Origin of the sequence: Corynebacterium sp. HMSC063G05 (genome assembly GCF_001810555.1) — a bacterium.
Taxonomy (GTDB): Bacteria; Actinomycetota; Actinomycetes; order Mycobacteriales; family Mycobacteriaceae; genus Corynebacterium; species Corynebacterium jeikeium_D.
In genome coordinates, this window is record NZ_KV801849.1 from 1 (window position 1) to 115,343 (window position 115,343).

The 115,343-nt window shown below is 59.5% G+C and carries 95 protein-coding genes and 1 tRNA gene (1 of these 96 running past the window's edge); 29 read left to right on the top strand and 67 right to left on the bottom strand.

Annotated features, from left to right (window positions below):
• Positions 1–458, top strand: a 458-nt coding sequence (locus HMPREF2751_RS10845) for a hypothetical protein (RefSeq protein WP_210383670.1), incomplete at its 5' end; no start/stop codon positions are given.
• A gap of 289 nt (positions 459–747) precedes the next feature.
• Here HMPREF2751_RS10845 and tyrS read toward each other — a convergent pair.
• From tyrS to infC, 21 genes are all read right to left on the bottom strand, one after another.
• The gene (gene tyrS, locus HMPREF2751_RS04535) at positions 748–2,052 is read right to left on the bottom strand and encodes a tyrosine--tRNA ligase (protein WP_070549327.1); all 1,305 of its coding nucleotides are present in this window, start codon (positions 2,050–2,052) and stop codon (positions 748–750) included.
• Positions 2,053–2,064: 12 nt separating this feature from the next.
• Positions 2,065–2,715 carry a DNA-3-methyladenine glycosylase gene (locus HMPREF2751_RS04540; protein ID WP_049193935.1) on the bottom strand — a complete coding sequence of 217 codons (651 nt, stop codon included), beginning with the start codon at positions 2,713–2,715 and terminating at the stop codon, positions 2,065–2,067.
• Positions 2,716–2,889: a Trm112 family protein gene (locus HMPREF2751_RS04545; protein ID WP_005511714.1), complete on the bottom strand. Its 174-nt coding sequence runs from the start codon at positions 2,887–2,889 to the stop codon at positions 2,716–2,718.
• Positions 2,879–3,526, bottom strand: coding sequence for a hypothetical protein (locus HMPREF2751_RS04550; RefSeq protein WP_049193936.1), 648 nt, complete (start codon positions 3,524–3,526; stop codon positions 2,879–2,881). The genes HMPREF2751_RS04545 and HMPREF2751_RS04550 overlap by 11 nt, the downstream gene beginning before the upstream one ends.
• The gene (locus HMPREF2751_RS04555; RefSeq protein ID WP_083229242.1) at positions 3,513–5,144 is read right to left on the bottom strand and encodes a VWA domain-containing protein; all 1,632 of its coding nucleotides are present in this window, start codon (positions 5,142–5,144) and stop codon (positions 3,513–3,515) included. Before HMPREF2751_RS04555 ends, HMPREF2751_RS04550 begins: the two co-directional genes overlap by 14 nt.
• A 6-nt stretch (positions 5,145–5,150) precedes the next feature.
• The gene (locus tag HMPREF2751_RS04560) at positions 5,151–6,302 is read right to left on the bottom strand and encodes a hypothetical protein (protein ID WP_069359382.1); all 1,152 of its coding nucleotides are present in this window, start codon (positions 6,300–6,302) and stop codon (positions 5,151–5,153) included.
• A gap of 531 nt (positions 6,303–6,833) precedes the next feature.
• Positions 6,834–8,273 (bottom strand): argininosuccinate lyase, encoded by a 1,440-nt coding sequence (gene argH, locus HMPREF2751_RS04565; RefSeq protein ID WP_049170381.1) that lies wholly within the window; start codon positions 8,271–8,273, stop codon positions 6,834–6,836.
• 45 nt (positions 8,274–8,318) lie between these two features.
• Positions 8,319–9,518, bottom strand: a complete 1,200-nt coding sequence (locus HMPREF2751_RS04570; protein ID WP_016422894.1) for an argininosuccinate synthase — start codon at positions 9,516–9,518, stop codon at positions 8,319–8,321.
• A gap of 49 nt (positions 9,519–9,567) precedes the next feature.
• Positions 9,568–10,050 carry an arginine repressor gene (locus HMPREF2751_RS04575; protein WP_005511719.1) on the bottom strand — a complete coding sequence of 161 codons (483 nt, stop codon included), beginning with the start codon at positions 10,048–10,050 and terminating at the stop codon, positions 9,568–9,570.
• A 4-nt stretch (positions 10,051–10,054) separates the two neighbouring features.
• The gene (gene argF, locus HMPREF2751_RS10725; protein ID WP_070595570.1) at positions 10,055–10,996 is read right to left on the bottom strand and encodes an ornithine carbamoyltransferase; all 942 of its coding nucleotides are present in this window, start codon (positions 10,994–10,996) and stop codon (positions 10,055–10,057) included.
• 6 nt (positions 10,997–11,002) lie between these two features.
• A complete protein-coding gene (locus HMPREF2751_RS10730; protein ID WP_049170375.1) occupies positions 11,003–12,208 on the bottom strand; it encodes an acetylornithine transaminase in 1,206 nt (401 codons plus the stop codon).
• Between the two features lie 58 nt (positions 12,209–12,266).
• On the bottom strand, positions 12,267–13,160 hold the full coding sequence (gene argB / locus HMPREF2751_RS04590) for an acetylglutamate kinase (RefSeq protein ID WP_016422897.1): 894 nt from the start codon (positions 13,158–13,160) through the stop codon (positions 12,267–12,269).
• A gap of 21 nt (positions 13,161–13,181) precedes the next feature.
• On the bottom strand, positions 13,182–14,390 hold the full coding sequence (argJ, locus tag HMPREF2751_RS04595; RefSeq protein WP_070595572.1) for a bifunctional glutamate N-acetyltransferase/amino-acid acetyltransferase ArgJ: 1,209 nt from the start codon (positions 14,388–14,390) through the stop codon (positions 13,182–13,184).
• Positions 14,387–15,427 carry an N-acetyl-gamma-glutamyl-phosphate reductase gene (argC, locus tag HMPREF2751_RS04600; RefSeq protein WP_172620236.1) on the bottom strand — a complete coding sequence of 347 codons (1,041 nt, stop codon included), beginning with the start codon at positions 15,425–15,427 and terminating at the stop codon, positions 14,387–14,389. Before argC ends, argJ begins: the two co-directional genes overlap by 4 nt.
• Before the next feature lie 180 nt (positions 15,428–15,607).
• Positions 15,608–16,444, bottom strand: a complete 837-nt coding sequence (locus HMPREF2751_RS04605) for a trypsin-like serine protease (protein ID WP_016422900.1) — start codon at positions 16,442–16,444, stop codon at positions 15,608–15,610.
• Positions 16,445–16,471: 27 nt separating this feature from the next.
• The gene (gene pheT, locus HMPREF2751_RS04610) at positions 16,472–18,964 is read right to left on the bottom strand and encodes a phenylalanine--tRNA ligase subunit beta (protein WP_070595574.1); all 2,493 of its coding nucleotides are present in this window, start codon (positions 18,962–18,964) and stop codon (positions 16,472–16,474) included.
• 32 nt (positions 18,965–18,996) lie between these two features.
• Positions 18,997–20,046 carry a phenylalanine--tRNA ligase subunit alpha gene (pheS, locus tag HMPREF2751_RS04615; protein ID WP_049170371.1) on the bottom strand — a complete coding sequence of 350 codons (1,050 nt, stop codon included), beginning with the start codon at positions 20,044–20,046 and terminating at the stop codon, positions 18,997–18,999.
• Positions 20,047–20,144: 98 nt separating this feature from the next.
• Entirely contained in the window at positions 20,145–20,975 is an 831-nt protein-coding gene (locus tag HMPREF2751_RS04620; RefSeq protein WP_016422903.1) for a TrmH family RNA methyltransferase, read from the bottom strand.
• Positions 20,976–21,158: 183 nt separating this feature from the next.
• The gene (rplT, locus tag HMPREF2751_RS04625; protein WP_016422904.1) at positions 21,159–21,542 is read right to left on the bottom strand and encodes a 50S ribosomal protein L20; all 384 of its coding nucleotides are present in this window, start codon (positions 21,540–21,542) and stop codon (positions 21,159–21,161) included.
• Between the two features lie 77 nt (positions 21,543–21,619).
• Positions 21,620–21,814 (bottom strand): 50S ribosomal protein L35, encoded by a 195-nt coding sequence (gene rpmI, locus HMPREF2751_RS04630; RefSeq protein ID WP_005511726.1) that lies wholly within the window; start codon positions 21,812–21,814, stop codon positions 21,620–21,622.
• A 76-nt stretch (positions 21,815–21,890) separates the two neighbouring features.
• Complete coding sequence (gene infC / locus HMPREF2751_RS04635; protein ID WP_005511730.1) at positions 21,891–22,442, bottom strand: translation initiation factor IF-3; 552 nt, start codon at positions 22,440–22,442, stop codon at positions 21,891–21,893.
• Positions 22,443–22,853: 411 nt separating this feature from the next.
• Here infC and HMPREF2751_RS04640 point away from each other — a divergent pair, with 411 nt between their 5' ends.
• Positions 22,854–25,325: a DUF2339 domain-containing protein gene (locus HMPREF2751_RS04640; protein ID WP_070566246.1), complete on the top strand. Its 2,472-nt coding sequence runs from the start codon at positions 22,854–22,856 to the stop codon at positions 25,323–25,325.
• Position 25,326: 1 nt separating this feature from the next.
• Here the strand turns inward: HMPREF2751_RS04640 and uvrA are convergent, their stop codons facing one another.
• The gene (gene uvrA, locus HMPREF2751_RS04645) at positions 25,327–28,179 is read right to left on the bottom strand and encodes an excinuclease ABC subunit UvrA (RefSeq protein WP_070437626.1); all 2,853 of its coding nucleotides are present in this window, start codon (positions 28,177–28,179) and stop codon (positions 25,327–25,329) included.
• A gap of 139 nt (positions 28,180–28,318) precedes the next feature.
• Here uvrA and HMPREF2751_RS04650 point away from each other — a divergent pair, with 139 nt between their 5' ends.
• From HMPREF2751_RS04650 to HMPREF2751_RS04665, 4 genes are all read left to right on the top strand, one after another.
• On the top strand, positions 28,319–29,026 hold the full coding sequence (locus HMPREF2751_RS04650) for an MBL fold metallo-hydrolase (protein ID WP_070595576.1): 708 nt from the start codon (positions 28,319–28,321) through the stop codon (positions 29,024–29,026).
• A 189-nt stretch (positions 29,027–29,215) separates the two neighbouring features.
• Positions 29,216–30,085, top strand: coding sequence for a DoxX family protein (locus tag HMPREF2751_RS04655; protein ID WP_016422909.1), 870 nt, complete (start codon positions 29,216–29,218; stop codon positions 30,083–30,085).
• 133 nt (positions 30,086–30,218) lie between these two features.
• On the top strand, positions 30,219–32,720 hold the full coding sequence (locus HMPREF2751_RS04660) for a HelD family protein (RefSeq protein ID WP_053087280.1): 2,502 nt from the start codon (positions 30,219–30,221) through the stop codon (positions 32,718–32,720).
• 34 nt (positions 32,721–32,754) lie between these two features.
• The gene (locus HMPREF2751_RS04665) at positions 32,755–33,849 is read left to right on the top strand and encodes a DNA glycosylase AlkZ-like family protein (RefSeq protein WP_069359779.1); all 1,095 of its coding nucleotides are present in this window, start codon (positions 32,755–32,757) and stop codon (positions 33,847–33,849) included.
• A gap of 68 nt (positions 33,850–33,917) precedes the next feature.
• Here HMPREF2751_RS04665 and HMPREF2751_RS04670 read toward each other — a convergent pair whose 3' ends face one another.
• A complete protein-coding gene (locus HMPREF2751_RS04670) occupies positions 33,918–34,358 on the bottom strand; it encodes a universal stress protein (protein ID WP_005511992.1) in 441 nt (146 codons plus the stop codon).
• A 132-nt stretch (positions 34,359–34,490) separates the two neighbouring features.
• Complete coding sequence (uvrB, locus tag HMPREF2751_RS04675) at positions 34,491–36,623, bottom strand: excinuclease ABC subunit UvrB (protein WP_016422912.1); 2,133 nt, start codon at positions 36,621–36,623, stop codon at positions 34,491–34,493.
• A gap of 398 nt (positions 36,624–37,021) precedes the next feature.
• Between uvrB and HMPREF2751_RS04680 the strand changes: the two genes are divergently transcribed.
• The 3 genes from HMPREF2751_RS04680 to HMPREF2751_RS04690 all read left to right on the top strand — a co-directional run bounded on the left by HMPREF2751_RS04680 (position 37,022) and on the right by HMPREF2751_RS04690 (position 40,009).
• Positions 37,022–37,906 carry a DUF559 domain-containing protein gene (locus HMPREF2751_RS04680; protein ID WP_049193954.1) on the top strand — a complete coding sequence of 295 codons (885 nt, stop codon included), beginning with the start codon at positions 37,022–37,024 and terminating at the stop codon, positions 37,904–37,906.
• Positions 37,907–38,000: 94 nt separating this feature from the next.
• Positions 38,001–38,690, top strand: a complete 690-nt coding sequence (locus tag HMPREF2751_RS04685; RefSeq protein WP_240593373.1) for a hypothetical protein — start codon at positions 38,001–38,003, stop codon at positions 38,688–38,690.
• Between the two features lie 104 nt (positions 38,691–38,794).
• The gene (locus tag HMPREF2751_RS04690; protein ID WP_070595578.1) at positions 38,795–40,009 is read left to right on the top strand and encodes an aminotransferase class I/II-fold pyridoxal phosphate-dependent enzyme; all 1,215 of its coding nucleotides are present in this window, start codon (positions 38,795–38,797) and stop codon (positions 40,007–40,009) included.
• Here HMPREF2751_RS04690 and coaE read toward each other — a convergent pair.
• From coaE to polA, 4 genes are all read right to left on the bottom strand, one after another.
• On the bottom strand, positions 39,942–40,583 hold the full coding sequence (gene coaE / locus HMPREF2751_RS04695; RefSeq protein ID WP_070595580.1) for a dephospho-CoA kinase: 642 nt from the start codon (positions 40,581–40,583) through the stop codon (positions 39,942–39,944). The two genes, HMPREF2751_RS04690 and coaE, sit on opposite strands and share 68 nt — an antisense overlap.
• Positions 40,584–40,616: 33 nt before the next feature.
• Positions 40,617–41,726, bottom strand: coding sequence for a glutathione S-transferase family protein (locus tag HMPREF2751_RS04700; RefSeq protein ID WP_371325898.1), 1,110 nt, complete (start codon positions 41,724–41,726; stop codon positions 40,617–40,619).
• 378 nt (positions 41,727–42,104) lie between these two features.
• Positions 42,105–43,568 (bottom strand): 30S ribosomal protein S1, encoded by a 1,464-nt coding sequence (gene rpsA / locus HMPREF2751_RS04705; protein WP_005510285.1) that lies wholly within the window; start codon positions 43,566–43,568, stop codon positions 42,105–42,107.
• A gap of 282 nt (positions 43,569–43,850) precedes the next feature.
• Entirely contained in the window at positions 43,851–46,496 is a 2,646-nt protein-coding gene (gene polA, locus HMPREF2751_RS04710) for a DNA polymerase I (protein ID WP_070595657.1), read from the bottom strand.
• Between the two features lie 444 nt (positions 46,497–46,940).
• On the opposite strand from polA, the gene HMPREF2751_RS04715 reads away from it, so the two are divergent.
• The 3 genes from HMPREF2751_RS04715 to HMPREF2751_RS04725 all read left to right on the top strand — a co-directional run bounded on the left by HMPREF2751_RS04715 (position 46,941) and on the right by HMPREF2751_RS04725 (position 48,842).
• Positions 46,941–47,531 (top strand): TetR/AcrR family transcriptional regulator, encoded by a 591-nt coding sequence (locus tag HMPREF2751_RS04715; protein WP_049193961.1) that lies wholly within the window; start codon positions 46,941–46,943, stop codon positions 47,529–47,531.
• A gap of 209 nt (positions 47,532–47,740) precedes the next feature.
• Positions 47,741–48,718: a DUF368 domain-containing protein gene (locus HMPREF2751_RS04720; protein ID WP_049170338.1), complete on the top strand. Its 978-nt coding sequence runs from the start codon at positions 47,741–47,743 to the stop codon at positions 48,716–48,718.
• Between the two features lie 50 nt (positions 48,719–48,768).
• Positions 48,769–48,842 (top strand) — tRNA-Leu (locus HMPREF2751_RS04725).
• A gap of 275 nt (positions 48,843–49,117) precedes the next feature.
• On the opposite strand, the gene HMPREF2751_RS04730 is transcribed toward HMPREF2751_RS04725, so the two are convergent.
• Together HMPREF2751_RS04730 and HMPREF2751_RS04735 are read right to left on the bottom strand one after the other, a co-directional pair.
• Complete coding sequence (locus HMPREF2751_RS04730) at positions 49,118–49,420, bottom strand: hypothetical protein (RefSeq protein ID WP_053087298.1); 303 nt, start codon at positions 49,418–49,420, stop codon at positions 49,118–49,120.
• A 148-nt stretch (positions 49,421–49,568) separates the two neighbouring features.
• Positions 49,569–50,327 (bottom strand): Ltp family lipoprotein, encoded by a 759-nt coding sequence (locus HMPREF2751_RS04735; protein WP_080969583.1) that lies wholly within the window; start codon positions 50,325–50,327, stop codon positions 49,569–49,571.
• 757 nt (positions 50,328–51,084) lie between these two features.
• Between HMPREF2751_RS04735 and HMPREF2751_RS04740 the strand changes: the two genes are divergently transcribed.
• The 4 genes from HMPREF2751_RS04740 (at position 51,085) to ehuA (ending at position 55,179) form a co-directional block, all read left to right on the top strand.
• Positions 51,085–52,404 carry an NAD(P)-dependent malic enzyme gene (locus tag HMPREF2751_RS04740; protein WP_016422929.1) on the top strand — a complete coding sequence of 440 codons (1,320 nt, stop codon included), beginning with the start codon at positions 51,085–51,087 and terminating at the stop codon, positions 52,402–52,404.
• A gap of 126 nt (positions 52,405–52,530) precedes the next feature.
• Positions 52,531–53,424, top strand: a complete 894-nt coding sequence (locus HMPREF2751_RS04745; protein ID WP_016422930.1) for an ABC transporter substrate-binding protein — start codon at positions 52,531–52,533, stop codon at positions 53,422–53,424.
• 63 nt (positions 53,425–53,487) lie between these two features.
• Entirely contained in the window at positions 53,488–54,405 is a 918-nt protein-coding gene (locus HMPREF2751_RS04750; protein WP_369707174.1) for an amino acid ABC transporter permease, read from the top strand.
• The gene (gene ehuA, locus HMPREF2751_RS04755) at positions 54,406–55,179 is read left to right on the top strand and encodes an ectoine/hydroxyectoine ABC transporter ATP-binding protein EhuA (RefSeq protein ID WP_016422932.1); all 774 of its coding nucleotides are present in this window, start codon (positions 54,406–54,408) and stop codon (positions 55,177–55,179) included.
• Positions 55,180–55,187: 8 nt separating this feature from the next.
• On the opposite strand, the gene HMPREF2751_RS04760 is transcribed toward ehuA, so the two are convergent.
• The 3 genes from HMPREF2751_RS04760 to HMPREF2751_RS04770 all read right to left on the bottom strand — a co-directional run bounded on the left by HMPREF2751_RS04760 (position 55,188) and on the right by HMPREF2751_RS04770 (position 58,017).
• The gene (locus HMPREF2751_RS04760; protein ID WP_070595584.1) at positions 55,188–55,949 is read right to left on the bottom strand and encodes a sulfite exporter TauE/SafE family protein; all 762 of its coding nucleotides are present in this window, start codon (positions 55,947–55,949) and stop codon (positions 55,188–55,190) included.
• A gap of 85 nt (positions 55,950–56,034) precedes the next feature.
• Positions 56,035–57,378: an NADP-specific glutamate dehydrogenase gene (gdhA, locus tag HMPREF2751_RS04765; protein WP_016422934.1), complete on the bottom strand. Its 1,344-nt coding sequence runs from the start codon at positions 57,376–57,378 to the stop codon at positions 56,035–56,037.
• Between the two features lie 255 nt (positions 57,379–57,633).
• Positions 57,634–58,017 (bottom strand): hypothetical protein, encoded by a 384-nt coding sequence (locus tag HMPREF2751_RS04770; protein ID WP_042388759.1) that lies wholly within the window; start codon positions 58,015–58,017, stop codon positions 57,634–57,636.
• Between the two features lie 110 nt (positions 58,018–58,127).
• Here HMPREF2751_RS04770 and HMPREF2751_RS04775 point away from each other — a divergent pair, with 110 nt between their 5' ends.
• Both HMPREF2751_RS04775 and HMPREF2751_RS04780 read left to right on the top strand, forming a co-directional pair.
• A complete protein-coding gene (locus tag HMPREF2751_RS04775) occupies positions 58,128–59,477 on the top strand; it encodes a DUF4921 family protein (RefSeq protein WP_070429591.1) in 1,350 nt (449 codons plus the stop codon).
• 43 nt (positions 59,478–59,520) lie between these two features.
• Positions 59,521–60,798: an amidohydrolase gene (locus tag HMPREF2751_RS04780; RefSeq protein ID WP_049193967.1), complete on the top strand. Its 1,278-nt coding sequence runs from the start codon at positions 59,521–59,523 to the stop codon at positions 60,796–60,798.
• Positions 60,799–60,937: 139 nt separating this feature from the next.
• On the opposite strand, the gene pyk is transcribed toward HMPREF2751_RS04780, so the two are convergent.
• The 12 genes from pyk to hisH all read right to left on the bottom strand — a co-directional run bounded on the left by pyk (position 60,938) and on the right by hisH (position 72,412).
• Complete coding sequence (gene pyk, locus HMPREF2751_RS04785) at positions 60,938–62,353, bottom strand: pyruvate kinase (RefSeq protein WP_016422938.1); 1,416 nt, start codon at positions 62,351–62,353, stop codon at positions 60,938–60,940.
• A 33-nt stretch (positions 62,354–62,386) separates the two neighbouring features.
• Complete coding sequence (lgt, locus tag HMPREF2751_RS04790; RefSeq protein ID WP_070595586.1) at positions 62,387–63,310, bottom strand: prolipoprotein diacylglyceryl transferase; 924 nt, start codon at positions 63,308–63,310, stop codon at positions 62,387–62,389.
• A 7-nt stretch (positions 63,311–63,317) separates the two neighbouring features.
• A complete protein-coding gene (trpA, locus tag HMPREF2751_RS04795; RefSeq protein WP_049193968.1) occupies positions 63,318–64,097 on the bottom strand; it encodes a tryptophan synthase subunit alpha in 780 nt (259 codons plus the stop codon).
• A complete protein-coding gene (trpB, locus tag HMPREF2751_RS04800) occupies positions 64,098–65,387 on the bottom strand; it encodes a tryptophan synthase subunit beta (protein WP_080985634.1) in 1,290 nt (429 codons plus the stop codon). It lies immediately after the preceding gene.
• A 147-nt stretch (positions 65,388–65,534) separates the two neighbouring features.
• Positions 65,535–66,341 carry an indole-3-glycerol phosphate synthase TrpC gene (gene trpC / locus HMPREF2751_RS04805; RefSeq protein WP_016422942.1) on the bottom strand — a complete coding sequence of 269 codons (807 nt, stop codon included), beginning with the start codon at positions 66,339–66,341 and terminating at the stop codon, positions 65,535–65,537.
• A gap of 4 nt (positions 66,342–66,345) precedes the next feature.
• Positions 66,346–66,996 carry a TIGR02234 family membrane protein gene (locus tag HMPREF2751_RS04810; RefSeq protein ID WP_049182100.1) on the bottom strand — a complete coding sequence of 217 codons (651 nt, stop codon included), beginning with the start codon at positions 66,994–66,996 and terminating at the stop codon, positions 66,346–66,348.
• Between the two features lie 7 nt (positions 66,997–67,003).
• On the bottom strand, positions 67,004–68,548 hold the full coding sequence (locus HMPREF2751_RS04815; protein WP_049193970.1) for an anthranilate synthase component I: 1,545 nt from the start codon (positions 68,546–68,548) through the stop codon (positions 67,004–67,006).
• A gap of 111 nt (positions 68,549–68,659) precedes the next feature.
• Positions 68,660–69,058 carry a phosphoribosyl-AMP cyclohydrolase gene (gene hisI, locus HMPREF2751_RS04820; RefSeq protein ID WP_048734633.1) on the bottom strand — a complete coding sequence of 133 codons (399 nt, stop codon included), beginning with the start codon at positions 69,056–69,058 and terminating at the stop codon, positions 68,660–68,662.
• Positions 69,055–69,831 (bottom strand): imidazole glycerol phosphate synthase subunit HisF, encoded by a 777-nt coding sequence (gene hisF / locus HMPREF2751_RS04825; protein ID WP_016422945.1) that lies wholly within the window; start codon positions 69,829–69,831, stop codon positions 69,055–69,057. The genes hisI and hisF overlap by 4 nt, the downstream gene beginning before the upstream one ends.
• Positions 69,832–69,915: 84 nt before the next feature.
• Positions 69,916–70,728, bottom strand: coding sequence for an inositol monophosphatase family protein (locus HMPREF2751_RS04830; protein WP_005510274.1), 813 nt, complete (start codon positions 70,726–70,728; stop codon positions 69,916–69,918).
• Between the two features lie 102 nt (positions 70,729–70,830).
• On the bottom strand, positions 70,831–71,565 hold the full coding sequence (gene priA / locus HMPREF2751_RS04835; RefSeq protein ID WP_016422946.1) for a bifunctional 1-(5-phosphoribosyl)-5-((5-phosphoribosylamino)methylideneamino)imidazole-4-carboxamide isomerase/phosphoribosylanthranilate isomerase PriA: 735 nt from the start codon (positions 71,563–71,565) through the stop codon (positions 70,831–70,833).
• Positions 71,566–71,713: 148 nt separating this feature from the next.
• On the bottom strand, positions 71,714–72,412 hold the full coding sequence (gene hisH, locus HMPREF2751_RS04840) for an imidazole glycerol phosphate synthase subunit HisH (protein ID WP_016422947.1): 699 nt from the start codon (positions 72,410–72,412) through the stop codon (positions 71,714–71,716).
• 189 nt (positions 72,413–72,601) lie between these two features.
• Between hisH and HMPREF2751_RS04845 the strand changes: the two genes are divergently transcribed.
• Positions 72,602–73,225: an arsenate-mycothiol transferase ArsC gene (locus tag HMPREF2751_RS04845; RefSeq protein WP_016422948.1), complete on the top strand. Its 624-nt coding sequence runs from the start codon at positions 72,602–72,604 to the stop codon at positions 73,223–73,225.
• A gap of 105 nt (positions 73,226–73,330) precedes the next feature.
• Here HMPREF2751_RS04845 and HMPREF2751_RS04850 read toward each other — a convergent pair whose 3' ends face one another.
• From HMPREF2751_RS04850 to hisD, 4 genes are all read right to left on the bottom strand, one after another.
• Positions 73,331–74,752, bottom strand: a complete 1,422-nt coding sequence (locus tag HMPREF2751_RS04850; RefSeq protein WP_016422949.1) for an MFS transporter — start codon at positions 74,750–74,752, stop codon at positions 73,331–73,333.
• Between the two features lie 284 nt (positions 74,753–75,036).
• Positions 75,037–75,675: an imidazoleglycerol-phosphate dehydratase HisB gene (hisB, locus tag HMPREF2751_RS04860; RefSeq protein ID WP_005510321.1), complete on the bottom strand. Its 639-nt coding sequence runs from the start codon at positions 75,673–75,675 to the stop codon at positions 75,037–75,039.
• A 45-nt stretch (positions 75,676–75,720) separates the two neighbouring features.
• The gene (locus HMPREF2751_RS04865; protein WP_070595588.1) at positions 75,721–76,863 is read right to left on the bottom strand and encodes a histidinol-phosphate transaminase; all 1,143 of its coding nucleotides are present in this window, start codon (positions 76,861–76,863) and stop codon (positions 75,721–75,723) included.
• The gene (hisD, locus tag HMPREF2751_RS04870; protein WP_070595590.1) at positions 76,863–78,212 is read right to left on the bottom strand and encodes a histidinol dehydrogenase; all 1,350 of its coding nucleotides are present in this window, start codon (positions 78,210–78,212) and stop codon (positions 76,863–76,865) included. The genes HMPREF2751_RS04865 and hisD overlap by 1 nt, the downstream gene beginning before the upstream one ends.
• A gap of 295 nt (positions 78,213–78,507) precedes the next feature.
• On the opposite strand from hisD, the gene HMPREF2751_RS04875 reads away from it, so the two are divergent.
• The 3 genes from HMPREF2751_RS04875 to HMPREF2751_RS04885 all read left to right on the top strand — a co-directional run bounded on the left by HMPREF2751_RS04875 (position 78,508) and on the right by HMPREF2751_RS04885 (position 82,707).
• Complete coding sequence (locus HMPREF2751_RS04875) at positions 78,508–80,214, top strand: hypothetical protein (protein WP_070595591.1); 1,707 nt, start codon at positions 78,508–78,510, stop codon at positions 80,212–80,214.
• 76 nt (positions 80,215–80,290) lie between these two features.
• Positions 80,291–82,081, top strand: coding sequence for a hypothetical protein (locus HMPREF2751_RS04880; protein ID WP_070595593.1), 1,791 nt, complete (start codon positions 80,291–80,293; stop codon positions 82,079–82,081).
• 50 nt (positions 82,082–82,131) lie between these two features.
• A complete protein-coding gene (locus HMPREF2751_RS04885; RefSeq protein WP_048734664.1) occupies positions 82,132–82,707 on the top strand; it encodes a hypothetical protein in 576 nt (191 codons plus the stop codon).
• A 35-nt stretch (positions 82,708–82,742) separates the two neighbouring features.
• On the opposite strand, the gene nadC is transcribed toward HMPREF2751_RS04885, so the two are convergent.
• The 6 genes from nadC to bioB all read right to left on the bottom strand — a co-directional run bounded on the left by nadC (position 82,743) and on the right by bioB (position 88,518).
• On the bottom strand, positions 82,743–83,624 hold the full coding sequence (gene nadC / locus HMPREF2751_RS04890) for a carboxylating nicotinate-nucleotide diphosphorylase (protein ID WP_049190033.1): 882 nt from the start codon (positions 83,622–83,624) through the stop codon (positions 82,743–82,745).
• 6 nt (positions 83,625–83,630) lie between these two features.
• Positions 83,631–85,190, bottom strand: a complete 1,560-nt coding sequence (gene nadB, locus HMPREF2751_RS04895) for an L-aspartate oxidase (protein WP_083304409.1) — start codon at positions 85,188–85,190, stop codon at positions 83,631–83,633.
• Between the two features lie 10 nt (positions 85,191–85,200).
• Entirely contained in the window at positions 85,201–86,277 is a 1,077-nt protein-coding gene (gene nadA / locus HMPREF2751_RS04900) for a quinolinate synthase NadA (protein ID WP_070595597.1), read from the bottom strand.
• Between the two features lie 291 nt (positions 86,278–86,568).
• Positions 86,569–87,147 carry a hypothetical protein gene (locus tag HMPREF2751_RS04905; protein ID WP_069359173.1) on the bottom strand — a complete coding sequence of 193 codons (579 nt, stop codon included), beginning with the start codon at positions 87,145–87,147 and terminating at the stop codon, positions 86,569–86,571.
• Between the two features lie 74 nt (positions 87,148–87,221).
• Positions 87,222–87,524: a biotin synthase auxiliary protein BsaP gene (locus tag HMPREF2751_RS04910; RefSeq protein WP_016422960.1), complete on the bottom strand. Its 303-nt coding sequence runs from the start codon at positions 87,522–87,524 to the stop codon at positions 87,222–87,224.
• The gene (gene bioB, locus HMPREF2751_RS04915; protein WP_049190419.1) at positions 87,511–88,518 is read right to left on the bottom strand and encodes a biotin synthase BioB; all 1,008 of its coding nucleotides are present in this window, start codon (positions 88,516–88,518) and stop codon (positions 87,511–87,513) included. Before bioB ends, HMPREF2751_RS04910 begins: the two co-directional genes overlap by 14 nt.
• A gap of 161 nt (positions 88,519–88,679) precedes the next feature.
• Between bioB and HMPREF2751_RS04920 the strand changes: the two genes are divergently transcribed.
• Positions 88,680–89,378 (top strand): TetR family transcriptional regulator, encoded by a 699-nt coding sequence (locus HMPREF2751_RS04920; protein WP_246823154.1) that lies wholly within the window; start codon positions 88,680–88,682, stop codon positions 89,376–89,378.
• A 40-nt stretch (positions 89,379–89,418) separates the two neighbouring features.
• On the opposite strand, the gene HMPREF2751_RS04925 is transcribed toward HMPREF2751_RS04920, so the two are convergent.
• The 5 genes from HMPREF2751_RS04925 to HMPREF2751_RS04945 form a co-directional block, all read right to left on the bottom strand.
• Positions 89,419–90,783, bottom strand: coding sequence for a Na+/H+ antiporter family protein (locus HMPREF2751_RS04925; protein ID WP_016422963.1), 1,365 nt, complete (start codon positions 90,781–90,783; stop codon positions 89,419–89,421).
• 89 nt (positions 90,784–90,872) lie between these two features.
• Positions 90,873–91,232 (bottom strand): biotin/lipoyl-containing protein, encoded by a 360-nt coding sequence (locus tag HMPREF2751_RS04930; protein WP_016422964.1) that lies wholly within the window; start codon positions 91,230–91,232, stop codon positions 90,873–90,875.
• Positions 91,233–91,303: 71 nt separating this feature from the next.
• On the bottom strand, positions 91,304–91,609 hold the full coding sequence (locus HMPREF2751_RS04935) for a hypothetical protein (protein ID WP_048734709.1): 306 nt from the start codon (positions 91,607–91,609) through the stop codon (positions 91,304–91,306).
• Positions 91,609–93,222 (bottom strand): acyl-CoA carboxylase subunit beta, encoded by a 1,614-nt coding sequence (locus tag HMPREF2751_RS04940; RefSeq protein ID WP_049193986.1) that lies wholly within the window; start codon positions 93,220–93,222, stop codon positions 91,609–91,611. The genes HMPREF2751_RS04935 and HMPREF2751_RS04940 overlap by 1 nt, the downstream gene beginning before the upstream one ends.
• A gap of 23 nt (positions 93,223–93,245) precedes the next feature.
• Positions 93,246–94,742, bottom strand: coding sequence for a methylmalonyl-CoA carboxytransferase subunit 5S (locus HMPREF2751_RS04945; RefSeq protein WP_049170291.1), 1,497 nt, complete (start codon positions 94,740–94,742; stop codon positions 93,246–93,248).
• A 274-nt stretch (positions 94,743–95,016) separates the two neighbouring features.
• Between HMPREF2751_RS04945 and glgX the strand changes: the two genes are divergently transcribed.
• Positions 95,017–97,158, top strand: a complete 2,142-nt coding sequence (gene glgX / locus HMPREF2751_RS04950) for a glycogen debranching protein GlgX (protein WP_049193987.1) — start codon at positions 95,017–95,019, stop codon at positions 97,156–97,158.
• Between the two features lie 173 nt (positions 97,159–97,331).
• On the opposite strand, the gene HMPREF2751_RS04955 is transcribed toward glgX, so the two are convergent.
• Positions 97,332–97,574 (bottom strand): HigA family addiction module antitoxin, encoded by a 243-nt coding sequence (locus HMPREF2751_RS04955; protein WP_005510305.1) that lies wholly within the window; start codon positions 97,572–97,574, stop codon positions 97,332–97,334.
• Between the two features lie 323 nt (positions 97,575–97,897).
• On the opposite strand from HMPREF2751_RS04955, the gene HMPREF2751_RS04960 reads away from it, so the two are divergent.
• From HMPREF2751_RS04960 to HMPREF2751_RS04970, 3 genes are all read left to right on the top strand, one after another.
• Positions 97,898–99,541 (top strand): exonuclease domain-containing protein, encoded by a 1,644-nt coding sequence (locus HMPREF2751_RS04960; protein ID WP_070595599.1) that lies wholly within the window; start codon positions 97,898–97,900, stop codon positions 99,539–99,541.
• A gap of 113 nt (positions 99,542–99,654) precedes the next feature.
• Complete coding sequence (treY, locus tag HMPREF2751_RS04965) at positions 99,655–102,117, top strand: malto-oligosyltrehalose synthase (protein ID WP_016422970.1); 2,463 nt, start codon at positions 99,655–99,657, stop codon at positions 102,115–102,117.
• Positions 102,107–103,273: a GTP pyrophosphokinase gene (locus tag HMPREF2751_RS04970; RefSeq protein ID WP_070566032.1), complete on the top strand. Its 1,167-nt coding sequence runs from the start codon at positions 102,107–102,109 to the stop codon at positions 103,271–103,273. The genes treY and HMPREF2751_RS04970 overlap by 11 nt, the downstream gene beginning before the upstream one ends.
• On the opposite strand, the gene HMPREF2751_RS10620 is transcribed toward HMPREF2751_RS04970, so the two are convergent.
• Both HMPREF2751_RS10620 and HMPREF2751_RS04975 read right to left on the bottom strand, forming a co-directional pair.
• The gene (locus HMPREF2751_RS10620) at positions 103,221–103,613 is read right to left on the bottom strand and encodes an RNA-binding S4 domain-containing protein (RefSeq protein ID WP_016422972.1); all 393 of its coding nucleotides are present in this window, start codon (positions 103,611–103,613) and stop codon (positions 103,221–103,223) included. The genes HMPREF2751_RS04970 and HMPREF2751_RS10620 overlap by 53 nt on opposite strands.
• Positions 103,614–103,859, bottom strand: a complete 246-nt coding sequence (locus tag HMPREF2751_RS04975) for a hypothetical protein (protein ID WP_005510313.1) — start codon at positions 103,857–103,859, stop codon at positions 103,614–103,616.
• Between the two features lie 152 nt (positions 103,860–104,011).
• On the opposite strand from HMPREF2751_RS04975, the gene HMPREF2751_RS04980 reads away from it, so the two are divergent.
• Positions 104,012–104,758 (top strand): helix-turn-helix domain-containing protein, encoded by a 747-nt coding sequence (locus tag HMPREF2751_RS04980; RefSeq protein WP_016422973.1) that lies wholly within the window; start codon positions 104,012–104,014, stop codon positions 104,756–104,758.
• A gap of 6 nt (positions 104,759–104,764) precedes the next feature.
• On the opposite strand, the gene HMPREF2751_RS04985 is transcribed toward HMPREF2751_RS04980, so the two are convergent.
• A complete protein-coding gene (locus HMPREF2751_RS04985; protein ID WP_180950660.1) occupies positions 104,765–105,466 on the bottom strand; it encodes a YigZ family protein in 702 nt (233 codons plus the stop codon).
• Between the two features lie 130 nt (positions 105,467–105,596).
• Here HMPREF2751_RS04985 and treZ point away from each other — a divergent pair, with 130 nt between their 5' ends.
• Positions 105,597–107,513, top strand: a complete 1,917-nt coding sequence (treZ, locus tag HMPREF2751_RS04990; RefSeq protein WP_049190434.1) for a malto-oligosyltrehalose trehalohydrolase — start codon at positions 105,597–105,599, stop codon at positions 107,511–107,513.
• Here the strand turns inward: treZ and HMPREF2751_RS04995 are convergent.
• The 3 genes from HMPREF2751_RS04995 to dnaE all read right to left on the bottom strand — a co-directional run.
• Positions 107,510–111,190 (bottom strand): hypothetical protein, encoded by a 3,681-nt coding sequence (locus HMPREF2751_RS04995; RefSeq protein WP_070595601.1) that lies wholly within the window; start codon positions 111,188–111,190, stop codon positions 107,510–107,512. The genes treZ and HMPREF2751_RS04995 overlap by 4 nt on opposite strands.
• A 106-nt stretch (positions 111,191–111,296) precedes the next feature.
• Complete coding sequence (gene ilvA / locus HMPREF2751_RS05000) at positions 111,297–112,592, bottom strand: threonine ammonia-lyase IlvA (protein WP_049190440.1); 1,296 nt, start codon at positions 112,590–112,592, stop codon at positions 111,297–111,299.
• A gap of 56 nt (positions 112,593–112,648) precedes the next feature.
• Positions 112,649–115,343 carry the 3' portion of a DNA polymerase III subunit alpha gene (gene dnaE, locus HMPREF2751_RS05005; protein WP_016422978.1) on the bottom strand. 863 nt of this gene lie beyond the right edge of the window, so only the last 2,695 of its 3,558 coding nucleotides appear in the window; its start codon lies off the right edge, out of view; the stop codon is at positions 112,649–112,651.

Consider the following 115,343-nt stretch of genomic DNA (forward strand, 5'->3'; position numbering starts at 1 on the left):
CACACACCCCACCCAAAGACACAAAACCCCAGGTCGACAGACGTGAATCAACGTCCCATCTGTTCAAAAGAGTTGTTAACCAGAAGCTGCCAGTCCGCTCCTTTGATGAAACCCAAGAAGAGCTACAGCTACTGTCCACGAAGTCTTCGGTGATAATCCTCGAAGGCTTCTCTGGAAGAATGTATTCGCTCCTTTCGCTGACTGTCCGTGGTTTTCCTGACAATGACTTCACGGTCGTAAAAATTCCGCTGGAATTCATCCTCCAGTCCGACCATGTCGGAAAGGCCACCGATGAAGGCATCATATTCACGGATAACGATTTCGTTTTGCCTATCTTCAACGGTGTAGAACACATTTGGGTTTTCAACCGTCAATCGGCCTGGCGTGCTCTGCGGGCTCACCCGCCGAGAAGCAACCTCACCCTGAAAATCGTGGGCTTGTTCGGAGCCCGTTTCTGACGCACGCTGAGACTTCTTCGAGAAACGCGCGATAATCCGACCCATCAACGAGCCTCCCCGTCCAGCACGGTTTTCATGTCTTGGACTCATCGCTACCACCTTTGCTTCGGCTTCTACGCTCCCTTTAAAACAACTAAGGCTCCAAGCTGACCAGGAGCAGATGATTCTGAAATCATCAATCCCCTAGCCTGCCCGGAGCCCTAGCCCAGCTACCTAAAAGGAATCAAGCTGCATAAACACCAATTAATCGAGAGATTAGCAGCGCGCCTACACAAAGACCAACCAGCACCTACACGAACTTCACACCAGCGAAGTTCTTCTTACCGCGGCGCAGCACGATCCACTTGCCGTGCAGCAGGTCCTCGGCAGCTGGCTCCCACGCTTCGTCCTCGATGCGCTGGTTATTAGCGTACGCGCCACCTTCCTTAATGGTGCGGCGTGCCTCGCCCTTCGACTTGGCAAGACCCGCAGCGACGAGAAGGTCGACAACAGTACGCGGCTCGCCCTCAGCAATCTCCGCAACCTCAGTCTCCGAGACGGCGCCCGCCAGGGTGGCCTCGTCCAGCTCGGTCAGCTCAGCGCGGCCAAACAGGGCCTGCGCTGCCAGCTCAACAGCCTTGGTGGCCTCTTCGCCGTGGACCAGGTTGGTCATCTCCTGCGCCAGACGACGCTGCGCCTCACGCTTGAACGGACGCTCCGCAACAGCAACCTCGTACTCCGCGATTTCCTCCTGAGACAGGAAGGTGAACCAACGCAGGTAGTCAATAACAACCGAGTCACCAGCGTTGAGGAAGTACTGGTACCAGGAGTACGGCGAGGTCTTTTCAGCGTCCAGCCACAGCTTGCCGCCACCGGTAGACTTACCGAACTTCTGACCCTGCGCATCGGTCACCAGTGGCACGGTCAGGCCGTGCACCTTGGCGCCGTCGATACGCCTGTTCAAATCGACACCAGAGACGATGTTGCCCCACTGATCACCGCCGCCAATCTGCAGCACGCAATCGTAGTTGCGGCGCAGCTGCACGTAGTCGTTGGACTGCAGCAGCATGTAGGAAAACTCGGTGTAGGAGATACCGTCAGACTCGAGGCGACGCTTCACGGTGTCGCGGTCGAGCATGGTGTTGAGGGAGAAGTTCTTGCCGACATCGCGAAGGAAGTCAATGACGGACATGTTCATAGTCCAGTCCGCATTATTGACCATTGTCGCCGGGGCATCGCCCTCAAAGTCAATAAAACGACGCAGCTGGCCCTTGATGGCCTCCAGGTTGTGCTCAATGGCGTCTTGGCTGAGCATCGAACGCTCACCGACATCACGCGGATCGCCGATGAAGCCCGTAGCACCGCCTGCCAGTGCAATTGGGTGGTGACCGGCCAGCTGGAAACGACGCAACATAATCATCGGAACCAGGTGGCCCGCGTGCAGCGAATCGCCCGTTGGGTCAAAACCGCAATACAGAGTAATGGGGCTTTCGCACGCCTCGCGCAGCGCGTCAACATCGGTGGACTGATTAATCAGGCCACGCCACTGTAGTTCGTCGATAATGTTCTGTTCAGTCACGTCCCCTATCGTAACGTCTCGCTTGCCGACGTTCACCGCGAGGGTGACCTAGAACTCCTCAACGGCCTTCTTGTGGCGACGATAGGCTGAGACGGAATCGTCCGGAAGCCACAGCCGCCACGGCCGATTCGCCGCTCGCCGAACGCCCACACGCGGGCCTGCGTGGACATCTTTATCCGGGTTGATGCTCTCTGGCTGCGCCACGAACACGCGTGACGACGGATCCAGCGCATCTGCCCCATAGTCATTTAAGTCAAGGCCAAGCGCCTGACCAACATTGCCCGGACCACGTCCGAGACCCGCAACTGCTGGCTTTTCACCGCGGCGACGGCGCACCGCATCCAGGCCCTGCTCAATGCGTACGGAACGGACCAATACTCCCCCGCCCGTGCCGTCCGTAGCGCTGGTGATATTGGCACAAAAGTGGATGCCGTAGGAGCGGTAGATATACCAATGTCCCGCCGGGCCAAACATGGCGCGATTGCGTGCGGTTGGCCCCATGAAGCAGTGCGCGGCCGGGTCGGGATAGCGCTGGTCAACTGGGCCACCATAGGCCTCGACCTCCGTGATGGTGGCGATAACATGCTCAGCGGGGATGACAATTACGCGGCCGAGCAGTGTCTTCGCAGCCTCAATGGGAGCTCCCGACAGCACAGTGCGGTCGAGGGCGCTGTAGCCGTCGGGAAGCGGGAAAGGCAATTACTTGTCCCAGGCGATAGCTTCGTCGGAAAGCATGACCGGAATGCCTTCGTCGATGCGGTAGGCGATCTTCAGGCGAGGATTGACCAGCACCTGCTCATCTTCGAGGTATTCAAGCGGCCCCTTGTCACGCGGGCAAGCGAGGATATCAAGGAGTTTCGGATCAAGGCTCATAGTCCACTACCTTACCGAACTGAATTGCCAGGGTGTCACGCTGACCTTCCAAAGCAATCAGGTTGTCCTGACCGATTGCATCCTGGATCTTCTGAACCGCGGAATGCAGCAGGTCGATGGATTCCCGAGCCGGATTCTCGGCTTTGTGACGCAGACGCTCCGGGACCGCGAGGTAGGAGTTGACTGTCTGCGGCAAGTACTCCTGGATAATGCCGCCGATGACCACCTTCTGCTCGGGATAATCTTTGAGATACTTCCACTCGCTCAGGACGGATTCCAGCGTCGCACCCAGGTCATTTGCGGCGTTGCCAAGAGCTTCGCCAGGCTGGGCATCGAAAAGCCTGCCCAATGTCCGGTGAAGATTCCTACGCAGCTCAGATGGATTGAGCGGGCGACGCTGTGGGATCTCAGGCTTCGGCGCCGAACTAACGGACTTCTGAGCCCCTTTGCTCTGCCTCGGCAACAAAGCAACCGACGCGCCCCAGGCGGCAATCGCAACAACCGGCCACAGGAAACCAAGCCCCACGGTCAGGTGCAGCAGCACGACGGCGATGGCAAGGATGAGCCCGACAATGTTGGCGGGACTGTTGAGAAAGCCACCGCCAGAGGAAGTTCCGGAGGATTTACTGGTAGCCACGAATCTCCTTGAACACATCAGCAAGCTCGGTCTCACGGGATTCAAAGACCTTACCACCAGTCAGGTTCGCAAGTTCCTGCATTTCTCCCGGATCCGCCTCTCCATAGCGGATGACGAATACCGGCGGCAGATTCCCGCCCTTGGACTGGTAGAAATCACGGAATTCCGCAAAGCTCTTGCCCGACGTCACCTGACCATCGGTCAACACCACGATAGACGGGATGGAGTTCTTATCCGAGCTGCCGAGAAGGTCGAAGGCCTGAATCAGTGCGTCGTAAAGCGCCGTCTCGCCCTCTGCGTACAGACCATCGACGGCGGCGGTGAGCTGCGCGCGCGATTCCGGGCCGTCAATTGTCGTGGTCGTGGGCTCGCCGACGCTCGTACTGAACGGCAGGATCGTCGCGATCTCACGGTTTCGCAATCCCACGCTTCCCGTTTCGGTGCGTGCACTGCCGTCGACGATTGCGCGCATTGTCGCCTGTAGATCAGCGATGCGCTCCCCGAACATTGAACCGGAAGTGTCGAGAACAAAGACCGACTCTCCGGGCACGCGCAGGTCATTGTCGTACGCCTCGATGAGACGATCCGTGACTGCGCGATCACCCGGGAACGGCAGCTCGATAATGACGCTGTTGGTCATGCTTTCCGGCAGGTTGGCGTCATCGGAGACCGGGCGAAGGAAGTGGTCGGCGAGAACCTGCGAGTTCGCTTCCAGCCACTGCCCGAGTGCCTCCGTCTGCCGCGCGGCAAGGTCGTTAGCCGGCTGAGCTAGTGGCGTCAGCGGGTAATCCGCACTGATGACACCGTCGCTCGGAACAACAACTTCCAGGTCAGCGCCCTCTTTATTCATCTGCTGCAACACAGCTTCATAGTTGATGAGCGCGTCGACGGAGTCCGGCTCATCCAGGAACTTGTCGCGCAGCCACCCCGACGAACCCGAGGTCATCTTCTGCCCCTCGAAGAACTTCTGCAGTTCAGGCGTGGTGCGGTTGATATCCCCCGTAGTCAGCGCCGATCCGGTGTCGGCGAACGCGGTCGCAACCGACACCACACCGGAAAAGCCCGAGTTCGATTCCGCGGGGTTGGTCATGCCGTAGGCCAATTTGCCTGACGACGCAGCCTCCGCGATCTCAGCCCACGTCGGCTGCTTGGTATCCCAACCGAGCTCCCGAGCCTTCGCCGAATGGATACCGAACGCTACGGGTGAGGTGGCGACTTTCTTGGCTTCGCCCAGCTTGTCAGCCCCACCGAGCAGATCAACGTACCGGTTGGTAGCAAACCAAGTGGCGTCAAATTGGTTGTCGAATTCGCCTGAGACAAGCGCGTGGCTGTTCTTCACGGTGCCGTCGAGAAGCTCAAGGTTAATAGTAAAACCGAGGTCGTCGGAGGCCTTTTGCATCAGTGGCTGGAGCTCTGCAAGCTCCGTGGCCCCGGCGATGCGCATAGTCGAGCCCTTGAGGTCAGAATCGACGTCGACTTTGTTGGTCTTCTCCCCGTCGGAGCCCAGCGGCAGGTTCAGGCCACCGTCGGAGCAGGCCGCGGCAGCGAAGATGCCGAGCACACCGACGAGGCCAAGAAGCATTTTGCGGAGGGCAGTTAGTGCCTTATCCATGTTCATTCGGCTTTACCCCTCTTCTGTTTCCGGCCTCGGTGGGCTCTGGTATCCACGGGACACACCCTCAATAAGCTGCTCGAGGATGTCGAAACTCGGCGGATCAATGGAGTCCACAAAATCGGTGGAGACCTCCTGGCCCGTCTTCAACTGCGTCTGGAATTCCTCCATCGCCTCAGGCTGGCTGGAGCGGTAACCGTGCTTGGCCGCCAGCTTCTGAAGCTCAGGGTCTTCGGCGAGGAGCCGTGCGACCGCAGCTCCATTGTCGTTAAAACCCAGCGCCACGTGAGTACTCAGAATCGTCGGCGATGGATACGCCAGGCGCATTTCCGACTTCAACCGGCTGTTCGGGGCACTGTTCTCCCCCAGGAACTGCGACTCGTAAACCATCACCATTGGCTTCGAACCGACACCCTGCGAGAGGTAGTCCGAAAATGGACCAGCCGACGAGGATTCCGTGTACCCCTGGCCGGTGAACAGAGGGGTGAGCTCCGGCAAGACCGCATTGACCTGCCCATTGTCAGACACAATCCGGCCTTCATTGGTAATCCAAGACATGAGCGACAAGTACATTGCGGCCGAGTTCGACGAACGAATGTCCGTTGTGGACATCTGCACCGTGCGCGGCGACGGATAATCGCTCTCCGCGAAGTCACGCCAGCGGACATTGTCGTGCTGCATCGTGGCCAGCGCTGCCATATCTACCTGCCACGTAGTGCCCTGTTGGCGAGCAACATTTTCCCGCGCCAATGCCTGCAAGATGTTGTCGAAAGTAGCGATCGCCATCGGTGTGTAGAAGACGTCGTACCGCTCAGCGCCGCTCATTTTCTCGGCAATTTTCTCCGCTGCCGGTGCCGACGACGGGAATGCCAAGTCGAAGGAATCCAGATCCACATCCGTGGCCATCCGACGCGAACCCGCCGTCTTTACTTCCACCACATAGCCGTGAGAGGCAAGAGCCTTCTGGACCTCTTTGTCTTCGAAGAAGGGCTTTTTCTCAGAGCCAACAATCGCCTTGACGACGGTCTTTTCACCACCGAAGAAATCACGGTTTCCTCCGGAGCTGCCACCAGAAAAACCTGGAATACTACCGCCGCGACCGACATAGACTGCAACAGCCGCGATGACAATCAAAATGACTGCAAGAATTGCCCCCGGGCCCATGCACCCTTTCTTGCTACCACTCTGATTTTTATTTTTATCTCGTGAGCTGCGATTTCCACCGCTCGACCGCGTACTTTCCGCCATGAAATTATGGTAAGAGACCCGGCCAAACCTGGCAACAGATATAGAAATAATCAGTAATCTGCGTCACTTCGGGGGGGGGGCACCCTGGCATTACAAGGTTACTGGTGGCGTCGGATCGATCCGAGTTACTGACTGCGTTTATGACTGGCGGCGGCGGGTCGAGCCGAGTTACTGACTACGTTTATGACAAAAATGGCCCGAAAAATGGCCTGAAAGTGTCATAAACTTACACAGTTTCACATTTGCAGCCCGTATTCGCACGTGGAGCCCGTAATTTTTCGGGTGGCCAGTTATCGGGTTGATAGTTACCGGGTCATCAGTTGTCGGGTTGCTGGTTTTTCTCCTCCCCCCCCCCGGGCTGTAAAAAATCGGCGTGCGGTCGATTGACCGCACACCGATTAATTAGCTGCGTTAGCTGGGCTAGCAGGTTTGCTAGCTCTAGCAGCTTTAGCCGCGAACCGGCTTTTCAGCCCACTGCTTCAGCTCGGTATTCTTCTCGTCAACGCGAGCGAGCTGCTCTGCAACACGGACACCCGCGGTGCCGCCGCGAGTATCGCGGGAAGCGACAGCACCGTCAATAGTCAGCACTTCACGGACCTTCGGAGTCAGTGCCGGGTGGATACCGGCGAGGTCCTCGTCGGAAAGCTCGTCCAGACCGATACCGCCCTTGGACTCTGCGATGCGGACACACTGGCCGGATGCCTCGTGAGCGTCGCGGAACGGTACGCCCTCGCGGACCAGCCACTCAGCCAAGTCCGTGGCCAGGGTGTAGCCCGCCGGAGCGAGCTCGCGCAGACGGTCTTCGTGGAAGGTCAGCGTTGCCACCAGGCCGGTCAGGGCCGGCAGCAGCAAGGTTAGCTGCTCAACCGAGTCCACCAAAGGCTCCTTGTCCTCCTGGAGGTCACGGTTGTAGGCCAGCGGCTGCGCTTTCAGCGTGGCCATAAGACCAGCGAGGTTACCGATCAGGCGACCGGTCTTACCGCGGGTCAGCTCTGCCACGTCCGGGTTCTTCTTCTGCGGCATGATGGAGGATCCAGTCGACCAGGCATCAGCCAGAGTGACGTAGCCGTACTCCGGGGTGGCCCAGTAGATGATTTCCTCTGCCAGGCGAGACATGTCCACAGCAATCTGGGCGAAGACAAAAGCCGCCTCAGAGGCGAAGTCACGCGAAGAAGTGCCGTCAATGGAGTTGTCCGTGGCAGAGTCGAAGCCGAGCTCCTCCGCGATGGCCTCCGGATCCAGGTGCAGCGAAGATCCCGCGAGCGCACCGGAACCGTACGGGGACACAGCCAGTCGACGGTCGAGATCGCGGATGCGGTCCAGATCGCGCAGCAGCGGATGCGCGTGAGCCAGCAACTGGTGGGCCAGCAATACCGGCTGCGCTGCCTGGGAGTGGGTCTTGCCCGGCATGATGGCATCCGGATGTGCCTTGGACTGAGCCACCAGGGCGGCAACCAGGTCAGTGACATCCAGTGCAACGCCGCGCACGGCATCGCGCAGCCACATGCGGAACAGAGTTGCCACCTGGTCATTGCGGGAACGACCAGCGCGCAGGCGACCGCCGACCTCCGGGCCGACGCGATCAATCAGACCGCGCTCCATGGCACCGTGGACGTCCTCATCTGTCGGCTCTGGACCAAATTCGCCGGAGGCAACGTCGCGACCGAGCTGATCAAGGCCTTCGATCATGGTGTCAAAGTCGGCATCGCTGAGCAGCCCACGGGCATGCAGCACTCGGGCGTGGGCCTTGGACGCAAGAACGTCGTAAGGCGCGAGCACCCAGTCAAAATGGGTGGACTTGCTCAATGCGGCCATCGCCTCGGACGGGCCACCGGCAAAGCGGCCGCCCCACAGGGAGCCTTCGTTGGTACCGTGCTTTTCGACCATTGTCTTTTCCAATAGGCCTTTCGCTCTAGTCGCTCTGGAGAAGCTTTACAGTTTGAAGTCGCGCTTTGCGGCCATCTTCGAGGACAGGCCGTGCAGCTCGACAAAACCGCGAGCCAGGGTCTGGTCGAAGGTGTCGCCCTCGTCGTAGGTAGCCAGGTTGAAGTCGTACAGCGAGGTGTTCGAACGACGACCGTTGACGTTGCAGTGACCTGCGTGCATGACCATGCGGATGTCACCGGAAACGCCCTTCTGGGACTCCTCGATGAAGGCATCCAGCGCGCGCTTCAGCGGCGAGAACCACAGGCCGTCGTAGACCAGGTTGGCCCACTCGCCCTCGACCTGACGCTTGTAACGAGCCAGCTCACGCTCAACGGTGACGTCCTCGAGCGCTGCGTGTGCGGTCATGATGGCAATTGCGCCCGGAGCCTCGTAAATCTCGCGGGACTTAATGCCGACCAGGCGGTCTTCAACCATGTCCAGACGACCGATGCCCTGAGCACCAGCGCGGCGGTTCATCTCTTCGATGGCCTCAAGCACGGAAACCTTCTTGCCGTCGATGGCAGTCGGCTTACCGTCCTCGAAGGAGATGATGACCTCGTCCGGGGAGCTGAAGTTCAGGGTCGGATCCTCGGTGTACGCGTAGACATCCTTGGTTGGTGCGTTCCACAGGTCCTCCAGGTAGCCGGTCTCAATGGCGCGACCGAAGAGGTTCTGGTCAATGGAGAACGGAGAGGACTTGGACTGCTCAATTGGCAGACCCTTCTCCTCAGCGAAGGCAATAGCCTTGTCGCGGGTCCAAGCGAAGTCACGAGCCGGTGCAATAATCTTCAGATCCGGGGCGGTGTTGGCGAAACCAACCTCGAAACGGACCTGGTCATTGCCCTTACCGGTGCAGCCGTGTGCGACGTGAGTGCCACCGAACTCCTCTGCGGCCTTCGCCATGTGCTTAACAATCAGCGGGCGAGACAGTGCAGAAACCAGCGGGTACTGCTTCATGTAGAGACCATTGGCCTTAATGGTCGGCAGGCAGTACTCCTCGGCGAACTCGTCCTTAGCGTCGACAACGACAGCTTCGACAGCGCCGGCGTCCAGAGCGCGCTGACGCACGGACTCCATGTCCTCGCCGCCCTGTCCGACATCGATGGAAACTGCGACGACCTCGCCGTCGGTCATTTCCTTGAGGTACGGAATAGCAACGGTGGTGTCGAGGCCACCAGAGTAAGCAAGAATAACCCGGTTGGTCATAGGGTAAGCGCTCCTTTAATCGGTGCTTTAAAGCATTTCGTGGAATAGTTTACTGGTTCGTTCCGGCGGCTAGACGCTGGGCTAGGTCAGCGCCGGAAAGTGGTTCTCTAGCCAGGCACATTACGGTGTCATCTCCCGCAATTGTGCCAACGATTTCTTTGAGTCCCGCACGGTCAATCACACTGGCTAGATACTGTGCGGCTCCCGGTGGTGTACGCACAACCGCGATGGTGCCCGAATGATCAATGGAGACCAGCAGCTCGTCTAAAACGCGCCGCATCCTGGCCACTGCCCCGCTGGAGACAGCGAGTGCATCTTCGACGATGGAATACCGCGAACCGTTGGCTCCATCGCGAATCTTTCGGGCTCCCAGCTCATCGAGGTCTCTGGACAACGTCGCCTGCGCAATCTCAATGCCTTCGTCGGCAAGCAGCTCGACGAGCTGAACCTGACTGGACACGTGATGCTGCGCCAGCAGGTCAGCGATGCGCGTCTGCCTAGCTGTGCGAGAACCTGGTTGTGCTGCGGTCATGACCTTACTGCCTCTCCACCAGCCAGGTCAGCAACGCCTTCTGAGCGTGCATGCGGTTTTCCGCCTCGTCGAAGACTACCGACTGCGGGCCATCGATGACCTCGGCGGTAACTTCGTTGCCGCGGTATGCCGGCAGGCAGTGCAGGAAGATGGCATCCTCATTTGCCTTGGCCATCAGCTCAGCGTTGACCTGGTACGGCAGGAACGGAGTACGACGATCCAAGCCGTCGTTCTCCTGCCCCATGCTGACCCAGGTATCGGTGATGACAACGTCGGCACCGGCAATGGCCTCATCGACGTCCGCGGTCACGGACACGACCGCTCCGGTCTGTTCCGCGACCTTCTTGGCACGGTCGACGTAGACCTGCTCCGGCTGGAAGTCCTCCGGTGCACAGATGGTGACGTCCAGACCTGCGGTGGCGAAGCCCACAAGGTAGGAGTTGGCCATGTTGTTGGCACCATCGCCGAAGTACACAGCCTTCTTGCCACGCAGTCCCGTCTGGCCTTCCTCCGGGCACTTGTGCTCGATGATGGTCTGCAGGTCAGCGAGAATCTGGCACGGGTGGAACTCGTCGGAAAGCGCATTGACAATCGGCACCGTCGCGGTCTCAGACATGGCCTCCAGCCCTGACTGCGCGTAGGTGCGCCAGACAATTGCCGAGACAAAGCGGCTGAGCACAGCAGCGGTGTCCTGGTAGGTTTCGCCCTTGCCCATCTGCGAGTTACCGGTTTCGACCACAATCGCGTTGCCGCCCAGAGCTGCGATACCAGCGTCGAAGGAGAAACGGGTACGAGTCGACGTCTTGTCGAACAGCACCGCAACCGACTGTGGCCCCTCAAACGGACGTCGGGAGTACGGCGCTACCTTCAGCTCTGCAGCCAACTGCAGCACCTCAGCCTGCTCCTGTGGAGTCAGGTCATCATCGGCGAGAAAATGACGGAGCATCAGTTTCTAATTCCTTCCTTTGTTGGCGACAGCCTCAACGGCGTCGTTCAGGCAGGCATCAATCAACTCGACGGCGCGGTTGACTTCCTCATCGCTGAGGTTCAACGGCGGCACAATACGCAGCACATTCGCCTGCGGAGCGTTCAGAATGACACCACGTTCATAACCGGCGTTAACCGCTTCCTTCGCCAGGTTCTCGCGCAGCACCAGTCCAAGCATGAAGCCGCGACCACGCACGTGATCGACATGGCTTAACGACGCGAGCTTGCGAGCCAGGACCTTGCCCTTCTCGGTGACTCGATTGAGCAGCTTTTCTTCTTCCAGCGTCTCGATGACGGCCAGGCCGGCAGCGGCACAGACCGGATTGCCACCAAAGGTGGTGCCGTGCGCACCAGGAGTAAACAGTTCCGCTGCGCGGCCGTTGGCGATGACAGCACCCAGCGGCAGGCCGCCGCCGAGCCCCTTCGCCAGGGTCATAACATCCGGCACGATGCCATCGTGCTGGTGGGCAAACCACTGGCCGGTACGGCCGATGCCGGTCTGTACTTCGTCGACAATCATGAGAACGTCGAAGCGCTTGGTCAGTTCGCGGACGGCAGCGAGGTATCCCTCTGGCGGTGCGACCACACCGGTCTCACCCTGAATTGGTTCCAGAATCACCGCAGCGACACCCAACGGATCGGATTCGATGGTCTTGGTGAGGAAGTCAATGTCACCGTACGGCACGAACTCGACTCCACCCGGCATCGGTTCGAACGGGGTGCGCTTGTCGGGCTGACCGGTCATGGCAAGTGCGCCCATGGTACGGCCGTGGAACCCGTGGTGGGTAGCGATAATGCGATTGCGCCCCGTCAACCGCGCCAGCTTGAACGCGGCTTCATTGGCCTCAGTGCCGGAGTTGCAGAACATAACTCGGGTGTCATCAGTGTCCCAGCCAGTGAGCTCAATGAGCTTCTCGCCCAGTGCCAACGGTGGCTCAGAGGCGAAGATGTTGGACACGTGCCCCATCGTGGAAATCTGCTTGGACACAGCTTCCACGATGGCCGGATGTGCGTGACCCAACGCGTTGACTGCAATACCGGCGAGCAGGTCCAGGTATTCCTTGCCCTCGGAATCCGTGACAATAGCGCCCTTACCCTGCACAAGCTCAATGCGCGGCGTGCCGTAATTGTTCATCATCGTGTGTTGCCACTGCTGCTTGAAGTCGCTCATGTCGTCTTTCGACCTGCCTAACATGTATGTCGGTAAATTCTTGTCCGTCTTTTCTGCCTTATCCGGGTTCTACCATTGTGCCGATACCGCCGGAAGTCATCAGCTCCAGCAGCACCGAGTGTGGCTGGCGGCCGTCGATAACGTGGGCCGCAGGCACTCCCTGATCCACTGCGTTCAGGCAGGACTCCATCTTCGGAATCATTCCGGAATCCAGCGTCGGGAGGATTTCTCGCAGATGCGAAGTGGAAATCCTTGACACCAGCGAATCACGGTTCGGCCAATCCGTGTAGAGACCCTCGACATTAGTCAGAATCACCAAACGGTTCGCGTTAATTGCCGATGCCAGTGCACCTGCTGCCGTGTCGGCGTTGATGTTGTAGACCTCTTTGCCATCAGCGGACGGCGCAATCGTAGAGACCACCGGAATACGTCCGGCATCAATCAGGTCCAATAGCGTTTCCGAGTGCACCTCGGTGATATTGCCGACCAGCCCGATATCTGTTTCCTTGCCGCCGACGTTTACCGTTCGTCGAGTACCAGTGAACAGGCCTCCGTCCTCACCAGAGGTACCCACTGCATAGGGGCCGTAGGCGTTGATGAGGTTCACCAGTTCGCGGCCGACCTGCCCGAAGAGCACCATGCGGACAATTTCCATGACCTCCGGAGTCGTGACACGGAAACCGCCTCGGAACTCTCCCTCCAGCCCCAGGCGCTTGAGCATCGACGAAATCTGAGGGCCGCCACCGTGGACAACCACCGGCTTCACCCCCACGGTGCGCAGAAAAACCATGTCCTGCGCGAAGGCCTTCTTCAGTTTCAGGTCGGTCATCGCGTTACCGCCGTACTTGACCACCACAATCTTGTCGCGGTGGTGCTGCAGCCACGGCAGTGCTTCCGCCAGCACATGTGCCCGCTGTTCGAAGGACAGCCCTTCGGTCAACTGGTGAACCATTGCAGAGTCTCCTCAAAACCTTTACGACGAATATGCCGAGTTGATGTGAACGTAGTCGTGGGAAAGGTCAGTCGTACGAATCGTGGCCTCTTCCGGATTACCAGTACCGAGGTCAACCTCCACGGCAATGTCCTTGCCGGAGAGATCCACTTCACGAGCATCAGGCGTGCCACCGGTACCGCGACAGACTACATGACCGTTGAAGGAAACAGTGATGTGCTCCGGATCCATATCCACCGGTGCAGTGCCGACAGCCGCCAGCACACGACCCCAGTTCGGGTCCGAACCGAACATCGCACACTTGAAGAGGTTGTCGCGGCCGATGATTCGAGCAGCTACCAGAGCATCTTCAGCACCACCGGTGCCACGCACGGTCACGGACACACGCTTGGTCACGCCTTCGGCGTCCGACTGCATCTGGCGCGCGATGGAATCACACACACTGAGCACTGCCTGGTCGAGCTCCTCCTGCGAGGGCTTCACACCAGAGGCACCGTTGGCCAAAATGATGACGGTGTCATTGGTGGATGTGGAGCCATCAATATCTAGGCGGTTAAACGTAACCTCGCTCGCCTTGGCAATAGCCTCGTGCGCCATTTCTGCGCTTACCGACGCATCCGTCGTAATCACACCGAGCATCGTGGCCATCGACGGGCTAATCATGCCAACACCCTTGCCCATAGCGCCGACAGTGAATCCGTCACCATGCGCAACGGCCTGCTTTGCCACCAAGTCAGTGGTCAAGATGGCTTCTGCTGCAGCCGTACCTGCGGCGGCATCGCTGCCCAGATTCTCACAAAGCTTCGGCACACCTGCCAGAACAATGTCCATCGGCAGCCGGTCACCAATCAAGCCGGTGGAGCAGGTACCAATCTCGGTAACATCGACGCCGAGCTCATCTGCGACCTTCTGACAGACTTCGAGGGCGTCGGAAATACCCGGCTGACCATTGCAGGCGTTGGCATTGCCCGAGTTCAGCACCACAGCGGACAGCTTGCCGTCAGCGATGTGCTTCTTGGATACCGTCACCGGCGCAGCCTGGACACGGTTGGTAGTAAAGACAGCCGCAGCAGTCTTCTCCGGCCCCTGGTTTACGATGAGCGCCATGTCCGGGTTTCCGCTGACCTTGATGCCTGCAATGACACCACTGGCCACGAACCCCTGAGGTGCACATACGCCGCCTTCGTCACCAGCGACGTTGACGAGACCTTCTTTTTCTTCCTTCATCATGGGGCAACTCCTACCAATGGAAGTCCTGCAGTTTCATTCTGTCCAGTAACCAAATTCATGCACTGAACTGCGGCACCACCGGTGCCCTTTGTCAGATTGTCAATCGCCGAGGTCAGCACCAGACGCTTGGCGCGTTCATCTACCTCAACCTGAATCTGAACCAAGTTAGAGCCAATTACCGACTGCGTCTGCGGCTGCAGCCCTTCGGCCAACACCTGCACAAACGGCTCACCCTTGTAGAACTCGAGGTAGGCCTCCCGTGCGGTTGCCTCCGTCACCCCGTCGACAAGCGGAGCGGTGATGGTGGTGAGAATGCCGCGCGACGTCGGAGCGAGCACCGGCGTGAAGCTGACGGTGAGAGCCTCTGCGTACGGCTTGAGGTTTTGTAGGAACTCTGCGGTGTGGCGGTGCTTGCCCGCAGTGTTGTAGGCGCGGAGATTGCCCATAACCTCGGACCCGAGCAGGGGCACAGCTGCCTTCTTGCCCGCACCGGAGGTACCGGTGACGGAAACAACGGACAGATCCGGCTTGACCAGACCCTTTGCAACTGCCGGCAGTGCCGTAATGGTACCGCCAGTGGGGAAACAACCCGGCACAGCAATACGCTTGGAAGCAGCCACTACTTCCCTGTTGCCCGGCAGCTCCGGAATACCGTAAGTCCAGGTACCGGCGTGCTCCGAGCCGTAGTAGTGCTCCCACTCATCGGCATCCTGCAGGCGGAAATCCGCGCCGCAGTCAATAATCACCGTGTCATCGCCCAACTGCTCTGCAATCGCAGCCGAATGACCGTGGGGCAGGCCGAGGAACACCACGTCATGCCCGGCAAGTGTGTCACCATTAGTCGGCTCAATACGACGATCAGCCAAAGGTGCCACATGAGGCATAATGTCGCCCACACGGGCACCCGCGTTGGATGCTCCCGTTAGTGCGCCGATGGTCAGTTCGCCGGAAAGATACGCCGGGTGCGACAACAGGAGGCGGAGGATCTCTCCTCCTGCGTAACCGGTCGCACCAGCAATGGCAACGGAAATACTCATGCCAAACATTCAACACTTTTATTCACTGCGTTGCAAGATATTCATAGAATTCGTTGCCAAAGTGCTGGAATTCTATCGATGTGACGTGAGTGAATTATGAATATAACGCCGTCGTCGGTACATACATCTGGTTCGCCGAGCCGGCCATTCAATCAGCGCGCCGGATTACTCAACGCCGGACTATTCAACTACGACGCTTGGCTCCTGGCTCATCACGCCATCTGCCCACTGCGCCACCGATGACGTCGTGGTGTAGAGATAGTAACCCGATTCCTCCGGTGCCACGCTGCCATCAAAAGCCACCGCGCCCGAGAACACCGCCGCTAGCTGGCCGTCGATAAAAAGCGGTCCGCCCGAATCGCCTACCTGCAACGCCGCGGGGCGCTCCATGCGCGCCAACACGGAGTCTTCCCGCACGCATTGTTGATACTTCACCGGACACATCGAAGCGGTGACGGTCGCCGACGGCAGCGAGCCATCCGCAACATCGCCGAGCAGCGATCGCCCATAGACCGTGCCTGCCGTTTCTTGCTCCGAAAACGCTTGACGACGTTCCATTGCGGGATACCCCGGAAGAGCTGCGTCGCCCGCAAGGTGAACAAGCGCTACGTCACCGGTGGGCGCAATTTCCCAGCTATCGATAGGAACACGGTGGGAATCCTGACCGAAACCGACCTCTACTTCCCCAGCCTGCTGCGGGACATCACGCACGCAGTGGGCGGCGGTCATTACCCACTGCGGGGCGATTGCAGTTCCCGTGCAAAAGTTTCCGGTATGGGGACTGGTCTGGACCATGATTGACACCACGGAGTCCGCCGCCACACTAGGCGCAGCAGCCTCCCCGCCAACCAGCGCAGCCGCACTCGGCGCGCCGGTGAGCAACAGACCTGCCGTGACAGCAGCTGCAGCCACAGTCGCCGCAGGCTTCGCGCTGCTCACCGCGCGCACTCCAACGCGCTGCTCTCGTGCCTCTGCGCTATTCAGCCTGTTGCCGCGGTGCCGCAAGATGCCAATCATGGGTATCTCTCCCTGTGGTCTCCCCTTTTAGCCACGCAGCTGAGCGCCGTGACGGGTAGTGGCCAGCTCAATAGCCGCCTCGCGAGCCGCGGAAGCTTCCTCTTCCTTCAGCGTACGGTCCGGTGCGCGGAAACGCAGGGAGTACGCCAGTGAACGAACGCCTTCGCCCATCTGCTCGGAACGGTAAACATCGAAGATACGAATGGATTCGAGGAGCTCACCAGCACCCTCCACCAGAGTCTTCTCCACCTCTGCGGCGGAGACCTCATCGCTGACAACAAGCGCGACGTCCTGGTGGACAGCCGGGAACGGGCTGAGTACCGGCGCCGGCAGGTGCTCCGTCACTGGCAGTGCATCGAGATTAATCTCCATCGCGCAGGTGCGCTCCGGCAGACCAGCGTCCTTGCACACCTTCGGGTGCAGCTCACCGGCGTGGCCGACGACCTCGCCGTCGACAAGCAGCTCAGCGCAGCGGCCCGGGTGCCACGGCAGCACCTCAGCGTTACGGATCTCCAGCTCGACGTTGGCAGCGCGGGCAACAATGCGCGCGGCTTCGATGGCGTCGGCGACGGTGTACGCGGCCTCGTCACCCCACGGGCTATCCAGGCGGATACGACCGCAGGCGACAGTGGCGACGTGCAGCGGCTGCTCCGGCAGCGACTCCAGCAGCTCGGCGCGCTCGGCCTCGCTCGGCAGACCCGCGGTAGACGGCATCGGCGAGACACCGTTACCGCGCTCGATGGATACCTGCTCCACACCGTAGAGCGACAGGTCGACCTGGCCGCGAGCAACATTGCGCTTCAGCGATTCAAGCATGGACGGCAGCAGAGTCGTGCCCAGCTGAGCGTGGTCGGACTCCAACGGGTTGATGACCTTGACGGTGTTACGACGCGGGTCATCAGCGTCCAGGCCCCAGACGTCGAAGACATCGTTGGCAATGAACGGTGTCGGCAGAATCTCCAGGTAGCCATTGTGAGCCAGCGCGTGGCCGACGAAGCGGCGACGCAGCTGACGCTCGGTCAGACCGCGACCGGCCGGGGCGATTGGGAGGATAACCGGAATGTCTTCCAGGCCCTCCAGACGTAGGATCTCCTCAACCAGGTCAGCGGACATGGTCAGGTCCGAGCGCCAGGTTGGCGGAGTGACAGCCAGGCGGTCACCGTTGTCGACGACCTCGCAACCGACCTCGCGCAGGCGTCCAATGACGGTCTCACGCGGGTAATCAACGCCCGCAACTTCGCTGGCGCGGTTGACAGCAAAGTCAATAGTCGGCATGGTGGCAACCTCACCGAGCAGGGTGCGACCAGTGTCGATAGTGCCGCCGGCGATGTCAGCGAGCAGCTGGCAGGCCAGATCCAGAGCCGGCTCGACCAGAGCGGTGTCCACGCCGCGCTCGAAACGTCGTGAAGCCTCGGAGCTCAGCTTGTGGCGGCGACCACTGCGGAAGACATGCAGCGGCGACCAGTTGGCGGCCTCGAAGACCACATCGGTGGTGTCGTCGGCGATCTCGGAGGTGAGACCACCCATGATGCCGGCCAGCGACTGAATACCATTGTCGTCGCAGATGACAACGTCTGCCGGGTCGAGCTTGCGGTCCACGTGGTCGAGGGTGGTCAGAGTCTCGCCGGCCTTAGCGTTGCGGATGTGCAGGCCACCAGCGATCTTGGAACCGTCGAAAGCGTGCATCGGCTGACCGAGCAGTAGCATCACATAGTTGGTGACGTCCGTGGCCACGTTGACCGGACGCTGACCAGCCAGCAGCAGGCGGCGACGCATCCACCACGGGGTCTCGGCGTTCGGGTCGATGCCGGTGACTCGGCGCAGACCAAAGCGGCGGGTGTCGGTGTCCTCGTCGATAGTGACGTTCAGGACCTCACCTTCGACCGGCAGCTCGTTGACCTTGGCTGGATCGGCGAAGTCGAGGTTGAAGGCGGAGCAGATCTCGCGGCCCAGACCGCGGGCCGACAGCGCGTAACTGCGGTCCGGGGTGATGTTGACCTCGAACTTCTCGTCATCGAGACCGATGAATTCCTTGGCGCACGAACCCAGCTCAGCTGGGGCCGACGGCAGCGTCAGAATACCGGCGGAGGAATCGGTCATACCCAGCTCAGCTTCGGAGCAGAGCATGCCGTTGGAAATCTTGCCGTAAGTCTTCCGTGCGGAAATCTCGAACCCACCCGGCAGCACGCAGCCCGGCAGTGCGACGATAACAATGGAGCCCTCTTCAAAGTTGCGGGCACCACAGATGATCTCCTGCAGCTCGCCGGTGCCATTGACATCACCGACATTGACCTGACAGAAGCGAATTGGCTTCTTAAAGCCCTCGAGCTCCTCAATGTGGTCGACGCGACCGAAAACCAGCGGCCCCTCGACCTTCTCCAGCGGCTCGTGCCCCTCGGTTTCAAAACCAACGCGGACAAAGCCCTCATCCAACTCGTCCGGGGTAACGGACCAGTCCGGGTTGATGGTGTTCTCTGGGCCGCGAACGATTTCAGTGACCCACGACTGTGGAATGAACATGTAAGTAAAACTCCTATCTGTAGGTCAGTGAATTAGCCGCGGATACCGAACGGCTGCGTGAAGCGGACGTCGCCTTCGACCATGTCGCGCATGTCGGTCAGGCCGTTGCGGAACTGCAGGGTGCGCTCCAGGCCCATGCCGAACGCGAAGCCCGAGTACACCTCCGGGTCAATACCGGAGGCACGCAGCACGTTCGGGTTGACCATGCCGCAGCCACCCCACTCGATCCAGCCTGCGCCGCCCTTCTTATTCGGGAACCAGACGTCAACCTCAGCGGACGGCTCAGTGAACGGGAAGTAGTTGGTGCGCATGCGGGTCTTGGTCTCCGGACCGAACAGCGCCTTTGCCATGTGATCCAGCGTGCCGCGCAGGTGCCCCATGGTCAGCCCCTTGTCCACAGCGAGTCCCTCCACCTGGTGGAAGACCGGGGTGTGGGTGGCGTCGAGCTCATCGGTGCGGAAGGTACGGCCCGGGCAGATAACGTAAATCGGCAGGTCACGTGACTGCAGAGTGCGAACCTGGACCGGCGAGGTGTGCGTACGCAGCACCTGCTTGGATCCTTCCGGCGCAATGTGGAAAGTATCCTGCAGAGTACGAGCCGGGTGATCCGGCAGGAAGTTCAGCGCGTCAAAGTTGAAGTACTCGGCTTCGACCTCTGGGCCCTCGGCGATTTCCCAGCCCATGCCCACGAAGATGTCACCAATCTGCTCGGACAGGATGGTAATTGGGTGCATACCGCCACGCTGACTCTGCGTGGTGTCCACCGACACGTCGATACGCTCCGCGACCAGGCGACGCGCGTTTTCCTCTTCCTCCAGCACTGCAAGACGCTCAGCATAGTGCTTTTCGACGGCTCCGCGAACAACATTTACGCGACGACCAGCATCCTTGCGCTCAGCCTTCGGAATGGAGCCCAGCGCGCGGCGAGCCTGCGGAATGTAGCCTTCATCCCCCAAGTGCTCACGGCGGGCGGCAGAAAGCTCATCCAGGTTGCCGGCAGCATCAAAGGCACCCGTGGCCTTCTGCGCAGCCGCCTGGAGGGCTTCCTCGGAAAGATCGATAGGATTTGGCGAATCGCTCACGTGTCAACCACTTCTATATAGGACTATCAGTTCTTGTGATGGAACAATCATAGTCGAGGATAACTGCACACGTGCATGCACCTCACCATCGAGGTTTCCTACTTACCCCGAACCGTCTCCCACAGGCACATGGCCGCTGCGGTGGCGAGGTTCAACGACTCTGCCTCGCCCTTAATCGGGATGGACACACTTGCCCCCGCCGAGGCCGTAATCTCCTCCGACAGGCCATGGGCTTCGTTGCCGAAAAGCCAGGCGACGGGACCGTCGGGAAGCGCATCAACGCCGAGCGTGAGAGCGCCATCCATCGCCGTGGCGAGGGTGGTAAAGCCCGCTTCCCTGACTTTCTCCATAACGACATCAATATCGCGCTCGCGTGCGACAGGGGTATGAAAAACAGAACCTGCCGACGAACGCACGGCCTTAGAATTCAACGGGTCAACCGAATCGCCAGCAAGGATAACCGCACCAGCTCCGAGAGCATCAGTCATACGCACAATCGTGCCGACATTACCCGGGTCATTGCACTCCACCGGAATCACCAGACAGCCGGACTGCTTTCCAACCTCAATGGCCTCTTCCAACGAAATGGACACCGCACCTGTGTCGCAGACAGCGAAGAGTCCGGTGGTGGTGACAGTTTCACTTAAAGAGCGGGCGGCGGCGGCGTCGATAAGCGAAACAGACTTACGCTGCGTCCCCGATTCGAGATACCCCGTGAGCAGCTCGCGGAACTGCTCGGCGGCGGCAGCGGTGACGAAAATTTCTACGACAGCCTCTGCGCGGATAGCCGCATCGACGGAATTGAAGCCCTCGATGAGGAAGCGCCCGGCCTTCTTCCGCTTGGCCGCACGGTGGAGCTGAATAGCCGCCGAGACTCGCGGGGTGCGAGGAGTAAACGGCTCGTCGTTGAAGTACAGCGCAGAGTTCATAGTGATTAATCCTAGTGATGCGGCTCGGGATTCATAACCGCCAGCAGGCCAGTGCGGATACGAAAAACCACCGTCGAGGTTATTCGTTAACCCAATCGACGGTGGTTTTTCAAAGATGTTGGCAGGCGCACTGCCGGTCGCAGGCGCTTGCCGACGCTACGTACGAGTTACCTCGTAGCTGCTTTACTTAGCAGCAGGAGCGTTGACGTCCTCCGGCAGAGCATCCTTAGCGACCTTGACCAGAGCAGCGAATGCCTGTGGGTCGTTGACAGCCATCTCAGCCAGGTTCTTACGGTCAACCTCAACGCCAGCCAGGTTCAGGCCCTGGACGAAGCGGTTGTAGGTGATGTCGTTAGCGCGGGCAGCAGCGTTGATACGCTGAATCCACAGACGACGGAACTGACCCTTACGGTGGCGGCGATCGCGGAACTCGTAGGTCTTGGAGTGGAGCATCTGCTCCTTGGCCTTGCGGTACAGGCGGGAGCGCTGACCACGGTAGCCCTTTGCGGAATCGAGAACTTCGCGACGCTTCTTCTTAGCGTTAACAGACCGCTTCACACGTGCCACGGTGATACTTCCTTTTCGTTGTCTTTAAGAACTAGTGAAATTAAGAGGGCGATTGCCCTGGGACGAGGCTTGAAAAACTAAGCCTTGCCCAGCAGACGCTTGACGCGCTTGACGTCCGACTTAGCAACGTCCGTGGTGCCCTTCAGGCGACGGGTACGAGTGGACGGCTTGCCCTCCAGGAGGTGGCGGCGATTAGCCTGCTCGCGGCGCAGCTTGCCGGAACCGGTAACCTTGATGCGCTTTGCGGTGCCCTTGTGGGTCTTCTGCTTCATGTTAAAACTCTCCCCTACCGATCTTTGACGCTCGTGGCGCAAAAATCTCGTTTACAACCATTTCTGGTCAGGTCGGTTACTTCTTACCCTTATTCCGAACCGGCCCCAGGACCATAGTCATGTTGCGACCGTCCTGCTTCGGGCGAGACTCGACGGTGCCGTACTCTTCGACATCGGCGGCCAGACGCTCCAACAGGCGGAATCCCAGTTCTGGACGAGACTGTTCACGGCCACGGAACATAATCGTGACCTTGACCTTCGAACCCTTCTCCAAGAAACGAACAACGTTGTTCTTCTTGGTTTCGTAGTCGTGGTCATCAATCTTCGGACGGAACTTCTGCTCCTTGACCACAGTCTGCTGCTGGTTCTTTCGAGCCTCGCGTGCCTTCTGGGCTTGTTCGTACTTGAACTTGCCGTAGTCCATAATCTTGGCGACCGGCGGCTTTGCTCGCGGAGCAACCTCAACCAGGTCAAGGTCTGCTTCGTAAGCGAGCTTGAGTGCGTCACCGGTGCGGACAACGCCCACCTGCTCACCATTCGGTCCTACAAGGCGGACTTCCGGTACTCGAATATCCTCGTTAATACGAGCTTCAGCGCTGATGTGGCCTCCTAGGTTGAACCTGAACAATCTTCGTTTCAAACCGCGATAGCAAGCGGGAAAGGAAGAAAAGCCACGCGTCTACAGCGGATTACTACACACTGTATAAGGACGCCTTCCAATCGTGCGATGTGACATCACCGATTAGGGTGGACCCCGGCGCTACCGTAATTCTTTGGCGCACCTAGGGTGGGACTTAAATCCTCTTCGCTGCCGAATGCAACTAAATGCTCCCCGAAGGCAGCAAGCATCGCATTCTGGCGGTCGTAGACGAGATGTTAACACAGCTGTTCTCGCATACCAAAACCGGCTCTCACTCCGGGTTATTCACCATCGGCACCCGACGCGATACCAAGCGTCAAAAAAGTGCAATCCGAATTGTAATCAGATTGGTAGATTCTCTCCATAGTTTTTAGGCCAAACACGATTAAAGTCGTCACCATGAATACTGGCTCCAACGGCTTTGGCCCTAAAGCCGAGAACACCGATCCTAATCAGCATTCCGCCCGATACGACAAGCCACCGACCGGCGATTTTGTCCTGACCGGCGACTCCGTCTCAGAGCTTTCCCATGCTCTGGCAGATTTGGAGGCCAGCTCGCTTCGGCTGGCTCAGCTCACCCGTACTTGGCAGGTGCGCCTTTCTCAGGCAAGCGGGCAAGCGCCGACTGGACCGCACGCGCCTCACACTACGGGAGCGGAATCTGCGCCGGTACCTCAAGCGCCGCCCCATGCTGCACCTCAAGGGGCACATCAACACAATCCGCAACCGCCGCCAGCGCCCAGTCCGCCACTAGAGCAGGCACCTCCTCCCCGTTGGGAACCGCAGGCTGAGCAGACGCTCGCCACACCGCAGTATCCCCAGCAGTCTCAGCAGATACAGGTGCCACCACCGCCAACACAAGCGGACTGGCGGAATCAACCAGCTCCCCTGCCACAGAGCGACGCAGCTGCGCAGCCGATGTTTGGCTTCCCCTCTGCCCACCAATGGCGGCGGGATTCGAAGTCGCCGCAGTCTTCTCCCTCGCCACAGTCTTCTCCCACAGACTCCACCCCGCCACCGAAGCTGCCAGAGGCACCGCGTGAACCTCGCGAGCCCTGGTGGCGCAACGAGAAGGCAATCATCAGAATCATCGCCATCTTCGGTGGTCTCATCACCGCTGCCGGTATCGCATTTTTCGTCGCGGTCGCAATCCAATCCGGCCTGATCGGACCGGCCGGTCGTGTGGTCCTGGCTTACTTGTTGGCCGCCGTGCTCGCGGTCGCAGCTGTGCGAGCGCACCGTCGTCAAGCACCGCCTGCTGGCGTGACGGCGTTGATTGCGACATCACTAGCCGCTGCGCACCTGACAACGATGTCGATGTCCTACCTCCTCGACTGGATTCCGGTGGCGGCGACGCTGGTCATCATGTTGCCTTTCGCTGCAGTCGGTCTATACGGCGCGCGGTGGACGAAGTCGAGTGCAACCGCGGCGTGGACAATCACAATCAACACCGGATTAATGCTGTGGGCGACGATCGGCCTCGACTTCCACGCCCGCCCGCTGAGCTCCTCGCTCGCGCAAATCACCCTTCAACTGATGGTCATCGCCGCTATCGTCTGCCTCCTGAACGTCCCCTTCCGGAAGTACGTAGTCGCATTCCTGCTCGGCGCAAACGTTCTCATCGGCGTAATCACGACCAACAATGCACTGGTGATGCCCGCAATCGCCGCACTCACCATTGCCCTTTTCGTGTTTGCCCAGTTCGGCCCGCTGGCGATGGCTCGCCAACTCACTCCCGAGCTTGACGACGAGCCTTCGGAAACCAGCACCTGGGAAGACGATCTGGTCACCATCACGTCAGTAGTTGCCTTCTCGACTCCGGTTGTAGCTGCAGTCCCAATGGTCAACGCCACACAGTCCGCCTCCAGCCTCTGGCTGCTGTTCTACGGCGGATTCGTGCTGTTCATCGCAATTGCTGCAGTATTCCTTTGGAACCGTGCCATCTTCCGCTATCTCGCCCCAATGGCCTTGGCCACGGCAATTCTGCCCTGGCTAGCGCTCGCGGTGGCAGGCCCGGAAAGGAGCTCAGGAGCCGATACTGGAACCCACACTTGGGGTCTCATCCCAATCTCCATCGGTGCCGCGCTCTTTGTCTGGGCGCTGGCCACAGCACCGAAGCACGGCGCGATTGGCGCACGACTACAGGCTCCTGAACCAACCCAGGATGCCGTGGCACCATATACAAAGATTGCGGCACTGACCTGGCTGCTCGGCGCAACGGTAGTACACCTCTACATCCTGCCCGCAGCGTTGAATGCCGGTGCCGCAGCTGATTACTCGGCAACGTGGGCAGAAACGCTTTCGCTGTTGTTCCTGCTGTGCGCCGATGTCGGCCTGGCCGTGACGGCAGCGAGGTCGCAGCTACCGCCAGCTTTTGCACTGATTGGCCTGGCTGCACTGGGTATGCCATTTATCGTGCTGCTCACGACTATTGGCGTGAGCTTCAACGCCGCACACATGTTGCTGAGTATTTTCTGGGCCACGATTGCCGGCATGCTGGTGCTATCGAAGAGGTTCCACCACATTCCGGCGCGACTGGCAGCGGGTTTGACGATTGCGGCGCTGTCTATCGTCAAGCTGATCTTCTACGACATGGCAACGCTCGATGGCGTTATCCGCGCCTTGGCGTTCCTCGGCTGTGGTCTGATTCTGCTGGCCATGGCGGTCTCCGGGGCGAAGCAGAAGAGTGCCGAGGAGCCGGCGGCACCGGAGCGTGACGGCACCGCCAGCGATACTGACGCTGCCGGCGCTGCTGCCGACGCTGCCGGTGCGAGCGGCGCAGCAGATGCCGACCCCGCTGCTGACAGAATGGAAGGCATCACCCGCACCGACGGTCCTGGAATTTCCGACGGAAACGAGCCGACTACCTAAGCTACTTAAGCAGCGGCTTCAGGTACTGCCCGGTGTGGGAGCCGGAACAGTTCGCGACATCCTCCGGCGTGCCCTCTACAACCACGGTGCCACCGCCGGAGCCGCCTTCCGGCCCCATGTCGATGATCCAATCCGCAGACTTGATGACATCCAAATTGTGCTCAATGACAATGACGGTGTTGCCCTTGTCCACCAGGCCCTGCAACACCAACATGAGCTTGCGGATGTCCTCAAAATGCAGCCCCGTGGTCGGCTCATCCAAGATGTAGACCGTCCGGCCATTGGAGCGCTTCTGCAGCTCACTGGCCAACTTCACGCGCTGAGCCTCACCACCCGAGAGCGTGGTTGCCGCCTGCCCGAGACGGACATAGCCCAGGCCGACGTCGACAAGCGTATTGAGATAACGCGCAATCGACTGAATCGGCTCGAAGAACTCCGCTGCCTCGGAGATGGGCATGTCCAGAACCTCAGCGATGGTCTTGCCCTTGTAACGAACCTCCAGCGTTTCGCGGTTGTAGCGCGCGCCGTGGCAAACCTCGCAAGGCACATAGACGTCCGGCAGGAAGTTCATCTCAATCTTGATGGTGCCGTCGCCCTTACACGCCTCACAGCGGCCGCCCTTGACGTTGAAGCTGAATCGACCGGGCTTATAGCCACGAACCTTGGCCTCTTGCGTCTCGGCGAAGAGGTTGCGGATCTTGTCGAACACACCGGTGTACGTCGCTGGGTTGGAACGCGGGGTGCGACCAATCGGCGACTGATCAACTTGCACCAGCTTGTCCAGCTGATCCAACCCCTCCACGCGGCTGTGTCGACCCGGCACCTGACGAGCACCGTTGAGCTCGTTGCTCATCACCTTGGCCAGGATTTCGTTGACCAAGGTGGACTTGCCGGACCCGGAAACACCCGTAACGCAGGTCAACACGCCGAGGGGGAACTTCACGTCAATCTTCTTCAGGTTGTTTTCGCGAGCGCCCTTGACCGTCACCATGCGCGACTTATCAATCGCACGACGGTTCTCCGGCACCGCCAATACCCGACGACCCGAGAGATACGCACCTGTCAGTGATTCCTCGCAGTCAACGATGCCAGACGGTTCACCCTGGTAGACGATTTGTCCACCGTATTCACCGGCCTTTGGCCCAATGTCGACCAGCCAATCGGCCTCGCGAATCGTGTCCTCATCATGCTCGACCACAATCAGGGTATTGCCCAGGTCGCGCAGGTTTTTCAGAGTCTTGATTAGACGGTTGTTATCACGCTGGTGAAGACCAATCGAGGGCTCATCTAAGACATAGAGCACGCCAGCGAGCCCCGAACCAATCTGTGTGGCCAGACGAATTCGCTGCGCTTCACCACCGGACAGCGTGCCTGCCGAACGAGACAGGGACAGATAATCCAGGCCAACGTCAAGCAGGAATTTCAGACGAGCCTGCACCTCACGCAGAACACGCCCGGCAATCATTTCCTCGCGCTTGCCCAGAGTCAGCGAATTCAGGAATGCCGAGCCATCGTGAACCGATAGCTCTGTCAGCTCGGCAATATTCTTCTGCCCGAACTCCGCCGAATCCAACGTCACCGAAAGAATCTCCGGACGCAAACGAGTACCGCTACATGCCGGGCACGGCACCTCACGCATGTACCCCTGGAAACGCTCCTTCTGAGAGTCGCTCTCCGCCTGTGACAGCTTGCGGTGCAGGTACGGCATCACGCCTTCGAAAGGTGCGGTGTACTGGCGAGTACGGCCGTAGCGATTGCGGTAACGCACCGTGACCTTGTGGCTGGAACCATGCAGCAGGGCCTTGCGCTGCGGCGCTGTGAGGTCTTCGAAAGGCGTGGTCGGGTCGAAGCTCATCTCGGTGGCGAGGCCTTCAACCAGCTTTTCAAAGTACTTCTTGTTCAGCGTCTGCCGCCACGGCGCAATCGCCTCAATCGTCGGCAGCGACGGATCTGGAATCACCAGGTCCGTGTCCACCTCCAGCTTGGTACCGATACCGTCACACTCCGGGCACGCACCATACGGCGAGTTAAAGGAAAACGACCGTGGCTCCAACTCATCGATAGCAATACGGTGCCCATTCGGGCAGGCCATCTTCTCCGAGAACCGCTGGGTTCGACGCGGGTCGTCCGCCTCTAGCCCGACGGCGTCGATGACCACGACGCCGTCGGCAAGCAGAAGCGCCGTTTCGACGGAATCGGTGAGCCTGCGCTGCTGCGACTCCTTCACCTGGAGACGGTCAATGACCACGTCAATGTCATGCTTGACCTGCTTCTTCAGCTTCGGCGGATCCGTTAGACGGTGCATTTCACCATCGACGATGACACGCGCGTAGCCCTCGGATGCGAGGCGTTCAAACAGGTCGACGAATTCACCCTTGCGCGTGCGCACGACGGGTGCGAGGACCTGGAATTTGGTGCCCTCCGGCATTTCCATGACCTGATCGACGATCTGCTGTGGAGTCTGTGAGGAGATTACTTCCCCACAGGTCGGACAGTGCGGAGTACCGGTGCGCGCGTAGAGAAGACGCAGGTAGTCATACACTTCAGTGATGGTTCCGACGGTCGAGCGCGGGTTGCGGTTCGTCGACTTCTGGTCGATCGACACCGCCGGCGAGAGCCCCTCAATCATCTCTACATCGGGCTTTTCCATCTGCCCCAGGAACATGCGCGCATAGGAGCTCAGCGACTCCACGTAACGGCGCTGGCCCTCGGCGAAAATTGTGTCAAATGCCAGTGACGATTTACCCGACCCCGACAGACCTGTGAAAACCACCATCTTGTCTCTGGGCAAATCGATGTCAACACCCTGCAGGTTATGCTCGCGGGCGCCTCTGACCACTAGACGTTCAGCCACAGTGGGAAACCTCAATTCGTCGACGATTCACTGCCGACTAGTCTACAGTCCATAACCAATTTTTCGCACATGTGTTCAGAGACTCGTGGTTACGTTGCGCTCCTAGCGCGCCGACAGACACCTCATTACCCTGGGGCGCATGAACGACGACATTACAATCAGCCCTTACTCCAACTCGCCGAGAACGCGCGGCGTTGAGCGCATTGACTACGGCAATGTCACTATTTATAAGACCTCCGTCGGATCGATGGACAACAACGTCTACCTTTTGGTCGACTCCCGCGAGCCCGACAATTCCCTACTTATCGACGCCGCCACCGACGCCGACCATCTAATCCGCCTGGTTGAGCACGTCGGCGCGCAGGTCCGCACGATTGTCACCACGCACTCCCACGGCGATCACGTTCAGGCGCTCGGCGAGCTCCTGCAGTCATTCCCGGCCCGCCACATCACGTCCAGCCTCGACGCTGCCGACATTCCCGAGCCCGCCGACCAGCAGCTCGACGGCGGCGAGACCATCACGTTCGGCGAGGACATCACGCTGCCCACGTTCATCCTTCGCGGACACACCAAGGGCGGCCTCTGCCTCGACCTGTCCGCCAAGGAAGCCGGCGCGCTTTCCGACGACACCCCGTCACACCACCTCTTCGTCGGTGACAGCATCTTCCCAGGCGGTGTCGGCAAAACGTACTCGCCCGAGGATTTCACGCAGCTTATCGACGATGTCGAGAGCCGCCTCTTTCACGTCTACCCCGCCGACTCGGTGATTCACCCCGGCCACGGCAAAGACACCACAGTTGGTGTCGAGAGCCCCGAGGTCGAGAACTGGCGCCAGCGTGGTTGGTAGCGCTGGATGAGCGTGGTCGGTAGTGCTGGATGAGTGTGGTTGGCAGCGCTGGATGCAGCCGGAGCTTCTGAAAAACTCGTCAATCCCGCGACATAAATAGGCCGGGCTGCGTAGGATTAATAGTGAATTACAGCGACCAGATGGCCAAAAACACGGTTTCACCTGGACGACAAAGGAGATGGAATTTAGATGATTCGCAAGTTTGCCCGACCAATGCTGGCCTCGGTTTTCGTTGCCGACGGTGTCGACACGCTGATGAACCAGAAGGATCATGAAGAGGGCGCACGCGACCTGATTGCCCGCGTCCGCTCCGTAACCCCGAACCAGTACAACAAGTACGTGCCAAATAGCGAGAAGCTGGTTGTCCAGGTCGTCGCTGGCACCAAGGTTGCTGCGGGTTCCCTCTACGCTCTGGGTAAGGCCCCACGCCTGTCCGCCACCGCTCTGGTCGCTGCACAAGTTCCGACGATGCTGGCTCGCCACGCATTCTGGGAGACCCAGGATTCGAAGGAGAAGGCAGCTCGCCGCACTGGTTTCCTGACCGACATCGGTTTGCTGGGCGGCCTCTTCCTTGCTACCGCTGACACCGACGGCAAGCCGGGTGTCGCTTGGCGCGCTGAGAAGGCTGGCAAGCAGCTGAACAAGAAGGTTCAGGCTGCCCTGCCGACCAAGTCTGAAACCGAGCAGCGCACTGAGGAAATCAGCGCAGCCTTCGCTTCCGCCGGCGAGAACGTCCGCGAAAAGGCCGGGCTGCTCCGCGACCGCGCATCTGAGGCCACCGATGGGGCTCGTGAATACGTCGAGGACAACAAGGACGGCTGGCGCGAGCAACTCACCGACGCCTTCGACACCGCTAAGAGCTACGTCGAGGACAACAAGGACGACTGGATTGCCAAGGCTACCGAGCTCGCTGAGGACGCGCGCGACTATGCCGAGGACCTGGGCAAGGATCTCAAGAAGGACACTCGCAAGCAGCGCAAGGAACTGCGCAAGCGCGCAGCCAAGGCTTCCAAGGAGGCCAAGAAGTCCGCAAAGAAGGCGCAGAAGCGCCTGCAGTAAGTTTGCTGCCGCAGTTAAAGCAGTATACTTAAACGCTCCCCACGCCACTACGCGTGCGGGAGCGTTTTCATATTTTTATATTCATTCAGCACATCAGTTAGCACTAATTTTGCGATTCGTTGAGGAGACCAGGTTGGCGTCGCGCGCATCCGAGCCCGGGCAGGACCAGACAGGCCGCATTGGCCACACTGGCCAGGCAGGTCTGCCGGACCAGGCAAGTTCAGCACCACAGCGAGAAGAAGAAAGCATCCTCGCTGCCGAACAGGCCTACGTCGACCGTGCGTTCAGCTTCCTCGACCGGGCACGCGAGCGCGACCAAGAGTACCTGCGCCAGGTCATGCTCATCGACGACCCAGACCCGCAAGCCCGCGTTGAACGCGAGGTGGAATACCACCGACTACAGGCTAATCTGGACCGCTACCGCTCAGCCGAGATTGGCCTGGTCTTTGGTCGAATCGATATCGATGACACAGACCCCGACAATCCTTTGGCAGAGGAAGGGCCGGGGGCGACCGTCGATAAGCGATACATCGGGCGAATCGGCCTGTCCGATGAAGACGACGACTACCGCACGGTCATCATGGATTGGCGTGCCGACGGCGCGCGCCCGTTTTACCTGGCCACGACCGCGCATCCCGAGGGAGTCAGTCTGCGTCGACACCTGCGCACTCACGGCCGGAAGGTCCGCAGCATTGACGACGAATGGCTCTCCGGCGAGGAAGCCGACAGCGCACACGAGACCGAAGTTGAAGCGGGCGTCGGTGGCGAATCGGTGCTGCGGGAGGTCATGAATCAAGCGCGCACCGGCCATATGCGCGGCATTGTGGAGACCATCCAGCGCGAGCAGGACCTCATCATCCGCGACTCCACCCGCGGAACCTTGGTTGTCCAGGGCGGTCCCGGCACAGGCAAGACGGCAGTGGCGCTGCATCGCGTCGCATGGCTTCTCTACACCTACCGCGATCAACTGGCGAAAACCGGTGTCCTCATCATCGGCCCGAACACAACCTTCCTCGACTACATCTCGCGCGTGCTGCCGAGCCTCGGCGAAACGGGCGTGGTACTGACCACCATTGCCGATCTCTACCCCGGCGTGCGCGGTTCCAACGCGCTTATCGACGGACACAACCCCGAACCCCTGGTTGCGCAGGAAGTTAAGGGCTCGATTGAGATGCTCACTATCCTGCGCGAAGCCGTGCGGGCCTACCAGGAGCTCCCCGCGGAACCTCTTGAAGTCCGGAACGACAACATCACCCTGACGATCACACCTGACATGGTGAAAGCTGCACGCACGCGTGCGCGGCGGACTCGGAAACCCCACAATCTGGCCCGGCCGATTTTCCGCGATCACGTGGTGGAGCTCCTGGCCGCGCAGATGGCCGAGGTCATCGGCGCCGACCCGCTGGGCGGCGAGAACCTGCTGTCCGTGACCGACGTTGCCGACTTACGCGACGAAATCGACGAATCCGGAGCAGTTGCCGACATCCTCGACGAGCTGTGGCCTGCGCTTACGCCCGAGCGGGTGCTGTCGGAACTGCTGAGCTCTCGCGAGGCCATCGACTACGCCGCCACCGATTACGACGAGCTGACGCGCGAGGCTCTCTACCGGCCGGAAGGCACCGACTGGATGCCTTCCGACGCCCCGCTTCTCGACGAGCTGGCGGAACTCCTCGGCCCAGTTGGTGACGCGGAGGCCGATGAAGAGGATTGGCAGGCCCGCGTCGAGGAGGCGCAGGGCGCGTTGGATACCCTGTCCAGTTCTGCGTCCCAGGATCTTGACGACGGCTTCGAGGCCGAGATCTTGTCAGCGTATGACGTCATCGATGCCGAGGCACTGGCCGAACGCCACCGTGAGCGCGACCTGCGATCCACCGCCGAGCGGGCGGCGGCGGATCGCCTGTGGGCCTACGGCCATGTCATCGTCGACGAGGCTCAGGAACTCTCCGCGATGGCCTGGCGAATGCTGCGCCGCCGCAGCCCCAACGGCTGGATGACCCTCGTCGGCGACGTGGCCCAGACGGGCTCCCCCGCAGGCGCCGCGACCTGGGACGATGTGCTGGAACCCATCATCGGATCGAGGTGGCATCTCCACGAGCTAACCGTCAACTACCGCACCCCAGCTGAGGTGATGGAGGTTGCCGCCAGCGTCCTGGCTGAGATTGACCCGGAGCTGGAGGCGCCGCAGTCGATCCGCGCGACCGGCCGCAAGCCTGTTCAGGCCCACACCGTCGCGGAGGCTCTGACGCATGTGGAGCAGGTTGCGCAGCCGGACCGCCTGGTCGCTGTAATCGCGCCCGCCGAGTTGCTCGAAGCCACGCGCGCGGAGGTGCGGGATTTTCTCGGTGGTGGAGCTGATGGAGATGGTGACCCTGATGGTGCTGGCGGGGCTAGTGCCGCCGATGACGCACCTGCTACTCGCCCCAGCAAACTCACCAACTGCGCGGTCTACGACATCACGACCTCAAAAGGCCTGGAATTCGACGAGGTCATCGTCGTTGCGCCCGACCAGATTGTGGCGCAATCCCCACAGGGGCTACAGGACCTGTACGTTGCACTGACTCGTGCGACCCAGGGGCTAATTGTTGTGGCGCCTCAGCAGTCAGGCGTTTTGCCGGAGCTGCAGTGGTTAGAATGACGAGGATAGTGCCGTACAGAATGAGTGAGACATAATGTCCCAAAACTATCTACCTCAGCTAGCTGAACTTCGCGCACGCCGTCTCATTGCCCAGGGGTTAGCTGCAAGTCAAGCACGCAGCGATTGGAATACAAACCTCAAGTCGCCTGCATTATCAGCAACGCATGGCATGGTTGCTCTGCAAGGACAGAATTATTCGAACGGTGTTGATGCCATCGCCTTGCGCAGTGGCAGCACCACCGACGATGTTTTAGCAGCCATTTCTTCTTACGACATCGTTCGCTGTTGGTCGCAACGAGGCACCCTGCACTTTGTTTCAGCGCAAGACGCGCGAGCAATTATGAGGTTGACGAATCCGCGCATCGAAAAGGCAGCAGCAAGACGTCGTACGACACTCGGGCTTTCTCAAGATGATGTGCAGACCGCAAGGGCAGCATTTCATTCCGAATTGCGCTCACGTGGCCTGTCCGACCCGCTGACTCGGACTGAAGCCTATGAGGTTTTCGCAGATCATGGAATAGACCCCACGGAACAAAGAGGTCCTCACCTACTGCGCACATTCGGCGGCGAAGGCGCTGTCGTCCAAGGGCCACGAAAAGGATCCGAAGATACCTTCGTCCTGCTTGCCGACGTAACTTTCAAAGGCGGCCTCTCAGCAAATACCACAGAGGGCTCCAGCACAGAACACTCAGCTGATTCCACGCTGGCCGACATTGCCTGGCGCTATGTTAATTCCCGCGGACCTATCTGTGTAGCTGACTTCGCGTGGTGGCTGGGGATGACGAAAACTCAAGCGAAAAAGGCCCTTAAGCTTATCGACCACTTAATAGTTCCTTTCTCCCTCGATTCCTCTGCCTCTCCGGACGCGCCAACTGGCACAGAATTCATCGGCGAAAATCTCGCGCAAAATGAGTACTTCATGCCGACATGGCAGCAGAACGTAACTGAAGCCGAGCTTGAAGCCGCGCTTTCACTGACGCTTCGACTGCCCGCTTTTGACGAGTACCTCATGGGCTACGGCAGCCGCACCGAAATTCTTCCTGAATCCCTTCGCAACCAGGTCTTAACCAGAAACGGAATTAGCTGGCCTTTTGTAGTTGAAGAAGGGATTATCACCGGCCGGCAATAGAAAAACCGGCACCTCAACTAAGAGATGCCGGTTTAAAGCGAAAGCTAAACTACTAGCTCACCGTTTTGTTAGCTCACAGTGTGAACAATCATGACGTCACAGTCCGACTGACGAGCAACATCAGCCGGCACGGAGCCCAGCAGACGACCAGTCAGCGAGTTAATACCGCGGTTGCCAACCACCAGCAGGTCAGCGCGACGGTCAGTGACCAGAGACATCAGAGCCTCAACCGGGGAGCCGGAACGAACCTCGGTCTCAACCTTGGTAGCGCCGACGGCTTCTGCGGCCTCCTTAGCAGCAGCCAGGTTCTTCTGAGCCGGGTCATCACCGAGGACCTGAACCGAATCCTGGCGCAGGGTCTTGGACGCATCCTCTGCAGTCTCGTAGTAAGCGCAGCCGATAACCAGGGTGGCATCGAAAGCCGCGGCAATCGAGGCAGCGCGCTCTACTGCGAGCAGCGACGACTTAGAACCATCCGTGCCGACAACAATGGTCTTGTAATCACTCATGAAAACTATCCCTCACTGTGGAAGTTGCATTAAAACAGTTCATCGTGCGTAACGCCGTCGTTGCCCCGAACCCACTGGCCAGAGCCACTTTCGCGAATACACTGTTTTACTTCCCACAACAGTAGCAAAAAACTACTCGACACCGGCCTCAATCATCCCCTTAAGTTCCTTCTTGAGGTCGAAAATCTCATCGCGCAAGCGCCCCGCGAGCTCGAACTTCAACTCTCGCGCAGCCGCGGCCATCTGCTCCGACAGGTCCGCGATAAGCGCCTCAAGCTCCGCCCTCGGCATCTGCTTACCGCTAGCACCATCGGCCGCGCCCGAGCCGTCGGCACGCGAGAGCAGCGCATCAGCGGCCGCACCGGTCTTGCCTTCGTAATCGGTGTCAGCGTTGTCGTAGACCTGATCCAGAATGTCCGCGATCTTCTTGCGCAGCGGCTGCGGATCGATGCCATGCTCAGTGTTGTAAGCAATCTGCTTTTCGCGGCGGCGCTCCGTCTCGTCGATGGCGAACCGCATGGAATCGGTGATCTTGTCGGCGTACATGTGCACCTCGCCGGAGACGTTTCGCGCGGCACGACCAATCGTCTGAATCAACGAGCGCTCCGAACGCAGGAACCCCTCCTTGTCGGCGTCGAGGATTGCCACCAGCGAAACCTCGGGCAGGTCGAGGCCCTCGCGCAGCAGGTTAATGCCGACCAGCACGTCGTACTCGCCGAGCCGCAACTGTCGCAGCAGCTCAACGCGCTTGAGCGTATCCACATCCGAGTGCATGTACCGCACCTGCACACCATTTTCGAGCAGGTAGTCGGTCAGGTCCTCCGCCATCTTCTTCGTCAGGGTGGTCACGAGAACGCGCTCGTCACGCTCGGTGCGCTTTCGGATCTCGCCGATCAGATCATCAATCTGCCCCTCAGTAGGCTTAACGACGATCTTGGGGTCCACCAGCCCAGTCGGACGAATGACCTGCTCCACATACTCTCCACCGGTCTTTTCGAGCTCATAGTCACCCGGCGTTGCGGACATGAACACGACCTGGCCCACGCGGGCATCGAATTCGTCGAACGTCAGCGGGCGGTTATCCAGCGCCGATGGGAGGCGGAAACCGAAGTCGACGAGGTTGCGCTTACGGGAAGCGTCGCCCTCGAACATGCCGCCAATCTGTGGCACGGTGACGTGCGACTCATCGATGATGGTGAGGAAGTCCTCCGGGAAATAGTCAATGAGCGTCGCGGGGGCCGAGCCCGGCGCGCGACCATCGATGTGGCGCGAGTAGTTCTCAATGCCGGAGCAGAAGCCGACCTGTTCAATCATTTCGAGGTCGTACTCCGTGCGCATGCGCAGACGCTGTGCTTCCAGCAACTTGCCCCGGTTTTCCAGATCCGCCAGGCGTTCGGCGAGTTCGGCCTTGATGTCCGCGACGGCCCGTTCCATCCGCTCCGGGCCTGCGACGTAGTGCGTAGCTGGGAAGATGCGCAGCTCAGGGACTTGGTCGATGACGTCGCCTGTGACTGGATTGAGGTAGTACAGCGAATCAATCTCGTCGCCGAAGAACTCCACCCGCACGGCCTTTTCTTCGTAGGCCGGGATGATATCGACCACGTCACCTTTTACTCGGAAGGTGCCGCGGGTAAAGGCAATGTCATTGCGGGCGTACTGAATGTCCACCAAAAGGCGCAGGAACTGGTCGCGGTCGACTTCCTCGCCCTCCTTCAGCCACACCGAACGGTCGAGGTATGACTGCGGGGTACCCAGGCCATAGATGCAAGAAACAGAGCTGACGACGACTACGTCGCGACGCGACAGCAGCGCTGAAGTAGCCGAGTGGCGCAGGCGCTCCACGTCCTCGTTGATGGAGGAATCCTTTTCAATATAGGTATCGGTCTGCGCGATGTAGGCCTCGGGTTGGTAGTAGTCGTAGTACGAAACGAAGTACTCGACCGCGTTGTTTGGCAGCAGGCTGCGGAGCTCATTGGCCAGCTGGGCCGCAAGCGTCTTGTTCGGTGCCATGACGAGGGTTGGCCGCTGCACCTTTTCGATCAACCACGCTGCGGTGGCTGACTTACCGGTGCCCGTGGCACCCATCAGGACTACCTCGCGCTCGCCTCTATCTAGGCGCTCCGACAGTTCCGCGATTGCCTGCGGCTGGTCGCCCGAGGGCTCGAACTCGCTGATGACCTCGAAGTTTCCCTCAGCGCGCTCGACTTCACCGACGGGACGGAACTCCGAGTGCGCGAGGACGGGTTGCTCTGCTGCAAATGCCATAGTTCCCAGCGTAGCGAAGGCTGTCTTGAAAGCGGCTGGTTACGTTACTTCCTGGGGCTTTGGGCTGTCCAGGGCTGGGGCCCAGGGGCTTAGGAGCGGCTGTCGAGTTCCGGACCAACATTAAAATCGGCACAGATTTGGACAAGGCTGGCATAAAGTCGCTGCCAGGCCAGCAAAGGCGGGTTCCGCTTCACCAGCTGGCCCTTAGTGCGCATGGACTGACTCCTGGTGAAGCGCAAGCCGTCTTATCGATGGTCCGCGGCTGCGGCTGCGAGGCTGCAAGGCTGCAAGGCTGCGGGAGGCCTGGGTTATCCACACCCTGAAAGTTGTCCACAGATTGGACGTGGAGCCTCTCTCACAGAAAATCCCCTGGGCCGAAAAAGCTTAGAGTCCCGACCATGGGAAGTTTCACCACGGCCGAGTTGCGTGCACTCGGCATCGGAGAGAAAAAGACCAGAGCCCTCCTACAACAAGGCAGGCTAATTAAATTGGTACGTGGCCTCTACATTGACGACCACTCTCCCGCCTCAGTCGCCCGAGCAATCACGGGGCATTACAAAAGCATTGCGCTAACCGGTAAAAGCGCAGCTCAAATCCACTTGAGACTTCCCCTGACACTTCCTATCCAGGCAGAAGGCGCGGGATCAGTTCAGGCCGAGACCTTCTCCATTAGGCACAGCCGCCTACCGTCCTACACCAGCATCAATGGCCTCCCAGTTGTCGAAGCACTCTGGGCAGCACGAGCTTCAAAAGACTATGCACGCAGAATCCTGGAAACACACTACGCCGGCCGGGACGGCGAGAAGCGACTCAACCACGACCTCAGCCGGATGCGGAAAGTTCCCGCCTGGCTGCGTGAAACCATCGCCACCACGCCAATCGGCTCATGCAGCGAACTCGAGCGCAAGCTGGCCCGTCCACTAATCAAGCGCGGGTACCGCATCCGAATGAACCAGTACATCGGCCCCTACTGCTTCGACATCCTGCTTGACCAGTGGAAAATAGCTATCGAAGTCGACTCAGAGACGTACCACGCTAACGAGGACTCGTTCATCGCAGATCGCTGGAAGGCCAACTCCGGCACGCTGCACGGCTGGATAGTCCTGCGGTTCACAGACTCATGCATCAATTGGAATCTCGACAGTGTCCTCGACGAAATCGAGCAGGCAATTCGATGGGTGCAAAAGCGCCGTCCCCGCGTGGACTATAAACCAGGATGGCCTGCCTGTCAGAAAGTTTGGGAATGGAATCCAACGGTTGGCTACGCCAATAAGCAGCGATAAACAGCCGATATCGCGAGATAAACAGCCATCCACTTGCCAAATTGTTATTTATTTTGTAATGAAAACTGACCGAACAGCAACTAGCCTGGCGCCTATGAACACTTCGCGCCGCACACCAGTCCACACGCCCGCTACGACTCGCCCAGGTTCCACCACTCGAAAAGCAACCTCACACCGAGCCCTTGTGGCCGGCATCCTCGCTACCACCGCATTGGCTTTCACCGCCTGCTCAACACAGGAAACTGAAGCAGCGCCCGAATCTGCTGCTCCGGTTGAAACCACTACCGTTACTCAGACCGAGGATGGCGTGTCTGACAAGAGTTCGGGCAACACGCCAAACCCAACCGGTTCTGCACCGGACCAGGGAGGCGATACATCGACGGCGGAGACTGGTGGCGCGTCGACGTCGTCAAGCGAAAGAGGCGACAACGGCGACGGGAGCCGGCTTCGTCAGGACATGACCGCTGAAATCTACAACAACCCCTCGCCGGGATCTACCTTCATGGCGGCCGGCGAACAGGCAACCACCTGCATCTACGGCGATGGGTACGGCCTCAACCTCATCGCGGCGGGCCCGAATACCAGCTGCGACTTTGCGAAGGCCGTTTTCAACCAGCAGACCGAGGGGCTTAACGCCTCGGAGGACAATATCCGCGACCACCTGCAGCCAAACATCAAGGCCAAGAGTCCCGCGACCGGGAAGACCTACGACCTCAGCTGCAGCACACAAGACGACGTTGTCGTGTGCACCGGCGGCAACAACGCGAAGATTTACATGTACTAGCGCACCAGGTGGCGGTCGGCAGTCGGTGCAACTGCTGGCCGCCAGCCGCGATTCGCCGATGGGGAATCGCAACAAGCCCGCAAACTCCCGCCTACAGTGAAACCATGACCGTTTCCCGCTTGCGCCCCTTCGGCGAGACCATCTTCGCCACCATGTCCCGCCTCGCCACTGAGCACGAGGCAATCAATCTTGGACAGGGCTTCCCCGACTGGGATGGGCCGGACGAGGTGCTCGCGGAGGCGAGGCATCAGATAGCTGGCGGAAACAACCAGTACGGCCCCGGCCGCGGCATGAAGGTGCTCCGCGAGGCTATCGTCGCCGATCGCGCCCGCCGCACGGGGCAGGTCTACGATGCCGACACCGAATGCCTCGTCACGGTCGGTGCCACGGAGGCGATTGCCGCCACCACCTTGGGGCATCTCGAACCCGGCAGCCACGTCATCGTCATCGAGCCGTACTACGACTCGTACAAAGCCGCCATCGCACTGGCTAACTGCACATATACCGCGGTGCCGCTCATCCCCGCAGCTTCCGGCACGGCACGCTCCTGGTCGCTCGACCGCAGCGCGCTTGCCGATGCCGTCACCGCCAAAACGGCCATGATCATCATCAATTCGCCGCACAACCCCACCGGCACCGTCCTCGCGGACGAGGACTTGCAGGCCATCGCCGATGTCGCCATCGCAAACCATCTACTCGTGCTTGCCGACGAAGTCTACGAACGCCTGTACTTCAACGGATTGTCACACTCTTCCATCAGCGCTCTGCCCGGCATGCGCGAGCGGACCATTGTCGTGTCCAGTGCCGCAAAAACCTTCAACGTCACCGGCTGGAAGATTGGCTGGGCGCTCGCCCCGACTGAGCTACTCGATGGCGTCGTCAAGGCCAAGCAGTTCTTGAGCTATGTCGGCGCCACTCCCCTTCAGCCCGCAGTCGCCCGTGGCCTGCAGGAATGTGCCCCATGGGTGGACGAGCTGGCAGGTCAGCTCGAGGGCAACATGCGGCTCCTCGCCGAGGGCTTGGAGGGCCTTGGCGCCGATGCCTTCACGCCGCAGGCAGGGTATTTTGTCGTCGCCGATGTCTCGAGCTGGGGGCTTGGCGACGCCCTGGAGACCTGCACCCGCCTGGTCAAGGAATGCCGCGTCGCAGCCATCCCCGTCACCGCTTTTGTGGATGACCCAGAGTCAGAAAAGTACCGCTACCTGGTGCGGTTCGCTTTCTGCAAGCGCGCCGAGGTGATTGAGAAGGCTATCACCCGGCTGCGGAATTATCTTGCTGCCCGGCCTGCAGCTGACGAATCTGATTCAGCGGCTGAATAATCCGCTCCCAAATCCGGTCGACCTGGCGCACGAGGTCCTCCTCGGTGCCTGAGTTTTCCAGAACTACGTCGGCGAACTGCAGGCGCTTATCATCGCTGATTTGCTTAGCGATGCGCTGCTTCGCATCCTCTCGGTCTACACCGCGGCTTTCCACCAGACGGTCGAGACGGACCTCCACCGGGGTATGCACAACTACGACGAGGTCCTGTGCTTCCGACTGCCCCATTTCAATCAACAGCGGAGAGTCAAAAACAATGATGGCGTCACCTGCCGCGTTGAACTGCTCTTCGGTGCGCTGCTCAATACGCGGGTGGGTAATGGAGTTCAGCAGCTCCGTCTTCTCCGCAGATACGAAGGCCCGCTTCGCAAGTTCGCCGCGGTTGAGGGAGCCGTCGTCAAGCAAAATGCCCCCGCCGAAAGCTTCGGCGAGTTCGGCCAGCGCCGGTTCCCCGGGTTCGACGACATCGCGAGCGATCTGATCAGCGTCGATGATGACAGCACCGAGCTCGGCAAACCTACGGGCGACCGTAGATTTCCCACTGCCCATGCCGCCGGTTAGTCCTACTTTGAGCATGACTCTAAGGGTACGTGGACACGCCCCCGCACGTTAGTGCTTTACGACGAGATCCTCGATGCGGTGCCCCTCTTCAACGGGATCTGGGTTGACTGGGGCCGGGGCGGTGCCGTCACCGAATGGGCTGCCACCAAGGGCCTCACGGCCGTGCGGCTGGAGCAGGCCGGAGAGCTCCGGGCCCTTCGGGACAATCCCTAAAGGATTGAGATCGCGGTGGACCTCGTAGTAATGGCGCTTGATATCGACGAAGTCAGTGGTGTCGCCGAAGCCCGGAGTTTGGAAGAGATCACGCAGGTAGTTGTAAAGAACCGGCATCTCGGAGATCTTGCTCCGGTTGCACTTGAAGTGGCCGTGGTAGACGGCATCGAAGCGGATCAGGGTCGTGTAAAGGCGAATGTCGGCCTCAGTGATGTGGTCGCCCATGAGGTAACGGCGGGTCTCTAAGCGCTCAGAAACCTTGTCTAGGGCACTGAACAGTCGGTCGTAGGCCTTGTCGTAGGACTCCTGCGAGCCTGCGAAACCGCAGCGATAGACGCCGTTGTTGATCTCGGTGTAGATGAACTGCATGAGCTCATCCATTTCCTCGCGCATCTCCACCGGGTAAAGATTCGGGGCGCCTTCGCGGTGGAACTCGGTCCACTCGGTAATGAAGTCCAAGGTAATCCAGGGGAAGTCATTGGTCACGACCTCGCCCGACTCGATCTCGACGATGGCCGGAACAGTAATGCCACGCTGGTAGTCCGGGAAACGCTTGAGGAATGCCTCCTGGAGGCGTTCGTAGCCTAGTACTTCGTCACGGCCACCTGGTCCCTTGTCGAATGTCCAGGAGCGGGCATCGTGAACTGGCCCTGGAATTCCGACTGAAATTGCATCTTCCAGGCCGAGCAGCCTGCGAACGATAAGCGTGCGATGCGCCCACGGGCAGGCGCGAGCTGCAACAAGGCGGTAGCGACCGGCTTCAACGGGCCACGTCTTAATTCCGTCGCCTACCTCGCGACCGTTCTTAACAATGCGGTCGTTGATATAGCGGGTGTCGCGGTTAAAGTCCTTGCCCTCCTGGGAGTACACACCACCGGTGGAGTGGGAGGAATCCTCTACCTGGTTAGCGTTATCTACCTGCTTGGCTTCGTCCTTTGTTGTCATGTCACCAATCATATGGGCAGAAAGATAGGCTGTCAACGGCAGTAAAGACCGCCAGAGCCACCAAAGTCGACAGGACCACCGGGGCATTAGAGTCATTAGGGCCATTAGGACGGCTTGCGCTTCGCCAGTAGCCGGTTACTGTGCAGCAAACTACTTCTGGTGAAGCGTAAGCCCGCCCTAGGCAACAGCGGTGCCCCCTTCATGGCCCAAAGCTCCATCACCCGGACCAAAGATGCAGCAACCCCCCAAGCCGCCGCTATAAGAACAAGGCCGAGCAGGTGCCCGTCGTAAAGCAAAGAAGGCACGAAAAAGCCCCAGCGAGGAAAACCTCGCCGGGGCAATTTCTCAAAGGGACGTGTAAGCCCTTAGCGGTCTAGCTTAGTTGCCAGCCAGCTTCTCGCGCAGAGCAGCGAGCTGCTCGTCGGAAGCCAGGGTGCCGCCTGCATTGTCTGCAGCCGGTGCGGCCGGAGCAGCCGGAGCTGCCTCGCCGGACTCGGAGGAGTAGTTCGAAGCGGTCTCTGCAGCCTCGGCAGCTGCAGCGCGGTGACGCTCGATCTGGGCAGCGTGCAGCTGGTGGTGACGCTCTGCCTCTGCGTAGCGAGCCTCCCACTCTGCGCGCTGGGTCTCGAAGCCCTCCATCCACTCGTTGGTCTCCGGGTCGAAGCCCTCCGGGAAGATGTAGTTGCCCTGCTCGTCGTAGGAGTCGCCCATGCCGTACTTGGTCGGGTCGAACTCTTCGGTGAAGTCCTCGTCAGCCTGCTTGAGGGACAGGGAGATACGACGACGCTCGAGGTCGATGTCGATGACCTTGACCATGACCTGCTCGTCGACGGAGACGATCTGGTCCGGAACATCGATGTGGCGGGAAGCCAGCTCGGAGATGTGAACCAGGCCCTCGATGCCCTCCTCGACGCGGACGAACGCACCGAACGGAACCAGCTTGGTGACCTTGCCCGGAACAATCTGGCCGATTGCGTGAGTACGGGCGAAGACGCGCCACGGATCTTCCTGAGTAGCCTTCAGGGACAGGGAAACGCGCTCGCGGTTCAGGTCGACCTCGAGAACCTCGACGGTGACCTCGTCGCCAACCTGGACAACCTCGGACGGGTGGTCGATGTGCTTCCAGGACAGCTCGGAAACGTGAACCAGGCCGTCAACACCGCCGAGATCGACGAATGCGCCGAAGTTGACGATGGAGGAAACGACACCCTTGCGGACCTGGCCCTTCTGCAGCTGGTGCAGGAACTCAGAGCGGACCTCAGACTGGGTCTGCTCGAGCCATGCACGGCGGGACAGAACGACGTTGTTGCGGTTCTTGTCGAGCTCGATGATCTTGGCCTCGATCTCCTGGCCGATGTACGGCTGGAGGTCGCGGACACGACGCATCTCGACGAGGGAAGCCGGCAGGAAGCCGCGCAGGCCGATGTCGAGGATCAGGCCGCCCTTGACGACCTCGATGACGGTACCGGTAACCGGCTCGTCGTTCTCCTTGAGCTGCTCGATGGTGCCCCAAGCACGCTCGTACTGAGCGCGCTTCTTGGACAGGATGAGGCGGCCTTCCTTGTCTTCCTTGGTCAGGACCAGCGCGTCGATCTCATCGCCAACTTCGACCACTTCGTCAGGGTCGACATCGTGCTTGATGGACAGTTCGCGGGAAGGAATGACACCTTCAGTCTTGTAGCCGATGTCGAGAAGAACCTCGTCGCGGTCAACCTTAACGACGGTGCCCTCAACGATGTCACCATCGTTGAAGTACTTCATCGTCGAGTCGACAGCGGCCAGGAAATCCTCAGCGGTGCCAATGTCGTTGATGGCAACCTGAGGGACGTTAGAAGTGGACATATAAGATGTGCTCCGAAGCGGATAGAAATCGAAAAACGGACAATTTCGGCCTTGCCCCTCAAAGAAACTCCTGGACAACCGGGCCAAATCCGCTTTCGGCGAATCTCGCCATTGGCAATTAGTTAACCCGGTATCCCCGAAGCTCGAGGCTGCAAAGTCGGCACGCTAATGCATACCTAGCGAACAATACCGATTTGAGCTGCGACATTCAAGTCCGCAACACATCCGCGGCAAGCCCGCAACAAGTCCGCCGACCAGCACTACGGCCCGACCTTCGCACCACTAATGCGCAGCAGTATCCCAGTTCACACCAGCACCGATAGAAACATCCAACGGCACCAACAATTCAGCCGCCGAGTCCATCTCCCGATGCAGCAGCTCCTTGATGGCTTCCTCTTCCCCATCTGCAACTTCCACAACCAGTTCGTCATGAACCTGCAGGAGGACACGTGAGCGCAACCCGCCCCGTCGTAAAGCATCGTCGACCCGGAGCATTGCAATCTTAATAATGTCTGCCGCCGAGCCCTGGATCGGCGAGTTCAAAGCCGCACGTTCCGCGTTATCGCGAGCGATGCGGTTGTCGGCGTTGAGTTCCGGCAGGTAGCGACGACGATCGAACATCGTGGCCGTAAAGCCGTCCTTACGCGCCTGCTCAACAACCTTGTGCAGATAATCGCGCACGCCGCCGAAGCGCTCGAAGTAGTCCTCCATGAGCTTCTTCGCCTCGCGCTGCGGAATGTCGAGCTGCTGAGCCAGACCAAAAGCGCTCAGACCATAAGCCAATCCGTAGCTCATCGCCTTTACACGACGACGCAGCTCGGGCGTAACCTCATCGATGCCGACGCCGAAGACCTTCGAGCCGACGTAGTTATGCAGGTCCTCGCCCTGGCGGTAGGCCTCAATCAGCCCCGGATCCTGCGATAGGTGCGCCATCACGCGCATCTCAATCTGCGAGTAGTCCGCGGTGATCAGCTGCTCATAGCCATCGCCGACCACGAACGCCTCACGAATCCGTCGCCCGAACTCCGTGCGCACCGGGATGTTCTGCAGATTCGGCTCCGTCGACGACAGACGCCCCGTCGCCGCGACCGCCTGATTAAAAGTCGTATGAATACGGCCATCATCAGCGACAGCCTTAATCAGCCCCTCCACGGTCGACTTCATCTTCTGCGACTCGCGGAACTTCAACAGGTAATCCAGGAACGGATGCGGGTTGACCTTCGCCAGCCCCTCAATTTCCTTCGCCGCCGTGGAATAGCCCGTCTTCGTCTTCTTTGTCTTGGGCATTCCCAGCTGGTCAAACAGGACCTCTTGCAACTGCTTCGGCGATCCGAGATTCAGCTCAGGCTTATCGACGAGGTTGCGAGCCTCACTCTCCGCCTCATCGGTAGCCGCCTGCGCCTGCTTTCGGAGCTCCTCGAGCGCATCAACATCGACAGCGATACCGGCACGCTCCATCCGACCCAGCACTGGGGCGAGCGGGACTTCCAGGTCGGCGTACACACTGTAGAGCCCGGCCTCGTCGAGTTCGACAGCCAATCGCTCAGCCAGGTCGATGACGGCGGCGACATGGGAAGCGTCTTCGGCCGGGCCATCGAGCAGGGTCATCTGGCCCTCGGCCTGCGAAAGAGTCTGGCCCAGGTGACGCTGGACGACGTTGTCCAAGCTGTAGCTGCGCTGGCTTGGGCGCAGCAGATACGCAGCCAGGAAGGTGTCGTGGATGACCCCGGCCAGCTCGAAGTCGTAGTTCCAGAGTGCATGCATGGCCGTTTTAGAGTCATGCACCAGCTTCGGATGGTCGCCAGCGAGCCACTCGCGCAGTGCGTCGGCATCTTCGGCGGAAAGATCACCCAAGTCGAGAGAAACAGCCTGGCCGGAGGTCTTGCCCTTCTCATCTGCGGAGCCAATCATCAGGGTGTGCTCCCCGACCTGCAACGCGGCCGGCTCGTGCAGATTATCGAGCCAGGCAGCCAGGGCGCCGTCGTCAAGCGAAACAGCCTCGAGCTTTGTCGCACTGTCGCTGGTGGAGGCGGTGACGCCCGCGCCTTCGATGGAAAGGGTGCGGAAGACGCGTTCGCGAAGGTTGTCGCCGAATTCGAGGCGGTCGAAGAAGTCGATGATTCCCTGGGCGTCGGCGGGACGGAGCTCGAGCTCGTTCGGACCGTACGGCAAGGGCAGATCCTTGACCATTTCGGTGATGTCGCGGTTCAGCTGGACGTTTGCGACGCGCTCGCGGAAGTTATCGCCGACTTTGCCGCGGATTTCGTCAGCGTGGTCGATGAGGTTTGCCAGCGTGCCGTACTGAACGATCCACTTCGTCGCGGTCTTCTCGCCGACCCCCGGAATGCCCGGGAGATTGTCGGAGGGGTCGCCGCGGAGAGCCGCGAAATCCGGGTACTGAGTCGGCGTCAGACCGTACTTCTTCTCGATAGCAGCAGGCGTGAAGCGATGCAGCGTGGTGACGCCGCGCATTGGATAAAGCACCGTCGTGGTGTCGTTGACCAACTGGAACGAGTCACGGTCACCAGTGACGATGAGCGTTTCGAAGCCCTCAGGCTTGGCTTGGGTAGCCAACGTCGCGATAATGTCGTCGGCCTCGTAGTTGTCCTTTTCCAGCGTGACGATGCCCATCTCTTTCAGCACCTGCTGAATAAGCGGCACCTGACCACGGAATTCCTCAGGAGTCTTCTCACGCTGAGCCTTATACTCCGGGAAGATCTCGTTGCGGAAGGTCTCGCGGGCGACATCGAAGGCGACCGCCACGTGCGTGGGCTTTTCCTCGCTGAGGATATTGGACAGCATAGAAAGGAAGCCGTACACCGCGTTCGTTGTCTGACCACCGGTGGTTGAGAAATTATCCACCGGAAGGGCAAAGAACGCGCGGAAGGCCATGGAATGACCGTCGATAAGCATGAGGGTCTTCTTCATGACATCCCAGTGTAGGAAAATATTGAACAGCGTAGGAAAACTGAGATGCGCGCTGAGGAATCGCGGGCTGCGGAGGATGAGCTGTTGGCCGGTCAGCTTCAGTGAACAATAATTACGGTAATCAGGCTGCATTTTGAAACGGATTCAGCAGCCCCTTAGTCCACCTGAACAGTGATTCGCAAGAGTGAGCCTCTCGAGCGTCGCTTGGCACCTGGTTTCAGTTTCCGAAATGCTGTAATCCAACTTTAATATTCGCCTTATTTTCCTGGAGTTTTTCCATATTTTCCAGCGATTGTTCAACAGCATGCACGGAACCTGCCCCAAATGAGGCACCTAGAAATTACCCCCTCTTTGAGGTGGCCGCGAAAACATATCACCACGTCCTGCGCATGCCTCTGAAATCAATTGGCGTAGTTACGCTTTCATGGCTTTAGACTCTTCAGCATGAGTGAGTTCGATTCGACCGATTTCCAACGGAGCGCCCAGTCCACCCGCGAGCGCATCATCGCGGCTGCAGCTCGGCACTTCGCGCGCAAGCCTTTGCGAAGCGTGCCGCTGAAGGAAATTGCCAGCGATGCGGGCGTTAGCGCGCCGCTCATCATCAAGTACTTCGGCTCCAAAGAAGGTCTCATGGCCGAACTGATTGACTTCAGCCAGTTCAAAGGCACACTCAGCCGAGCTCCCTTCAATGAACTTGGCCAGCGGATGGCCAGCGCTATTTTGACTGGTCAAGGAATGGCCGGACAGTCCATGATTCCACTGATTGTCGGATCCCTCGACTCCGAGGAAACCGCAAAAGTCATCGCCGAGCGGTTCAATGAAGCTGTTGCAGATGACTTGATTCGCCGCGTCGAAGAGGACGGACCGGAAGACGTTAGCCACGACGCTGCTGTGCACCGCAGCCAGATGGCTATTTCCCTCTGCGTCGGATACCTAGTTCTTTCTGATACTGGTCTGATTGATGAGGCCAACGCGCCGAGGATTTCGGTTGAGGCCCTGGGCAGCTGCCTGCAGCAAATCATCGAGCACGGCTAAGAACTGAGCACGGCCAAGGAAGCAGCTCCACTGCCCACTGCCCACTGCCACCACCCACTACCACCGACTACTCCTGCGTAACTCACTGAATCAGCAGCGCCACCCCAGGCGCTGCTTTTTTGTTTTGTGTCCTTAATCGCACCCCGAAGCCACTAATACACACACGGAAATACGCTTCTTCTCAGGTGGAAGACATACAATGGCCTGCGATGTCTACTGAAAATACGAGCGCTCCTGGCGCAGAGTCGACCACGCTGCCGACCACGAGCCCCTACTCTGAAATCCCGAAGCCGACCCCGCTGGGTGTCATCGCCAACGCAGTTCGCGGTGGCCTCATTGGTCTCGCCGAGACGATTCCGGGGGTCTCCGGCGGAACCCTTGCGCTGATCACGGGCATCTACGGACGCCTGATTGAATCGGCCAAGCGCATCACCGACCTGCCGCGGGCAATGTCGAAGGGCACCTTCAAGGAGGACCTTCGCAGAATCGACTGGTGGCTGCTCATCCCGGTGGCTATCGGCATGGTTGCCGTGGTCTTCTCCATGGCAGGCGTCATGGAGAACTTCGTCACCAACCAACCAGTCGCTTCTCGAGCACTGTTCATGGGCATGATCGCCGCCTCGATCACCATGCCGCTGAACGAGCTACAGCCGGGTGCTCTGCGTCAGCCGGGCATGCGCGGCAAGGCCATCGCTGTCTTCCTGTTCTTCAGCATCGCCCTGTTCGCGCTGACCTCCCTCCCCCAGGCCGCACCGACGCAGCCGCCTCTCTGGCTCGTACTCATCGCCGCCTCGATTGCCGTGTGCGCGCTGGTTCTGCCGGGCGTTTCGGGCTCTTTCTTCCTGCTGGTCATCGGACTCTACGCACCGACCATGGGCGCAATTCACGACCGCGACTTCGCCTACATCGGCACTTTCTTCGTCGGCGCGCTGATTGGCATCGTCCTGTTCATCCGCTTCCTCGAATGGCTGCTGAGTACGCACCAGGCGCTCACGTTGGTCGCCATGTCCGGCCTCATGCTCGGTTCACTGCGCGCTCTCTGGCCGTGGCAGACCGAAAACAACGAGCTCCAGGGCATCGGCTCCGACTGGGGACTCGCCCTCGGACTGTTCATTCTCGGCGCCGCAATCGTCAGCGTCGTCGCTTATGCGCAGCGCCGTTTTTCTAATTCGGGGTCGATGGACTAAACTAGTCAAAGTCGCTTCGATAGAGCATTTTCGCTTATCGACGGCTTTGCGCCCCTGTAGCCCAATTGGCAGAGGCAACGGATTCAAAACCCGTCCAGTGTGAGTTCGAGTCTCACCGGGGGCACGATTTGAAAACCCGCTTTCACCTGGCTTTTAGCCTGGTGGGGGCGGGTTTTTGCTTGTCTGCGTATTCACTATCTTTCACTCTTTTTCACGCACTTTCACGTACTTTCACGGGTATTTTGCACCAAAAATGAGCCAAAAAAGAGCCACGTATTGCCTGCTGAATCCTGCGTTAACTCCTGGGTGAATCTGTTTTTGGGCATAAGAAAACCCCGCCACTACCGATTGAGTGAACGGGGCAGTGCCATGGCGGGGACTCGCACCCCGCGAATGTGGCTACTCCATGGCTTTTGAGTCCGTTGATTTCAACAGGCGAGCATACGCTCTGAAAACTTCTTCATCGCCATCGACGTACTCGGACATCCCACTCAACAAAGCTTGCCGCTGCTCTTCTATGATGGAGACTCGAAACTCAGCGATGTCTTCTGCAAGATAGGTGGCTGCGACTGCGTAGCGGCGCAGTGCCGCGGTTACTTCTGATTTGCCGCCGCGGTCGCCGATGCGGGCGCGGTTGATAAACGGCACGAATTGTACCGCGCCGAAGTTGTGCTGCAGACACTCGCTCAACTGCCCGGTCACGCATTAAAACTGCCGAGACGGTTTCCGCTTCACCAGCAGCCGTTCAGTGTGCAGCAAATGCATTCTGGTGAAGCGGAAGCCGTTCTTTTGCAGCAGGCATCCAACTGGACTCTGGCCAATTGGCGTCATCAACAAACGAAGCCCGCTGCTACAGGTTATCCACCGCGTACTGAGCTTCCTCCGGAGTAAACTGCTCGCCGTATTCCGACGTCAGCTGCTCGTAAACCGCATCCGGGGACATCGCCATCGAATCCTGGTAGATTCTCGCCTTTTCCAGTGCGTTCTTATTCCAGTCCGCATCGAGATTGTCCATTGCATACTGGGCTGCCTCCGGTGAGAACTTCTCGCCGTACTCCGAGGTCAGCTGATCATAAATACCGGCCTTCGACATGTGCATGCGATTCGCGTAAATCTCTGCCTTGCGGAGAGCATTCTTGTATTCGGTCGGGACCTTCTCATCCTGCTTTTGCTGCTCCCCCGTCTGACCTTGCTGCTCATCTACACCTGCCTCGGAAGACTCAGCGAAATCGGCATTCTCAACAGTCCCAGAATCAGCCGCAACGGCAGTCTCCGAACCAAAGAGAGATGCAGCTTCAGAATCGGAACCCGACTCAGTGTCACCGCCACCAGTCAAGCTGGCCGCCACAGCGAGGACCACGACAGCGCCCGCGGCAATACCACCCCATTTGAAGCAGCCACCCTTCTTCTTTTCTTTCGGAGCCGGAGGCATCTGCCCCGCTGCCGACGGACCCTGCGGGTAGGGCTGCTGGCCGAGCGGATCCTGCGGGCTGTGCTGGTAGGACTGCTGCCCCAGCGAATCCTGCGGATTCTGGGAGCCGTACGGATTCTGGGAGCCATACGGGTTCTGTGGACTCTGCGGGTTCTGGGGGAAAGTGGAATCGGACATCGTAAGAAGCCTCCTGCGTAGAAGTTGCAATAAACGAACAGCTCTCTGTCGTCAGTTGGAACTATCCCAGGAACTCCGGATTCAACTTTCCGCACTACACAAACATTTTCGATTCGCGAACCATAAGGCACCACTGAAGGTAAGAAAAAACCAGGCCTCTACCCCATAGAACAGGGCTTGGAACTGGTTAATCTCTTTAAAAACTAACCTTCAACCCCGGCCAGCGCTTACTCAATATCGGCAAATAATATCGCCAACATTTTCCAAACCAATAGAAGGCCAAAAGCGGCCAAGGCATGGAGCCCCTCCAACGACAGCCGCCCATATGGAACCCGACAGCACATAGACACCCCACCGAAGGCACTTCCTAACAAAGATGCTTCCGAGCAAGCTCGATGCACACCTTCATCACAAACGACGCAGCTGAGTAGCCCTTAACACAAACGATGCCATGGCAGGACTCGTCGAACTCGGCAAAAGCCGGGGTTCCGGCATCACGCCCGCGGCCGCCAGCCCCACGACACTTCCCAAATCCCCGCTCCCCCAACCGCAAAGATTTTATTTTCCACCCCACTGTCCATATAATGAGATACCAATCCCGTATAGCAAGACTGGTTTAGTTTTTACGCACACCACTACGTATCACCTGCCAAGCTTTGCTCCCGGCTTTACGCACTGCCCACCAGCAGCTCACGCCGCGGTCGAGTTTTCTCAAAGTACAAAGTACTCAGTACTCAACACGTTTTGGACTGTCATCATGCCTGCTGCGAATTCCCCCTCTAGCTCCTCCGCCCACACTGCGAACGCGAACTCCGCTAAGACGCCACTTCACGCAGTACCGGAGGACACCGCCCCCACAGATCCGTCGACCATCACCGATGCGGAAATCTTTGAGGCACACCGAGGCGGCAAGCTCCGCTCCCACTCCACCATGAAGCTCGAGACAATTCGCGACCTCTCCATCGGCTACACCCCAGGTGTCGCTCGCGTCTGTGAGGCCATCCACGAAGATCCGGCTCTGGCCCGCACCTACACCTGGACCGGCCAGAACGTCGCAGTGGTTTCCGACGGCACCGCCGTGCTTGGCCTTGGCGACATCGGGCCCAAGGCCGCGCTACCGGTGATGGAAGGAAAAGCCCAGCTCTTCGAGCAGTTCGCCGGCATCTCCGCTGTGCCAATCGTCCTGGATACCCTCAATACAGAGGAAATCATCCAGACGGTCAAGGCGCTGGCGCCGTCGTTTGGCGGAGTGAACCTCGAAGACATCTCCGCGCCTCGCTGCTTCGAGATCGAGCAGCGTCTCGACCAAGAGCTCGACATCCCCATCTTCCACGACGACCAGCACGGCACCGCCATCGTCATCGCCGCCGGCCTGATCAACGCCTGCAAGCTGACAGGTCGCAGCTTCCAGGATCTCCGCGTGGTCATCTCCGGCGCTGGTGCCGCTGGTGTCGCTGCGACGAAGATGCTGCTGTCCGCTGGCGTGTCCGACATCGTCGTCGTCGATTCGCGCGGCATCATCCACCCGGACCGCGAGCCACTGAGCGACATCAAGCAGTGGGTCGCCGGCATGACTAACCCACGCGGTATCACCGGCTCGATCAACGATGCGCTTGTCGACGCTAACGTGTTCATCGGCGTCTCTGCCGGCCGTATCGGCGAGGATGCGATTAGCCAAATGGCCGCTGACCCGATTCTGTTCTCGCTGGCCAACCCGATTCCGGAGATTCCGATGGAAGTCGCCCGCAAGTACGGAGCCGTCGTGGCCACTGGCCGCTCGGATCATCCGAACCAGATTAATAATGTGCTGGCCTTCCCGGGTCTGTTCCGTGGCGCACTGGAGGCGGGTGCCAAACGGATCACCGAGGCCATGAAGCTGGCTGCTACTCAGGCCATTGCAAATGTTGGCGTAGAAGACCTGAGTGCCGACCGCATTATCCCGTCGGCGCTGGATTCGCGCGTCATGCCGGCCGTGGCGAAGGCTGTCCGCGATGCTGCGCTGAGCGACCCGGCCTCCGGCGCGGTCGGCCCGCTCGACGTCACTGGCAATGGCTTTGCTGCAGCTGAAGCGAACTAGAAAACCGGCGCTGACTATTCCCCGGGAAGTCTGAAAAGTGTGCGGTTTTCCTGCACCAGCCTAAGACGCAGCTGAATAGGGGTACCGAATTTAAGGTATTCCTGTGCCTAGGTAACATATTCAGATATGAAAAGACCCATCGCATTGGCGGCTGCCACGCTGACTGCGACCTTGTTCTTAGGGCTTACAGGCTGCGTCACCAATGACGAAAGCGGTAACCCCGAGGGCTGGTCAGAGATCAAACCGGCAGCGGTCCCCGAACTGGCGAAACAGGTCCCAGCAGATCTTCGTAAGCGCGAAGTATTGCGCATCGGCACCAACCCAACATTCGCCCCGGCAGAGTTTAAGGATTCCGCCGGTTCCATCATCGGATTCGACATTGACCTCATGCGGGCCATGGCCAGCGTCCTGGATCTGCGGCTGGAAATCCAAGAACAGGATTTCGCACTGATTCTGCCGGCCCTGTCGGCCGGCGCAGTTGATGTTGGTGCCTCCGGCTTCACCTCAAACGAGGAGCGCCGCAAGACCTACGACTTCGTCGACTACCTGGATACCGGCCTGCAGTGGGCACGTCGCCCGGGCAGCGACGCCAGCTCCGACAACTACTGTGGCAAAACTGTCGCTGTTCAGCGCAATACCGTCGCTGACATGGAGGACCTGCCGGTAAAGAATCAGGATTGTCTGGATCGCGGTTTGCCACCAATTAACAAATTGGCCTACCAGGATGCTGGTACCGCAGCTACCACCGTGGTGCTGGGGCGTGCTGACGCGCTGGCAGCTGACTCACCAGTCAGTGCCTACGCGGTCAATCGTTCTGAGGGCAAACTCGAACTTGCCGGAGATATCTACGATGGTGCCCCGTTCGGCTTCGCTATTCCGAAGGATTCAGAACTCGGCCCAGTACTCCAGCAGGCGCTGCAGTACCTCATCGACAACGGCCAGTACAAGCAAATCCTGACCACATGGGGTTTGGAAGACGGTGCTTTGGAACGCGCCACTATTAACGGAGAGGAACTTTAAGTGAGCGACTCATCTGCGTCTGGCGCCCGCTACGAGGCCACACAGGCGGAACTCAACGAAGAAATTAAGGCCAAACCGCTGCCGCACCCGGGTCGCTGGATCACCGCAGCAGTGCTGCTTGTGCTCTTCCTGTGGTTCATCATCGGTGCCGCCCGCAACGAGGCCTACCACTGGGATGTTTACTTCCAGTACCTGTTCGACACACGAATCGCCGCTGCCGCTGGCTGGACCATTGCACTAACGGTCCTGGCCATGCTCATCGGTATCGTCGGCGGTGCCATCGTCGCCGTACTCCGAATGTCGGACAACCCCGTGCTGTCCACTGTTGCTTGGTTCTACCTGTGGGTTTTCCGAGGAACTCCGGTCTACGTGCAGCTGGTCTTTTGGGGCCTCCTCGGCACTATCTACTCGACGATTGACCTGGGCGTTGCCGAGGTTGATCTCAGCACTGTCCTGTCCAATACCTTTGTGTTAGCGTTCGTCGGTCTCGGCTTGAATGAGTCCGCATACATGGCTGAAATTGTCCGTGCCGGCATCCAGGCTGTCCCGGAGGGCCAGACCGAAGCATCGAAGGCACTGGGTATGAGCTGGTGGCAGACTGTCCGCCGCACCATCTTGCCACAGGCTATGCGCATCATCATCCCGCCGACGGGCAACGAGTTCATCTCCCTGCTGAAGACCACTTCGCTGGTCATCGCAGTGCCGTTCTCGCTGGAACTCTACGGCCGCTCCACGGACATCGCCAATGCGCTGTTCCTGCCGGTGCCGATGCTGCTTGTCGCCGCCACCTGGTACTTGGTCATCACATCAATTCTGATGGTCGGACAGTTCTACCTTGAGCGCTACTTCGCCCGCGGCGCTACCCGTCAGCTCACCGCCCGCCAGCTGGCCGCGCTTGCCGACGCCGAAGGTGTGCCGCTTGCAAATGCTCGCGTTGTCGATAAGGACGAAGAGCACTTCTACCGAGAGGATCCGCAGTAAATGACTACCAAAGATTTGATGGTTGAGGCGCAAAAGGTTCGGAAGAACTTCGGCCGTCTCGAGGTCCTCAAGGGCATCGACCTGGAAGTTCCACGCGGTACGGTTACCTGCCTCATTGGGCCTTCGGGCTCCGGTAAGTCCACACTGCTGCGCTGCATCAACCACCTGGAGAAGGTCAATGCCGGCCGTCTCTACGTCGACGGTTCCCTGATTGGCTACCGCGAAAAGAACGGCAGCCTCTACGAAATTTCCGCCGCAGAAGCTGCCCGTCAGCGTCGCGATATCGGCATGGTGTTCCAGAACTTCAACCTGTTCCCGCACCGCACGGTGCTGGGAAATATCACCGAGGCACCAGTGCTGGTAAAGGGCGTCTCTCAGGAGCAGGCTGAAAAGCGTGCCATGGAGCTGCTGGAGACTGTTGGTCTGGCTCACAAGGCCGATGCCTACCCTGTTCAGCTCTCGGGCGGTCAGCAGCAGCGTGTTGCCATTGCTCGAGCCCTGGCCATGGAGCCGAAGCTAATGCTCTTCGATGAGCCGACTTCCGCTCTTGACCCCGAGCTCGTCGGTGAGGTTCTCAACGTCATGCGTGGTCTGGCCGATAAGGGCATGACCATGGTCGTCGTGACGCACGAGATGGGCTTTGCCCGCGAAGTCGCCGACCAGGTCGTGTTTATGGCTGACGGCGTGGTCGTGGAGAAAGGCACCCCGGATGAGGTGCTGGGTAATCCGCAGCACGAGCGCACCCGCAACTTCCTGTCTTCGCTGTTGAAGTAACAGCAAGCCTAAGCGCCAAAAGTTGCGGAGATTCCGCGAAACATAGTGACTGCCGCGCCGGTAGTCGCCAGAATGACCGCGAGCTTTCGGGCTTGCACAATGGGCACTCGTCGGGAAACGCGAGTGCCCAAAAATATACCCACAATCATGGCAACCAAACACAGCGGCCAGAGGATAGCCGGTGTGGTGGCGAAGACAGATACGTCACCGCTGATTTCCTTGAACAGCAAGGACAACGCGCCGGAAACAAAGAAGAGCGGTTGCAGGGTGGCTGCAAATGTCTGCGCTGGCCAACGGGAAGCCTGTGCGTAAACGGTAATGGCTGGGCCCGCAATGCCGGCCAGGGTATTCATAAAACCGCCGGCCACGCCTGAGGCAACGGCGTATTGTGGGCCGTCGACACGCATGCGCTGAGGCATAAAGGATGTCACTAGCAGCGCGAGTAGCACGAGCCCGCCGACCAGAACCTGGAGTGGCCCGCTGGGCGTGTTGTGAACCACCCAGGCGCCTGGCAGCGCACCTAAGGCCATCACCGGGCCAATCAGCCAGAACTTCTTCCAATCGACGTTCTCTCGCACCGAGATGGTCTGCATGATCGCATTGACCGATGCGAGCACGTTAATAATCAAAATTCCTGCTACGGGACCTGCAACCAGTGAGAGGACCGGACCTCCCAACAGTCCGAGTCCCATACCGGCTATTCGCTGCATCAGAGCCCCGATGAAAATCGTTGCCACGATAAAGACAAAAGCCCACACTGATAACTCCATAGGAGGGAGTTTACAGCGTGGGCTTTTTGGCTTTTCGACGGGCGGGGTCGCCGAGGATCCGTCGTAAAGCGGAAACGTTAGCAGACTAGATGACGCCCTGAGCCAGCATTGCGTTAGCGACCTTCTTGAAGCCTGCGATGTTGGCACCGAGCACGTAGTTACCCTCGTGATCGTACTCAGCGGCGGTGGTTTCGCAGTTCTTGAAGATGTTGGTCATGATGCGCTTCAGGCGCTCATCGGTGTAGGAGAAGGACCAGGAATCGCGGGTAGCGTTCTGCTGCATCTCCAGAGCGGAGGTAGCAACACCACCGGCATTGGCAGCCTTGCCCGGCGCAAAGTGGACACCGTTGGCCTTGAAGACCTCGATAGCCTCCGGGGTGGACGGCATGTTTGCGCCCTCAGCAACGAAGCGGCAGCCGTTGTCGACCAGCAGCTTGGCGGACTCGCCATTGAGCTCATTCTGAGTTGCACACGGCAGTGCGACATCAGCCTTGAGCTCCCAGATGTTGCCACCCTCGTGGAACTCAGCGCCCTCAGCCTCAGCGACGTACTCGGAGACGCGAGCACGACGAACTTCCTTGATTTCCTTCAGCAGCTCGACGTCGACACCGTTCGGGGTGGAGACGTAACCGGAAGAGTCAGAGAAACCGACGACGGTAGCGCCGAGCTCCTGAGCCTTCTTAATGGCGTAGATGGCGACGTTACCGGAACCGGAAACGATGACCTTGGCACCGTTGATGTCAGCACCGTTGGCCTTCATCATCTCTTCAGTGAAGTAGACACAGCCGTAACCGGTGGCCTCGGTACGAACCAGGGAACCGCCCCAGGTCAGGCCCTTACCGGTGAGAACGCCGGACTCGTGCTGGTTGGCCATACGGCGGTACTGACCGAACAGGTAGCCAATCTCGCGGCCGCCGACGCCGATGTCACCGGCCGGGACGTCACGGTACTCACCGATGTGGCGGTGCAGCTCAGTCATGAACGACTGGCAGAAGCGCATGATTTCTAGCTCGGACTTGCCCTTCGGATCAAAGTCGGAGCCACCCTTGCCGCCACCGATCGGCAGGCCGGTCAGGGAGTTCTTGAAGATCTGCTCGAAGCCCAGGAACTTAATGATGCCGAGGTTCACGCTCGGGTGGAAGCGCAGACCACCCTTGTACGGGCCCAGCACAGAGTTGAATTGAACACGGAAGCCACGGTTGACCTGGACCTTCCCCTGGTCATCGACCCACGGCACGCGGAAAATGATCTGACGCTCCGGCTCACACAGACGCTGAACCAAGCCGTAGTCACCGTAGTGTGGGTCCTTTTCCAGGACGACCTTCAGCGACTCCAGAACTTCTGCCACTGCCTGGTGGAACTCCGGCTCACCGGCGTTTCGGGTGAGAATCTGGTCATAGAGTCCCGAAACCTTCTGCTCGATATTCAAAATAAACCTCTCTGCGAAACCATTATGGCGCCCACGAAGAACAAACCGTCAGCGGTTGTAAACCACTTTCCGGTTGCCGTAACTCGGTGGCACAGGTTGTGTGCACAAGGACTGGGCAACTGTAGATATTGAAGCGGACATAATTATACAACGGCATATTGCTGGGAAAACTCGTAGCGATTCGCGCTACACCCGTTGGCCAAGCCAATCACTGACTCTGTGGAGGCTTACACTTTTCACGAATTAGGTAGGATATTACCTAAATACGGCAACATTCCAGGGATACGTCGCAACAGATTCGAGCATTTCGTCGAACTCACGCAGCACTGGGTCCGGGGGCAATTCTGCACGCGGAGTCAGTAGCTCAGAGAGGTCCATAGCGAGTTCATTGAGAGAACCGCCGTGCTGATCGAAGCTCAAGAGATAACGGAATACCTTCCTATCCCCCAACGGCTCCTTCGGGTTCTCACGCTCCCACTGCTCCACCAACTGCGCGTCCGTGTCCGCCGACGCCACCGAAACATCCACGTCACTAATTCGCCCGGCGCGGTCAAACTCACTCAACTTGGTACGAAATGCCTCGGCCAGCGCCTCCGATTCGGTCGGCTTCACCAGGCAGTGAAAAACAATCTTCGACATAACTTCACAGGCTAAGCCACGCGAGACGGCCAGACAATAGCTAACCGTCGTCAAGCCCTGTCCCCCTACGTTGGCGCGCCGACCGGCAGCAAAGACGTAGTGTTGGACTTATGCAGGCTTTCAGCAATCCCCTCATCACGCTTGCCGACGGCACGGTGAAGCAAGTCAATCCTTTTTCCGGTACCCAGGTATGGACAGTCCCAGGTCGTGGCAATCGGCCGTTGGGAATTAAGCACACGGATCCGCAGCCATTGAGCGAGGAGGATTTTGGATCCCGCGACTCCTTTGGCTGGAACAACCTGCTGCAAACCCCGCCGGAGAAGGCCCGCGTTGTCCTCGACGAATCGGTATTCGGCGGCTACAGCACGGTGACGGGAGTGCTGCCCGACCAGCTTTTCGACACCACTGCGGAGTTCCGCCGCGTGCCCAACCTGTTCGAGATCGTCTCCTATGACTATTGGTCGGAAAACTATGGCTTCGAGCCCGACCGCGAAACTCAGCAACGTATGGAGGCCTACCTCGATGACCCGAAGGGCCGCGAGCACGTGCTCAACATCATTCGCACGCGATACCGCGCCGCTGGACGCAGTGAAGAGGAAATCAACGCGCTTTCCGACGAGGAATTGCTGCGCCGCGCCCCAAGCTATTTCGCCGGCGGCCACGATGTGATTGTTGCCCGTCGCCACTTTGTCGACGCCGCTACCCACGATAACCAGCTGGCTTCTTCTGGCACATTGAGCGTTGCCGAGCACCGCGCACTCATTGCGTTTACCGTCGAGTCGATTGCTGACCTGTACCGACGGAACCGCTACGTGCGTTATGTGGCCGCTTTCCAAAACTGGCTGAAACCGGCAGGCGCAAGCTTCGATCACTTGCACAAGCAGCTTGTGGCCATCGATGAGCACGGCGAGCAGCTCAAGCGCGAAGTGCAGGCGGTGCGCAAGAACCCGAATATCTACAACGAATACGCAGTGGACTATGCGGCCCGCCACAACCTGGTTATTGCGGAAAACGAGCACGCGGTGGCTTTCGCAGGATTCGGACACCGCTACCCGACGCTGGAGATCTTCTCGAAGTCGGATGTCTGCGAACCGTGGCTGCAAACCCGGGCTGAGATAGACGCAATGTCGGACCTGATTCACGCATGTCATGCCGCTGCCGGGCCCACCATTCCGTGTAACGAGGAATGGCACCACCGCCCTGTCGATTTGGATGCCCGCATGCCGTGGCGCGTAATGATTAAGTGGCGCACCTCAAATTTGGCCGGTTTTGAAGGTGGCACCAAGATTTATCTGAACACCATCTCCCCATGGGATCTGCGCGACCGCGTTGTCCCGGAGATGTACCGTTTACGGGAGACCGGAAAGATTTCGGACAGCATTCACATTGCGACCGAGTGCCAGTGCCAGCCAAACTCGCTGAAGTACAACCCGCTCGTCGAAGACGGGTCGCGACTGTAGTTCTCTGGCACAGAGTAGAGAGGAGTTAGGAGTCTTAATCCAGGTGAGCAACAATGAAGCACGACTGAGCCGCATTCGCGACCTCATCGCCACTCATCGAGTGCCATTGGACAGGCAGTGGGAAATCTACCGTTACCTGCACCAGCACCCGGAGCTATCTCAGGCGGAGGAGAAAACTGCCGCGTATCTGGCCGGTGCTCTTCGCGACATGGGCACTTACACGGTGTATGAGGGAATCGGTGGTCACGGCCTCGTTGGTGTCATGGAAAATGGCCCCGGCCCTACCGTGCTGTTCCGCGCTGATATCGATGCGCTTCCGGTGTTCGAGGAAACCGGTGTGGACTTCGCTTCCTCTGCCACCGGTACCGCCCGCGATGGTTCTGCCACCGCCGTCATGCACGCCTGTGGCCATGACATGCACATGACGGCCGGTCTTGGTCTGGCTAGCCTGATGGCAGCAACTAAGTCTGAGTGGTCGGGTACTTTCATTGCCCTGTTCCAGCCCGCCGAGGAACTGGCCTGTGGTGCACAGGCTATGATTGACGACGGCCTGGCAGACCTCATCCCCACCCCAGATGTGTGCTTCGGCCAGCACATTGTTCCCGGCCCCGCAGGTCAGGTAATGACCATGCCCGGCCCGGCACTTGCTGGCTGTGACACCATTAGCATCACGCTGACAGGTCGCTCCGCACATGGATCTATGCCGCACAACGCCATTGACCCGACGTACTTGGCTGCCGCAATCGTTCTGCGCTTGCAAGGAATTGTGGGGCGCGAGATTCCTCCCCACGAGTTTGGTGTTTTGTCCGTCGGCACGCTGCAGTCCGGCAATTCGAATAACACAATCCCCGGTCAGGCCAAGATTGTGCTGAATATTCGCTACTACTCCAACGATGTGCGCGCGAAGCTCATTGCGGGCATTGAGCGCGTTGTTCGTGGCGAATGCCTGGCTTCCGGCACTGAGGTTGAGCCTGTGATTGAGTACTCCGATCACGGCGAAGTCACTGACAATGATCCGGAGGCGTTTGCCACGATTCGCCCGGTCATGGACGCTGTGCTCGGCGACGATTCCACCGATGCTGTGCCGTGGACCGCATCGGAGGACTTCTCAGACCTGCCGCGTGGACTGAACTGCCCATATGTCTACTGGACCGTTGGCGCCACACCTCGGGATACGTGGGAAGCCGCCGTTGCTGCCGACCGCGTGGTCGAAGACGTACCGTCGAATCACATGCCGACATTCCTGCCGGACTTCGAGCCGACGGCTACCTCCGCGACTTCTGCCGCCGCTGCCGCCGTACTGTCCTACTTGGCAAAGTAAGAGCTGCGTGCCGGCCGCTTGCCACCGCGCACAGCGCAAAGATCCCACCAAACAGCCCGACAGCCCAGGTCGAAAGGCTCTTACAAAAAGCCGGTAAGCCCCAAAAGGACTTACCGGCTTTTTCAAACGCGCCAGAGAGCTAGCGAGCGTCCTCGCCAATAACGTGGACGTGAATCATGTTGGTATTGCCCTCATTTCCTGGAGGGGTACCAGCAACAACGACCAGCGTGTCGCCAGCGTTGTAGTTTTCCATGGTCAAGAGCTGCTCATCGATGACCTGCATGATCTCATCCGTGCTGTTAACCTCGCGCACCAAGAAGGTCTCCGCACCCCACGTCAGCGCAAGCTGCGAACGAACCTGCTGATTCGGAGTGAATACCAGCAGCGGCAGGCGAGAGTGCAAGCGTGCCACACGGCGAGCGGTATCACCCGAGGTGGTGAAAGCAACCATAGCGCGGGCATTCAAGCGCTCACCGATATCGCGAGCTGCGTAGGAAATCACACCACGCTTCGTGCGAGGCATGTGGGTCAGCGCAGGAACTTCCCCCTCGCGCTCAGCGGCGGTGACGATGCGAGCCATGGTCTTAACCGTGGACTGCGGGTACTTACCAACCGAGGTCTCACCCGAGAGCATCACGGCATCTGCGCCATCGAGCACAGCGTTGGCCACGTCGGAGGCCTCCGCACGAGTCGGGCGCGAGTTCGAAATCATGGAGTCGAGCATCTGGGTGGCGACGATGACCGGCTTGGCGTTCTCGCGGGCAATCTGAATAGCGCGCTTCTGAACCAGCGGAACATCTTCCAACGGCACCTCAACACCAAGGTCACCACGGGCGACCATCACGGCATCGAAAGCCAGGATGATGGCCTCGAGAGACTCGACTGCCTCTGGCTTCTCCAGCTTGGCGATAATCGGGACACGACGGCCAACCTCATCCATGACCGCATGGACCAGTTCGACGTCGGAAGGCGAACGGACGAAGGACAGCGCGATGAAGTCGACTCCCAGCTTCAGAGCGAAGCGCAGGTCGGCGATATCCTTCTCCGACAGAGCCGGCACCGAGATGTTCATCCCCGGCAGGGAAACACCCTTGTTGTTCGAGACCGGACCGCCCTCGATGACACGGCACACCACATCGTTGCCATCTACCTCGATGCACTCCAGGCCCACCTTGCCATCGTCGACAAGCAGGCGATCGCCCGGACGGGCATCGTCAGCGAGATTCTTGTACGTGGTGGAGACGCGGTCGTGCGTGCCTTCGACATCGTCGACGGTGATGCGGACAATCTCGCCGTCAGCCCAATACGTCGAGCCTTCCTTAAAACGACCGAGGCGAATCTTTGGTCCCTGCAAGTCGGCGAGAATACCGACGGCATGTCCCGTAGCGTCGGATGCTTCACGCACCCAGTGGTAGTTCTGAGCGTGGTCCTCATGCTCACCGTGAGAGAAATTCAGGCGGGCAACATCCATGCCGGCGTTGACCAGCCCGGTAATCCCCTCCAGCGAAGCAACTGCTGGACCGAGGGTACATACAATCTTCGTTCGTCTAAGCACGGCCTCCAGCCTAGTCCCTTAACGGGCTATGCGTCAGTTGGAAGCACTGTGAGCTTCAGCAGCCTCGCGCTCTCCCCTGACTTCAGCTGCGGTTTCGCGGCTCTTGGCCCGCAGAATCCACAAAGCAATGACAGCGCAGAAAAAGACCACGAGCGACGTGATGTTATTAATACGCACACCGAATATCAGCGTTGCGTCATCGACGCGCATGAGTTCAATGAAGAAACGCCCCAAAGTGTAGGCCGCGACATAGAGCGCAAAGACGCGCCCGCCGCCCATCTTGAACTTTCGGTCCGCCCACACAATGACCAGACAGGCGAGGACGTTCCACACCATCTCGTAGAGAAACGTTGGATGCACCACGGCCAGCACTTCGCCTGTCGACGTTCCGGTGACAGGGGTAACCCGACCAAACTCATCAACTCGTTGGTAAATTTCCAGACCCCACGGAAGTGACGTTGGGCCACCGTAGAGTTCCTGGTTGAACCAATTGCCCAGACGCCCAATGGCCTGTCCAAGGATGATCGCGGGTGCGGCCGCGTCAAGAACTGGCGCAAACGGCACCTTTCGCCACTTAGCGACCGCCCACGCGGCCAGCACCCCCAGCGCCACCGCTCCCCAGATGCCGAGGCCACCATTGGTGATTTTCAGTGCATCGGCGGGATTGGCGCCGAGGCCGAAGTACTTCTCCCAGTCAGTGGCGACGTGGTAGAGACGGCCGCCGATAATGCCCGCAGGAATAACCGCAATGGCAATGTCGAGGACTAACTCCGGGTCTCCACCCCTGGCCGCGTAGCGGCGCTGCATCCAATAAATGCCGACGAGTACGCCAACCAAGATGGAAATCGCGTAACCACGCAGTGGTAGCGGTCCTAACTGCCACACCCCCTGCGGCGGAGAGGGAATGTTGGCCAGATACGTCGTTGCAGTTTCAGCGAGAACAAGGGTGGAACTCATAAATGCGCTAGCTCTCTCCTCGTACGCCCGCGGCGAGTTCACGGGCGAGCGTTACCAGGTCATCGGTGCTCTTCATCGCGGCCTTGATCAGTGCCGAGCCAACGATTACGCCATCCGCAAACTCGGCAATCTCCGCGGCCTGTGCCCCATTGGAGACACCCAAACCGACGCACACCGGTGTATCGGTGACCTCGCGCGTGCGGGCAACCAATTTGCCGGCGGCCGAGTCGACGCTAGCCTGGGCACCTGTGACACCCATGTGGCTGGTGGCGTAGACGAAGCCGGTCGACGCGGTGGCAGTTAGCTGCAGACGCTCGTTGGTCGATGACGGGGCCACCAACATGATGTTGGACAGACCATTGGCCTCAGCTGCACGCTGCCATTGGCCGGCCTCCTCGGGGATAAGATCCGGGATGATGGTGCCACGACCACCAGCGGCGGCCAAGTCCTTGGCGAAACGCTCCGGACCATACTGGAGAATCGGATTCCAGTAGCTCATGACCACACAGGTACCGCCGTGCTCGGTGACTTCGCGAACCACCCGCATAATCTCACGGGTACGGAAGCCCGCATCCAGAGCCACGTTGGCGGCATCCTGAATGGTTGGGCCATCCATCATCGGGTCGGAGAAAGGCAGGCCGACCTCGATGATGTCGGCGCCAGCGTCGACAATCGCCTTGATGTTCTCAATCGACTTATCGGTGGTCGGGAAACCCGCTGGGTAGTAGCCGATGAATGCTGCGCGGTTTTCCTCACGGACCTTGTCAAAGACGTCACTCAGACTCATTTAGGACTCCTCCATCAGATCAAACCACTTAGCAGCGGTGTCGACATCCTTGTCACCGCGACCGGAAACATTGACAATAATCAGCGGCTTACGGCCCAGCTCTTCATTCAGTTCACCGCTGATGAGTCGGGCGGCAGCCACCGCGTGTGCGGACTCGATAGCGGGCAGGATGCCCTCCATCCGAGTCAGGTCCTGGAATGCCTGCATCGCCTGGGTATCGGTCACCGGCAGGTAGGACGCGCGATCAATATCAGCCAGGTAAGAGTGCTCCGGGCCCACGCCCGGGTAATCCAGACCCGCGGAAATCGAATGAGACTCTGTAATCTGGCCGTCCTCGTTCTGCATCAGGGCGGCGAAGGAGCCCTGGAACACCCCCGGATTACCGGCGGCCGAAATCGGTGCTGCATGGCGACCGGTCTCAACACCGTCACCGCCAGCTTCAGCGCCAATCAGTCGAACCGATTCATCATCGATGAAGTGGTGGAACGCGCCGATCGCATTAGAACCGCCGCCGACACACGCCACGACAGCGTCGGGAAGCGAGCCGGTCTCCGCGAGGATCTGCTGGCGTGCCTCGGCGCTGATGATGCGCTGGAAGTCGCGCACCATTGTTGGGAACGGGTGCGGGCCGGCTGCAGTGCCGAAGCAGTAGTAGGTGTCATCGGCGTGTGAAACCCAAAAACGCATGGCCTCATTGATCGCGTCCTTGAGAGTCTTCGAACCAATCTCGACCTCGATAACCTCGGCACCAAGCAGGCGCATGCGGGCGATATTGAGGCGCTGGCGGATTGCGTCGACCTTGCCCATGTAGATACGGCAGTTAAGGCCGAGCAGCGCACAGGCAGTCGCGGTTGCGACACCGTGCTGGCCGGCACCGGTCTCGGCAATGATGTTCTTCTTGCCCATGCGCTTAGCAAGCAGAACCTGCCCCAAGACGTTATTAATCTTGTGGCTACCGGTGTGATTCAAATCCTCGCGCTTGAGCCAGACGTCAGCGCCGATATCAGCGGAGAACTTCTCCGCGTAGTACAGCGGCGAGGGACGTCCGACATAAGTACGCTGAAGCCGGTCGAGCTCATCGAGAAAATCCTGATCAACGCGGGCCTTCGCGTAGCCATCGGTGACCTCACCGATAACGGCCATCAGCGCCTCCGGCACAAACTGGCCGCCCCACTTACCCCAGTGCCCAATGGCATCTGATTCGTGGTTCGTTGTCTCCGCGATAACCTCACCCATCGTGGGCAGGCGGTCACCGCGGGCATCATGATTCTTGAAATCTTGGTCACTCACAGTTATCTATTGTGGACTATCCCCACCGGTTGCGGGGACATAAGGCCTAAGAAACTGTGGTGTGCCAGCACAACAGGTGTGACACGCAACCAAACTAGGCGCAGTTCGCAGCGCGGTACAGCTGCTTATCGCAACTGCGGTCTATCACTACTCGCTGCGGAGTGTCGGGTGGACACCGGCGGCAACGAGACGTCGGCAAGCCTCACCCGGCTTGCCCGCGGTAACCAGGCCCTCGCCCACCAGTACCGCGTCGGCGCCGTGGGAGGCGTAGTAGCGCAGTTCCTCCGGCCCCTTGACACCGGACTCTGCCACCTTCACAACATGATCCGGCAACATCGGCGCAAGGCGTTCGTACACGGAGAGATCCACGTCGAGGGTCTTTAGATTGCGGGCGTTGATGCCGAGGATCTTGGCACCAGCGGCCTCGGCACGCTCGACCTCTTCTTCGGTGTGCGCCTCAACCAGAGCGTTCATGCCAAGCGACTCGGTGCGATCCAGCAGGGATTCCAGCGTCGGCTGATCCAAAGCGGAGCACATCAGCAGCACCAGGTCGGCACCGTGTGCGCGGGCCTCATGGACCTGGTACGGAGTGACGATGAAATCCTTGCGCAGCACTGGAATGTTGACCGCGCGGCGCACGGCATCGAGGTCGGCGAGCGAACCGCGGAAGCGGCGCTCCTCAGTCAGACAGGAAATGACAGCCGCGCCACCCTGCTCGTACTCTGCCGCCAAGACCTCCGGCGAAGGGATGTCAGCCAGCTCTCCCTTCGACGGAGAGGCACGCTTGACCTCTGCAATCACCTGCACCCCGGGCTTAGCCAGTGCCGCCACGGCATCAATCGGCGACGGCGCCTTCAGCGAGAGCTCCTTGATTTCACCGTAGGAAATCTTGGCTTCCCGAGCAGCGAGATCTTCCCGCACGCCCTCAATAATCTTGTCCAGAACGTTAGCCACGGCCTTACTCCTTATCCAGATCCGTAGGATCTACACCGGCATCCAAAGCATCCCACAGAACTCGACCCGACTGTGGGTCTTCCTCCAGGTCCTCGGCGATACGCTGACGGCGTACCTCCGGGGTCTCATACGCGCTGGACTTCTGCTTCTTCACAGTACCCGGTCGACGCACCAACAATACCGCCCCGACCAGCGCCAATGCGCAGCACAGCAAGGCCAGGGATGGCCCCATCGCATGCACTTCAATCGCTGAGATCTGCGCCCAGTCTGCCACAGTCACCGCATCACTGGCGCGCTGTGAGGCGCTTCCCGACGTCAACAAATCCAGTGCCCGCTGGGAATCCACCCCGTCTTCTCCGCTGGCAAGCAGAGTCATCGGAGTCCACGACGCCGCAACTGCGAGCAGCGCCGCGAGGCCACCGACAATACGGCGCCCCAGTGAGCCCAAAATGGTGGTGGCAAACAGTGCAGCCACCATTGCCAGCGCAATCGACGTCAACTCTGGAGCCCAGACTGCGCCCACCAAATCTGTGGTCGCTGGACCGGACTTGTCATCAACAGTATCGACCGTCAGCCACGCACTACGGCTGCACAACCACATTCCCGCTGCGGCCACACCAATGAGGCCACCGGAGAGCATCGTTGTCGACTTCATCGAAAACCTAGCTCCTTTCCGCTGGGACTAGTGTCTCAGCTGCCGCGACAGCTCGCAGCACGGCCGCGGCCTTGTTGCGGGTCTCCTCATCCTCTGCCACCGGGTCAGAGTCACTGACAATTCCGCCGCCAGCCTGAACATAGACCGTATCGCCCTTCTTCACACCTGTGCGGATGGCAATTGCCTGATCGGTATTGCCCCGGAAGTCAAAGTATCCAACAGTGCCGCCGTAAACACCCCGACGCGTGTCTTCGAACTTGTCGATGATGCTCAGCGCGGAAGGCTTCGGCGCACCCGACAGCGTTCCCGCTGGGAAGGTGGCCGCGAACGCGTCGACGGCAGTGGCGTCGCTGGAAAGCTCGCCGGTGACCGTAGAGACCAGATGCATAACGTGACTGTAGCGCTCAATATGACGGAAGTCGTGCACAACTACACTGCCCGGGCGGCAGACACGTCCGAGGTCATTGCGGCCAAGATCAACGAGCATCAGATGCTCACTATTTTCCTTCTCGTCTGCCAGCAAATCAGCTTCCAGCGCATTGTCCTGCTCCACCGTGGCACCGCGCGGACGTGTGCCCGCGATGGGATTGGTGATGACCTCACTGCCCTGAACTGCCACGAGTGATTCCGGGGAGGAACCGACAATTTGAAAAGCGGTAGCGGAGAAGTCCTTGGTTGGAACGTTGACCAGGAACATGTAGGGCGACGGATTGGAAACCCGCAGGATGCGGTAGATATCAAAAGCTGACGCCTGCGTGTCCATCTCGAACCGCTGCGAGAGCACAATCTGGAACGCATCACCAGCTCGGATGTGGTCCTTACAACGCTCAATACGATCCATGTGGTCGTCGGCGGCGCGCTGGCGACGAATCACCGGCTCTGGGAAGCTAATTTCCGCCGGACGCAGATCAGAAGGCTCTGACAACCGCTCCACCATCGCATTGACACGGTCACAGGCGGTGTCATACGCCTGGTCAATCCGCTCATCCGAGCCGTCCCAGTTGACAGCATTGGAAATCAGCCACAGCACGCCCTCGTGGTGGTCAAAAGCAGCCAGATCCTCCACCAGCAGCTGCATGAGCTCCGGAATCTGCAAATCATTGTCAGTGGTATCCGGCAGCTGTGGCTCGATGTAGCGGACAATGTCATGCCCGAAGTAGCCAACGAGACCAGAGGTGAGCTTGGGTACCGAGGCATCGTCGGCAAGCGGAAGCTCCGTGTGCAGCAGCTCCAGCGTGCGACGCAGAGCATCCAACGGATTTCCGCCCTCTGGCGCACCCGACGGCGCATTACCAATCCAGGTTGCCTCCCCCGCATCATCCACCGTCAGCGCAGCACGACTGCCGCAACCGATAAATGACCAGCGCGACCACGACTGCCCCACATCGGAGGACTCCAGCAAGAAAGTGCCGGGACGATCGGCCGCGAGCTTGCGGTAGGCCGACAGCGCCGTTTCGCCGTCCGCCAAAACCTTGCGAACCACGGGCACGACCCGATGGTGTGCAGCCAGTTCACGAAAGCGCTCACGCGTGGTCATGGTGATACGAGTCATAGCCGCTATTGTGCCACGCACCCCGGATTGCACATCACTTAACCCCGGACTTCACCGGAGGTGGGCGCGCTTGACGACGAAATCCCCACCTCGGCAACCCGGATCGACTGATTAGCCCTCGAACACGGGATGCACGTCAAAGCAGCTATGCGAGCCAGTGTGGCATGCCGCGCCGTCCTGCACTACCTGCATCAGCACGGTATCGCCATCACAGTCCAACGCCAGCGATGTCACGGTCTGGAAATGGCCACTAGTAAGCCCCTTAATCCAGTACTCGGACCGGGAGCGCGACCAGTAAGTGCCGCGCTTGGTAGCGATGGTGTACGCCAGCGCGTGGGAATCCATCCATGCCATCATGAGCACGCGACCAGTGGATTCTTCCTGCACAATGGCCGGAATCAAGCCGTCAGCGTTGAACTTGGCGATGTTCGCGATATCTGCTGGGAGCGTGTACTCACGCGGATCGTCTCCGGCGCCGTGAGCTGCAGCGCCCGGGGCTAGACCAGTCACTGGCGCACCTCGATCCCCTCGCGGGCCATCTCTTCCTTAACCTCAGCAATGCTGACCTCGCCGAAGTGGAAAATGGATGCGGCCAAAACCGCGTTGGCACCGGCGCGCACTGCCGGGGGGAAGTGCTCTGCCTTGCCCGCACCGCCAGAGGCGATCACCGGGACGTCGACGGCAGCGCGGACTCTCTCCAGCAGCTCCAGGTCGAAGCCATCCTTGGTGCCGTCGCCATCCATGGAGTTCAGCAGAATCTCGCCGACCCCGAGCTCCTCGCCACGGCGTGCCCACTCGACGGCGTCAATCCCGGCCGAGCGTGAACCACCGTGCGTCGTCACCTCGAAGCCCGACGGCTGCGGCGTGCCTCCCTCGGGAACGCGGCGGGCATCCACCGACAGGACGACACACTGCGCACCGAAGCGGCGCGACAGCTCGCTGAGCAGTTCTGGACGTGCGATCGCAGCGGTATTGACACTGACCTTGTCAGCTCCGGCGCGGAGCAGCTGATCGACATCCTCGACGCTGCGCACGCCACCGCCGACCGTCAGCGGAATGAAGACCTCACTTGCGGTGCGACGCACCACGTCGAGCATGGTGCCACGGCCATCCTTGGAAGCCGTGACGTCCAGGAAGGTCAGCTCATCAGCGCCCTCCTCACCATAGCGGCGGGCCAGCTCCACCGGATCGCCGGCATCACGGAGATTCTCAAAGTTGACCCCCTTGACGACCCTCCCATCGTTGACATCCAGGCAAGGAATCACGCGTACTGCCAGAGACATAGTTTTTAAGTTCTCCTCGTGTTAGCTCAAAGTTGTGGCTCGACGGTTTGCGCAACCACCCAGCTCAGGGGCGTCGCCCACGGTTTAGCTCCGGAAAGTCTCCGGACGACCCAGTTGGTCAATAATCGACCGCAGCGTGGCATGAACATCTCGAGTTCCCGCCAGCACGCCTACGGAATCATGCCGCCAGGGATTGCCCGCCAAGTCTGTGACCACGCCACCAGCTTCGGAAATCTGCAGTACACCAGCTGCGTTATCCCACACATGCGGTGAGAAAGTCACCGTGCCACCGAATGCCCCCATCGCGGTGGAGCCCAAGTCCACGCCGACAGAGCCAGTAATTCGAATCGTTGGATAGCGCTCGCCCACCTTTGACAGCAGCAGTTGGCGCCACTTGCGCGGGAGTGTACCGTCGGTACTCGCAATGACGGAGCCGAAGGCAATCGAAACCGGGCGGCCGGCCTCGGCATCGATGTTGACGCGACGGCCGTTGACGAACGTTCCGCCACCTTTAGCTGCGGTGATACGACGGCGCAGCAGAGGCATGGAGGTAATTCCAACCACCGGCTCCCCCTCATGCATGAGCGTGAGCAGCATGGCACACAGCGGAAAGCCGTTGGAATAGTTTGTGGTGCCGTCAATCGGATCGATGACCCAGGCGGTATGTTCCTCGGGAACCTTGCCACCGAATTCCTCGCCGTAGACGGGCAGGCCGGAATACTGCGTGAGGAGCTGGCGCAGACGACGCTCAATTTCCAGGTCGGTCTCCGTCGCGAAATCTCCGCGCGGCTTCATGACAACCGGGTCCGCGCCCACCTGCTGCGTGAACAGGCCTTCGACCTCATCGAGCGCCGCTTCAGCAATAGCGAGCATCGCCCGCGGTTCCAGGGCATCCATACTTTCTAAATCCTTCATCCGCCGTCTCAGCCGGGGTGCCGTTTGCTCGTTAACGCTTTCGCTTGACGACGTCTCCCCGGCCCGGCCACGAAAGTGTTCTCTTTAGCCGCGAGCTACTGCCAGGGCCTCTTCCAGGGTGAAACGCCCTGCGTAGAGCGCCTTACCCACAATTGCGGAGTCAACGCCCTCATCGACCAGTGTGGCAATAGCTGCAATGTCGTCCAGGCTGCTGACACCGCCAGAAGCGACGATTGGAGCATCGGTAGCAGCGGCGACCTCGCGCAGCAGTTCCACATTCGGCCCCTGCAGGGTGCCGTCCTTGGAGACGTCAGTCACCACGAAACGGGATGCACCCTGAGCATCCAGGCGCTCCAGCACCTCCCAGAGGTCACCGCCGTCGGAGACCCAGCCGCGGCCGCGCAGGCGCCACTGCCCCTCTTCGTTAAGAACATCCAGACCAATGGCTACACGGTCGCCGTAGTTGGCGATAACCTCGCGGCACCACTCCGGATTCTCCAGTGCGGCGGTGCCAATATTGACGCGGGCACAGCCGGTGGCCAGCGCAGCCTCGAGCGAAGCGTTGTCACGGATACCGCCGGAGAGCTCCACCTTCACGTCGAGCTTGCCCACCACGTCGGCAAGCAGGTCGTAGTTCGAACCGCGACCGAACGCGGCATCGAGGTCGACCAGGTGGATCCACTCAGCGCCTGCGTTCTGCCAATTCATGGCAGCTTCCAGCGGTGCACCATAGGAAGTCTCGGTTCCAGCAGCACCCTGAACAAGGCGCACAGCCTGGCCATCGGCTACGTCTACAGCGGGCAGCAGGGTCAAACTCATGGGGGCTCTACTCTCTTCGACTTTTGGGCGTTGTGGCGATTGTCACAACGATGCTTGTTGCTAGTTATCTCAGTATAGGTGGTCTAGGTGGCGAAACTCCGTCACCTACCAGGTAGTGCGGTTAGGGCAGATACTACCGATTGGGCAACTACAGCGTGTCCACCCAGTTCTGCAGCAGCTTCAACCCTGCTTCACCAGACTTCTCAGGGTGGAACTGCGTGGCCCACAGCGGACCGTTTTCCACGGCTGCGATAAACCGATCGGATTCGTGGGCAGACCACGTCACCAGCGGCGGAGCGATGCGAGAATCCGTATTAAGGTCCCACTTGCGCACACCGTAGGAGTGGACGAAGTAAAAACGCTGATCTTCCAGTCCCTTAAACATCTTTGAGCCTTCCGGTACTTCAACCGTGTTCCAGCCCATGTGCGGCAGAATCGACGCCTCGAGACGCTCGACAGTACCGGGCCATTCACCACAACCCGGGGTGCCGGTGACAGCTGCGGATGCGTCGGTCTCCGCTGCGTGGATGCCGTCGGCGTACTCGACGCCGCGGTCAAAGAGCACCTGCATACCGACGCAGATTCCCATCACTGGTCGACCACCTGCGAGTCGAGAGCCGATCAGGCGCGGCCCTTGTACTCGATGCAAACCCTCCATGCATGCGGCATAGGCGCCGACGCCGGGAACGAGCAGACCATCGGCCTCCATCACGGTCTTCGGATCGGCGGTCACAATAACCTCGGCACCCGTGGTGGCCACAGCGCGCTCAGCTGAACGCAAATTACCGGAGCCGTAATCAAGGATGGCAACGGTCGGGGTCTTCGTCGAAGGTGAGACTTGTTCCATAGTTGGACATTTTAAGGCGCTGGGAATCGATGTTTGCCACTTACCCCAAGAAAACTGCCTGGATAGGCAGAAGCACTGGTATACAACTACCGAATACTTTGGTAAACTCAAGGTTAACAACAGGTTAACTAAGTTATTGATTTATCCCTAATACCCCTGATTACTTTTTCACAGAGAGGCTCCGACGCCATGACTACCGCATCCGTTCTTAGTAAATCATTTGCCATTGTCCGCGAGGACCTTCACCGGCTCTACGGTGCAGCCTGCGATGCTGCGACCATCGATTCCATCCTCGACGATGTCATTGCAGAGCTGTCCAACTCTGCGAAGGTGACTAACTTCCTCCCCGTCCTCGCCGAACGCGAGGCCACCGAACGCATCAAGGCCGCGAGCGGATGCAAGGACTTCGCCCCGCGCCAAGAGATTCTCTTTGCCGATAGTCGCGGTTCCGGCCGTAGCCAGATTGCCACTGCCCTGGCCTACCACCTGGTTGGTGACGAAGTCTTTATCCGCACTATCGGCCTCAATCCAGAGGATGGCCTGAACCCTCGCGTCGTCGCGGCTCTTCACGACCGTGGCGTGGACACCTCACGCCTCACCCAAAAGGCGATTACTCCCCGCGTTTCCCACCGCGCCGATGTTGTCGTGCTCATGGGCATCGACGAGACACCAGCAGTCCCCGGCGACCGCTACGTGGAATGGGATGTCGCAGATCCGGACAGTCTCACAGACGATGAGCTGCAGTCGCTTATCGACGATATCGAAACCCGCCTGCGGGCTCTCTTCACCGAGATGGACGTCGCCGTCGCATAAACAGGCACGGCTGACCCCACACCGGGGGTTGCATCTAATAACCAAAAGAGTGGCTGCGCAAGAACTTGCGCAGCCACTCTTTTTCAAACGTCTCTTTGTATGTAGTTACTTCTTCTTGCGGTCCCGAACCGTCAAACGCGTCACTGCATTCTTTGCCGGGCGGGCAACACGCACAGCGGCCTCCGGCGTACGACGCTTCACGGCATCCCCCAGACGACGCAGCGTAGCGCGGGTGTTCTGGTACTCCGCCACGCGGTGCTTTCCGATGATTCGGTCGAGCACCGCACCAATGAGGCCAACTGCCAGCAGAGCTGCCGCAAAGGCAAAGACAGCCGGGTACGGACGGAGTGCAGCCGCGGCTACGGCTCCCAGAACGAACGAGCCGATACCAGTGCCCGAGTCAAAGGACATGTTCCAGAAGGCACTGGCCTCAGCAGTACGGTCACGCGGCAGGCGGGCAAACATCAGCAGCAGAGCCTCATTTTGCACTATGCCGAAGCCCGCGCCGTAGAAAACGGCCGCAACCAGCAGCAGCCAGGCCGACAAATCAAAGAGAACCACGCCGGACATCATCAGCAGACCAATAAAACCACTGATCAATGCCGGAATCAGCAGAATTCCAGCCTCCGACTTCCGGTCGGCGTAGATTCCTGCGAAATAACGGAACACCATCTGCGCGCCACCGAGAACAGACAGCGACAGGCCAGCCACAACCGCACCGGAGACCAGATCGATTTCGCGAGCTGCCGGGGCAAGGAATGCGGAAATACCACCAAAGCCCATCGCAATCGTGCAAATTGCGAGCGCGGGAATGGCCACCAGCTTCCATGTGGCAACGTGCTCAACGGGGCTCGGCTGAGTTGCTGCAGATCCGGGCACAGGATCGCCGACGTCTTCCTTGCCGCCCTTGCCCTCCTTCGGCGCTGGCTTAATCTTCGGGATAAAGAGTGCCATCAACGAACCGACAAGCGAGATGACGGCGCCCAAGACATAAACAGGGGTGTAAGAACCCGTCTTGTCCGCAATGATTAGTCCTAGTGGCAAGAAAATGAGCTCAGATAAACCAACTGCCACACCGAGAACGCCAGAGGCCTTACCCAGAAATTTCATTGGCACTAGCTCGGCAATCAATGCGGACTCGGCGACAGTCAACGCACCGAAGCCCATACCGCGGAGAACCGCAATGATGAGCACCAAAGCAGCATCGGTGCCAAAGATGTGCAGAATCGTCGGCAAGCCCAGAAACAGACCTGAAATCAGCATGGTCATGCCGTAGCCAAGACGGCGACACATACGTGGAGTCTGCGTCTGTGTGAGAACGGTAGCGGCCATAAAAACACCGGTGTAGGCACCGGCGAGCGAGGTTCCACCGCCATCGTCAAGAATTGCCTGCGGAATGACAGGCATGAGGAGTGACCAGCCACCGAAGGCGGCCATCACGGCGACTAGCGTAGGTACTAGTCCGGGCGCTTTCCACATGCTGTCCAGTTCGTCCAACTGCCTGCGGTCCATCACCCGGGACGCCATTTACTCCATCACTCCTATCAACCACAAAATTGCGCCGGCGAGCGCGATCACAGATAAGAGACCAAGGACAATTGTTCCGACCCTCGATCCGGATTTATAGAGTGACCATGTTCCGCCCACCAGCAGACCAGCGACAATGAACAAAAAATAAGTGCTCAGCGTCGATGCGGTAGACACCTGCGCTAAAAGCACGTCTACAGACGTTGTTACCATCGATTCCCCTAAAATGCCAGCTAAGGCGGATTTTCCGGTTTCCTACAGTGGCCGTCTACTTCAGCTGCGACCTACAGAGTGCCCTTGGTCGACGGCACACCGTGGACGCGCGGGTCGTCCTCGACGGCAGCACGCAGGGCACGGGCCACAGCCTTGTACTCAGCCTCGGTGATGTGGTGCGGATCGCGCCCGTAGAGACAGCGAACATGCAGCGCAATACGGGCATTTAGGGCGAAGGACTCAAAGAAATGCTCGTTGATAACCGTTGCGTAGTGACCACCAATGACGGCAGTCAACATCTGCTCTGGTTCGCCAGTGCCAACGAAGTACGGGCGACCAGACACATCAACCACTGCGTGTGCCAGCGTTTCATCCATCGGGATATAGCAGTCACCAAAGCGACGAATACCAGACTTGTCCCCCAACGCCTGGGCGAAGGCCTGCCCCATCACAATGCCGGTATCCTCCACCGTGTGGTGCGCATCGACCTCGGTGTCGCCGTTGGCGTGCACAGTCAGGTCGAAGCTGCCGTGGGAGCCGAAAGCGGTCAACATGTGGTCGAAGAACGGCAGACCGGTCGAAATATCGGTCTTGCCGGTGCCATCGAGATTCACCGAGCAGACGATGCTCGATTCGCGGGTGGCGCGCTCGACACGGCCAACGCGCTCAGTGCGCTCTGCCTCCAGATGGTCCTTATCACTGAAGTGCATAAGTCAGATCTCTCCTTGTAGTGGGATGTACCGGCAGCATTTCGCTTAAGCCAGCGCGGTCGCTGCCAATTTCTTGGCCGCCGCCAGCAGCGCATCATTTTCGCTGGGCAGACCAATAGTGGCACGGAGACGACCGGGCACGCCAACATCGCGGATGAGTACTCCCTCATCCAAGAAGCTCTGCCATGCCGTCGCGGCATCGGCGAAACGACCGAAGAATACGAAGTTGGAGTACGAGTCAATCACGTCGTAGCCATAGCTGTTCAGGGCGGCTACGACGCGATCACGCTCGTCGGCAAGCTTTGCGACGGTCGACAGCGTCGCATCCGAGTGGCGAAGTGCAACCGTGGCAGCGGCCTGCGTCAACGTCGACAGGTGGTATGGCAGACGTACGAGCATCACAGCATCAATAAATGCCGGGTTAGCAACGAAGTAGCCGAGGCGGCCTCCGGCGAAGTCGAAAGCCTTGCTCATCGTACGGGAGACAACCAGCTTCGACGGGAACTCAGCCAGCAGCGTTGTCGCCGACGGCTCCTCAGTGAACTCGGCGTAGGCCTCATCGACAATGACGATGCCCGGCGCGGCTTCAATAATGCGGCGCAGGTCAGCGAGCGTGGTCAGATTGCCAGTCGGGTTGTTCGGAGTCGTGATGAAGATGACGTCAGGACGGTGCTCGGCAATGGCCGCGAGCGCACTATCCATGTCGATGTCGAAGGTCTCCGGGTCGCGGGCGATGCCGATGAACTCCGTCTGCGTGCCGGACGAGAGGATCGGGTGCATCGAGTAGCTGGGCACAAAGCCCATTGCGCTGCGCCCCGGCCCGCCAAATGCCTGCAGCAGCTGCTGGAGAATCTCATTGGAGCCGTTGGCGGCCCATACCTGGTCGACGGTGATGTCCACGCCGGTCTGGCGGGTGACATAGTCGGCGAGTGCGCTGCGCAGTGCTACTGCGTCACGGTCCGGGTAGCGGTTGAGGTCAGAGGCGACCTTCTCCAGTTGCGCCACCAGGTCGGCGATGAGGTCATCGGATGGCGGGTACGGGTTTTCGTTGGTGTTCAGGCGAACATCGACGTCGAGCTGCGGGGCACCGTAGGCTTCCTCGCCGCGCAGTTCGTCGCGCAGTGGCAAATCTGCCAGCGCCAACTTGGCTACTGACGGCTGTGGCTGATTCTCAGGCTGGTTGCTCATTAGTTGTTCCCCTTTTCTGCGCCATTGATCTCAGAGCCGAGAAGCGTCTCAAAGCGGGCACGGATGGCCTCGCCGTGCGCTGGCAGTCGTTCTTCGTTGGCCAGGACTACTACGCTGTCGGCAACTTCCTTCAACGCGGCCTCGTTGTAGTCAATCATGTGGACCGACTTCAGGAAGGTGTGCGTTGACAGCCCCGAGGCGTGGCGGGCGGTACCGGAGGTCGGCAACACGTGGTTGGAGCCAGCCGAGTAATCGCCCAGCGGCACCGGCGAAAAGCGACCGATGAAGATTGCGCCAGCGTTGGTAATGCGTTCGGCAACGGCCTGTGCGTTTTCGGTGTGGATCTCCAGGTGCTCAGCGGCGTAGGCATCTGCAACCTGGATGCCAATATTCATGTCGTCGACAAGCACGATGCCAGACTGCTTGCCGGTCAGCGCCTCGCGAACGCGGTCGGCGTTCATGGTGACCTCGTAGCGGTTTTCGACCTCGCGGTCGACAGCGGCGGCGAAATCGGCGTCGTCGGTAATAAGTACGCTGGCGGCCATGATGTCGTGCTCAGCCTGGGAAATCAGGTCGTAGGCGACGGAGACAGGATCAGCGGCGTTATCTGCAAGAATGGCGATTTCGGTCGGACCAGCTTCGGCGTCGATACCGACGACCGAGCGGCACAGGCGTTTAGCGGCGGTAACGAAGATGTTGCCCGGACCGGTGACCATGTCGACCGGCTCGAGGCTCTCATTTTCATCGCCGTATGCGAGCAGTGCGACAGCCTGTGCACCACCGACGGCCCACACCTCGGTCACGCCAAGCAGCTTGCAGGCAGCCAGGATGGTCGGGTGCGGCCAGCCGTCGTTGTCGGCCTGCGGCGGAGAGGCGACGACGAGGGACTCCACACCAGCTTCCTGAGCTGGGATGACGTTCATCAATACAGACGACGGGTAGACGGCGTTGCCCCCGGGGACGTAAAGACCGACGCGCGAAATCGGAATCCACTTCTCACGGACAATGCCGCCGGGAAGAATTTCAACAGTCTTGTCATTCGGCTTCTGAGCAGCGTGGAACGCGCGCACGCGCCCAATGGACTCCTGCAGAGCAGAGCGGACATCGTCTTCCAGCGCGGCTTCCGCGGCATCGATAACCTCCGCTGGAACGCGCATGGATGCCGGACGAATACGGTCGAACTTCTCGGAGTACTCCATCGCCGCTTCCACACCACGGGCTGCCACGTCATCGACAACGGGTTTGACCGTGGGAATCATGGAATCAACGTCTGCCGCACCGCGCGGCAACACTCGACGCAGAGTGGCGGTGGTGGGAGTCTGACCGCGAAGATCAATAGTGGACAACATAATTAATTAGTAACCGCCTATTCGCACGATGGATTCATACGTGAGCACTTCAGAGTGACAAAGAAATGACAACAAAGTATTGAAAATCTGGGTCAAGCCAAAGACTTTATCCACGGTTTTCGCTACTATTCGCCCTTAAAGGCACCCTTGAGTATGAACTAAGCATATCTTTCTCACGCCCGGTTCATACCGATTGCCCCATTTAACCCCTCATACTGTGGCGCAAGTTAGTTCCGCCACAGTGACCCATTACAGTGTTAGGGAAAGTAGTAACCAGTCGTAGAAAGGCCAGCTGTTGAACCAGGACGGAAACAGCCCGGATTTGCGGAAGCTCGTCGCAGACTACGCAGAAGCGACCGCAGCCGATAATTCCCTGGCCACGCGCCAACTGGAATCAGTTTTCGCGCATCATTTCTACAACCCACAACTCTTTTCCGATCCGGAGGCCCACGGCGTTACCGAACACGTCGGCGCGTTTTACCGCATAGTCCGCGAGGTCACCGAATCGCTCGGCATGATGACGGCTGCGCACGATGCCGCCCTGAACTGGATGGTATGGGCATCCGATAACGACAATGTCCCGGAGTACTGGCGCGCCCGGGCACGGCTGGCGGCAGACGAAGCCCGCCGCTACACCACCTTTATCGCCGATGGTCCAACCTCTGCTGCCGCAGAGACCGAAATCCCCCTCATCGCACGCATGAGCAGGGAAATCGCCTCGTACCGGGCACTCGTGCTTGCCGACGATCTGGATGCCCCAACCAGCAGTCACAGCGCGGTGACCACGGATGCGGATGGGCTGCGGCCGCAGGAATCGTCGGCAAGCGAAGAAGCGGAGGAGCCGTTTAGCCCACGCCAGTGGAAGAAGCGGGCGGCACTGACTGACGCGCTGATTCGGATTGCAAGCGCCCTGCGAAAGGTCAACCGCGAGGACTTGGCACGGGAGCTGCACGAGATGATTCGTGCACTGCCAAATGAGGATAAGTTTGAGTCGATTGCGCTGGCGAAGACTCTGACGGAGGCATCACTGCTGCACCGAGCCGGGAAAGTCGTCGACGCAGCGCGACTTTGCGCCTCACAGCTCAATGCAATCGGTAACCGCTCCGTAATCGCGGGCCTTGAGCTGAGGCAGAATTTGGCACGGTACTCGATAGAGACCGGTAATAGCGATACCGCGTTCCGAATGCTGTCAAACAACGTGGCAGTCGCGGACCAGCACAGACTGGACACTGACTATATTCTCGCGGTTCGTGAGATGGCAGACATCAACTTCGAGGTGGCACACAACAAGCCCGATGCCGGGGAGATGCTGAAGCTAACTCAGCGCGCCCAGGATGTGTCGGCAGACTACCCCAACTGTGAAGTCACCATGGAAATCGCGCTGCTGAAGGCAACGGCACTGTACGAGCTCGGAGATTTCCACCATGCCGGCCAGGAAGCGGAGTCGGTTGCAAAGTGGTCTGAGCCTACCCAGGATTCCGCGCGTACTGATTTTTCCTGTGCTATTGCGGCGGAATCGGCAGTCCAAGAGGGAAATACTGAACATGCGGCAGTGCTCTTCGACGCGCTGGCCGATATTCGTGCCGGATACTCGTCACCGATTTCACCTGCGGAAACTCTGATGAATGCCGCACTATCACTCAGTAACGTGGGCGCCACAAGTGAGCTGACCGACCACCTGATGGAACGCTCACGTGGCTACGTGGTTGGGTCCTGGGAATCGGCCAAGTGGCACGAAGCACAGGCGCTGCTGTGCTGGTCTGTGTGGGACAACGACGGCGTGTACAAGTACGCCGACGAAGCTGCCGAGCTTTTCTTAGAAGCCCACGCCCCTGCCGACGCCGCCCGCACACTGACTATCGCGGTGCGTGCTGCTGCTAGTGATAACAATGAGGAACGCGCCCGCCGGTTCGCGATTCGCATCGGCGACCTAGTCGGCCCGGATCACCCAGTGCGCGATGAAGTTCGTGAACTAATGCGTAGCTTTTCAAACCCGGATTAACAGCGCATCCGGCTGTACAGGTCTGAAAAGCAAAGCAGTTTTGCATCTTCCCGATGCCACGGGCGAAGATAGTCCAATGGTCTGGTGGGAAGAAGAAAACTCTGAGTCTGAAATTCAAGTTGGCGATTGGGATGCCGGCATCGCTGCCGACCACGTGTCAGTGAATTCGGAAAACGCATCAGCAACGGAGAACTCGTCCGATCCCTTGGACTTTCCTCCCCTGCCCAATCCGCTAAAGGCATTGCCGGACTCACTTCCGGAGCTGCTGGTTATTTCCCGCAAGGCCGGTGCCACGCTCGACCACGTCACCAGTTGGCGCGCTGTCACCAAGTTCGCCCACACGCACTGGTTGGCCGACGCGCCTACCAACTCCCCCGATGTCATTGGCGAATTCCACGCACTTAGGCATGCAGTTGCCGACCAACTGGAATTGGTAGAAGAAGCCGCTGCTGCACGCGCCGAGTGGCTGCGCTGGGCAACTGAGGCCAACATCCGCCCCGCGATCTTGCACGCACGCTCCTACGGAGCATTCGCCGAGGCTGAGGCCTTCATCGACGCCAACCCAGGTGATGCCATCACCGGCCGGCGCCCCGAGGACTCCGAAATCCCTGAGCTGATCAGCCTTGCTAAGGACATCGTCGCCACCACTCCACAGCCCGGCGAGGCCTATTACTACCTGGTCAGCGCGGCTGTTGCCGGCGCCGCAGCATCGCTGGCGCGCCGGGCGGAAATCGCCGGTCAGCTCTCTGAATGGTCCGCACGCTGGGCACCAAAGCGAAGCAGTTTCGACGACCGGAAGCTGTTGGAGGCGCAGCTCGCGCACAGCCGTGGTGAGCTGCGCAGGGCCGCCCGCATCGCTGCCAGCGTCGCAGCGGCTCCTCAGTCGGAACCCGTCACCACGACGATTGAAGCGCGCCAATTTCTGGCTTTTCTCTCTCTGGAAGCTGGTGAGGAAGCGGAGGCAATCCGCCAGCTACGCCCAATCGTGCAGGCTGGTCTCGATGCAGGACTCACGGTCGCGGTGCTTCGCAGCGTGCGTCTGCTCTGTGCGCTTCTCAACGCCCACGGCGATTTCGCGGAATCCGCCGACATTGCTCGCCGCGCGCTCGCCAGCGCCGAGGGCATGCCGGTCAACCCCATCACCATGGATATCCAGCTCGTTTTGGCCCGCAGTCTCCTCGATGCCGACGAGGTTGACGAGGCGCTGCGCTTTGCCGAACCAGTTGCGCACTGGTCAGCATTTACCGCCGATGAAGAACGCACCGACGCGGCGTTTTCTATTGCCTCCACAGCCGCGGGGCTCGGCAATAATCCCCGCCAGGCGGCAAAGCTGCTCATCGAACACGGCGAGCACCTTGAACGCAACGGCGATACCAAGGGCGCGGCCAAGGCCTACCGCCAGGCTGCGCGTTCCATCATTCATGTCATTGACCTGGTCATTTCCGAAGAGGGCTCCGAATTCACCGCCGAGATCGTCTCTGAGGACGCTTCCGCCGCCATTGACCACACGCTCAACGAGGCTGAGGACCTTCTGCTGCGTTCTCAGAAGCTCATCTCCGACGACTGGTCACTCGCCGACTGGCACGACGATGCCGCCTACGTCTTCTACTCCGCTGGCCGCGACACGTTGGCTATCAACCATGTGGAAGCCGCCGCGAAGGGCTACCTGCAGTCCGGCGATGGCGAGGAAGCCGCCCGCGCGCTGCTGGCGGGGGTTCGCTACCGTCTCGACGCGGGTGATTCCGACGGAGCCGCCGCCTATGCTCGGCGCGTCGAAGAGCTTCTGCCCCGCGACGTGTGGGAAGGCCATCCTGTTCTCGATGCCCTTGACGTCATCATCATTCAGTCGCTTGACGACGAATACTAGCGCCCCGCCCACTTCGGTACTGGCGGTGACACAAAGTAGAGTGTTAGGTCATGACTACTTCTGGTGATTCCGCGACTTCTAGCCCGCAGCAGCTTTTCGACGCCGCCACGGCATTGGCTGAGGAAAACAACCTCTGGGAAGCAGCCCTAACTCTGATGCAGGGGTTCGAGGAACTCGGCGACAAGGCTGATGCCCCGCAGACCGACAGTCTGGGGCGCCCCATCCGTGGCTCTGCACCAAAGCTGATGGACAAGGCCGCGGACTGGTTGGATTTGCTGGATAACCTGGAGAAAGACGGCTTCGAGCCGACCGCGGACACCCCACCGCGCCACTTGCGCTGGGCGATGTGGCACACCTTGAACGGCCAGGCAGAGATTCGTCGAGGACATCAGGGGCGCGCCATTGATCACCTGGAGTTAGCGGCGGGACTTTTCCAGTCCGACAAGCTCAATATCCAGGCCGTGCCTCTGCTTGCACAAATTGCACAGTGCCACCTGCATTTGGGCGATGTCGGTGCTGCGGAGAAGGCGCTTTACCGCGCACAGGAAACCTGTGATGAGCAATCACGGGAGCGCTGGGGGTCGGCACTAAGCGAGATTGGGGCAGAGATTGCCCGTCGCCTGTAGGCGAAGCTGCGAAGCGATACCGGGGGCTGATTCAGCTACTGCTCGTCGAAGTCGAGTCCGACATCGAACACCTTGGCCGAGTGGGTTAGCGCGCCCACAGCCAGGTAATCGACACCACAGGACGCGTACTCACGAGCCACATCGATGGTCAGTCCACCAGAGGACTCAAGCTGCGTGGCCGGAGAAATCTGCGAGCGGCGCTGCACCGCAATCTGGGTCTCCCAGACCTCGAAGTTGTCCAGCATGACGATGTCCGGCTTCATCGGCAGGATTTCATCGAGCTGTGCGAGGGTATCGACTTCCACCTCACACGGCAGCTCCGGGTACTGATCCCGCACCCTCTTCAACGCACCGGACACGGAACCGACAGCCACCACGTGATTGTCCTTAATCAGTGCTTCATCGCCCAAAGCGTAGCGGTGGTTAATTCCGCCGCCGCAGGTCACAGCATACTTTTCCAGGTTGCGCAGCCCCGGCAGCGTCTTTCGGGAATCGCGCACCCGCGCACCGGTGCCGACAATCGCGTCAGCCCACTGGCGCGTCGCAGTAGCTACACCACTGGCGTGCGTGAGGATATTCAGCATTGTCCGCTCAGCAGTCAGCAACCCCCGAGTCGGTGCAGAAATCGTTGCCAGCACTGTGCCAGGACGCACCAGGGTGCCATCTTCAACGTGCTTTTCGACGGTGAACTCACCCGAGATGACCTCCTGCAGCGTCCACTCCACCGCATCAATAGCCGCGATAACGCCCTCTTGCCGGGCCACCAGGCGGGCGCGTGCCTGCGCAGATGCCGAGACTGTCGACAGCGAGGTCACATCCGGCCCGAAGCTCATGTCTTCCTGTAGTGCCGTCCGAATGAGGCCACGGGTGATGTTTTCGTTCAGCACCCCGCGCAGAGTGTCCTTCTCAAGAGTCATGGTTAGCTAATCCCCGTCCTTTTCAAACCAAGTGTGGCACCCCAAAGTATATGGTCGTACCAATGCCGCTTCGACGACTTTCCTTGCGGCTACGACCTGAACCGATTGCGGGAGCCGATCGATAACCGCCAACGCCTGCCGCAAACTCTGCTCATTGCGCCTTACACCAGCGCCTTCCTGCATCGCCGTCTGCAACCGGAAAAGCTGCCGTGGTTCCAGTTCTGGCCGTGGCTGCGGCAGGCTTTCAACTGCCGCTGCGAATTCCTCGTCCCCGACCGGCACAGCGTGTGTTTCAGCGACTTTTTCGGCCACCCGCTTGCCGACGACCAGTCCCTCCAGCAACGAATTGGAGGCCAACCTGTTGGCACCGTGGAGCCCTGTTGCGGAGCATTCGCCGGCCGCAAAGAGACCCAGCACGCTAGTTGCACCGAATGGGTCGACGGCAATACCACCACAGGTGTAGTGGACCGCCGGGGCCACGGGTATGAGGTCCTTGGTCGGATCAATCTCCGCTGCGGTTAGGCCCGCTGTGATCGTCGGAAAGCGGGCGGCGAAGTTGTCGATGTGACGTGCGTCGAGGAAGACGTGGTCCTCGCCGAGCTCGCGCATGCGAGTCGCGATGGCGCGCGAGACGATATCGCGCGGAGCCAGGTCCCCGCGAGGGTCAACGCCGGCGGTCACACTGTTGCCCCGGGAGTCGACGAGAATGGCTCCTTCACCACGGACCGCCTCGCTGATGAGATGGCGTCGGCCGGTGCCATCTGATGCCGAGCGCTCGTCATAGAGCACCGTCGGGTGGAACTGGATAAACTCCATGTCCCGAATCTCCGCGCCAGCATCGGAGGCCATGCCGATAGCCTCGCCGCGGGCGCCCGAGGGGGCCGTGGTCGCACGGTAAATATGGCCCACGCCACCGGTAGCCAGCAGAGTGGCGCTAGCGCGAATAGCGCCACCGCCACGGGGATCCGCTACCAGCGCCCCCAGCACGCGGCCGTCTTTGCCGACGATGAGCTGGCGCGCTGTGGCGTTTTGCAGTACTCGCACGCCGGTAACTGAGGCTTCTAGGGCGCGCTCGATTTCAGCACCAGTGGCGTCACCGCCGGCATGAATGATGCGCCGCGCGTGGTGTCCACCCTCTTTAGTGCGGGAATAAACGGCCGGGTTATCCGGTGCCGGGTCGAATGTAGCGCCTAGCCCGATTAGCCACTCGGTCGCCGCAGCGCCGGCGCGGATGATGGAAGCCACAGCCTCTTCATCGCCGTGTCCGGCACCGGCATCGAGAGTATCCGCGATATGGGAATCAGTGGTGTCGTCGAACCCGTTGGCCACATGGCCGCTGGGGTCGTCGTCAAGCCCGACGACCGCGAGCCCGCCCTGGGCGAGATTCGTGGCAGCATCGGCGAAACGCAGCTGTTTGCGGGCACCGACGCGCCACTCGACGCTGTCGATAACCAGCACGTCGAGGCCGAGCTCAAGAGCCCGACGCGCAGCACTGAGCCCTGCGACTCCCCCGCCGATGACGAGGAAGTCACACGTCAGTGTCCAACTGTCGAATGATGGGCGCAGACCAAACGTGTTACTCGCCTCCGCCTGGGTTACCGATGGCGATCATGCGCTCGACCGAAGCGCGCGCCTTGTCGGCGACATCCGGCTCGACATCGACTTCATCAGTGCCCTCAACGAGGCAGCGCAGCAGAGCCGCCGGAGTGATGAGCTTCATGTACGAGCAGGAAGCGCGGTCGTTGACCGGCTCAAAGTCGACATCCGGTGCGGCCTTGCGCAGCTGGTGGAGCATGCCCACCTCAGTGGCCACGAGCACCTTGCCGTTGGGCTTGTTCTCCTTCAGCTTCTGCGCCTCGGTCAGCATCTCGCCAGTGGAGAGCATCTGCACGCGCTCGGGCTCGATGGTGCCTTCACCTGCGAGGTAAATCGCAGAGTTCGCGCAACCGCACTCCGGGTGAATGAACAGCTGCGAATCGGCGTTCTCCTCCGCGCGGTGCGCGAGTTCCTCACCGTTGATGTTGGCGTGGACGTGGCACTCACCAGCCCATACCTTGATGTTGTCGCGGCCGGTCTCACGGCGGACGTGTGCGCCGAGGAACTGATCCGGGTTGAACAGGATCTCCTGGTCTTCCGGGATGGACTTGACCACGTCGACGGCGTTGGAGGAAGTACAGCAGATGTCGGTCAGAGCCTTTACGTCTGCCGTGGTGTTGACGTAGCTGACCACCAGTGCGCCGGGATTCTCTGCCTTCCACTCGGCCAGTTCATCTGCAGTGATGGAGTCCGCCAGGGAGCAGCCGGCGCGCTCGTCCGGAATAAGGACGGTCTTCTCAGGGCTCAGAATTTTGGCGGTTTCCGCCATGAAGTGGACACCACAGAAGACGATGACGTCGGCATCGGTTTTCGCAGCGATGCGGGAAAGTCCGAGGGAGTCGCCGGTGTAGTCGGCAATATCCTGAATCTCCGGCAGCTGGTAGTTGTGCGCAAGAATTACGGCATTGCGTTCGCGGGCGAGGCGCTTAATCTCCTGGGCCCAGCGCTCATCTGCAATTACGCCACCGTAGCGGCCATCTTTATCGACTACCGATTCGTACAGATCCGATTCAAGGCGCGGCAGGCTGGAAGCATTGGCCGCAAGGCTGGTATTCACGGAAAACTACGTCCTTACTTCAATGGGCTGTGGCTACGACCGGAGAAAACGCCGTCACCGTTACCGGCAACGGTCCCCGGAGGCATTCGCAGCGGACTCAAACGGGCAAGTGCAAGAGACCTAAGCTCGCCGCACAATATCGAAAAAGCCCCTAAATCGGGGCGAATACTGACATCGAAGACGAACCTATTTCCCAAAATTGTAAGGCTTGTATAAGCCTATTTCCCAATAACTACCCCTGTTCAGTAGGAAATAGTGCTTTACGACGGCCCCGCGCAGAACCTCACTGTCTCACTTAGTGACCGAATCTGCGCCCGTAGCATTGTCTGCAGCGCTCTCGTTGCCTTCCGTGAAGTCCGTTTGGAACAACACCCGGGACCACAGTGCGAGCATGGCAACCAGTGGCGCGACCAGCAGCGCTACATAGGTCTTGAAGTCCGGAATCACCGAGAACTTATCGCCCGGCTGCATTCCCGCCAGATCCGGCTGGAGCAATGCCGCAACCGACTGACCGACGAGGTACGTCACTGCTGCGCTCATCAACGCGGAGAAACCTGCCCAGCCAATTGCTGTGAGCATCTGCACAGGGGTCGTGATGGCACGATTTCGGAAGGTAGTAATTCCCAGCACCAGGCCGCTGATGGCAGTGACAGCAACAAACCAGAGCAGCCCAATAAAACCAGCGTCAACGGTTTCTTGAATAATCGCTAGTTGGTTATCCGGGAGCATTTGCACTTGCTGCTTGGGGCGTAGGAATGCCCAGGCCACTCCGGCTATCGTTCCCGTTACGACGGAGAAGAGAACAATACCCGAGGCCATTGCCACGCTCTGCTTTTCAACGTGTGGGACTCGGGTATTTTTCATAGTCATAGTTGACTAACTTACCTCACGGCGCACATCCGGTACTAGCGTGCCCGAATGGCGCACTAGCACAATCAGCGCCTTTATCGCTGCTCCAACATAACGGAGTCCACTTCGCCGTGGCGCGAGCACTTTGCAGTCCAGCCGTCCGGACGCACCTGCACCACCATCCGGCGCCCACAGAGCTGGCAGAACCGAGGCGCCTCCAGTCCAGCCTTTGCACCATAGGAACGTTCGCGCACTTCACCAGCTTCGAGGTCGGCGCCGGTAAAAGGATCGAACTTGGGCTCATCTCCCAGCACCATGGCCTGGAGCAGCTCTGTGGAGTCGACTTTCTTACTCCGCGGCGAGCGCGGGCTAGATGTCCGAGGCTTAGACAGTTGCATTGAGAGCCTTAATTGGGAGTCGTACCTTGCCAAGCATGTCTAGATCCTGCTCCGCCGGACGGCCCAGAGTGGTCAGGTAATTACCGACAATGACAGCGTTGATACCGCCGAGCAGCCCCTTTTCTGCACCCAGGTCGCCCAGGGTGAGCTCACGACCGCCAGCAAAACGCAGGATGGTCTTCGGCAGTGCCAGACGGAAGGCACCGATGGCACGCAGTGCGTCCTTGGCTGGCATCGGCTCGCGACCGGCGAACGGAGTGCCCGGGCGGGGGTCGAGGAAGTTCATCGGCACCTCGGTCGGGTTGAGCGCCGCCAGGTCCTGAGCAAACTCGGCACGCTGCTCAAGGGTCTCTCCCATACCCAGGATGCCGCCACAGCAGACCTCCATACCGGCTTCGCCGACCATACGCAGGGTGTCATGACGCTCTTCCCAAGTGTGGGTGGTCACGACCTGCGGGAAGTAGCTCTTAGCGGTCTCAAGGTTGTGGTTGTAGCGGTGAATACCAGCCTTGGCCAGGCGATCCACCTGCTCCTGCGTCAGAATGCCCATCGAGGCAGCCACATTAATGTCCACCTCTGCCTGAATGGCGGCGACGGCCTGTTCCATCTGGCTGAGCAGTCGCTCGTCCGGACCCTTTACTGCAGCAACGATGCAGAACTCAGTCGCACCCGACTTTGCAGTCTGCTTTGCGGCGTCCACCAGGGCCGGGATATCCAGCCATGCCGAACGCACCGGGGACTCGAACAGACCCGACTGCGAACAGAAGTGGCAGTCCTCTGGGCAGCCGCCAGTCTTCAGCGAGATAATGCCTTCAACCTCGACCTCTTCGCCGCACCACTTCAAGCGCACCTCATGAGCCAGTGCCAGCAGATCCTCGATGCTGTCGTCATCGAGGTTCAGAACTGCCAGGGTCTCCTCATAGTTCAGCCCCTCACCGCGGCCGAGCACCTTTTCGCGGGCGAGTTCCAAAATGTCCTGCTGCTGTTGAGTCATGGGGGTGATGCTCCTTGAGGCTGGGGATAAAACTTGAACACTGTTTTAGAAGTTGTTCAGTTATCAAACTTAATACCGCGTCTACAGAATGTCGAACAGGGTTCAATTCCCGTCGTGGCGCGGATTTACTCTCCACATTTCAGCCTTGAGGCATCTTCCAGATGATTCTTCTTTCGTCTACGGTAGGCAGTGTGCAATTGACCAAGGACATCATTGTCGACGCAGCTCTTACCATTCTCAACGAGTACGGACTCGGCGATCTCACGATCCGCCGCCTGACTCGCCACTTGGGTACCGCCGCTGGCGCAATGTACTGGCACTACCCTTCCAAGCAGGCACTGCTGGGTGCCGTCGCTGACCGCATCTTGGCTCCCTGCACAGAGTTTTCCGCCACCGGCGATTGGCGTGCCGACATCGAAGCCGTCGCCGAGCTGCTCTACTCCTGCCTCACCGCTCACCGGGATGGCGCCGAGGTCGTCTCGGCCGCACTCGCTACGGGCACCGCCACGATTCGCCCCGAACAACTGCTTGCCGACGTCCTGGAGAATGCCCCCGAAACCTCCATTAGCACCCCATCAGCGGCTGATACCGCATCCGTCCTCGTGTACTTCATTCTCGGCGCGACAGTCGACCAGCAGACAGCCATCGCGCTTGACCTGAACGGCGCCAAGGGCGTTTCCAACAAGGGCGACACCAGTGGCGAGAACGCTGATGATAAGGATGTTGAGGTCGAGACTTCCTCTGAAGATGCTGCTGCACAGGCAAAAGAGCTCGGCCGCCAGCGCATCGCACTGGGAACCGAGCTCTTTATCGCCGGAATTGCGGGGGTTGCGGGGACTAAGGGAATTGCAGGTCAGTAAGCCCCGCTGAAACAATCACGCTCACGGTCAAGCCCCAGCGTTAGAGCACCAGAGCTGCTACCCAACCAGCTGCCAGCAGCGGCAGGTTGAAGTGCAGGAAGGTCGGAATAACCGAATCGCGAATGTGGTCGTGCTGCCCGTCGGCATTGAGACCCATCGTCGGGCCGAGCGTCGAGTCCGATGCCGGCGAACCAGCATCGCCCAGAGCACCTGCAGTACCAATGATGGCGACGGTAGCCATCGGCGAGAAGCCCAGCGATACACACAACGGCACATAGATGATGGCGATAATCGGCAGCGTCGAGAAGGACGAACCAATACCCATCGTGACCACCAGACCAACGACCAGCATGGCGAATGCAGCGGCAGGCTTGTTGCCCGCAAACAGCTCTGCAGTAGCGGTCACCAGCGGCTCGATCTGGCCGGACTCCGACATCACCGAGGCGAAGCCCTGTGCAGAAATCATGATGAAACCAATCAGGGCCATCATCTTCATACCGGCGGTGAACACGTCGTCCGCCTCACGCCAGCGCACGGCGCCGGTGAGCATGAAGATTGCCAGACCAGTGAGTGCACCAATCAGCAACGGATCGGCATCGGTCTCCATAGAATTCATCACAATCTGGACGACGAAAGTCACCACGATTGCAACGAGAGCGACGATAACTCGGTACTTCGACACCGGTTCGTCAGACTGGGTTTCTGCGTGTGAGGACTGGGCAATCGGCCGATCTTCGTAATGCCGTGGCTTCCGGTAGGAGAAAAATACGGCAATGGCCAGACCGGCCAGCATGCCGAGAGCCGGGATGCCCATCGTCATCATGATGTTGATATTGGAAACATCAAGGCCAGCATTCTCGATGTTCCCCAGCAGGATGTCGTTCAGGAAGATAGAACCGAATCCGACCGGAACCCACATGTAGGTGGTGACCAAACCGAAGGTCATCACACTGGTAATCATTCGACGGTCGATGTTGAGGCGGTTAAATACCGGCAACAGCGGCGGAATAATCAGCGGGATAAACGCAATGTGAACTGGGATGAGGTTCTGCGACATAATCGCCATGGCCAAAATGCCGGCGACCATACCCCACTTGGTCCATGCCTCTGCCTTAGATTTAGCGCCTTCATCCTCCGTACCGATCTTGGCAATCAGCCAATCGGCCAGCAATTTGGGCAACCCAGAGGATGCCACTGCCATGGCAAAGGCACCCAGCATGGCATAGCTCAGGGCAATCTTCGCACCACCAGAGAGGCCTTCCTGGAAGGCAACCATTGTGGCATCGAGCCCCATACCGGCGGAAAGACCACCGACTAAGGCGCCAATAAACAGCGCTAGCACAACGTGTACCCGGCAGACCGCCAGGATTAGCATCACCAAAACGGCGAGAAGAACGGCATTCATAAGGAAAATATTAAGGCAACCTTAAGTATTTCCAGCAACCGGGGCTAGAAAGACTTCACCCCAAAATCTTTACACCCCGGCTAATGCGGCTAATCAATCGAGACGAGTCCCTGGCCGCCCTGCACTGCGTCGCCGACTTCGACATGAATAGAGCCGACGGTGCCTGCAGCCGGGGCCGTAATCTCGGTTTCCATCTTCATTGCCTCGAGAATGAGCAGCACCTCCCCAGCCTCAATCTTCTGGCCTTCCTCGACCAAAATCTTGCTGACCGAACCTGCCAGTGGCGCCACCACCGAATTGGCGGAGACACCCGAGACACTAGCGGTGGCCGGCTCAACGGAAGCGCTCGACGATCCACCCAACACGATGGGCGAAAGACGCTTGGGCTCCTCAACTACTTCAACGTCGACATCGTAGGCAATGCCGCCGACAGTCACTTTCAATTTCATGGCTCAACAATCCTCACGTAACAAAAGTCAATGAGTCAGACTCAATTAAGTCGGTTATCGAAAATTTCCAACTAACGCAGGTTGTGCTGCTGCTGGATCTGGCGTCCCTGCGCAGCCCACGTCTTATGGCGGTTGTATCGAATTGCCTTCACCTTGCCGCGATTGCCCAGGTACGCAGACACCGCTGCCGAAATGGCGATGACAGTATCCTCGGGGATATCTGCGTCCACGCGTTTGCGCAGTTCAGCCAACTCGCTCTCTGCCTGATTCAGTCGTGCCGTGGCCTTCTGCAAGCTTGTCGAGGTCGCATCCAACCGGTCGGTCAGTTCAGCGACGAGCGCTCGCAGCTCCTTAATCTCACCGATGCCGTCAGACATTACTGTGGCCCCAATCCGTGCTTCTTGGCCGGGCGAACCTCGCGCTTGTTACGCAGAACCGACAGTGCGTCAGCCACACGCAGGCGGGTTTCCGCCGGGTCAATCACGTCGTCGACCAGTCCGCGCGAGGCGGCGACATACGGCGTCGAGAAGCGTGTCTTGTATTCGGCGATACGCTCGTCGCGCACGCGCGCCTGCTCTTCCTCGTCGCCCGCGGCGGCAATTTCCTTTCGGAAGACCACGTTGACCGCACCCTCTGCGCCCATCACCGCAATTTCCGCGGTCGGCCATGCGAATACATAGTCCGCGCCGAGGTCCTTCGAGCACATCGCCAGGTACGCACCGCCGTAGGCCTTACGCATGACGACGGTCACCTTGGGCACAGACGCTGCGGAGTATGCGTAGAGCATCTTTGCGCCGTGGCGGATGATGCCGCCATGCTCCTGGGTGACGCCCGGCATGAAGCCAGGAACGTCAACCAGGGTGACCAGCGGGATGTTAAAGGCATTGCAGAAGCGGATGAACTTTGCGCCCTTGTCCGAGGAATTGATGTCCAGCACACCGGACATCACGTTCGGTTGGTTGGCGACAAAGCCCACGGTACGACCCAAAACTCGACCAAAACCAACGACTAGGTTGGTGGCAAAACCCGCCTGGCACTCGAGGAAGTCGCCATTGTCGGCGATACGGATTATGACCTCGCGGACGTCGTAGCCCTTCTTGCCATCGACGGGGACGATGTCGCGGAGCTCTGGATCCGGCTCGGCGTCGAATACCGGATCCACGATTGGTGGCTCTTCCGTGTTGTTCTGTGGCAGGAAGCTTAAGAGCTTCTGCGCAATCAGGATGGCCTGCTCGTCATCGTCGGCAACGAAGTCAATATTGCCGGCCTTGGCCATGTGCGCATCAGCGCCACCGAGCTGCTCGGAGGTGACTTCCTCGCCGGTCACCGACTTAATAACGCCCGGGCCGGTGATGAACATCTGTGCCTTGCGAGTCTGAATAATGAAGTCGGTCAGCGCTGGCGAGTAGGCAGCGCCTCCAGCACATGGGCCTGCAATGATGGAAATCTGCGGCACCAGACCGGAAAGCCAGACATTGTTGTAGAAGACCTGGCCGTAGCCCGACAGAGAGTCAATCCCCTCTTGAATGCGAGCACCACCGGAGTCGTTGATAAACACGAACGGAGTGCCGTTGTCGGCAGCAGCGCGCATGGTGGCCGCAACCTTGCGGGACTGCGTTTCACCAGCGGAGCCACCCATGACCGTGAAGTCCTGGGAGGCCACGTGCACTGCCCGGCCGAGAACCGCGGCAGTGCCGGTGACCACACCGTCGGCAGGCGCGTCGGCAGTATCCATGCCGAAGTCGGTGGTGCGGTGAGTCATGAACATGCCGGTTTCACGGAAAGTGCCCTCGTCGACGAAGTTGTCGATACGCTCGCGGGCAGTCATCTTCCCACGTTCGTGCTGCTTGGCCTGGCGGGCTTCACCGCCACCGGCCTCAACACGGCGACGCTGAGCATCCAAATAATCCAGGCGCTCCGCCATCGAGGCGTCGACGCCCGGCGCGACGGCATCCGCCGAATTCGGCTGGTTTGCTGAACTTTGCGACATTGCTATCTCTTCTCCCGATGTTCCTAGGCGGGTTCCACCTGGACGGTCTGTGAGCGACCGCCAACGGTGACCTTGTAGCGAATTGGCTCGCGAATGGCATTGGCAGCACCTGAGGCTTGCTCCGCCTCGCGCTTGAGCTGTTCGGCAGTCTTACCGACGTTCTTCGGCCCTTCGCCGCGCGTGGTGAAGAATCCCGGTGCGACGGATGGGAACAGTGCGTTGGTCAGGACGTCCTCGGCGGTGCCGTTGTAACCGTCGAGCTCCTTGGCCTGCTTGACCAGGTCGTCCCACTCTGGTTCGAGGAGATCAGCCGGGCGAACCGTGATTTCTTCCTTCTTGGTCTGTTCCGCTGCCTGCTTAATCAGCTCTGGGTTGCGCTCACCAGGACACTGCCCGTAATAGCCGAGCATGAGGTCGGCGAACTCAGCCGTCATAACCTTGTAGCGTCCCATCAGCACGTTAAACACAGCTTGCGTGCCGACGATCTGCGAGCTCGGAGTCACCAGCGGCGGGTAACCGGCGTCCTTTCGGACAATCGGTACTTCACGCATGACCTCTTCGACGCGGTCACCCGCGCCCTGGGCCTTGAGCTGGTTTTCCATGTTCGACAACATGCCACCAGGAATCTGCGACATGAAAATGTCGGTATTGACCAGGGTTTTCGACTCGAACTCTGCGTACTTCGGACGCACCTTGCGGAAGTGGTCACGAATGGTGATGAGGTTATCCATGTTCAGGTCGGTGGTGTAGTCGGTTCCCTCCAACATTTCCACCAGCGACTCGGTCGGGTTGTGCCCCGGGCCCAGCGACATCGACGAAATTGCCGTGTCCACGACATCCGCACCAGCTTCGATGGCCTTCATCAAAGTCACCATCGTGACACCGGTGGTCGAGTGACAGTGGACGTTAATCTGGGTGTCCTCGCCGTACGTTTCCTTGATGCCGCGGATGATGTCGTAAGCCGGCTGGGGTTTCAGCAGCGCTGCCATGTCCTTCAACGCAATGGAGTCCGCCCCCATATCCAGTAGACGACCAGCGAGCTTCACGTACCCGTCGACGTCGTGAAGCGGAGACGTCGTATAGCAGATCGTGCCCTGCGCATGCTTGTCGACGTTCTTGACCGCGCGCATGGCGTGCTCGAGATTGCGTGGGTCGTTGAGCGCGTCGAAAACACGGAATACGTCCATACCGTTTTCAGCGGACTTCTCGACGAACTTGTCAACCACCATGTCCTCGTAGTGGCGGTAACCGAGAAGATTCTGGCCGCGCAGCAGCATCTGCAGGCGACTATTCGGCATCAGCTTGCGGAATGTCCGCAGGCGCTCCCAGGGATCTTCATTAAGGAAGCGGATGCAGGCGTCAAAGGTTGCGCCGCCCCAGCACTCCACACTCCAAAAACCGGCCTTGTCCATTTCTTCACAGACATCGACCATGTCTTCCATAGCCATTCGCGTTGCCATGAGGCTCTGATGAGCGTCTCGGAACGCTACTTCCGTTACACCAATGGTTCGTGGACTCATAACTCCAAAAGTAAAGGCCTTTGGGGATCTTCGCGCGTTGGTGACCGCGAATATTGGGGATTCGGCGCCCGCCAAGGTGCGTTTAGAGTGTCAAATTGCCCACTTGCAGGGTTAAATACTTATTTTCACGCGAAGTTTATGCTCTTAATCGTTCGACTCGAATTTTTCCTTGGGGGTCGTTTTTGCGAAGTGCGCTCGACAGATGGGACGGATGGCGCGCCCACACGGGACCGAAAAAGGCTCATGTTTTTTACAAAACGGTTAAGGTAGTCACATGAACCAAGCAAATACAGTCGGCGATTATCAAGTATGGCCGGGTGAGCCTTACCCGCTCGGATCTACCTACGACGGCGCTGGCACCAACTTTGCACTCTTTTCCGACGTTGCGGAAAAGGTTGAGCTTTGTCTGATTAGCGCCGAAGGCGAAGAAACACGCATTGAGTTGGAAGAAGTCGATGCGCATATCTGGCACTGCTACATCCCGTCCATCATGCCGGGCCAGCGCTACGCCTACCGCGTACACGGCCCATTCGATCCGGCCAACGGTAAGCGTTGCGACCCCAACAAGCTGCTGGTCGACCCATACGCCAAGGCTTTCGACGGCGAATTCGACGGTCACCCATCACTGTTCAACTATGACATTCATGACCACTCGAAGCGCAACACCGAGGACAGCCTGGGACACACCATGACCTCCGTGGTCATCAACCCATTCTTCGACTGGGGCGCTGACCGCGCACCTCGCACGCCGTACAACGAGACCGTGATTTACGAAGCCCACGTCAAGGGTATGACCATGACTCACCCGGATATCCCGGAGGAGCTACGTGGTACCTATGCCGGTCTCGCGCATCCGGCAATTATTGACTACCTCAAGGACCTTGGTGTCACGGCTATCGAACTGATGCCGGTCCACCAGTTCCTCCAGGACGACCACCTGCGCGAAAAGGGGCTGCGCAACTACTGGGGCTACAACACCTTCGGTTTCCTAGCACCACACCAGGACTACTCGGCTTCCCAAAAGCCAGGCGGAGCAGTCAGCGAGTTCAAGGGCATGGTGCGCGCATTTCACGATGCCGGCATTGAGGTCATCCTCGACGTGGTCTACAACCACACCGCCGAGGGCAACCACATGGGCCCAACCATCTGCTTCCGAGGCATCGACAACGAGGCCTACTACCGCCTGGTCGAAGGCGATCGCCAGCACTACATGGACTACACCGGCACCGGTAACTCCCTGAATGTGCGCCACCCACACTCGCTGCAGCTGATTATGGATTCGCTGCGCTACTGGGTCTCCGAGATGCATGTCGACGGCTTCCGCTTCGATTTGGCATCCACCCTGGCTCGAGAATTCCACGATGTGGATCGCCTCTCCGCCTTCTTTGACTTGGTGCAGCAGGATCCGATTGTCAGCCAGGTCAAGCTCATCGCAGAACCGTGGGATGTCGGCGAAGGTGGCTACCAGGTCGGTAACTTCCCACCGCAGTGGACTGAATGGAACGGTAAGTACCGCGACACCATCCGCGACTTCTGGCGCGGTGAGCCATCCACGCTCGGCGAGTTCGCTTCACGTATCACCGGCTCCTCGGACCTGTATGCAAACAATGACCGCCGCCCAACTGCGTCGATTAACTTCGTGACCGCGCATGACGGTTTCACCCTCAACGACTTGGTCAGCTACAACGAGAAGCACAATATGGCCAACGGCGAGGACAACCGCGATGGCGAGTCCCACAACCGTTCGTGGAACTGCGGTGTGGAAGGCCCGACCGACGACGAGCGCATCATTTCGCTGCGCGCCCGCCAGCGTCGTAACTTCCTGACCACTCTCCTGCTGTCCCAGGGCACTCCGATGATTAGCCACGGTGACGAAATGGGACGTGGCCAGAAGGGCAACAACAACGTCTACTGCCAGGACAACCGTTTGGCCTGGGTCGACTGGAATCAGACGCGTACCAACTCTGAACTGGTCGAATACACCCAGTTCCTGACTGAGCTGCGTGCGGAGCACCCAGTCTTCCGACGCCGCCGGTTCCTGCGCGGTGGCCCGCTCGGTGCGGAAACCGACGATCGTGACATTGCCTGGCTGACCTATGAGGGTCGTGTCATGACGACCGATGACTGGAACTTCGACTTCGGCAAGTCGTTGATGGTCTGGCTCAACGGCGATGCCATCACTGAGCCTGATCGCCGAGGTCACAGGATTGAAGATGACTCCTTCCTGCTGTGCTTCAACGCCCACCACGAGGACATCATGTTCCAAATTCCGGGCACCGAATACGCACACAGCTGGGAAGTCATCATCGACACCACAGAGATCACGGGTCGCCCGACCCGCGAGCGCATCGTTGAGCCAGAAGGCGAGCTCCGCGTGCCAGCCCGTTCTACCATCGTGCTGATCGAGCGGCACTAGCCGCATCCGCGTTGGGTGTAGGGGCCTGGGCCTGGGTTTGTTCCTACACAAAAATCCCCTGTCGGCGGAAGACTTTTCTTCCACTGACAGGGGATTTTTCGGCTCTGAGTTCAACTCAAAACAGGGTTTGGGTCAACACAGCACCGCGGGAGCCGAGCTGGCGTGAAGTCTTCTTACGCAGATGCGCGCATATTGAACTCCGCCTGAGAGTTCAACCAGTACTCCGGCTCGGTGTCAAAGTAGTCGGACAGTCGATTTGCGAGGTCAGTAGTGACCGCAGTGCGGCCGGTGCGAAAGCGCTCCAGAGTTGAGCTTGGCACGCCGATGGCAAGAGCCAGTCGGTAGATAGAGAGGTGTCGCGGCTCGAGGAAATTATCGTTCAAGATAGAACCAGGGTGCACAGGATGCGTGCTCAAAATGTTTACTCCTTATTTCATCGCTTCACTGGCATACGTTGTTTCCGCTTTGCCCTTCGCTTGAGCTCGAAAGCTCGAACGACCAGTTACCGCCGTTCGTCGAAAAGTATAAGGAGCGCCCGCTCAAAATGCATCCGGACATTTAACCCCCCAAAACATGTGGTTTTCAGGGGTACAGACACCCCCACTGTCCGAACGCTCCATAAATATTCCTATTTTTGTGGGCATTTCCACATTGTCGGAAGCCACGTGTACTCGGCGAGAACCGCAGGTACCACAGCCTCTATGGGGCTCAATCCGCCATCGGCGCTACCATCTAGTGCATGACTACGACCACGCCATCCTCCGAGCCCGCCGTCGTCTTCGAGCTCACCGGCGACACGGTGACTATTACCGCAGATGGGCTCCGCCTTACCCACACCATCAACACGGCCAGCACCGCCCCCGCGAAGCCCCTCCCGCTTACCGACGTTGCCGAGGTCGCATCGGCAAGTAAAAACGGTGTCTACACTCCGGCCAACCGCTTTTTCCCCGGCACGGTAGACCTCGGGGTAGCTTTACCAAAGGCCCGTGTGATGCCTCATCGTCAGGCAGCAGCGCAGTTGCTGGCAGACCTCGTGGCGGAGATAGCCAAGAATCCTGAGTTCTACAACTCAGCAGATGCTTTTACTTCCACGTTGATGCCGTGGGTGGCACAGCGCGCGGCGGTCACCGAAGGCGTGAGTGTGGTTGAGGGCGCGGGCGACGTCGTAAAGCACTCTGTGCCTTTTGCACCGCTTCCTACTGGGGATGAGGTTGCGGTGTCAGACATCGCACCGTTTGCGGCGTTCGATGTAGAGACAGCGAACGAAGACACCGGCTCGATTATTCAGCTTGGTGTTGCGGTCGTGCGTGGCGGGAAGGTGACGGATCGTTATTCCTGGATGTGCCGTCCGCCAAAGGGGCTGGAGTATTTTGATGAAGCCAATGTCGCGATTCATGGCATCACAGCGGCGGATGTGGCCGGTGAGCCGTCATTTCCGGAGCAGCTGGCGAAGTTTGTTGACGTCGTTGGGGATTTGGACGTAGTTGCTCACAATGCGCGGTTTGATTTCACAGCCCTGTCGCGGGCGTGCCGGGCGGAAGGCATTCCAGCACCGAAGTTGAATTTTGCGTGTACTTATATGTGGGCTCGGCAGATGCAGTTGGGGCTGCCCAACTTGAAGCTGCCGACATTGGCGGAGGCCGCGGGGACGTCGCTGGAGAATCATCATGATGCGACGGCCGATGCGGTCGCATGTGCTGAGGTAGCGCTGTGGTTGATGGAGCAGCAGCGCGCAACATCGGTGGCTGATTTGAGCCAGAAGGTCTCGCTGAGCTTGGGCCAGATTGGCAGTGGACGAGTGCGGATGGTGCGCTATGACCCGGCTGGTGTCGCCAGCACTGGTGCCGGGACCAACGCGGGAACTGGTGCTGGTGCTGGTGCGCAGTCCGGCAGTTCCGCGCCGTCACGACGGCCGCGTCGCAATGCGAAATGGGATGCGGCCAAGACACCGGACACCATTCCAGACCCGAATCCGGACGCGGATCCAAGCGGCCTGTTGTACCAGCAGCGGGTGACACTGACCGGTGATTTTGCACCGTATGACAAGGGCTTTCTGTGGGACAAGATTGCCTTTGCAGGTGCGAATATCAATAAGGGTGTCACGAAGAAAACGACCATTTTGGTCGCCGGTCCGTGGGATTCGGTGACGTCGAAGGAGAAGAGGGCTCGACAGCTGCAGGCCGAAGGCCAGGAAATCCAGATCTGGACTGAGAAGGAGCTCTTCACCGCACTCGGGCTGAATCCGGAAGAGGATGGCGCGTCCGAAGCGGGAGACACTGCGGAAGGAACACCTAGCGCCAGCACCGGGGACAACTCCAGTGAGTCGGTTCCAATGTTTGGTTCCACTTCCCTGCCGGGCGATGACGGAATGCCACCCTTCTAGGCCACGTTCACGAGAAAAAATTCGCATTCGGACGGCGGGTGCAGACTCTGGGGCTAGCTGCTGCCACAGCGGTCAGGCAGCAGCTTTTCCTGGTGGGCGGTATAAAGGGGAACATGAGTCGCCGACCAATTACGTCCACCTACCGTCTCCAACTCCGTGGCCCCAAGGCCGACCCAAACGGGCGCGCTTTCACGTTCGCTGACGCGGCTGAACAGGTCGGCTACTTGGCAGACCTCGGAATTTCACACCTGTATCTGTCGCCTATCCTCACCGCCGTACCGGAGTCTAACCATGGCTACGATGTCATCGATCCGACGACAGTGAACCCGGAGCTCGGCGGCATGGAAGAGCTGCAGAAGCTCGCGCAGGTGGCGCACAAGGCCGGTCTGGGCATCATTATCGACCTGGTACCGAACCACCTCGGTGTTGAGGAGCCCAAGCTCAATGCCTGGTGGTGGGACGTTCTGACCTATGGCAAGGATTCTCAGTTCGAGCCATACTTCGATATCGACTGGCACGAGGACAACGGTGCCAACGGCAAGATGGGGTTGCCGATTCTGGGATCCCCGGAGGATATCGACAAGCTGGAGCTCGACACCTCTGGCGACGAGCCACTTCTGCGTTACTACGACAACACATTCCCGGTGCGCCCCGGCACCGAGGACGGCACCCCGCAGGAAGTACATGATCGCCAGGCCTATCGCCTGATGTACTGGAAGGACGGGGTCATTGGCTACCGTCGATTCTTCAGCGTCAACGGCCTGGCCGGCATCCGCCAGGAAAACCCGGTGGTATTCGAGCACACACACCGCATCATCCGCGAGCTGCTAGCTGCGGACATCATTGACGGTGTCCGCATTGACCACCCGGATGGCCTCAGCAACCCATTCGGATACCTCAGTGAGCTGCGCCGTCTACTCGGCGATGACAAGTGGCTGGTTATCGAGAAGATTCTGGGTGCCGAAGAGCCACTGGATCCGAGGCTCCAGGTTGACGGCACCACGGGTTACGACGCCCTGCGTGAGTTCGACAATGTCTTCGTCAACCGCGACTCCCGAGACGCCATGAGTATGTTGGCTCTGCAGCAGTCCGGCTCAACCTGGGACAAAACTGCCGTGCAGGCAACTGCGCAGGCTCTCAAACACGATGTCGCAGCGCACGAGTTGGCTGCAGAAGTCCGTCGTCTAGCACGTGCCCTGCGCCGCGATAACTGGTCTATCAGCGGTACCAGCGTCAGCGATGAGGTACTTATCGACACCATCTGCAAGCTGGTCGCTGCCATGCCTGTCTACCGTTCGGACTATGTCTCCCTGTCGCGAGTGGCTTCCACGGTCATTGGTGAAATGGCAGCGCGTTTCCCCTCGCGTGTCTTTGCCCTCGACCTCATTTCGGCAGGTTTGGTAGCCGGTGGTGAGGCCGCCACGCGGTTCGCTCAGGTTTGTGGTGCGGTCATGGCAAAGGGTGTCGAAGACACCACCTTCTACCGTGCCTGCCGCCTGATCAGCCTAAACGAAGTCGGCGGTGATCTCGGTCGCTACGGCATGTCTGCGGCGGAGTTCCACCTGTTGCAGTCGGAACGTGCTCGCCTCTGGCCACGAACCATGACCACGCTGTCCACGCACGACACCAAGCGCGGCGAAGATGTCCGCGCCCGCATTCTCCAGCTCTCCGATGTCTCCGGCGACTGGGCTGAAAATGTCCGCAACTGGATGGCCATCACCCCCGCCCCGGACGATGCCACCGGCTACTTCCTGCTGCAGAACATCATCGGAGTCTGGCCGACCGACGGCGTGATTACCGATGAACTGCGCGAACGCCTCCACGACTACGCCATTAAGGCCATCCGCGAGGCAGATGTGCACACCTCCTGGACGGAGCCGGTCGAGGAGTTCGAACTCGGCATCCGCAGCTGGATTGACGCGCTTCTCGACGGCCCCCTGACCGACTCCATCACAGAGTTCGTCCGCTCCATTGCGCCAGCTGCCCTGACCACGTCACTGTCGCGCAAGCTCCTCCAGCTTGTCGGCCCCGGCATCCCCGATACCTACCAGGGGACGGAGTTCACAGAGGACTCCCTGGTTGATCCTGACAACCGCCGGTTCGTCGACTACGATGCGCGCGTCGCGGCGCTGGATAAGGTTGCTCGCGATGAGGTCACGTCGGTAACTAAGAGTCCAGAGCACCCAGCTGAGCTGCCGGAGGACTTTACGGATGCCGATGCGGACGTCGCAAAGCTGATGGTGACTCACCACGGAGTGAAGCTGCGTGCGGAACGCCCGGAGTCCTTCGTCGGCGGCGCCTACCAGCCAGTATTCGCCGTGGGTGTCGGCGAGCGTCATTTGGTCGGTGCAGCACGTGGACCGAAGGGCGAGCCGGAAGATGTTATCGCGCTGGTGACGCGCCGTCCGCTGGGGCTGCAACGCGAAGGCGGTTGGGGCGACACTACAGTGACACTTCCCAAGGGATTCTGGACCGACCGTTTCACTGGCCATACTTGGTCCGGCACCATCGCCGTGGCTTCTCTGTTCAGCTCCTTCCCAGTAGCACTGCTGGTACGCGAGGACGATGACGACTAATCGAATGAAGGATTCGCTTCCCGACGATTCCCGCGACCAGACCCGCAAGACTCAGTTGGCGGAGGATCGAGAGGTTACACGTGCACTGCAGTCGAAGTACGACTCGTGGGCAACTCGGCACCCCACCGCCGCGCAGGACTTTGTCGATGCGATTAAAGAGATTCTCTCCGATGCCGGTTTGGCCTTTGACAATGTCACGGCGCGGGTGAAGTCTTTCCGCTCATTGCGGCAGAAGGCCCTGCGTCGTGAAGCGGACGGCAACTACGTCTACCCTGACCCGTGGCACGGTATCCACGACATCATCGGTGTGCGTGTAACCACGTACCATTCGACGGAGATTCCCGCGATCATGGATGCGCTGGGAGATTCGCTGACTGTGCTGCGTAGGATTGACAAAACCGCGGAGACACGAATCAGCGGCCGGTTGGGATACGGCTCCCAGCACTTGATCTGCAAGGTGTCGACGGCGGCGCCGTCAGAGCTAGCTCCATATGCGGATATGCAGTTTGAGGTGCAACTGCGCACTGTGCTGCAGCATGCGTGGGCGGAATTTGAGCACGATATTCGCTATAAGGCCCCTGAGGGAGCGACAGACCCGCGGATTGATCGAGCTTTTGCGCTGGCCGCTGGCCTTATTGAGCTCGCGGATCAGCAGTTCGACCAAGTCGTTGCCGTGCTGGAGGAATCCACGCCGGACGATTCCGCGCAGGGAGAGGGCAAACAGCCCTCAGCTCCGGCAAAGACCACAGCCGATGACATTGTGGTGACTGAGGAAACCCTACCCGGCGTGCTGACGATGCTGCTTCCAGATGCGCCCCGATCGAAATCAGAGCATTACGGCTGGGCAGAAGAACTGCTGGAGCGCAATGGCATCCGCACTGTCGGGCAGCTGCGAGAGCTACTTAATCCGCAGCGCCTCAGCGCGGTAAGCAAGGCCATGAAGTACCGCTTTAACCCAGGCCATGTGCGTGTTATCGATGACCTACTACTAGCGGCTCGCGGTGAAAAGCACATCAAGGCCACTGCAGATACCAGCCATAACCCGAAGCGTCGACCAGCCCGTTTGCGCGCACGGTTGCAGCAACTAGCGGAGGCCGGGATGCCTATGAGCGACGTCCCCGAAGACGATCGAGCTGACGGCGATCGCGCTTCGTAGGCCGCCCGGCACCGCGATCGCGCATCGGCATCGATGCGAGAATCTCCCTCGGAGGCGGTGGCGGAGAGTGGTCGATATAGCACTGCCTGGCCACCGGAGCTCCGACCCGCTTCTTCACCGTCTTGGTGACCTCAACAATGTGTTCGCGGTGGTTTGCCCACAGTCGCACTCTGTCCCCTGGGACGACCAGAACTGAGGGTTTCACGGCTTCGCCGTTGACTTTGACGTGGCCGCCACGGCACGCATCTGCGGCCAATGAGCGAGTTTTCAGCAACCTGACCGCCCAAATCCAGGCATCGATACGCACTGGTTCGGTAGACAATTGCTGCTGAGCAGGCATTTACTGCGGATCCTTGTAGTTCACAATCCGCTGAACCTTTTGCCAATTGAGAAAACCACCGACCAGGCCGACTACTGCCAGGATGAGGAATAGGGACATGCTTCCGGCTAGAAGTCCGAGCACTGCACCGCCGACGACACCGCTGCCTGCCCATACAACGGCATTGCGGGAGTACTTTCGCACCGCGTTCTTACGGAGCTCAATGGGGTTCTGAGGTTGGGGCTGAAGATAGCTCATGGAGTACATATTAGAGCGTTCTGGTCGCCCTGACGCATCGCATAGGTCGATAGGGCGTACAATTCGGGAAAAATTTCTACAGCTATAGCAAACCTGCTAGATATTCCTATTTGGGTAGGTAATTAACACAATGGCGTAGGTTGATTGCTAGTGTTAGTCCTATGACAGAAACTGTCCGCCCCCGCCACCGCATGGTCGACCGCGTTGCGGCGATCCTCGAACTCGTTGCGCGCTCTAACGAAGGTCTAACCCTCACTGACATCGCCCACACGCTGAACTATCCGCTCAGTACCACGCAGGGCCTTGTCAACGGTCTGACTGTGACAGGTTACCTTGACGAGTCCAACAAGCGTTACACGCTCGGCATGGCGCCGTTTCTGCTCAATGTCATGGCCGGTCGTCGCATGGTCAACGTTCCGACGGCTGAGCTCGAGGCGATTCACAACGAAACTGGCTTGATTACCGTGCTGGCACTGCCGGTTGGTGGCAAGCTTTTCTACCTCAAAACCGTCGGTGAATCCATGCGCTACCAGTACCTGACGGAGAACTTCCTGCCGCGCTCGCTGTTGCGCACCTCTGCAGGTTGGGTTTTGATGAGTCGGTTTGAAAAGCGCGAACTGTGGTCCTACCTGAACTCCGCGCGGCCGGAAGACCAGGTCTATGTGGATGATTTCCTCCGCCAGGCCGGGGAAATCGCAGAGACCGGCGTCTGTGCTGCCCCGGGTATTGCCGAAGGCGGTGGCGTTGACGGTGTCTCTATCGCAGTGGAGGAAGACGGTGCTACTGTCGCGGCAGTCTGCGTTTTCGGTCGGCCAGAAAAGATTGCGGAAAATAAGGACGAACTGGTGGAAATTCTCAAGCGCCATCGCGGCGCACACAACGGCGAGGAATCCCCGAACCAGGGTTAGCGGCTGTTAAGCGCGCAGCTCCCACCAGATTTCGCCACCGTCCGTAGACGGCTCGCTAGCTCCCTTAGTCAGCGCCTGCATTTCGCCGTCAAGCTGGGCAATCCCCTCGGCAGTCACCGCGATCGAAAACTCCACGTTCTGGCCCCACCTCGTTTCCACGATCTCATAACCACGAGCACGCAATTCCGCTTCGATGCGACCGGCATCTGCGGCGGAGACACTCACTACCCTCAAGGCTCTTTGCACGCGCCGCATGCGCGTGACTTTTTCTAGACACTCTAAGACCGAATCCGAATAGGCCCTCACAAGCCCACCCGTGCCCAATTTGATGCCGCCAAAATAGCGGATCACTACGGCGGTGACATTCGTCATTCCAGAGCCCTGGAGCACATCGAGCATCGGGCGCCCTGCCGTGCCACCAGGTTCACCGTCATCTGAAGATCGCTCCACCCGATTCCCTCCGACGACCTCATGAATGTATGCGCTGCAGTGGTGGCGAGCATCCGGGTACTCCGCCTTGGCCAAATTGATGACCTCTCGGGCGCTGTCTTCGTCGTCGGCACGCGCGATCCACGTAATGAAGCGAGATTTCTTAATCTCGATTTCATTCGTGACGATGTCACCGCCGGCGGGGACAATCAGCTCGATGTCACGCTGATTCTGCGTCGCTTCGGTCGAAGTGGATGGCTCGGTGGTCATAGTGTCCATTGTTGCCTATGGGCTTAGTGCACACCCAATCACCGCCGCTCGGTACTTTTCTCGACCTCACCTTTGACTCCCCTCGAATCCGCGGTGTTCGAAAACGGTTCCCCTGTGCCCATCCGCTGACTGACCTACCATGGTGCCCATGAGCAACTACCGAGTCTGGGCCCCGTACGCTTCCGAAGTCCGTCTGCTGTTGGGCAATCCTGACGCGCCAGCGATTTTGGATATGCATCCCATCGCTGACGCGACCGATGACTACGGCGCCAACTCTGGTTGGTTTGAAGCTGATGTGGCTCGCACACCGGGGGATCGCTACGCATTTTCGCTGCGGGCACATGCGGGATACGGCGCGCCTGACGACGAATCGGGGGACCACTCCTCCCCCGCTGTCGGTGACTGGACAATACCGCTGCCAGATCCGCGTTCCCAGTCGCAGCCGGATGGTCCGCATGGTTTCTCCGAGGTCGTTGACCTGGGTGCCTATAAGTGGAAGGACTCGGCCTGGTCGGGCCGGATTCTGCCAGGAGGTCTGATTTATGAGCTGCATGTGGGCACCTTCAGCGATTCTGGTGATTTCGAAGGTTTGGTGGAACATCTAGACCATCTGATTGAGCTGGGGGTAACACATATTGAGCTGATGCCAGTGCAGCCTTTCGGTGGTGACCGTAATTGGGGCTATGACGGTGTGTCCTGGCACAGCGTGCACGAGGGCTACGGTGGCCCGCGGGGTCTACAGAAGCTGATTGATACGTGCCACCGAAAGGGTTTGGCTGTCATCTTGGATGTGGTCTTTAACCACTTTGGTCCAGACGGCAACTATGTGGGATTTTTCGGCCCCTACACCGCTGGTGGCTCGACGGGTTGGGGTGAGGTTGTCAATCTCACTGGCGACAACTCTGATGAGGTGCGTGCGTATATTTTGGATGCAGTGCGCCAATGGCTGGTGGATTACCACGTCGACGGTCTTCGTCTGGACGCAGTCCATGCCCTGCATGACGAGGGGGCATTCCACATTCTGGAGCAGATGCAGGTTGTCGCAGACACTGTCGCAGCCGAGACTGGTATTCCGCGTTCTTTGATTGCAGAGTCCGACCAGAATGATCCGCGTTTGGTCCGCCCGCGCGCTGCCGGCGGCTTTGGCCTCAACGCTCAGTGGGATGATGACGTCCACCATGCACTGCACACGCTAGTATCTGGCGAGGACCACGCCTACTACTCAGACTTTGGGTCGGTGGAAGCGCTAGCTAGTGCTTTGGAAACTGGCTTCTGGCATACGGGCACAATGTCGACGTTCCGTGGTCGCACTCATGGTCGTCTCTTCGACCTGTCTGTACAGCCCATGCATGCTTTCGTAACGTACACGACCACACATGATCAAACGGGTAACCGCGCTGTCGGTGACCGTCCGTCGATGAACCTCACCCCGGCGCAGCAGGTTTTAAAGGCAGCAGTTATCGCCTGCAGTCCTTTCACCCCGATGCTCTTCCAAGGTGAGGAATGGGGCGCCTCTACCCCGTTTGCTTTCTTCTGTTCCCATGAAGATCCGGAGCTGCAGCGGCTCACGCGCGAGGGACGCCTACGTGAGTTTGCCCGTGCCGGGTGGGATCCGAAGGAGGTATCCGACCCATCGGATCCAGAGACCTTCCACCACTCGAAGCTCAATTGGCAGGAGGTCTCGGAGGACTCGCACGCCACTATTCTGGCGGCCTACCGCGATCTCTTCGCGCTGCGGAAGTCCCACCCGTCGCTTCGCACTCCCTGGTCGGCATCTGTGGTGACTGAGTATGACGAGGACAATCGTTGCCTCGTCGTTGTGCGCAGCCAGGATGAGCGCGAAATGGGTGCCCGAAACTCGGATGCCTTTGAAACTGTCGCTTTGGTTGCGAATTTCTCCGACGCCGAAACCAGCGTCAGCCTGGATTCCGAGTTCGGTTCCGCCCACCTGCTACACACTTTTGAAGACGCAGCAGCCAGCATCGTCAATGACGAAGCTGCCGGTCCCGAAATCTCGCTTCCAGCGTGGGGCTACGCTGTCGTCTCGCTCAGCTAGTCAGCCGGACTTTCAGCCTCGGTGTCGGACTCTTCCTCATCCGCCGCACCCAACTCGGGTGCTGGCCACGGCAACTCGGTAACGTCACCGTGGAGGACGTGAGCCACCAACGCGTCTGCGATGAGAATATCGCTCATCACCAACGTCGGAACCAGGTCCGCCAGCTGAGCCCACATCGGAATCAGCTCACGGACAACGGCGACACTGGCATCAGAGTTCTCAGCCTGAGTACGAGCCAATACGCGGGCAGCCACTGCAATAAGCAGTGACGTTCCCGGCACCAGAGTCCAGTGCAGCGAAGGATCATCCGCATCGATGCCGTCGAGCTTGTGGAAGCGCACATTGACCGCCTTGCGCAGTCGTGGAGACGCCTTCGACACCGTCTTAAACAACACCCGAGAGGCGGCGGCAAGCTGGGTCATGACACCGGATTCCACAATCTCAGCACGATTGCGTACCACTTCATAGATTGCCGTGAAACGAGCGTCATCGTCGGTCAGCGGACCCGGGACCATGCGGTAAGGATCAAAGACCTGTGACAAAATAGCGCTGGCCTGTGCTTCAGGCAGCGAGGTAATCTGCACCGAGCTCTGGTCGATAGTAGCGGACTCCAGAGTGGTGTCCTGGCCGCTGGCAGCAATGTCCAGCAGTCCCTGGCCACCAGTTGTGCGCAGATAATCCAGCTGTCGAGAACGGTCCACGCTCTCATCAGTGAGATCCGCTAATGCTGCCAATGCACCGAGCCACGGCACACGGCGACGTCCTGGCACTGGCTTAGTAGCGCTGAAGTCTCCCAGCACGAGTCCGGAGGCGATAAACATACCCGGCTGATCGTCGAGCGCGATAACTGAACGGTTCAACGCTGCCAGTCCGGCGCGTGGTTCGGCACACAAGATCGCACCCAACCTAGGTGCGGCCAGCAGCGGATTCGCCTGCGCCATGTCGGTTGCACGACCAGCGCGCAAGGTCGCCAGTAGCGTCCACAAACGTGCGAGCTGATCCTGATTTAGCTCGCCCCACAGTTCCTGCGCGCGAGCAACGGAATCGGTGTCCTCGCCATCGAGGTCGATAGCCTCTGCATCATCGACATGATTCAGAATGGTCGACCCGGCCGCCGGCCACTGCGGGTGGCGTTCCTTTTCCACACCGAGAGTCACCTGCGCGACGAATGGGCCGAGGCCGCGGAGCTCGTCGGGAAGCTCGCATTCGCCCTCCACGACTTCCAAGGCGACGGGTTCGCGCCACGGCTGACCGGCGGCCCAGAGCCACAGGGTCATCGGCAAGTGCGAAACGTCGTCAGCGACATCAACCTCGATGATGTCGGTGGCTTCATCGTTGAAGGCAATCTGGCGGATGGCATCGCGGGAGGAAGCCTCCACCAGTGGTACAGACAGGCGCTTCCGTCCCGTCACACGTGTCCAGTCCAAACTGATGCGCAGAGCCTTCAGTAGGGAGATACGGTCTGCAAACTTGCCGAACTCCGCGTAGCCAGTATCGCCGAAACGCTTGATGGGGACGCGACAGATGTCGCGCTCACCGCTGGAAACTGCAACATGCGCATGGCGCAACTCGCCCGGGGCATTGACGACAATCTTGCCGAAGGCATCGACACGCTTCGGGCGGGTGACCAATGTAGTGGTGCGGCGGGCGACGGATTCGTCGGCAAGCGGAACCTCAAACTGCAGCGTGCCTGGCGTGACCTGCAACTGCAGCCATGCGCCCTCCTCGGTGGAAAGCTCGACGGTACCTGTGACTTCGTCCGCCCCGAGGCGCACGATAGCCGGCTCGGCGTCAAGCGGCTTGTCACCGGAAACAACGCGGATGTCAGCGGGGCTCAGCCCGTCGATGGTTGGGATGCGGAAGCCGTCTCCACCACCGCTGTAAGTAATCGTGAGGTCTGCCTGCTCCGCAATGGCGAAGTGCTTCTGGAAGCTGCGGCCACGCGGATTGACCAGACGAACCACGAACTCGCCGACCCACGGGTAATCGTCATCGGTAAGAATCTCAACCTCGCCACCCGCGGCGGGTACCTCGAGGTCATAGACCATGACGGAATCCGTGGTAAACGCACCATATCCACCAAAATCGGTGACGATAGCACGCCAGGACTCGTCCTTACCGGACAGCGTCGGCGGGAACACAGCGACCGGACCACCGGCGTAAACCGGGGTGCCGTAGGCAGACACCGTGCCGTCGAGACGCGCGTGAGGCATGGTCATTCGCGGTTGACGCTGCGGGGATGCCGACCGAACCTCGCCGGCCGCCCCGGACCGACGAACCTGAACTGCATGAACATCGCGGAGATCGATCTCAGCGACTTGCCACAGCTCCCAGTTAAATGGGCGCGGGTCCGATAGCAATGGCACCTCAGCGCCTGTGACGGGGTCAACGAGTGTGGCATCAACCGGGTAGACCACCGTAGCGGACGTCGAGTGTAGCGAGACCTTGTCTGTGACTGACTGACCGTCGGCACCGAAAATGAGAATCGGGTCCTCAGTGCTAATCGCGGGGACTCGCCAGTGCTTCTCATCGCCGATTTCCACCAGCACATCGCGCACCGGCTCATCGATGGTCACCACTGGACGCGGCAGCGAATCCTGCAGGCCCACCACCGGCGTCGTTGCTACCGTGCCGCCGAAGGTGACACGCCAGGTCCGTCCCGCCGGATCCAGCGGCGTCGGTAGCTGTACGCCAACGGTCTGCGTCAGCTCATCGAAGTACAGCTGCGGGCGGCCGGTCGTTGCCACCACGCCCACGGCTTCACGACGATTCGCAGTACCCGCCGGACGCATACGCAGCTCTTCACGCGCAGCGGCCACCAGCATGGGCGGCAGCCCCGCATCGAGCTGGCCGAGTTCTTCCCGGGCCTCCCAGTTGGCCGGATCGGCAGCGGTGGCAATGGCGTAGCCGAGGGTTGCTTTAAACAACTTGTGTGCCTGACGAGGTGCCGTCCTGGCCAACTGACGCAGCGCCAGCGGGTAGACACCATCTTCCGCCTCTGCGATTTCGGTCAGCAGCTCCTCGAGCAGCGGGTGAACCTTCGAGAGCGCCTGTACCAAGTCATTTGATGAAGGGTCGGATAGCTCCGCTACCCCGGCAAGTTCCTCGCAGCGCTCGATAATCAGTGGCATCACTGATAGCTGCACACCCGCGTGCAGCAGAAGCACCTGCGCTGCCCGCTGCAGCGGATCCGCGTCGGCCTGGCTGCTGTCGACGTCGTTAGGCAAACCAGCATTGGCCAGCATTGTCGGCACTGCGGCGGCGAGGTGCTTGATGAGCGCGCCGGTAGTGTCAGCGTCTGGATCCAGCTGCAGAGCGGCTGGCCAGTCCAGCCACATTTCGCTTGCCGACGCAACACGCGCGGCGCGTCCTACCAGCGAGGCAAGGGTGACCAGCGGGTGATTGTCAACGACACTCTTCGCAGCTTCAATATCGGCGGCAGTACCGCCCGCCAGATGATGGGCCAGGAGCGTTCCCAGGAAGCGGTCGATACGCTCAACCTCGTCCATCGCCAGCCCTGACCAGACAAACAGTGGCTCAACTTTGGCCTGTGTGGCAGATTCCAACAGCCCTGGAATCCGGGTGGCCAGGTCCTGCTCTGCGGCAGCCAGCCACATTTCGACAATCACGGTATTTTCCACTCGGACACCCTGGTCGACACTGCTTGCCCCAGTCATAGTGGGTGGACGCTCCCCTTCGCTACAAAGCTTGCTCGAAAAGATTCATTTAATTAACGGAGCTGGGAGGACTTCCTCGGAGGTTTCCCAGCTGGACCCAGCAAGTCTAGGTCAAAAAGTCATACTCTGGTGTGCCGGGTACCAGTCGGCGGCACTTCAGCGGCGAGGCATCCATGCGTGCCAGCAATTCCTCGAGGTCAGAGGCACGACGTAGCTCAATACCGACAAGAGCCGCGCCAGTTTCGCGGTTGTTGCGCTTGAGGTACTCGAACTGCGAGATGTCGTCATCCGGGCCGAGAACATCGCTGAGGAACATACGCAGCTGGCCGGGCTTCTGCGGGAAGTTGACCAGGAAGTAGTGCTTGAGGCCGCGGTAGACCAGCGAGCGCTCCATGATCTCGGCATAGCGCAGCACGTCGTTATTGCCGCCCGAGATGATGCAGACAACAACCTCGTCCGGTTCAAACTGCATCTGCTCCAGAGCTGCCACAGACAGCGCACCGGCCGGCTCAGCGATGATCCCTTCGTTCTGATAGAGATCCAGCTGCGCCTCACAGACCGCGCCCTCCGGCGCAATCATCGGATGAACGCGGTTGCGGTTGGCCTCCAGGATGTGCCATGGCAGGTCACCGAAACGGGCCACCGCGGCGCCATCGACGAACGGATCGGTGTGCCCCAGCGTAATCGGGCCGTTGTTCTCCAGGGCTGCGCGCATGCAGGCCGCACCCGCAGGTTCCACACCCATGACCTGGGTGTTCGGCGACATATCCGACAGGTAAGAGGTGACACCGCTGAGCAGACCACCGCCACCGACCGGTACGCAGATGGTATCCAGAGTCAACCCCTGACCGGAGAGCTGCGCAATAATTTCAGCTGCGACAGTGCCTTGTCCGACGATGGTGTTGAAGGAGTCGAATGGCTCCACCATGGTGGCACCAGTGCGCTGTGCGTCAGCACGCGCCGCAGCGGCGGCCTCATCGAAGGAGTCCCCGACAACGACAATCTCAACGGCATCGCGGCCGTGGTAAGCGATACGGTCGCGCTTCTGCTTCGGCGTGGCATTGGGCACATAGATGCGCCCCTTAATACCCAGCTGACGACAGGCATATGCCACGCCTTGAGCGTGGTTTCCTGCAGATGCCGCAACGACGCCTGCTGCTCGCTCTTCGTCGGTGACCTGAACCATGGCGTTGTAGGCACCGCGAATCTTGTACGAGCGCACGTCCTGGAGGTCTTCCCGCTTGAGGAATACCTTAGCACCGGTGATTTCGGAAAGACGTGGGCTGAACTGCAGCGGAGTGGCCGCAATAACCGAAGAAATTCGTGCCTGCGCAATCTGAATATCGGCCGCGTGGACAAGTCGGCGTTCGGTCTGGGAAGCAGGCACAGAATTCTCACTCATGAGCTATGACTCTACTCGGTCATACAACCGGTTGCGACAATCAGGGCCACGATAAGCTACCCCAAAATGCTGGCCCCAATCGTCGCCTTCAGATCACCAATCAAGCTGGCGTCCCGGTCGACCCGCAAGTGCTCGCCGAGAACCAAAGTGGTGTGGGAATCGCCGTCGACAAGCTTGAGGTAAACGTCGGAGTCGCCTGGGTTGTCCAGCAGTACTGACTTCAGCTTGGCAATCATCTCCGGAGTGCACTGATCAGTGCGCATGGTCAGACGCAGCGGCGCCGAAGTGGAGCCATTACGGCCAAGATCCGGCAGCTTCAGGTCATCACAGACCACACTCATGCGGTCATCGCGGTACTGAACGCGGGCACGAATAAGCACGATGGCGTCTTCAGCAATGCTGGTGGCAATCATCGCGTAGGTTCTCGCAAAAGCCATAACTTCCACGCGCGCGCCGTTGTGGTCCTCAATACCGATAATCGCCCAGGGCTGGCCGTTCTTATTCACGCGACGGTCAACGCTAGAGACAATGCCACCAATAGTGATTTCGGTGTTGTTAGCGACTTCCCCACCGACGACCGTGGTCAAAGCGGTATCGGTCTGCGCGGCCAGCGATTCTTCGAACCCATCGAGTGGATGACCGGAGACATAGAGGCCCAGCATTTCTCGTTCCAGGGTCAGCTCGTGCTTGCGATCCCACTTTTCATCCGGCACACGGATTTCAAAGATGCTCTCCGATCCGGTGTCCTCTTCCCCACCGAAGCCCGCAAACAGGTCGAACTGTCCCTTGTCTGCAGCCTTCTTGGTCGACAGCACCGAGTCAATGGCCTCTTCGTGAATGAGCGCAAGGCCCTTTCGTGGGTGCCCCAGCGAGTCGAAAGCGCCGGCCTTAATCAACGACTCGGTGATGCGCTTGTTACACGGCAGCGTCTCAATCTTGTCCAGGTAGTCCGAGAACGACGTGAACTTGCCCTTCTCCTCGCGCGTCTTCACAATCGACGCGACCACATCATGGCCGACGTTGCGGATAGCGCCAAGGCCGAAGCGAATATCCTCACCGACCGGCTCGAAGTCCATACCCGACTCATTGACATCCGGCGGCAGCACCTTAATGCCAAGGTGGCGACAGTCCGACAGATAAATAGCCAGCTTGTTCTTATCATCCGCCACCGAGGTCAACAGCGCCGCCATGTACTCAGCGGTGTAGTTGGCCTTCAGATACGCGGTCCAGTAGGACACCAGGCCGTAGCCCGCCGCGTGAGACTTGTTAAACGCGTACGAGGCGAAGGGCAGAATAATATCCCACAGCTTCTGGACAGCATCCTTGGAGAAACCATTCTCCAACATGCCGCCTTCGAAGTTCACGAACTCCTTGGCCAGCACCTCGGGCTTCTTCTTACCCATGGCCTTACGGAAACCATCTGCTTGGCCCGCGGTGTAATTCGCCAGCTTCTGCGAGATCTTCATGATCTGCTCCTGGTACACGATCAGGCCGTGTGTTTCTTCCAGGATTTCTTTCAGCTGCTCATCCAGTTCCGCGTGGATGGCGTTATAAGGCTTGCGACCATTCTTAATATCCGCGTAGTCAAAGTGCGCGTTCACACCCATCGGCCCCGGACGGTACAGCGCCAGCGATGCCACGATGTCGTCGAAGCCCGTTGGCTGCATGCGTTTGAGCAGCTCACGCATTCCGCCACCATCGAGCTGGAACACACCGAGGGTGTCACCGCGCGACAGCAGCTCATAGACCTTCGGATCATCGGTCTGAAGGTCATCGAGCAGAACTGTCTCGCCTCGGTTGGACTTGATGTGCTCAATACAGTCACCGATAACCGTCAGGTTTCGAAGACCCAGGAAGTCCATCTTCAACAGACCGATGGCCTCACACGCCGGATAATCCCAGCCAGTGATAATCGCGCCGTCAGCCTGTCGCTTCCACATCGGGATGTGATCCAAGAGTGGCACCGACGCCATCACCACGGCACAAGCGTGCACGCCGGTCTGCCTAACGACGCCCTCGAGACCACGGGCTGTCTCGTAAATTCGAGCCACATCCGGGTCGGTTTCAATAAGCTGACGAACCTCGGCGGCCTCGCCGTAGCGTGGGTGCTCCGGGTCGACGATGCCGCTCAGCGGAATGTCCTTAGCCATAATCGCAGGTGGCAGCGCCTTAGTAATGCGGTCTGCAATCTGGTAACCCGGCTGACCGAACTGCACACGCGCCGAGTCCTTCAGAGCCTGCTTGGTCTTCACCGTACCGAAGGTGACCACCTGCGCCACCTTGTCTTCGCCCCAGCGATCTGCCGCGTAGCGAATCATTTCATCGCGGCGGCGGTCGTCGAAGTCGATATCGATATCCGGCGCGGACGGACGCTCTGGGTTCAGGAATCGCTCGAAGAGAAGACCGTGCTCAATCGGGTCGATATTGGTAATCCACGTCGCGTACGCAACCAGGGAACCGGCAGCGGAACCACGCCCCGGACCGACCTTGATGCCCACCTCACGGGCATGGCGGATCAACTCCGCAACGATAAGGAAGTACGACGGGTAGCCCTTACCGTCAATAACCTCAATTTCGTACTCCGCGCGCCGGATGTACTCCTCCGGTACCTCGCGCCCTTCAAAGCGCTTGCGCAGCCCCTCCATCACGTTGTGATGCAGCCATGTCGTCGGCGTCTCCCCTTCCGGAACGTCCGCCTTCGGCATGCGATCGTGCGGGTGCTCTTCCCACAGCTCGTCGTAGTCCTCAACG

What these genes read in the sequence shown, in the direction of transcription:
- HMPREF2751_RS04690 (WP_070595578.1), top strand. Translation starts at nt 38,795, where the DNA reads ATGACCGTTTCCCGCTTGCGCCCCTTCGGCGAGACCATCTTCGCCACC.
- HMPREF2751_RS10620 (WP_016422972.1), bottom strand. Translation starts at nt 103,613, where the DNA reads ATGCCTGCTCAGCAGCAATTGTCTACCGAACCAGTGCGTATCGATGCC.
- HMPREF2751_RS04830 (WP_005510274.1), bottom strand. Translation starts at nt 70,728, where the DNA reads ATGGATGCCCTGGAACCGCGGGCGATGCTCGCTATTGCTGAAGCGGCG.
- coaE (WP_070595580.1), bottom strand. Translation starts at nt 40,583, where the DNA reads ATGCTCAAAGTAGGACTAACCGGCGGCATGGGCAGTGGGAAATCTACG.
- HMPREF2751_RS04665 (WP_069359779.1), top strand. Translation starts at nt 32,755, where the DNA reads ATGTCCCAAAACTATCTACCTCAGCTAGCTGAACTTCGCGCACGCCGT.
- HMPREF2751_RS04885 (WP_048734664.1), top strand. Translation starts at nt 82,132, where the DNA reads ATGACTACTTCTGGTGATTCCGCGACTTCTAGCCCGCAGCAGCTTTTC.
- hisB (WP_005510321.1), bottom strand. Translation starts at nt 75,675, where the DNA reads ATGCACTTCAGTGATAAGGACCATCTGGAGGCAGAGCGCACTGAGCGC.
- HMPREF2751_RS04815 (WP_049193970.1), bottom strand. Translation starts at nt 68,548, where the DNA reads ATGACTCGTATCACCATGACCACGCGTGAGCGCTTTCGTGAACTGGCT.
- HMPREF2751_RS04775 (WP_070429591.1), top strand. Translation starts at nt 58,128, where the DNA reads ATGCAGGCTTTCAGCAATCCCCTCATCACGCTTGCCGACGGCACGGTG.
- nadC (WP_049190033.1), bottom strand. Translation starts at nt 83,624, where the DNA reads ATGACTCTTGAGAAGGACACTCTGCGCGGGGTGCTGAACGAAAACATC.
- HMPREF2751_RS04700 (WP_371325898.1), bottom strand. Translation starts at nt 41,726, where the DNA reads ATGACAACAAAGGACGAAGCCAAGCAGGTAGATAACGCTAACCAGGTA.
- priA (WP_016422946.1), bottom strand. Translation starts at nt 71,565, where the DNA reads ATGAGTTTGACCCTGCTGCCCGCTGTAGACGTAGCCGATGGCCAGGCT.
- argH (WP_049170381.1), bottom strand. Translation starts at nt 8,273, where the DNA reads ATGGTCGAAAAGCACGGTACCAACGAAGGCTCCCTGTGGGGCGGCCGC.
- rpsA (WP_005510285.1), bottom strand. Translation starts at nt 43,568, where the DNA reads ATGTCCACTTCTAACGTCCCTCAGGTTGCCATCAACGACATTGGCACC.
- HMPREF2751_RS04985 (WP_180950660.1), bottom strand. Translation starts at nt 105,466, where the DNA reads ATGGACACTATGACCACCGAGCCATCCACTTCGACCGAAGCGACGCAG.
- HMPREF2751_RS04905 (WP_069359173.1), bottom strand. Translation starts at nt 87,147, where the DNA reads ATGACTATGAAAAATACCCGAGTCCCACACGTTGAAAAGCAGAGCGTG.
- argC (WP_172620236.1), bottom strand. Translation starts at nt 15,427, where the DNA reads ATGAGTATTTCCGTTGCCATTGCTGGTGCGACCGGTTACGCAGGAGGA.
- HMPREF2751_RS04745 (WP_016422930.1), top strand. Translation starts at nt 52,531, where the DNA reads ATGAAAAGACCCATCGCATTGGCGGCTGCCACGCTGACTGCGACCTTG.
- treY (WP_016422970.1), top strand. Translation starts at nt 99,655, where the DNA reads ATGAGTCGCCGACCAATTACGTCCACCTACCGTCTCCAACTCCGTGGC.
- HMPREF2751_RS04940 (WP_049193986.1), bottom strand. Translation starts at nt 93,222, where the DNA reads ATGTCGCAAAGTTCAGCAAACCAGCCGAATTCGGCGGATGCCGTCGCG.
- HMPREF2751_RS04760 (WP_070595584.1), bottom strand. Translation starts at nt 55,949, where the DNA reads ATGGAGTTATCAGTGTGGGCTTTTGTCTTTATCGTGGCAACGATTTTC.
- trpA (WP_049193968.1), bottom strand. Translation starts at nt 64,097, where the DNA reads ATGAGTCTGAGTGACGTCTTTGACAAGGTCCGTGAGGAAAACCGCGCA.
- argJ (WP_070595572.1), bottom strand. Translation starts at nt 14,390, where the DNA reads ATGATGAAGGAAGAAAAAGAAGGTCTCGTCAACGTCGCTGGTGACGAA.
- HMPREF2751_RS04880 (WP_070595593.1), top strand. Translation starts at nt 80,291, where the DNA reads ATGGTCTGGTGGGAAGAAGAAAACTCTGAGTCTGAAATTCAAGTTGGC.
- rpmI (WP_005511726.1), bottom strand. Translation starts at nt 21,814, where the DNA reads ATGAAGCAGAAGACCCACAAGGGCACCGCAAAGCGCATCAAGGTTACC.
- hisH (WP_016422947.1), bottom strand. Translation starts at nt 72,412, where the DNA reads ATGGAACAAGTCTCACCTTCGACGAAGACCCCGACCGTTGCCATCCTT.
- HMPREF2751_RS04970 (WP_070566032.1), top strand. Translation starts at nt 102,107, where the DNA reads ATGACGACTAATCGAATGAAGGATTCGCTTCCCGACGATTCCCGCGAC.
- HMPREF2751_RS04605 (WP_016422900.1), bottom strand. Translation starts at nt 16,444, where the DNA reads ATGATTGGCATCTTGCGGCACCGCGGCAACAGGCTGAATAGCGCAGAG.
- HMPREF2751_RS04980 (WP_016422973.1), top strand. Translation starts at nt 104,012, where the DNA reads ATGACAGAAACTGTCCGCCCCCGCCACCGCATGGTCGACCGCGTTGCG.
- HMPREF2751_RS04740 (WP_016422929.1), top strand. Translation starts at nt 51,085, where the DNA reads ATGCCTGCTGCGAATTCCCCCTCTAGCTCCTCCGCCCACACTGCGAAC.
- HMPREF2751_RS04910 (WP_016422960.1), bottom strand. Translation starts at nt 87,524, where the DNA reads ATGCAACTGTCTAAGCCTCGGACATCTAGCCCGCGCTCGCCGCGGAGT.
- hisF (WP_016422945.1), bottom strand. Translation starts at nt 69,831, where the DNA reads ATGTCTCTGGCAGTACGCGTGATTCCTTGCCTGGATGTCAACGATGGG.
- argF (WP_070595570.1), bottom strand. Translation starts at nt 10,996, where the DNA reads ATGCTCCGTCATTTTCTCGCCGATGATGACCTGACTCCACAGGAGCAG.
- pheT (WP_070595574.1), bottom strand. Translation starts at nt 18,964, where the DNA reads ATGTTCATTCCACAGTCGTGGGTCACTGAAATCGTTCGCGGCCCAGAG.
- HMPREF2751_RS04655 (WP_016422909.1), top strand. Translation starts at nt 29,216, where the DNA reads ATGATTCGCAAGTTTGCCCGACCAATGCTGGCCTCGGTTTTCGTTGCC.
- HMPREF2751_RS04560 (WP_069359382.1), bottom strand. Translation starts at nt 6,302, where the DNA reads ATGGGCCCGGGGGCAATTCTTGCAGTCATTTTGATTGTCATCGCGGCT.
- HMPREF2751_RS04930 (WP_016422964.1), bottom strand. Translation starts at nt 91,232, where the DNA reads ATGAAATTGAAAGTGACTGTCGGCGGCATTGCCTACGATGTCGACGTT.
- HMPREF2751_RS04685 (WP_240593373.1), top strand. Translation starts at nt 38,001, where the DNA reads ATGAACACTTCGCGCCGCACACCAGTCCACACGCCCGCTACGACTCGC.
- HMPREF2751_RS04570 (WP_016422894.1), bottom strand. Translation starts at nt 9,518, where the DNA reads ATGACCAACCGGGTTATTCTTGCTTACTCTGGTGGCCTCGACACCACC.
- HMPREF2751_RS04845 (WP_016422948.1), top strand. Translation starts at nt 72,602, where the DNA reads ATGACTACCGCATCCGTTCTTAGTAAATCATTTGCCATTGTCCGCGAG.
- HMPREF2751_RS04770 (WP_042388759.1), bottom strand. Translation starts at nt 58,017, where the DNA reads ATGTCGAAGATTGTTTTTCACTGCCTGGTGAAGCCGACCGAATCGGAG.
- hisD (WP_070595590.1), bottom strand. Translation starts at nt 78,212, where the DNA reads ATGTTGTCCACTATTGATCTTCGCGGTCAGACTCCCACCACCGCCACT.
- HMPREF2751_RS04995 (WP_070595601.1), bottom strand. Translation starts at nt 111,190, where the DNA reads ATGACTGGGGCAAGCAGTGTCGACCAGGGTGTCCGAGTGGAAAATACC.
- HMPREF2751_RS04650 (WP_070595576.1), top strand. Translation starts at nt 28,319, where the DNA reads ATGAACGACGACATTACAATCAGCCCTTACTCCAACTCGCCGAGAACG.
- HMPREF2751_RS04865 (WP_070595588.1), bottom strand. Translation starts at nt 76,863, where the DNA reads ATGAGCAACCAGCCTGAGAATCAGCCACAGCCGTCAGTAGCCAAGTTG.
- HMPREF2751_RS04720 (WP_049170338.1), top strand. Translation starts at nt 47,741, where the DNA reads ATGTCTACTGAAAATACGAGCGCTCCTGGCGCAGAGTCGACCACGCTG.
- HMPREF2751_RS10730 (WP_049170375.1), bottom strand. Translation starts at nt 12,208, where the DNA reads ATGAGCGACTTCAAGCAGCAGTGGCAACACACGATGATGAACAATTAC.
- HMPREF2751_RS04620 (WP_016422903.1), bottom strand. Translation starts at nt 20,975, where the DNA reads ATGAACTCTGCGCTGTACTTCAACGACGAGCCGTTTACTCCTCGCACC.
- HMPREF2751_RS04670 (WP_005511992.1), bottom strand. Translation starts at nt 34,358, where the DNA reads ATGAGTGATTACAAGACCATTGTTGTCGGCACGGATGGTTCTAAGTCG.
- HMPREF2751_RS04555 (WP_083229242.1), bottom strand. Translation starts at nt 5,144, where the DNA reads ATGAACATGGATAAGGCACTAACTGCCCTCCGCAAAATGCTTCTTGGC.
- uvrB (WP_016422912.1), bottom strand. Translation starts at nt 36,623, where the DNA reads ATGGCATTTGCAGCAGAGCAACCCGTCCTCGCGCACTCGGAGTTCCGT.
- HMPREF2751_RS04735 (WP_080969583.1), bottom strand. Translation starts at nt 50,327, where the DNA reads ATGTCCGATTCCACTTTCCCCCAGAACCCGCAGAGTCCACAGAACCCG.
- ilvA (WP_049190440.1), bottom strand. Translation starts at nt 112,592, where the DNA reads ATGAGTGAGAATTCTGTGCCTGCTTCCCAGACCGAACGCCGACTTGTC.
- HMPREF2751_RS04960 (WP_070595599.1), top strand. Translation starts at nt 97,898, where the DNA reads ATGACTACGACCACGCCATCCTCCGAGCCCGCCGTCGTCTTCGAGCTC.
- HMPREF2751_RS04640 (WP_070566246.1), top strand. Translation starts at nt 22,854, where the DNA reads ATGAATACTGGCTCCAACGGCTTTGGCCCTAAAGCCGAGAACACCGAT.
- argB (WP_016422897.1), bottom strand. Translation starts at nt 13,160, where the DNA reads ATGGTTCACCAGTTGACCGAAGGGCTGTCCTTCGAACAGCGGGCACAT.
- HMPREF2751_RS04810 (WP_049182100.1), bottom strand. Translation starts at nt 66,996, where the DNA reads ATGAAGTCGACAACGATGCTCTCCGGTGGCCTCATTGGTGTGGCCGCA.
- treZ (WP_049190434.1), top strand. Translation starts at nt 105,597, where the DNA reads ATGGTGCCCATGAGCAACTACCGAGTCTGGGCCCCGTACGCTTCCGAA.
- glgX (WP_049193987.1), top strand. Translation starts at nt 95,017, where the DNA reads ATGAACCAAGCAAATACAGTCGGCGATTATCAAGTATGGCCGGGTGAG.
- HMPREF2751_RS04975 (WP_005510313.1), bottom strand. Translation starts at nt 103,859, where the DNA reads ATGTACTCCATGAGCTATCTTCAGCCCCAACCTCAGAACCCCATTGAG.
- HMPREF2751_RS04850 (WP_016422949.1), bottom strand. Translation starts at nt 74,752, where the DNA reads ATGGCGTCCCGGGTGATGGACCGCAGGCAGTTGGACGAACTGGACAGC.
- ehuA (WP_016422932.1), top strand. Translation starts at nt 54,406, where the DNA reads ATGACTACCAAAGATTTGATGGTTGAGGCGCAAAAGGTTCGGAAGAAC.
- HMPREF2751_RS04680 (WP_049193954.1), top strand. Translation starts at nt 37,022, where the DNA reads ATGGGAAGTTTCACCACGGCCGAGTTGCGTGCACTCGGCATCGGAGAG.
- HMPREF2751_RS04945 (WP_049170291.1), bottom strand. Translation starts at nt 94,742, where the DNA reads ATGAGTCCACGAACCATTGGTGTAACGGAAGTAGCGTTCCGAGACGCT.
- lgt (WP_070595586.1), bottom strand. Translation starts at nt 63,310, where the DNA reads ATGAGTTCCACCCTTGTTCTCGCTGAAACTGCAACGACGTATCTGGCC.
- bioB (WP_049190419.1), bottom strand. Translation starts at nt 88,518, where the DNA reads ATGACTCAACAGCAGCAGGACATTTTGGAACTCGCCCGCGAAAAGGTG.
- HMPREF2751_RS04935 (WP_048734709.1), bottom strand. Translation starts at nt 91,609, where the DNA reads ATGTCTGACGGCATCGGTGAGATTAAGGAGCTGCGAGCGCTCGTCGCT.
- HMPREF2751_RS04920 (WP_246823154.1), top strand. Translation starts at nt 88,680, where the DNA reads ATGATTCTTCTTTCGTCTACGGTAGGCAGTGTGCAATTGACCAAGGAC.
- HMPREF2751_RS04925 (WP_016422963.1), bottom strand. Translation starts at nt 90,783, where the DNA reads ATGAATGCCGTTCTTCTCGCCGTTTTGGTGATGCTAATCCTGGCGGTC.
- HMPREF2751_RS04575 (WP_005511719.1), bottom strand. Translation starts at nt 10,050, where the DNA reads ATGACCGCAGCACAACCAGGTTCTCGCACAGCTAGGCAGACGCGCATC.
- polA (WP_070595657.1), bottom strand. Translation starts at nt 46,496, where the DNA reads ATGAAGAAGACCCTCATGCTTATCGACGGTCATTCCATGGCCTTCCGC.
- HMPREF2751_RS04715 (WP_049193961.1), top strand. Translation starts at nt 46,941, where the DNA reads ATGAGTGAGTTCGATTCGACCGATTTCCAACGGAGCGCCCAGTCCACC.
- HMPREF2751_RS04545 (WP_005511714.1), bottom strand. Translation starts at nt 2,889, where the DNA reads ATGAGCCTTGATCCGAAACTCCTTGATATCCTCGCTTGCCCGCGTGAC.